Source organism: Nitrobacter vulgaris (genome assembly GCF_002028545.1).
Lineage (GTDB): Bacteria > Pseudomonadota > Alphaproteobacteria > Rhizobiales > Xanthobacteraceae > Nitrobacter > Nitrobacter vulgaris.
In genome coordinates, this window is sequence record NZ_MWPQ01000058.1 from 1 (window position 1) to 107,292 (window position 107,292).

The following is a 107,292-nucleotide window of genomic DNA, read 5'->3' on the forward strand; positions in this document are numbered from 1 at the left end:
CGTCGCATCGCCACCAGATACGACCGTCTCGCAATCAATTTTCTCGCAGCCGTCTGCATCGCAGCGGCTGTCAGTTACTGGTTATGAGTCCAGACCCTAAATCCTCGGGCGACAGGCCGGCGCCCTCGTCCGTGACGCGGATGATTGTGTGGTCCGCATCCTGGCCGACCAGAAGCGTGATCCTGCCTCCCACCGGGCTGTACTTGATGGCGTTGCTGACAAGATTGTCGATCGCCTCGCGCATCCGGTCCTGGTCGCAGATCGTGACGTGTCCGGTAGGCGCCGACACGGCGATGGTTTGCTGCTTGTTAACCGCTGATAGCTGATTGGCCTCGGAGACCTCGGCGACCAGCGCCGCGATATCGACCGGCTCGCGCTTTATAGTGATATCGAAAGCATCGGCCATGGCGTCTGAAATCAGGTGATCGACCATCGTAATCAGGCGCTTGGTGGCGTCGCGAATGTGATCGACCTGCACGGTGACGGTGTCACCGTACGAGCCTGCGCTGACAAGTTCGGCGAGCATTTCGGTCCGCCCCAGGATGACCCCGAGAGGATTCTTCAGGTCGTGCGCCACCGTTCCCAGAATCTCATTCTTGAACCCGTTGGCCCGCTGCAACCGCAGCCATTGCGCGGAAAGCCTGCGATTGGCTTGCATCAACGCGCGCGTGCGCTGCGCCACGCGGTCTTCGAGCTGCGCGTTGGCGTCCTGCAATTGCTCATAGAGGATCACGTTGTCGAATGCGATCGACAGCCGGCTGCCGAAGATCTCCACGAGGGACCGATCAGTATCCGATAGATCGCGCTCGGCCTGTAACAACACCACGACTTCGCGTCCACTGCCGGTGCGGATATAGAGGACCGAACGGTGATCGACGAATTCGTGCTTACGCCGCCTGAAGGCGTCCTCGACCGTCTGCTTGAGATCGGAATCGAGCGATGCCTGGCCGTCGACCCCGCTGAAGCAGCTGTAACAGCCGGACCCCGCAAGAACCGCAAAGTCATCATCGACCGCGCCGCCGTCGCGCAACACCAGAATGCCCGCACAGTCGATGTTCAAAAGCGACGCGATCTGCGTCAGGACGCCTTCGGCCAACCGCTGCATCGACTTAAAATCGTAGAGCGTGGAAGCCGCATCGATGATGATCTCGAGGCCGCGACGGGTCTGCACCATCCGTTCGAGCTGCTGATTGCTGCGCAGCGCCGCGGTCAAGGAGGTGAACAGTTTGTCGGCGGTGAGTTCCGTTTTGGCCTTGTAATCGTTGATGTCGTAGTCGACAATAACGCTGCGCTCCGGCGCTTGTCCCGGTTGCCCGGTGCGCAGGATGATGCGCACGGTTTCGTTCCGCAGCTCGTTACGGATGAATTCGACGAGATCGAGGCCGGCTTCGTCGGTCTCCATGATCACATCGAGGAGCACCGCGGCGATGTCAGGGTGCGCGCGCATTAGCTCACGTCCCTCGGCAGCCGAATAGGCCGACAGAATCTCCAGCGTCTGTCCGTTGAGACTGTAATCGCTCAGCGCAAAGCGCGTGCCTTCATGCACCGCCCGATCGTCGTCGATCACGGCGACCTTCCACTGGCGAACCGTCGACGCCCCGGGGCGATCAGCTCCAGAATCGTCGATCAGGTCGAGGAGATCATCCTGGTAGGCCATTGTACTGTCCCGCTGTCTGTTTCCGTGCCAGCGCCGGCGCCGGATCGCGGCATGATAATGCGAAAAGTCGTTCCTTGTCCCAGCTCTGATTTCACCGTCATCTGACCGCCGAGCTGCTGTATGACAAGATTGTAGACAATGTGAAGCCCAAGGCCGGTGCCACCCTCGTTGCGGCGTGTGGTAAAGAAGGGATCGAACGCCTGCCGCTGGACGTCCGGTGTCATCCCGATACCATTGTCGGAAAAAATGATCTCGATGTCATCATTGGCGCGCAGGCTCGCCGCGATGGAAATCGTACCCGATCGCCCATTGGGGAACGCGTGATTGGCAGCGTTGAGAAAAAGATTAGTCAAAATCTGCCCGTATGAGCCGGGAAACCCATCTATAATCAGACCCTCCGGGACATCGACAGCGATGTTTATCGGAGATCGCTTCAGAACCGGACGGAGGCTGGCGACGATCTGGCCGGTGGATTCACTCAAGCTGAACTGGCGGCGCTCAGCGTGAGATCGATCGACGGCAACCTGCTTGAAGGACTGGATCAGTTCGCCGGCCCGGTGCAGATTTGCAACCAGCTGACGAGCTGCATCGCGACAGGTGCTCACGAATTCCTCAAGCTGCGAACGCTTCAGTGGCGTCTTGGATCTCAATTCGGCGTCGAATGTGTCGGCGCGCCAAGCGAAACTCGAAGCAACAGTGAGGCTGATGCCGATCGGATTGTTCACCTCGTGCGCGACGCCCGCGACCAGCCCCCCGAGCACTGCAAGCCGCTCAGCGTCGATCAGATTGCGCTGCACCGCGTTCAATTCTAGCAAAGCATTTTCGGCCCTCTGCGTCGATGCCCGCAATTCGTCCTCCGCCGCGCGCTTGGCGATGGCGTTCTTGCGGAACATCTCGACCGCGCGCGCCATAGTGCCGATTTCATCCCGCGCGTCGGTGCCGGCGACTCTGCGACCGTAGTCGCCGGACATGATCGCGCGCATCGACGTCATGAGCTGCCGCAGGGGCAGACGGATGCTGAGCGCGATGACAACGCCGGCAATCACTATGATGGCGAGAAAGATCGCGGCGATCGACAGCATCTTGCGGGAGATGCTTGTGAGAGTGCGGTCAAACGTCAACTGCGCATTCTGCTCCCGCCGACGCATCTTGACAGACAAGCCGTCGATCGCAGCGATGGTCTCAGCCTGGCTGGCGTCGATGGAGTTGCGCGAAAGATCAGTTCGCTTGGTGAGCAGATCGGACAGGCTCGCGATCCCATCATGCAGCGCAGATGTTCGTGTTTTGAGCCGCTGTAATGCGTCGTGCTGGAGATCGTTCTCGGCAAAATCGATCATCGCCGGGATCGTGCGCGCGACCGCATCGATATTCTTTCGGACTTCGTCCGCACTGGTTGACGCGGGTGCGAGGTAGTAGGCGTTGGCGTCCACCAGCATCGCCGTGAATGCCTCGCGTGATTTGCCAAGTGTCGGCCATATCCGCGCGTCGCGGCGACTGGTCGCACCCTCGATGATCGAATAGAGGCCGGCCATGTCCTTGGTAGGCGTCAGGATTTGGTTCTCATAGGTCTTGGCAATCGTCGTCTGTAATGCGCGCAATTCCCTGAAACCGCTGAGAAAGCGTTCGGTGGCGCGTTCCAGTTCGTCGACCGTACCCAGCAATATCGGGTCAGTCGAAGCGCGCGCTCTCAAGGTGCCGAGGATGGCCTCGCGCAACAGCAGGATTTCCGCAAACAGATCGGGACCGGGCTGATTGACGTAGCGATGGATCAGGTTTTGCAGTCGACCGGTCTCGCTCTCGAGAACCGCAAGGATCTTATCGGAGTTCCTGACCTGACGCACGTCGTCCCATGCCGACCCCAGGGTCTTGGCACCGCTCCATATCAACAGCGCAAGAACCAGCACGGCCGCAGAATTCAAAGCCGTGATTGAGAAAATGCGCCAGCGGATCGGAATAGCGCGAACCAGGCCGACGATGCCCGAGCGGCCCTCTTGCTGCTCTTCGGCTATGCCGTTCTGGGTCTCGGCTGGAACCAAATGGAGCTACCTTGCGGATTCGTTCGCTGCGGCTTTCCCGGCGACAATGGCTTCAAACGACAGCCTGGCGACGATTGTCGCGCACGGCACACCGACGCGTGACCCCTTTGTGAGAGTCATCCATCTCAAGAAAAGGTTCAACGCGAGGAAATACCAATCTGACACTTGATGGACTGGGACGGGCAGGCGCCCCGGTCGTCAATTGCAGGCCGTGAGGGGTGTCAGGCAATGGCCGCGGAGTTCGGCTCCGCCGGGACAGAGGGCGCACAGGATGCAGGTACGAGCATGGAGACCGCGCTGCTGTTCTGCATGAGCCGAAATCCCCTTGGATTCCCGGTCGGCGACCTCAGCGTCATCTGTTCGATCATGATCGCAGACCCGAACACCTACTCCTTCTTCGGCTCTTTCGACATCCGTTCCAGGCGGTCCTGCATCTCCCTCATCTGCTGGCGAAGATCTTCGATATTGTCGCCGGGATCGGGAGTATCGGGCGTTTTCTCCGGCTCGGGCGCGGCGGTCCCATTGCGCGGCGGCACGAATGGCTTGAACATCGAGAACGTGCGCTCGAAAAGCTCCATGTTGCGGCGGACATGCTCCTCAAGCGGCGCGAACGGAGTGCCGCTGAAGCTGCTTGTCATCTGCTTGCGAAACTTCTCCTGCTCGCGGGTCAGCATGTCGATCGATCGTTCGAGATACTTCGGCACCACCATCTGCATGCTATCTCCGTAGAAACGGATCAGCTGCCGCAGGAAGGTGGTCGGGAGCAGGTTCTGCCCCGTTTTGTTTTCCTGTTCGAAAATGATCTGCGCCAGCACTGAACGGGTGATGTCGTCTCCAGTCTTTGCATCGAAGACAAGGAAATCCTCGCCCTGCTTGACCATCCCCGCGAGATCTTCGAGCGTCACATAGGTGCTGGTGCCGGTATTATAGAGCCGCCGGTTCGCATATTTCTTGATTGTCGTCGGTGTCTCTGATTTCGCCATAGATCCCACACGTCCCTGCCGAGGACAAGAAACCCCGCCGGCATCCACGATGGGGTTAACACGTAACGCATTGCAGCAAAGTAAGCACTTTCAGCCCGCTTCGGCTACCGTTTTATAAAAAACAGTTAATGCCAATGCATAGAAGTGCTCACGATCATGTACGGGTGCAACTTCCAGCCATTGGCATGATTGACACACTCTCGTGAGGTCAACAGGATATATATCTGAGTAGATCGCGGACCGCCGGTGCGGCCTGTCATCATCGAATTTCAAGTCACTCAAGCCCCAGCATGTCACTTAAGCTCCAGGAGGTGTCCATGTCAGACGGTGTCGTCATCGTCAGCGCCGCCCGCACTCCAGTGGGAAGTTTCAACGGCGCGCTTGCCACGACGCCCGCCCACGCCCTCGGTGCTATCGCCATCAAGGCTGCGCTGGAGCGGGCGGGAATCGAGCCCGGACGGGTCTCCGAAGTCATCATGGGCCAGATTCTGACTGCGGCGCAGGGCCAGAATCCGGCACGTCAGGCGTCGATCGCCGCTGGCGTTCCGGTGGAAAGCCCGGCCTGGGGCGTCAACCAGCTCTGCGGTTCGGGCCTGCGCACTGTCGCGCTCGGCTATCAGGCCATCCTGAACGGGGATTCGGATATCGTCGTCGCGGGCGGACAGGAATCCATGAGCATGGCGCCGCATGCGCAGCACCTGCGCGGCGGCGTGAAGATGGGCGGCCTTGAACTGATCGACACCATGATCAAGGACGGGCTGTGGGATGCGTTCAACGGCTACCACATGGGCAACACCGCCGAGAACGTCGCCCGTGAGTACCAGATCACCCGCCAGCAGCAGGACGAATTTGCCGCCGGCTCGCAGAACAAGGCGGAAGCCGCGCAGAAAGCGGGCCGATTCAAGGACGAGATCGTGCCCGTCACCGTCAAGAGCCGCAAAGGCGATGTTGTGGTCGACACGGACGAATATCCGAAGGCTGGCGTGACGGTCGACGCCATCGCCAAACTGCGACCCGCTTTTGAAAAGGACGGCACTGTGACCGCGGCCAACGCGTCGGGAATCAACGACGGCGCCGCGGCCGTCGTCCTGATGTCGGCCGCGCAGGCGGCGAAAGAGGGCAAGACCCCCCTCGCCCGCATCGTCTCCTGGGCCCATGCCGGGGTCGATCCGAAGATCATGGGCACCGGCCCGATTCCGGCCTCCCGTGCCGCGCTGAAAAAAGCAGGCTGGACGATCGGCGACCTCGACCTGATCGAAGCCAATGAAGCCTTCGCCGCACAGGCCTGCGCCGTCAATAAGGACCTCGGCTGGGATACCTCAAAGGTCAACGTCAATGGCGGCGCGATCGCCATCGGCCATCCGGTCGGTGCCTCGGGCGCGCGCGTGCTGGTGACCCTGCTGCACGAAATGCAGAAGCGAAACGTCAAGAAGGGCCTTGCCACGTTATGCATCGGCGGCGGCATGGGGATCGCCATGTGCGTTGAGCGCGGCTGAGCGGATGAAGGCGGCGAAAATGGACATTGAGTCGCGCTGACAACCAAATGCTCGGCCTCGTGCCGGGCATTTTTATCCGCAAAGCTTTTGTTTCAACGATCAGGATAAATCCGGCTTTCCGTAGCGTTTACGAGCGAAGTGGGTACCGGTTCGCGTCAAGAAGCGCGTCAAAACAAAAGCTGGAACTCCAGGAGGACGACGCATGGCAAGAGTGGCATTGGTGACGGGGGGAACGCGAGGCATCGGCGGCGCGATCAGCAGAGCGCTGAAAGCGGCCGGATACAACGTCGCGGCGAGCTACGCCGGCAACGACGCGGCGGCGGAAAAATTCAAGGCGGAAACCGGCATTCCCGTTTACAAGTGGGATGTCGCTTCCTTCGATGCCTGTGCTGGCGGCATCAAGCAGGTCGAAGCGGACCTCGGCCCCATCGAGGTGCTCGTGAATAATGCCGGCATCACCAAAGACGGCGCCTTCCACAAGATGACGCTCGAGCAGTGGAGCGCCGTCATCAACATCAATCTCGGCTCGCTGTTCAACATGACGCGCCCGGTGATCGAGGGAATGCGCGCGCGCAAGTTCGGCCGCATCATCAACATCTCTTCGATCAATGGCCAGAAGGGCCAGTTCGGCCAGGTGAACTATTCGGCGGCGAAGGCCGGAGACATCGGTTTCACCAAGGCGCTGGCGCTGGAGAATGCCAAGAACGGAATCACCGTGAATGCGATCTGCCCCGGATACATCAACACGGAAATGGTGCAGGCCGTGCCCAAGGACGTCATCGAGAAAAACATCCTGCCGCAGATTCCGGTGACCCGCCTCGGTGAGCCCGATGAGATCGCGCGCGCGGTGATATTCCTCGCCGCCGACGATGCCGGCTTCATCACGGGATCGACGCTGAGCATCAACGGCGGCCAGTATCAAGCGTAATGAAGAGTGCATAGGGTGGACATGCCGCTTCTTTCCTTCTCCCAAGAGAGGAGAAGGAAGAAATCATGACCTCCCGGACCGCCACACTCACCGGCCTCGCCGCCATCCTGATGTGGTCGCTGCTCGCGGTCATGACGGTCGCAACCGGGCACATTCCCGCGTTTCAACTCGCGGCCATGACGTTTGCAATTGGTGGTCTTGCCGGCTGCACGAGCTGGCTGTTCCGTCCCGAAGGCGTCAGCGCGTTGCGACAGCCGGCGGTTGTATGGCTCGTGGGGGTGGGAGGGCTGTTCGGCTATCATGCGTTGTATTTCATCGCGCTGCGACAGGCGCCACCCGCCGAAGCGGGCCTCCTGAATTATCTCTGGCCACTGTTGATCGTGCTGTTCTCCTCGATGCTGCCAGGCGAGCGGCTGGCGTCACATCATCTGATCGGCGCGATCCTCGGGCTGGCCGGGACGGTTTCGCTGTTTGCGGGCGGTACCTCGATTGTGTTCGAACGCGTCCAGATGTCCGGTCTTGCGGCAGCGTTCATGGCGGCGTTTGTCTGGGCAGCGTATTCGGTGCTGTCGCGACGCTTGGCCTCGGTTCCAACCGACGCGGTCGCGGGCTTTTGCCTGGCGACGGCTGCACTCGCGGCGGTTGCGCATCTGCTCATGGAACAGACGGTGTGGCCGGACAGCGCGGCACAGTGGCTCGCGATCGCCGCGCTCGGCATCGGTCCAGTCGGCCTTGCCTTCTATGTCTGGGATATCGGCATGAAGCGCGGCGACATTCGCGTGCTCGGCGCCGCCGCCTATGCGACGCCGCTACTTTCGACCGCGTTCCTGATACTGGCGGGTTTCGCGAAGCCGACTGCGGCGCTCGCCGTCGCGTCCGTGCTGATCGCGGGCGGCGGGTTGATCGCGGCAAAGGACATGATCTGGAAATAGCGTTTTCGAGCGAAGCCTATCCTCGGGCTTGACCCGAGGTAGGTACCGGTTCGCTGCGCCACCGTTTACGCCCGCAACGCGGCAAAGTGCCCGCGCCGCTGCAGCCAGGCCAGTAGGATCAGGCTTGGTATGGCAGCGGCAACGCAGATCGCAAAGAACAGCGGCCATCCCGTCGCCTCGGCGACGAACCCGGCGCTGGCGGACAGATAGGTTCGGCCGACCGCGGCAAGCGCCGTGAGAAGCGCATATTGGGTAGCGGTGTGCAGCGGATTGCGGCACATCGCCGACAGATAGGCGACGAAGATCACCGTGCCGATGGCGCTGGTGAAATTCTCCGCTGTGATAGCGAGAGCCAGCGCCCATTGATTGACGCCGACCAGCGCCAGCCATGAGAACGACAGGTTGGCGACCGCCTGCAAAATGCCGCCAACCCATAAGCTTGCCGCCAGCGGGTAGCGCCGCGCCACGAAGCCGCCGGCAAAACCGCCGATCAGCGTCGCGGCAAGACCGACGCCTTTGACGATGGCGGCGTAGTCGTTGCGGGTGAAGCCAAGATCGATGACGAACGGTGCGGTCATGGTGCCGGAAAACGCGTCGGTGAACTTGAACAGCACGATGAAGGCGAGCGCGGCGAGAGCGTCCTTGCGGCTCAGGAATTCAGAAAATGCGCCGACCGCGGCATTCATGACCCGCGCGAAACCGCCCTTAGCCCGCGTCGCCAGTTCGGCGCGCACGGATTGCTCGGGCTCAGTGGCCGCCAGCGCCGTGACGGTGCCGATCAGAACCATCGCCGCCATGCTAATGTAGCCCCACGCCCACGCCGAGGCGCGGACCTGGCCTGTCCCTTCGAATGCGCTGACCAGGAAGAGAGCTCCGGCGGTCGAGACCAACATGCCGATACGATAGGCGGCGACATAACCCGCCATGCCGGCAGCCTGCTCGCTTTCCGGCAGGCTCTCGACCCGAAAGGCGTCGACCACGATGTCCTGCGTCGCCGACGTCGCCGCCACGAGCACCGCGCCGAGCGCGACAAACCACGGCGCTTTCACTGGATCGGTCGAGGCCAGCAACAGGATTGCCGCGATCAGAAGCAATTGCGAAAAGACGAGCCAACCGCGACGGCGGCCGAACCGCCGCGTCAGCAGCGGAATATGCAGGGCATCGACCAACGGAGCCCACAGAAACTTCAGCGTATAGGGCGTGCCAACGAGAACAAACAGACCGATGTCGTGCAGATCGATGCCGGATTCTTTCATCCAAATCTGCAGAGTCGAGCCCGACAGCGCCAGCGGCAGGCCGGACGAGAAGCCGAGCATCATGACAATGAGGACGCGCGGTTGCAGATAGACCGCAATGCTCTCGCGCCAAGACGCGCGGGAGGCAGCCTCGGATACGGTTGGGGCGACGTCCGGAGTGGTCATGCCGCTGTGCTAGCAGATTCGGCCAGTTCCGCCCTCCTCTTACTCACCCGCCTGGATCTTGCGGGCGAACTGCGGCGGAAACACCGTCGGTTCGACGGGCTCGACGATCCGTGGCGTCTCCGCCGCCGCCTCGTCCTTGCTGAAATCGAGTTCCTCGATCCTCATAGCCCGTTTGCCGATCTTACCGGCCGAGATCAGGACCTGCCTCACATCCTCGCTGACCTGATCGAAATGGCTGCCGAGCCTGTTGACCCGGTCGCGCAGGCGCTCGACATCACCCATCATGTTCATGACCTCGATCCGTACCTGATCCGCGGCATCGCGCATCCGCGCGTCCTTGAGAAGCTGTTGCATCACCTGAATCGCCAGCATCAAGAGTGACGGCGATACCAGCACGATCCGGGCACGATAGGCCTTCTGGATCACATCGTCGAAGCTGTCGTAAATCTCGGCATAGACCGATTCCGATGGCACGAACATCAGCGCGGTGTCCTGGGTCTCGCCCGGGATCAGATATTTTCCGGCGATGTCGGTGACGTGCCGCATAACGTCAGCGCGCAGCCGCTGAGTTCCGAGTTTCCTTTCGTCGTCGGTTCGGGCGTCGCGCAGCGCCGTCATCGCCTCAAGCGGAAATTTCGCATCGATGCAAAGCGGGCGCTGATCGGGGAGGAAGATTACGCAATCCGGCCGCTTACCGTTTGGCAGCGTATACTGAAAGGCGAACGAGCCCTTCGGCATTCCGTCCTGCACGATCGCCTCCATCCGCGCCTGCCCGAACGCGCCGCGCGACTGCTTGTTGGCGAGCACATCGCGCAGCGTCGTCACCTGCGTCGTCAGTTCGGTCAGGTTCTGGTGCGCGTTGTCGATAATTCCGAGCCGTTCGTGCAGCACCCGCAGACTGTCCATGGTGTTGCGTGTGGTCTGCTCCATCGACTGGCCGACGCGGTGGGTGACCGCGTCCAGCCGATCGCTGACCGCCCTCGCCATCTCCGCCTGTCGCCCTGCGAGCGCCTTGCCCATGGCATCGACACGGCCGGTGGCCTCGGCCTGCGTACGCATCATGTCGATGAGACGCTCCTCGAGTTCATCCGCGCGACTTGCTTGCGCGGTCGCCATTTCGGTTCCCCGGCGTCCCGAGCGCGCGATCACGATCGCAATGCTCAGCAACAATGCCAGCGCCAGCGCGCCAAACGCGATCAGCACGGTGCCGGTCCGCACCGGCACATCGCCCAGCATGAAAAGAATGTCGCTCATCCGCCCATCGTAGCCGATTCGGCCATGTTCGCGAACGAAGAGCGAACACACGGAGTTAACGAAAGCTCAATGTGCCTGCTCATGACGGCCGGACGGTCAATGCAGCTCGCGGATTGACCCGGACAGACTCGGGGATTACATCGCCGGCATGGCCATTCGCGAAATCATCATTGTGCCGGACAAGCAGTTGCGCCTCGTGTCAAGGCCGATCGAAAAGGTCACGCCGGAAATCCGCAAGCTTGCCGACGACATGTTCGAGACCATGTACGACGCGCCGGGCATCGGGCTCGCCGGCATCCAGATCGCGCAGCCTGTCCGCATCGTCACCATGGACCTCGCCAAACGCGACGAAGAAGGAGAGACGAAACCGCGGCCGCGTGTTTTCATCAATCCGGAAATCCTCTCGGCTTCGGAGGAGCTGTCGGTCTATGAAGAAGGCTGCCTGTCGATCCCCGAATATTACGAGGAGGTCGAACGGCCGGCGCGCGTGCGGATTCGCTTCACCGATCTTGACGGCAAGGTTCACGAGGAGGATGCCGAGGGTCTTTTCGCCACCTGCATTCAGCATGAGATCGACCATCTCAATGGCGTGCTGTTTGTCGATTACCTCTCGAAACTGAAACGCGACCGTGTGATGAAAAAATTCACCAAGGCCGCGAAGCTCGCCGCAAGATAAAGCGGTTTTTTGCCGCGCAGAAATCAATCAGATGCCGCTTCGCCTGATTTTCATGGGCACGCCCGAATTTGCGGTGCCGACGCTGCTGCAACTCGTGGCCCACGGCCACGAGATCGCGGCCGTATACAGCCGCGAGGCGAGGCCCGCCGGCCGTGGCATGAAGCTGCAGCCGAGCCCGGTGGCGCGGGAAGCGCAGCGCCTCGGCCTCCCCGTGCTGACGCCAAAAACGCTGAAGACGCCGGAGGCGCTGCTTGAGTTTCAATCGTTCGTCCCCGATGCCGCGATCGTCGTCGCCTATGGCATGATCCTGCCGCAGGCGATCCTCGGTGCGCCGCGATATGGCTGCTACAATCTGCACGCATCGTTGCTACCGCGCTGGCGCGGTGCTGCACCGATCAACCGCGCCATCATGGCCGGTGATGCCGAAAGCGGCGTCATGGTCATGAAGATGGATGCCGGCCTCGACACCGGCGAGGTGGCCCTGGCCGAGCGGATCACCATCACCGATGCGATGACGGCGTCGGATCTTCATGACGCGCTGGCGCCGCTTGGGGCTGATCTAATGGTGCGTGCGATGGCCTCGCTGTCGCGCGACGGCCTGCAGTTGACGAAGCAGAGCGAACAAGGCGTCACCTACGCTGCCAAGATCGATAAGACCGAGGCGCGCATCGACTGGAACAGACCCGCGCGCGACGTGCTGCGCCATATTCATGGCCTGTCGCCGTTTCCGGGCGCCTGGTGCGAGATGCCGGTGGATGGCGAGCCGGTCCGCGTCAAGCTCCTGCGTTGTGAGCTGGCGGAAGGCGCGGGATCGCCGGGGAGCCTCCTCGACGACCGCCTGACGGTCGCCTGCGGCGAAGGCGCGATCCGCATCCTTGAATTGCAGCGCGCGGGAAAGCCTCCGATGAAGGCCGGCGCCTTTCTGAACGGCACGCCGCTGACGCCGCCGCTGCGGCTCGTCTGATGCCCCGCTACAAGCTGACCATCGAATATGACGGAGGTCCCTTCTGCGGCTGGCAGTACCAGGACAACGGTCCCTCGGTACAGGGCGCGCTGGAGGCGGCAGTGAAGGCGATTTGCGGTGATTGCGTCCGCGTGCACGGCGCGGGCCGCACCGATGCCGGCGTCCATGCGCTGGCGCAGGTTGCCCATTGCGACATCGCGAAGCACTTCGTACCGAATCGATTGCGTGACGGGCTCAACGCGCACCTGCGCCCACATCCGATCGGCGTGCTCGAAGCCGAGATCGTGCCCGACAACTTCGAAGCGCGCTTCTCAGCACGCCGGCGACATTACATCTATCGCATCGCCAATCGGCGCGCGAACCTCGCCATCGATGTCGGCCATGTCTGGCGCGTGCCGCGGTCGCTCGATGCGGAGGCGATGCACACGGCGGCACAGCGGCTCATCGGAAAGCACGATTTCACGACATTTCGCGACACTGAATGTCAGGCGAAGTCGCCGGAGAAAACGCTCGATCAGCTCGACGTCGTCAGGAACGGCGACAGCGTCAACATCATCACGTCGGCGCGTTCGTACCTGCACAGCCAGGTGCGCTCGATGGTGGGATCACTGGTGTGGGTCGGGCATGGCCGCTGGAGCGCAGATGACCTGTCCAACGCGTTGGCTGCGCGGCGGCGTGAAGCGTGCGGGCCGGTGGCGCCGCCCGACGGATTGTATCTTGTGCGGGTGGATTACTAAGAGCGAATCCGTTCCAGCGCATCCCAGAACAGGCCCTCGCCATCCTTCACATTGGCGGTCCAGTCCTGATGCGCGAGGTCGTTGGCGTCGTCGGTGATGAACTTGAACGCACGCCACGGCAGGCCGTGCCGCCGGCACACCTGCGCCACCGCGAACAGCTCCATGTCGACGATGTCGATATTGTTCTCGATCAGCCACGGATCGGAGCTTGTGACAAAGCTGTCGCCGGTACCGCAGACGACACCGCCCTGGCCTGAAGTCAACAGATCAAGCTCCGGGGCGAACGGCGTACGTCCGCGCGGCGCCAGCGGCATCGCCATCATGTCGCGCTGGACGACGTTTGAAACCTCCACGAGACCCTGGAGCGTCTCATTGATCTTTCCCGCGGTACCGTAATTGATGACAAGTGACGGGTGCATCGTCAGCAGTGCCAGCGTGGTTGCGCTGGCGGCATTGATCTTGCCAACGCCGGTGTAGATCACCCGGACGCCATCGGGCGCGCGTGCCTTGTCGAGTTCGTCGTCGATGGCGGTGAGGACGAGGATTTTGTCGTTCATGCGAAGTAGCGATCCAGCACGCCGCGGTAGATACGGGTCAGCCTTTCGAGATCGGCCACCGGCGTACGCTCGTCGATCTGGTGCATGGTCTGCCCGACCAAACCAAACTCGATCACCGGGCAATAGTCCTTGATAAAGCGCGCATCCGAGGTGCCGCCGCCGGTGCTGAGCTCCGGTTTGCGGCCGGTGACCTCCTCTATGGCTGCGACCAGGAGATCGGTGAAGGGACCGGGCTCGGTCAGGAATACGTCGGCGTTCGACGGCTCCCAGACGATGCGCGTTTGGACACGGTTACCCGCGGCTGTGGCAACGCGCGCCTCGATCAGCGCACGCAGCGATTCCTGACTGTGATGGTCGTTGAAGCGGATGTTGAACTTCGCGCGCGCCTGTCCCGGAATCACATTGGCCGCCGGATTGCCGACATCGACCGAGGTGAATTCCAGATTGGAGGGCTGAAACTGAGCACTACCCCGGTCCAGCGGCTCACTGACAAGCGCGGTAATCAACGCGGCGATGTCCGGAATCGGATTTGACGCGCGATGCGGGTAAGCGACGTGGCCCTGCACGCCATCGACATAAAGCGTGCCGGACTGTGAGCCCCGGCGGCCGATCTTGATGCAATCGCCAAGCTCCTCGATATTGCTGGGCTCGCCGAGCACGCAGTGGTCGAATTTTTCGCCGCGTGCAGCGGCCCATTGCATCAGCTTGACAGTGCCGTTGACGGCGATGTCTTCCTCGTCCCCGGTGATCAGGAACGAGATCGAGCCGTCGCCGTCTTTCCCCGGCTGGCCGCCATGCTCCGCGAGATAGTCAAGCGCGGCGGCGACGCTGCAGGCGATTCCGCCCTTCATGTCGACCGTGCCGCGCCCATAGAGAAAACCATCAACCACGTCACCTGAGAACGCGCCACGGGTCCAGGCGTCCTCATCGCCTGGAGGCACGACGTCGGTATGGCCGGCGAACGCGATGTGAGGGCCGGTCGTGCCGATACGGGCATAGAGATTGTCGATATCAGCGGCGCCCGGTTCGCTGAAGGTGATGCGGTGGACATCGAAGCCCGCACCCTTGAGCAGCGTTTCCAGCACGCCGAGCGCGCCTGCATCTGCCGGCGTCACCGACGGGCAACGGACGAGATCGCGGGCGATGGAGAGCGCGTCGGACGGCATCATTGCGGCGACGCTTCAAGTGGATCAGCGCCGAAGCGGTTTGGCCCTTGCGTGCCGCGCAGGCAGCCGAGTTCGATGATGATCCAGACGGTCACCGCGAAATTCCCGACGTCAAGGATGAACTTGCTGCTGGGCGTCGTGGCAGTCTCCTGCAGCAAGCCGACGATGGCACTGACTCCCCAAAACACGAGCATCCACCATCCGCTTTGGTCTCGGTCATGCAAACGCTTAATTCCCGTAGCTGTGCTTGACCATATCACCAATAGACCGACGACAACGAAGATCGCCATAAACAAGTAGTTCACCGGCGCGCCGGTCGAAGGAGTAGCGTTCGAAATCTCAAGCCCTATGAGGGCTAAGGCAAAGACCAGGCAAGCAGTAAGAATGGCAAGATTGATCAGCGCTACCCACCAGTATCTGGCTCGATTGATCCGGCCCTGAAAGCTGAACAGCAGCGTCGTCAGGTTCATGCGCGGTCTCCGGAAGGCGCTCAGTCCCGCAACAGTTCGTTGATGCCGGTCTTGGAGCGAGTGCGTTCGTCGACGCGCTTGACGATGACTGCGCAGGCGGTGGACGGACCGGGCTGGCCGTTCTTCAACGGCTTGCCCGGCAGCGCTCCCGGTACCACTACCGCATATTCCGGCACTTCGCCCATGAAGATCTCGCCGGTTGCACGATCGACGATCTTGGTCGAGGCACCGAGAAAAACGCCCATCGACAGCACAGCGCCCTTGCGTACGATGACGCCTTCCGCCACTTCCGAGCGCGCACCGATGAAGCAATCGTCCTCGATGATCACAGGCCCGGCTTGCAGCGGCTCCAATACACCACCGATGCCCGCGCCGCCGGAGATGTGGACCCGCTTGCCGATCTGGGCACAGGAGCCGACCGTGCACCAGGTGTCGACCATGGTGCTTTCGTCGACATAAGCGCCCAGATTGACGAACGACGGCATCAACACCGCGTTCTTCGCAATGAAGGCTGAGCGGCGCACGATCGCACCCGGCACGGCCCGAAAGCCCGCGTTACGAAACCGGTTCTCGTCCCAGCCCTCGAACTTCGACGGCACTTTGTCCCACCACACGGCGTTGCCGGGACCGCCCGGAATAACGCTCATGTCGTTGAGGCGAAACGACAGCAGCACGGCCTTCTTGAGCCACTGATTGACGATCCACTTGCCGTCTGCCGCGCGCACGGCGACGCGCACCTCACCCTTGTCGAGCAGGTCGAGCGCATGATCCACCGCCTCGCGCACCTCGCCTTTGGTCGCGGGGGTGACAGTCTCGCGTACATCGAACGCGCCGTTGATGGTGGTTTCGAGCGAGGCGAGCGACATCGGATTTCCTCGTGGCTTTACTGCGCGGTCGTAGTTTGTCAACGCGGTGTTCTCTTGGACGGAGGCAGACATGTCAAGCCGAGCGCGCCGTCAGCCCCGCCAGAAATCCGGAGAGGTCGTCGGTCACATGGTGGACATGCGGCGCGCCGCGGCCTTCCATTTCCCATTCCTCCCGCACCACCTCGCGCGTCCCGTCCGGCACCACCAGCACGGTCGTCATCCCCAGTTCATGCGGGACGACGAGATTGCGCGCCAGATCCTCGAACATCGCGCTTTTCGCAGCATCGACGTGATGCCGTTCGAGAAAGCGACGATAAGTCCGCGGCGACGGCTTTGGCTCCATCTCCGCGGCAATGATGTCGAACACGGCCTCGAAGTGATGACCGAAACCAAGCCGCTCCAGCACCTTACCGGCATGGGCGGTCGAACCGTTGGTCAGAATCAGCTTGCGGCCTGGAAGCCTTTCGATCGCCGCGCCCATCGCCGGATTAGGATCGAGCGGCGAGTGGTCGATCTGATGGACGTAAGCGAGATAGTCGTCAGGTGAGACGCCGTGCTCGGTCATCATGCCGCGCATGCTGGTGCCGAAGCGCTTGTAGTAATCCTTCTGGATGCGCCGGGCCTCGACGGGATCGACGTTGAGGAACTGGCCGATGTATTCGCCGATCCGGGCGTCGACCTGCTGCCAGAGGTTGACGTGATGCGGATAGAGCGTGTTGTCGAGATCGAACACCCACGTGTCGATGTGACTGAAGCCGCGGTGTGGATGTTGCTGCGCGTCGATCACTTGTGAATCAGCGTTCCCGTACCCTGATCGGTAAAGAGCTCCAGGAGAACCGCGTGAGGAGTCTTTCCATCGATGATGACGACGCCACCGACGCCCTGTTCGAGCGCGTAAATGCAGGTTTCGACTTTCGGGATCATGCCACCCGAAATAGTCCCGTCGGCGATAAGCTTGCGCGCGTCGCTGATCGAGAGCTCCGGAATGAGCTTCTTCGACTTGTCGAGCACGCCTGGAACGTCCGTGAGAAGCAAGAGACGCTTGGCTTTCAGCGCGCCTGCCACTGCCCCGGCGAAAATATCGGCATTGACGTTGAATGTCTGGCCGCCTTTTGAGGTAGCCAGCGGCGCCAGAACCGGAATCAGTTCGTGACCGATCAACTGATTCAATAGCGTCAGATCGACGTGTTCGGGTTCGCCGACAAAGCCGAGATCGACGACCTTCTCGATGTTCGAATCCGGATCCGCCATCATTCGCGTAGCCTTCAAGGCGGTAACCATGTTGCCGTCCTTGCCGCAAAGTCCGACGGCCTTGCCGCCGGCCTCGTTAATGTAGCCAACCAGTTGCTTGTTGATCGAACCGGCGAGCACCATCTCGACGATTTCAATCGTCGCGGCATCGGTAATGCGCAGGCCGGCGGCGAACTCGGATTTTATCCCGAGCCGTTGCAGCATAGCCGCGATCTGAGGACCCCCGCCATGCACCACCACCGGATTGATCGCGGTCTGCTCGAGCAGCACGATGTCGCGGGCAAACTGGCGGGCGACCTCCTCCGAGCCCATGGCATGGCCGCCGTACTTGATGACGATGGTCTCCTCGTCATATCGCTGCATGTGCGGCAGCGCCTCGGACAGGATGCGCGCCTGATCGAGCGGGCTGATGCGGGATTCATCGGACATGAAGCTGATCTCTTGAGACTAATCTCTTGGCCGGCGGGATAAGCGGGTTCTGAGCAGTATCGCTTCTGATTGAATCAGAAGCGAAGCTCAATCTTTATGTTTGACGCGTTTTCTTTACGCGAACCGGAATCCACTTCGCTCGAAAACGCTATAACCGATTGGCGGCAGGACCGCAAAGCCGCTTCGGGTCAGGATCCAGACTGCTCGGAACGGGACGCCGCACGAGGCCAGATGGCGGCGATCGCGAGCAAAAACCAACCCAGAATCATCAGCGTTCCGCCGGACGGAGCGGCTCTCGGGAAAAGGTGGTGGTCGAGGAATTGCCGCACCGTCAAGTCCACGCTGAACAGGATTGCGCCTGCGGCAAAGCAGCTGGCAATCGCGAGACCGAGACGTGGGCGAATAATCTGCCGATCCGCCAGGAGCACCGCCAGCAGCGCGGCGGGAGCATGAAACAACAGCATCGACGAGGCCGAGAGCAGAAGTGTGCCCCCTGTCTTGTGCGCCGCGACCGCAGCCAGGATGACGCCGGCGCCGCCCATCAGCCCCGCCGCAAAAACGATGATCCGAAAACAGCAGAACTGCGTCATCGCTGAAGCTCTCCGATCAGGCGGGCCATGGCGGCGCGCAACTCCGGTATTCCGTAGCCCGTGCGCGACGACGTGACCAGCACATCCGGGAACGCTGCAGGATGTTTGGCGAGCAGCGCCTTGATCGCTTCGGTACGCTCCGCCATCTCAGCGGCCTTGACCTCGTCCGCCTTGGTCAGCACGATCTGATAGCTCACCGCGGACCTGTCGAGCGTGGTCAGGATGTCCTGGTCGGTATCCTTGATGCCATGGCGCGCATCGATCAGGACATAGACGCGCGCAAGGGTCGCCCGGCCGAGCAGGAATTGGTGGATCAGCGACGTCCACGACGCGATTTTGGCCTTCGGCGCCGACGCGAAGCCGTATCCCGGCATGTCGACCAGCCGGACGTCGGCACCCTTGGGACCCTCGAAGAAGATCAGCTCCTGGGTTCGTCCCGGCGTGCGTGACGTTCGGGCCAGCGTGCTGCGCCCCGTCAGCGCGTTGATCAGGCTCGACTTGCCGACGTTGGAGCGTCCGGCGAATGCGACCTCGAGGCCCGCCATGGGCGGTAACGTTTCGATCGACGGCGACGCCCAGATGAATTGCCAGTCTCCGGCAAACAGTCTTCGGCCTTGCTCGATCAGCTCCGTATCAAGGCCGGTTGTCATGCGAAGAGGCCTTCCTGACTTGGCATTGCACCTTCGCGGCAAGATCAGCCGATTTTGCGCGGAGCGACGGAATCAGAAACGTTCCCGCCGATCATTGGACGGCTTCGTCCGCAATGCGCCCCCGCAACGATCGCAAGGCGGCGATCCGTCTATGTGGTCTTCGCCGGCTTGTCGGAGGATTTGCGGCGGAAGGTCGATTTCACGTTATCAAACAGTTCTACTTTCACGCCGTTGCGGCGCATGATGTAGCTCTGCTGGATCACCGAGAGCGTGTTATTCCACGCCCAATAGATCACGAGACCGGCCGGGAAAGACGCGAGCATGAAGGTGAAGATTACCGGCATCCAGTCGAAGATAATCTTCTGAGTCGGATCCGGCGGTGTCGGATTCAGCTTCATCTGAAACCACATCGTGATGCCCATGATGATCGGCCACGCACCGATCGCCAGATAAGGCCCGAGCAGCGGCACCACCGAGGGATCGTATGGCAGCAGTCCGAACAGGTTGAAAATGTGGGTCGGATCGGGCGCGGACAGGTCCTTGATCCAGGCGAAGAACGGTGCGTGACGCATTTCAATGGTCACGAACAACACCTTGTACAGCGAGAAGAACACGGGAATCTGAAGGAGGACCGGAAGACAGCCCGAGATCGGGTTGATCTTCTCCTTCTTGTAGATCTCCATCATCTCCTGCTGCAGCTTCATCTTGTCGTCAGGGAAGCGTTCTTTCAGTGCGTTGATCTGAGGCTGGACCGCCTTCATCTTCGCCATCGAGGCATAGGACTTGTTGGCGAGCGGGAAGAAAATCAGCTTGACCAGTACGGTCACGACCAGAATCGCGACGCCGAAGTTGCCGAACACATGAAAGAAGAAGTCCAGCGCGAGGAACATCGGCTTGGTGATGAAGTGGAACCAACCCCAGTCGATCAGCAGGTCGAAATGGTTGAGGTCGAGTTGCTTGTTGTAGCCGCCAAGCTCCACGAACGGAAAATTGAGGCCGACAACACCGGCTTCCTTGGCGCCGGCAAAAAGACGCGTGTTTACCGAACCGGTACCGCCAACCGGGATCGTCTGCGCATCCTCCAGATAGTCGGTCTGGTAGGTCCTGACTGAACCCGCCAGATCGGATGAGAAGCGCGCCTGCAATCGCGCGCTGGTGTCAGGCAGCAGGGCCGCGGCCCAGTATTTGTCGGTGATGCCGAGCCAGCCGTTGGTGACATTGAAGGTCACCGATTGGGCTTCGTCGATCTTCTTGTATGTATATTCCTGCAGCTTCTGATCGCCGAGAAAGCCAATAAGGCCTTCGTGTAGAATGTAGTAACCGGAAACCGCCGGAGTACCATGCCGTGAAATCAGCGCGAACGGGTACAGTGTCACCGGCGCGCTGCCGGCGTTTGTGACCTCATCCTTGACCGTGAACAGATAGTGCTCGTCCACCGAGATGGTGCGACGGAACGTCAGCCCTTCGCCATTGTCATACTTCAGCGTGACCGGCGTGGACTGCGTCAGCGCCCCCGACCCTTCCTGCACCCACACCGTCTTCTGATCTGGAACCCGGACGGTGGATCCGGTGGCGGGAACCCATCCGAATTCGGCATAATACGGATTGGCCGTACCGGAGGGTGAAAACAGCTCGATCGCAGGCGAAGCGGGATCGACCGTCTCGCGATACTTGGTCAGCAGGAGGTCATCGATACGCGCGCCAGTCAGCGACAGGCTTCCGCTCAGGCGAGGGGTGCTGATCTTGACGCGCGGCTTGGACGCGATGGCAGCATCCCGGGCAACCACCGCGGTTTCAGCTGCGGGTTGAGCGGGCGTGGGGGAATTCGGCGCCGCCTCAGTCTGAGACTTGGCAAGCTCGCTTTGCGCCTGGTGCGCGGCGCGATCCTTTTCCATCTGCGGAATGTTGTAGAAATACTGCCAGGCGATCAGCACGAGAGCCGACAGAACGATAGCGATGATGGTATTGCGGTTCTCAGACATCGTTCAGGATCTCGTCACTCAATTCGGATTGCGGCTGTATACACCGTTGATGTCGTCGATTTGACGCTGCGTTCATCCTGGATGCCGGCGGTCGAGGCGATGAAACGCCGAACGCAAATCATCAAGCATCACGGCATAACGGCGGTTGAGCGCAGCACGGCGGCCGATTATCACATAATCGCTGTGCGGTCGCATGGATACGGCGTCCAGGCGCTTCACCAATTCGCGAAGTCTGCGGCGGATGCGGTTTCGCTCGGTCGCGGTGCCATTTTTTTTTGTCACCGTGAAGCCGATCCTGATCGGACCGCCATCGTTGCGGCGACGATTTTGTACCACGAAGGCAGGGGTGCTCACCCGCGGCCCATTGGCAACGGCGAGGAAATCCGCCCGCTGCCTCAACCGGTCCATGATGGTTCTCGGGACGATCCGCTCAGGCACTCAGGCGCTTGCGGCCCCGCGCGCGCCGCGCGGCAAGAACCTTCCGGCCGCCGGTGGTCGCGAGGCGGGCACGAAAACCGTGGCGGCGCTTGCGCACCAATTTGCTGGGTTGATAAGTCCGTTTCACGGGAGTCTCCGCTGACCGGGCACGTCGCCTGATGTTGAGGTTAAGTCCGGTAATACCGACCTGAACCGAGCCTTTATTCGGCCCGAACAAGCCGTCCCGATCGAAACCGAGCCGTCACGGACAATTGGCGCGGCTTATACGGGAGTGGCCTCTTTTCGTCAATCTTGCCCTGTACCGTTTCCCAGCCCGGCCGAATTGGCCAAAATCTCGCGCCGACCTATATTACGCATGTGTTCCGGCAGTGGTTCAGAGGCCGGCGTGCTCCATTCCAGGAGCGCGGATCACGGTCAGTTTGCCGCAGGCCCTTCAGAGGACAACCGTGTCACAGGCGATCGAACAGCTCCGGATTCGGGCCTCACGTCTCTCATTGCGCGGCCGGCTCGGCCTGTCCGGCAAGCTCCTGCTGCTGACGATTCCGCTGGTCATGATCGCCGAAATACTGATCTACGTCCCCGCTATCGCCAATTTTCGGCTGAATCGACTCAACGATCGCCTGGCAGCCGCCAACACCGCAGCGCTGGTGCTTGATGCAGCTCCCTCTGGCATGGTGCCCGACTCGCTCGCACGGCAGATTCTCAACAGCATCGGCGCCCGTGCGGTCGCCATCAAGATGGGTCAGCAGCGCCGGCTGCTCGCCAGTGCCGATCTACCGGCGGCGATCGATCATGACATCGACATGCGCACCATGACTCCGTGGTCGGCCATTGTCGGTTCATTCGAAACCATGCTGGAGAGCGGCAACCAGGCGATCCGCATCATCGGACCGGGGTCGCGCGGCGCGCAGTTCATCGAGGTCGTCACCGACGAGGAGCCGCTGCGCCAGTCGATGTACCGCTTTTCGCGCAACCTGCTGCTGGTCTCGCTGGCGATAGCGATTCTGACTGCAGGTTTGGTCTATCTGGCGCTGCACTACCTGTTCGTCCGCCCGATGCGGCGCCTGACCGCGAATCTCGTGGGCTTTCACCAGAATCCCGAAAGCTCGGCGCGGATCATCGTGCCGTCGCAGCGCGGCGACGAAATCGGCGTCGCCGAGCGTGAACTCTCCGACATGCAGCGTGACCTGGTGTCGATGCTGCATCAGAAGAGCCGGCTGGCAGCGCTCGGTCTCGCCGTCTCGAAGATCAATCACGACCTTCGCAATCTGCTGGCGTCCTCGCAGCTGCTCTCCGACCAACTGGCCAGCGTGCCCGATCCCCGGGTGCAGCGGTTCGCGCCAAAGCTGATGCGCTCGCTGGAACGCGCCATCGCATTCTGTCAGTCGACGTTGTCTTATGGACGGGCGCAGGAGGCCGCCCCCGACCGGCGGCTGATGGCGATTGAACCTATCGTCAACGAGGTGCGGGAGTCGGCGGGACTGGCGCCGGACGGATCCATCACCTGGATCAACGCGATCGAGCGCGGCCTTACCATCGACGCGGATCCGGATCAGCTTTTCCGTATTCTGCTCAATCTCGTGCGCAACGCCGCACAGGCTTTGGAGAGCCAACCGCGAAACGACGCTGATGCTGCGACCCGGCAAATCCGGGTTACCGGCCGCCGCGAAGGCGCGGTGGCGATCGTTGAGGTTTCCGACACCGGACCTGGCGTTCCGCAACAGGCGCGCAACCATCTGTTCGAGGCCTTCCAGGGATCGGTACGCCCCGGCGGCAGCGGTCTCGGCCTTGCGATCGCGGCAGAACTGGTGCGTGCGCACGGCGGCGACATTGCTCTGGTCGAAGGCACCATAGGCGCAACGTTCCGGATAGCGATCCCGGATCGTCCCGTGGAGTTGCAAACGATCCGTAACGAACGCGCCCGAGCCTGATCAATCTCAAGATGTCGCTGCTTCGTGTACTAGATTTCGATTTCTTGCCATTATAGCGTTTTCGAGCAAAGTGGATGCCGGTTCGCGTGAAGAAAACACGTCAAATCAAAATCCTGGAGCCACGCTTCTAATTCCCGCAGAAGCGGAAAGGCCCTAGGCGAGGAAGCAGCCTTGTCGTGCCCCTCACCGCGAATCATCATATGGGATTTCCTGTCGTACGGCGCTGCCGGTGCAGCCGCACCGCTTGCAAAGCCGACCGGGAGCCGTTAGCAATGGCGCGCCTTCGGGACGCTGGTTCCCGAAACGCAAGCACTGTGAATTTCAGCGATTTTTGCCGACAAACGCGCCCGTAGCTCAGCTGGATAGAGCACCAGACTACGAATCTGGGGGTCAGGAGTTCGAATCTCTTCGGGCGCGCCAGCTATTTGCTTTTTTCATAACTGATTTCGCGATCGGTCCGGAGATATGACGGCCCGCTTTGTCGGGTCGACCTGACCGCACGCAACACATCGAGAGCCCCATCCACTTCGGGCTGTCGGGGACAAAGTCATCTCTCCGCTTACCTAGCAACCAAAGCCTATTAGAACTTCATGGATGCAAACAAACAAATGTTGCGTCCCGGCTGTAAGATCTCGCCCTTCTTGTATGATTGATGAAAACGAATGTCGTCATTCAGGAGGTTCTGACGGAATCCGGAGCGTGCAGAGCAAATTGGCCAAGGGGATTATCGGTATACCGACCGTTCGCCTTCCCTTGCGGTGCATCGGGCTAGCGCGTCAGGGAATGTCACTCGCTAGCGCTTTGCCTCCTCGTAAAAGGACTTGGCAAAGCATCATTAGCGGCGCGCTCCGGACGTGTCGCTGGCCTCATCCGAATGGTAAGCCAGACAGTAGTCTAGTGCTCTGCTCGTTTCATCGCCTTGCGTGCCAGCGCTAGCCCCATCAGCACGAAGGCGGAGGTCACCTCCGGACCACCCACCACGATGCGGGTCGGAGTTTTCATCTTGTTCCATTCATAAGCCCTGAAGGGTCCGCGCCGTCCGCCTTCGCCGGCGTGGCTGACGATGCAGTTCAGCGCAGGCGTGAAAGCCGCCCGATCCGCGCCGAGATGACCTAAGGCGATGAGCGCCAGCGCCGCATCGAACGCGTTCATTTCGGCGGCGATCAGGATGTCCTGCACATAGACCAGAACCCGGCCGCGCATGTAGCCGAAGCTGTCATCGGGATCGATCGCCTGACGGGCAGCATCCGGCAGCATCGCGAATGCGGCGTAACAACGTCCGAAGTAGGCGCAATAAAGCTCCGGCAGATAGTAGATATGCGATCTGGGATCGCTGAACGCGCCGCTCTCGACCAGGCGTTTTTGGAAGCGGATGATCCGCTGCACCGTTTGCAGGCGTTGCGGCGTCTCAAGAATGCGCCACCGCGAACAGTTGCGGAAGCTGACCTCGAGGACATCGAGATTGAGGGTAGGATCGAGATCGTTGCCGTAAGGACGGTCGCCCGCGAGATTGTCGATCCAGGTGACGATGCCGCCGTCGTAATCAATGTTGTCGTTCAATGGCACAGTCACAAGCGGTTCATTGGCGCCGCTATCAACCTGATAGCCGGCGTAGAAATCGAGCAAGGGCTGATCAAGGATCGGATCGTTCGAGCCGACTTGCGTGGCGGCCGAAAACGAACAGGCTGTGGTGTCGCAGTCCGGGACGTAAATGCCGAAGCCGAGATTCTGCTTGATGTGTGTGAAAAACCGGCTGAACCGCGGATGGGGATTCGGCGCCAGCGCCGTGATCACGCTGACCCGGCTACCGTCGCGCGAAAACACCTCCTCGCGGCTGGTTTTAAGGCAGAAATCGATCATCTCATTGCTCGCGCGGCGGATCGCATTGGTTTCCGCAAGCGTGGCAAGACCGGTTTCGGCAAAACTCAACAGCGCCTCGGTGAAGAATGCATCGTAATAGGCCGAGCGATGGCGGATCTGAACCGGCTCCCACATCGGTTCGGCGATGCCGCGCCACGGCGGGTTGATCACGTCGCGTGCCGGCGACCGCGCAATGAAGACCCGCGCTAGATTAAAGAGCAGCGTCGAGTTCTTGTAGCCGCGCGCGTCGAGCCCGGTAAGGGCGGCGAGAAAATCCCGACCACGCAGATCGGGATCGCCGATTAGATTGAACGCCGCAAAGGTGGGGATGAACCCGTTGTTTCGAAATGATTGAAGCAGATGCGCGCCGCAGGTCCGGATAACGCGCTCGATATCGGCAAGGCTCGGCTCAGGCGCAGAGCGGGACATTGCTCCGGGCCGGGGATGGCTCAAAGTCACCGTGTCCAGTAATGCGGCCACCGGTCGGCCGATCGTCGCCCAATCCGGCGTTTCATCGTCCCGCGCTTGTCGCAGCGCGTTTTGCAGTTCCTGAAAACTGGTCTGGTCCCTCAGTTCTGGCAGGCCGGCGCGCCGCAACAGCGGGCGCAGTGCCGGATTCGCCAGCGCGGTCTTGTAGAATCTGGCGAGATGGCCGTCGCCACCCTGGTGGCGCAACAGCACAGGATCGCACACATCGTACAGTGTCGGGCCGTCCTTACGGTTCGTCAGCGCGCGGTAGACAGCGCCGGCCACATGGCGAGCAGTCATGATTTTCTTTCGGCGTCCCCATGCGCGCTCAAGGCTTGTTCCAGCCAAGCTATTGGAAAAATTACACGAATAGTGAAAAATAACAAATGGCGACCACCAAGCCACGGCATCCGGCCATCGGTAACACTTGCTTGATTATCGGACGTCCGGCCCTCCTAACTTTCGCGGCCGTAACGTTGCTTAACCAATTGTGTTTCCAATAAATAAAGGTTTCATGTTGCTCATTGAGGAGCCGCGATGTATGACCCTTTCTTATGCTGCGGTGCCGCAAAACGAGCGTAATTGACCGCAATAGGTCAGGCGCTCCCTGAAACCAATCTGGCGTTGGCGCGACTTACAAGCGCAATTGAGCGCGACCGGGAATCGATTGTTATGAAGTTCGGGCAGTTTCGCGTTTCCCCACGGTCCTTCACATTGGCCGCAGTCTTCGTCGGGATGGTATCGCTGGCGATCGGAGCCCATGCAGCCTTTAACAAGCGCAGCGTGGAGGTCGCGAAGGCCCTCGACGTCGAGGACACGACCGGCAGCATCGCCGTCAAGTCGTCGCGGGTCGCGCTGGTGATCGGCAACGGGCACTACCCGGATGCGAACCAGCCCTTGAAACAGTCCCTCAACGATGCCCGGGCGCTGGCAACGGTTCTGCGGCGCGACGGCTTCGACGTCATCATGGTCGAGGATGCCGACAAGGACGACATGTCCCGCGCGGTCCGCCGTCTGGAATCAAAGATCGGTCCAGATACGACGGCGCTGCTGTTCTTCAGCGGGTTCGGCATTCAGTCTGGGCGCGAGAGCTACATGATCCCGGTCAATGCGCAGATCTGGAAGGAAGCCGACGTTCGGCGCGACGGGCTCTCCGTCGAAACCGTTCTCGGGGCGATGAAGGAGCGCGCCGCCAAGGTCAAGCTCGCCGTGATCGACGCATCGCGGCGCAATCCGTATGAACGGCGCTTTCGCTCCTACTCGCACGGTCTTGCGCCGATCAACGTGCCGGACAACGCGCTGATCCTGTCCTCGGCCACGCCAGGACGGGTCATCGACGAATCAAGCGGACAATACAGCCTGCTGATGGCTGAATTGCTCAAGAATCTCGATAAGTCGGATGCGGACGCCGAAGCCGTTTTCAGCAGGACTCGCGTAGCGGTTTCGCGTGCGAGCGAAGGGGAACAGGTCCCAACCGTGTCGTCCTCGCTGGCTCAGGGCGTACCTTTCAGGTCTGATGCGGCGGTGGCCGCGCACAAAGAACGATAGCTAGCGCTGAGAGCCCTCCGCTCTGATTGAAACAGAAGCAGGGGTCTCTGTTTTCGTTGACGCGTTTCCCTCACGCGAATCGGTAGCCACTTCGCTCGAAAAGACCTGTCCTGCCGTGAGGCAGACGCTTCGGCCGATCCAGCATCGAGAGATCGAAACCGTCGCCCGATCCTTTCCTTGGACGAGGAGCGCTCACCGCGGCGACCCACTCCCGAAATCCGGGAGAGATCTAGCGGGCCGCACTCGCTTCCATGGCGATCGGTCTGACCGGATCACCTTCGCGTAGCAAGGCGCCCGCGCGCGCCACCACAACGTCGCCTTCCGACAATCCCTCGCGGATCTCAACCTGCCCTCCCGATCGCAATCCAACCTCGACGTGCCGCATTTCAACACGCTGACGCCGGACGACCTGAACCACTGCGCCCGCGTTTCCATACAGGATCGCGGTCAGGGGCACCGCAATGCCGCAGCTTTCGCCGGTCTTGATGATCGCGCGGCCAAACGCATTGACCAACAGGTGCTTGCTGGGGTCAACGGAGATGAAGACCTGCCCGAGTTGGCTGTTCGGTTCGACCGTCGGCGCAATCAGTCGGACCTTGCCGTCCATTTCGCCGGCACCGACGGCCTTGACCTTAACGGTCTGATCGACCGCGAGTTTCGCCAGGTCGCTGCTCGGCACCTGACCCACCAGATCGAACTCGTTGCCTGTGACAATATTGAACAACGCCTCCCCCTTGCCCGACGCCACCGCCCCGATCTCGGCAGACGAACGGCTAACGAGTCCCGCCACCGGAGAAGAAACCAGGATCGTTCCGCCTTCGGGCCGAGTCACGCGGGCAAGCGCCTGCCCGGCGGTGACGTTCTGTCCCGGCTCTGCCAGAACCTCAGCGACCTTCAAGCCCGGCCGCTCCGGCCGCACCGCGGTCTCATTCTTCGGGATCAGGATTCCCGTTACCTGGACGCTCGCCAAGAAGCAGGATCTGGTGGCTTTCAGGACGCTAACGGCGGCCGCATTCGGAGCAACCTGTTCATCCGCGGACAATCCCGACGGAGCAATGATGGTTGCCACCAGCACAACGGCGAGAGCGAGAACCTGCATTGTAATGTAGTGCGGACCCGGAAGTTTCGTGGACATTGATCAAAGACTCTTTCCGGGAAAATCGCTGCGAGAACGCGATCCACTTCGCTTGAGAACGCTATAATCAAGCCACGATCGCGTTTCAACAACCGGCACGATCGGAAGCACGACAAGCTTCATGCGGCCTGCGCCCGAGCGTATAGGTCCGCGCTCGGCGTGATCTCGCGGCGATGGATATCGACGGCCGCGATCAGATAGGGGAAGCCTTTCAGAACCAGCGGCGCCAATTCAGTCGCGTCGACCCGGTCGATCGACCATGCCATGGCCGCGCTGCAATAAGCTCACGCTCCTCAACCAACCTCAATCTTTGCAGACAGCACGAGAAACCCCGCCGGAGCGGGGTTGTGCTTCGACTCGTGCCTTACGTCGACGCGAACTTTTGTCTCAGCGCTTTTTCTTCAACTCCGAGTGTATCGCAAATCGCCTTCAGACGCGAAGGATCCGGAAACTGAATGCCGCGCATGTAGAGTGAGATATCGCAACGGCGAAAATCCTGGGTGCCGCGAAACAGCTTCGATGCTTTGCGAGCAAATTCCGCCTCTGTCCAATGCTTGTCAGCGACAAGTTTTGCAAGGCGATTTCCAAACCCTACTTTATCTGCATCTGTCATCATTTTCTTTTCTTCCTGACTTCCCCTTCACGCGCATCAATCGTCCGGACAACGATCCGCGACGCAAGCCGCCGGCCTTCCGGCGAGTTTTCTTCCGTCAAAGGGAATGTATGTCTTACTATACATCGCTTCATTTACTTCCCACGCCAGCGTCGGAGCACCCCTGCGCATTCCGCATAGGGATTTCACTTTCGAACATCGCGCGCAGCTTCGAACGTAAAGCTCTTGACTCAACTAGTCTCCTCTCCGGTTTGAATGCGCCGAACTCTCGAAGACAATTCTAGCGAGCCGCATTCGATAGCTCGACTTCAGCCATCGCCACGACGAGGGACGCGATTGATGATTGTTTGGCGAGCGCCAGCGCAACGTGAGGATGACAATCGCAGCGATGCCAACGTCTTTCCGTTCTGATAACGTCGGGAGCGCAAGTCGCTCTCGCTTCAACCACGATTCGTCGTCGCGCTTTCCAAATATGGGACGCCGCCATAGAGTCGGTCTCCACCGACCTTAGATCTGGCCAAATCGGCTAAAGCCGAGTAATCCGGGATGGTGAGGTTCAGCCAGCGCTACCAGATATGACAAACGCAGGCAGTCACCGTGGCAGTGAGTATATCCATTTGAGCTAACCACGCCTTCTGACATGCGATCACTCCGTCATCTAAAGTGAATTGCCGAAGCCACCTCCGCCGACACAGGTCGTCATCCTCCGTCGAAAGATCGAAAGTCAGTCTCATATGGCAACTCCCACGACCTCCGACCACGACCAGACACGCATCGAAGCGCCCAAAGCCCAGGCCGACAAATCGCTTGGCCCCGACTTCGATTCCATGACGGACCGCGAACTCCTCATGGCCGCGGCTAGCAACGCCTTTCATAACGGGAGAGCCTTGCGTCAAATCAAGATCATGGCGACGGTGCTGGCGCTCGTCGTTAGTCTCATTCTGATAAAGCTTTTTGGCCTGACGTGACAGGATGCCGCGCCGGCAGGTTTCCGCAGGGATCCGGTCATAGGCGGTCACCACATGACCGGGTCGTCGCGCAGATCACGATAAGCATGTTGGGTGTCGCAAGCCGCTATCAGCAGACGCTAATGCGCCCTGATGCGCAGCCAGGACGCCTCAGGCCCCGTCAACCGGGGGGCGTCCGTCAATGGCGCGTCGAATGACCTGACGGACCTTCGCGTTAGACAGAAACAGGTCGTGGTTGATAAAGCCCCAACCCTGCGCCGAGGCGTCGATGACGCGCAGCCCAAGTTGCTCAAGTTTGGCCTTTTCGGCAGCGCCGACGCGGGTGATGCCACCGGCCAGGAAGCCCGAGAGAGCCAACGCGCGGTCGTTGGTAGCGGTGACGACCGTGATCTTCCCGGCGAGCGGGCCGACGCGCGCGACCGAGGAGGTGAAGACATCGAGGTCGATGTCGGGCGAAGCGAAGACAACGGCTCCGATGCGATCGCCTGCCGCCGGCTGCCGCGCGCAAATCTGGCGCAGCGCCTCCATCGTCAGCATGGTGCCGACCGAATGCGCGACGATGTGGATACGGCCAGTGATCGGACTCGCCATCAGCCCGGTCAACACTTGATCAAGCGCGTCGCGCGACCACATCGCACTCTCTCGGTCGTAGCCGTAGTCGAGCAGGCTCGCTTTCGAAGGCCAAGAAAACACCATGGTCTCGCCGCGAAAGCGGATGCCTTCGGAGATTCGGGCGGCGTCGAGCGCCGCGTTTTCAAAGGTCTGGTTGAAGCCGTGCACGTAGATAAGCACGTCACGGGTGCCGCCTGGTTCAGCGTAGAGGTCGCCGATTTGGCTGGTCGGCTCGATTGCGTCCAGGCGCCAATCGTCCAGCCCGACGGCGTTGAGTGAGAAGCGCCCCCCGCTTGGCGGTGTGAGCTTGGCGCGAGCGACGTTCAGTCGCGCGGCTCGTTCAGACCCATACCAGGGCTTGGCGCGCGCACCGTTCACAGGCTTGCGTGTGGTGGCGACGAGAAGCGTCGGATTGGTGGAGAGTTCGGCGGCATCGAAGGTCGCGCCGCCGGAGGAGAGAGCGGCACTGGTGCAGCCGCCGACGGACGCGCCGAGAGTCAACGTGCAGGCGGCGCCTGCAAACGCGCGTAACACAGCGCGGCGGGACGCGAGCGACGGTTGGTGAACATGATGTGACAATTTGCAGGTGTCCCCACGATCGGAGCGTGGTGCACGGCAATCGCGGCGAGAATGCGGACATATTGAATTGATGCGAGCAGGCCTCGGTTCCCGAGGCCGCCCGCAGATTGTCTCTGACCCAGGGTATTTGTATAGCCGGTATTGGTATGGCGTGGTTAGCAAGATGGCTAGCGCAAGCTTCGGACCGACGACGCATGCCGTGGTGTTGGCCATGCCTCAGCACTCTTACCGGGCCATTGGGCAGACGAGAAATCGCTGCGCACCTCCCTTGGCTAGGTTGTCTTGGCAAGTTTGCCGCCAATTTGGCGCGCTTTTCACTGGTTCTGATCTCAATAATTTAGCGCTTTTCGCGGAGGCTGATGTCGGATCACCAGAAAATCTGGAGCTCCGAGTTAACCGCACAAGGGTCTGGAACCATCGTTTAACCGACGGAGAGCTAAAATGCGGAAATTCATCTTCGCTATGACTACTCTTGCCGTCTTCGGTTTTTTTGCAAGCGAGGCATCGGCGGTCACGGTGCTCAACACGACACAGGCCGACGTGAAAAAGCAGTGTGAGGGTAAAACCAAGTGTAGTGGAGCCTGTGGCAGCACAATATGCAATTACGTTTGCGACAACCCAAAAAAGCAATGCACCGTGTCGATATACTTGAAGCGCCCACCCGGTCGGGTCCCAGGATCGACCGACGGGTCCGGGATGACACGCAGCAATCAATGACGACCCGATGATCGTCACTGCCCGTGACGGCGGCATACGGCCCGCCGTCACAAAGCCGACGCCCACAAAGCGTGGCTTTCGAGCTGCACCGTTGGCTGAGAGAACCGCCAAGAAGGAGCTAAAATCAGGGATCCTTGCGGTGGAAGCTGTCGTCTTCTTCCGGAAGGCGACGATCATCTCTTCCAAAGAGGCGACAGCGAACAGCATCCGGTATGGGGAAGTTTATGGCTCCGGAGTAGATATCCTGCATCACTTCGCTAAAAAGAGGAGACTAATTTAGCGACGGGGCCGTCGCTTACTTCATTTCGGATTCAGTCGGAGGATCGATGCTCTTTATTATCGTTGTGGCTTTGGTGGCGACCTACCTGATATCGCGGCTGGTCGGGCTGGTTGCCAGGAAGTGGCCGGACACAATCGGCAAGGCCGTATGCGTCAATGCCGTGAGCGCTATAATTGCCGTGGCAGCGGGGACACTGGCCTCCGCAGCGGACGGCGGGCAGCCGAAATTTTATTTGGCGTTTTTGATTTACGGCGGCGCGCAGTTGATTGTGCTGATTTTTGATGTGCTCCGGATTATGCAGCTTAAGTCGACAGCGTAACCACGAGAGTGCCGACGACTCAAAGGTGATCCTGCCAAACCGGACATGGCGCGCCTGCTGGAATGCAGGCGATCTCCTGCCCGAGGACTATTGCGCTATCCATGAGGGTGCCGCCTGGACAGTTCACAACATTGCCAGGCTTGGGGCACGCAGTTTTACAGACGCGCGCCGCGCTGTATAGGATGGCAATCCAACCGGACGATCCAGGGTGGGAAAGGCCGTCTCAGCGCAGGGAGTAGCAATCGTGGTGACCGCCATCGAGACGATCGAGCAGCTCGAGGCCATTTATGGCCAGCCGGGCGAGGCGGCGACGATCAAGGTGGCGCAGCGGATCACGCCGTCCTATCGCGCGCTGATCGAAAGCTCCCCGTTCGCCATCTTGGCGACCTGCGGGGAGGAAGGGCTTGACTGCTCGCCGCGCGGCGATCTGCCCGGCTTCGTTCGGGTTCATGACGATCTCACGTTGATCATTCCGGATCGGCGCGGCAACAACCGCATCGATTCGCTGCGAAATCTCATCCGCGATCCAAAGGCCGCGCTTCTGTTTCTGATCCCGGGATCCGGCACCACCCTGCGCGTCAACGGCCGCGCGCTGGTGTCAGCCGACCCCGAGCTGCTCGCGTCGTTTGGAGTCGAAGGCAAAACACCCCGTTCGGTCATCGTCATGACCGTGGAGGAAATTTACTTTCAATGCGCGCGCGCCATCATCCGTTCGCACCTCTGGGATCCGGACAGGCACGTCGACCCCAAGAGCTTGCCGACGCCCGGAGAAATCCTCGCGGAGATGAGCAAGAGCCGCGTCGGCGGCGAGGAATATGACAAGGCGTGGCTCGAGCGCGCGCGGCAGACGATGTGGTAATGCGCCTCCACGTCCGGCGCGCCATTGCGATCCTGCAACAGAGCGTTTGATTCAACACAGTTGAATCGGACTCAATATTTTTGATTGGACGCATTTTCTTCACGCGAACCGGATCTACTTCGCTCGAAAACGCTCTAGCGGCCGAACAGTTGTTTCATCATCTCATCGAGAGGTGGCGGCTTGTCTCGGGATGGCACGTTTTGGTGCGACGGTCCTTGAGAAGGCTTGTCCTTAGCGGGAGGTTCGTCAGGAGCGGGATCCGTTCCTGAGCCGAGACCTTGCCGGATCAAGGTATCAAGGGTCTCTCCGATGCTGGGGCCGGACTGGTCAGAACTGCCGCTCGCGCTGCGGCCGAACAATCCCTGCCCCCATTCCCTCAGCTTCGCATAGACCGCGCCGGGATCGTCCAGAATGCCGGCTACGTCAGGATAGATGCGCGGCTCACTCCATGTCCCTTGCACGACGACCGGAATGCCGAGGCCGATCGGATCGGCGGGCGCCCCTTGGCCCTCGGTGGTCATAACGAGTTTCGGCTCGACCCGGAATGCCAGCATCTTCGAGCCGAGATCGACGGTGCCGGCACCGCTCATCCGCACAAGTGGGCCGGTTAGAAACAGGTCGTTCGTGGTGGCCTGTCCTTTCGCGATGGTCGCGGTTGCGCTGAGTTGCGACATGTCAGTGGCCTGATCAGGGCGCTCCTGCCACCCCGACAGAGTACCGGACGTCAACGCACGGATCATTCTCGCAATGTTGAGGTTGCGGATCGCACCGTCGCGGACGTCGATCGAAGCTGTCCCAGTGAGGCTCGACATGATCGCGCGCGCGCTGACGCCAGTGCCGCGGACGTCGGCTGTCGCCCGCATCCTGCCATCGACATTGTCGAAGTCGGCAAGGCTCGACAACAGCGGCAGCGCGCGAACACCGCTCACGTCAGCCTTGAGCGCGTAGGACGGATCGTTCGGAGACACGTCGATCGACAGGCTGCCATTGGCTCGCCCGTCATAGGCGCCGAGGTTCGAAAATGACGCTTTCAACACGCCGCGATCGATGGCGGTCTCGACCTGGGCCGGCGCAAAGCGCGCTCGGCCGATATTTAGTTCCGCCGCTGAAATCGTCGCCTGCGCGTCGACATACTTTAGCCCGCTGACATCGATCGGCGCATCGCTCCATGGTTGCGCGCCGGAGCGCGGTGCCGAAGGCTGGCTCGCTGCTGCGCCGAGGTCGAGCCGCTGAAAATCGAGATCGACTTTCACAAGCGGCTTGCTCGAAAGATCGACCGATGCCCAGCCGTTGAACTTTCCGTCGTCGAACGATCCGGACAAGCCATTGATGAGAAGCATCTCCCCGTTGATCCGGACCTCGGCCCTGGCTGTCAGTCGGCGGGTCCGCGCACCTAAAATCTCGAGTTTCAATTCGGTCGGGATATTTCGACGCCCGAGCGAACCTGCAGGCTGCGTTGCTGCCATGGCGAATGTCAGCGGACGGTCGCCAGGACGCGCCTCGCCCGTGATGTTGATTCGCCGGTCAGCACCAAGCGTTACGCTCGCGTTCACACCATCGACGCGATTCTCCCAGCCCGTTTGCGGATCGAAGAAAACGATCGTGCCGTTGGAAACCGTCACCCGGTCGACCGGAAATTCCGTATTGCCTCCCGCTGTCTCTTCGGAGCGGTCTGACCTGGATGAAACGCCGCTGCCGGTGCGTTCACGAAGCAGCGGCACCCGCAGCGTGGGGCGATCGATACCCAGTTCCGAGATCTTTAAAGTTCCCGACAGGAGGCTCGCAAACTCGAGACGGGCGCGGACTTCCCCCACGGCAAGCTGCGCATCTGTCGCTTCCTTTCCCGGATGATCGAACGTAACGTGACGCAGCGCGAATCCGAGCGACGGCCATAGGTCGATGCCGATCGTGCCTTTGATCGCAATCCGGTACCCCGTGTCGCGCTCGATCCGGTCCTGCACCAGCGACGCGACGTAACCGGAAGGAAATCCGGTTACGAGAATCACGATGACGATCACGATCAGGCTGGCTGCGACGACGCCTGCGATTTTCAGTGCTCTTGTCATCTCGAAACAGCGTGTCCTTGCATGCAAACCGTCAGAAATTGAACAGCAATGTGATTCCGCGTTGAATATGGAGATGTCGTGTCAAACTGGCCCGAAAGGGCTAGTGGAGTGAATTTGACATTCGCCAGAAACGCGTCAGATCAGAATCTGAGAACCCCGCTTCTGATTCCGTTAGAAGCGGAACGGCTATAGCGCTTATTCGGCGCCCGGAAGCGAGACGGCGTTCGGCGGCTTTTGTTCTGCGGCTACCGGCTCGGCGAGATCCGCGCCCGAGGTGAATAGCCGTTTGCTGTGGCGCCAGATGAACTTTCCGACATCATCCATCAGCAGGAACATCGCAGGCACGAACACGAGCGAGAGCATCGTCGAAAACAGAAGGCCGCCGATCACCGCGAGCGCCATCGGCGAGCGGAATTCACCGCCGGCACCGAACGCCAGCGCGCTCGGCATCATGCCCGCGACCATCGCGACGGTCGTCATGACGATCGGGCGAGCGCGCTTCATGCCGGCATCGATGATCGCCTCTTCCCGCGCGTGGCCTCCGCGGATTGATCCGACCGCGAACTCCACCAGCATGATCGCGTTCTTTGTGACGATGCCCATCAGCATCAGGATGCCGATCCAGACGGGTGTCGTGAGCTGCTTACCGGTGAGCAGCAAGGCCATGATCGCGCCGCCGATCGATAACGGCAGCGAGAACAGGATGGTGATCGGTTGCAGGAACGTGCCGAACAGCAGCACCAGAACCGCATAAACCATCATCAGTCCGGCCGTGATCGCCGTTGCGAATCCTTCAGATAGCTCATTCAGGCTCTCAGCGTCGCCCGAAGGACTGACCTTCACGCCCTTGGGCAAGGTCTTCATCACCGGCAGATCGTTGATCTTCTTGGTCGCGTCGCCGAGCGCGGCCGTGCCGACGAGGTCGGCCGCAACGGTGGCCTGCCGCTCGCGGTCGTAGCGGTTGATGTTGGTGGGGCCTTGATCCAGCCTGATATCGGCAACGACGGAAAGCGGGACATGACCGCGGCCGCCACCGATCGGCACGCGCATCTGCTCCAGCATCTTCAAATCGGAGCGCGCGTCCTCATCGAGTTGCACGCGGATTGGAACCTGGCGGTCACCGGCATCAAACTTCGCCAACGCCGGGCCAACGTCGCCGATCGTCGCCACGCGAATGGTTTGCGAGAGTTGCTCGGTCGATACTCCGAGACGCGCGGCGAGATCGGCTCGCGGCTGGATTCTGAGTTCGGGACGGTCGAGCGACGTCTCCGGCGTGACATTGGCAATCAGCGGAATGCGCTTCATCTGCGTCGCCAACTCGTTCGCAACATTGCTGACGATACCGATGTCGGCTCCGGTCACCACAAGCGAAACCGCGCGCAAGCCGTTCTCGTCAAGGAACCAGTAACGGATGTCGGGAACACTTTCGAGTTCCTGCCCGATCGAGAGTTCAAGTTCCCGCTGGGTGATGTTGCGGTCTTGCTTCGGGGTATAGTTGATGATCAGGGATGCACGACGCACCTCCTGCAGTCCTGGCGGCACGCGCCCGCCGTCCACGAATACGCTCATCACCTCCGGCCGCTTGCGCAGCCGCGACGCGATCTCTTCCGTCACCTTTTCGGTATGAGCGAGTTGCGACCCCGGCGGCAGCTCCATCGCCAGCAGCGAGCGCGCGGTGTCCTGCGCCGGCAAGAAACCCTGCGGCAACAGCTTGATGCTCCAGATCGAGGCGGCAAAGACCGCGAAGCCGATCAAGACGGTGATGATGTAGTGCCGCACCGACCAAGTAACGAGGCTGATATAGGCGCGCAGCACGCGGCCCGGCGGCGGTGGATCATGCGGATGGTCCTTCATGAAGTAAGCGGCGAGTACGGGCGTCACCAAACGCGCGGCCAACAACGAGAAGAACACCTGCACCGACACCGTGATGCCGAACTGCTTGAAGAACTGCCCCGCGATGCCCGACATGAAACTCGCCGGCGCGAAAATCGCGATGATAGTGAGGCTGATCGCGATCACCGCGAGGCCGATTTCATCGGCAGCTTCGAGCGCGGCGCGGTAGGGCGATTTGCCCATTCGCATGTGGCGCACGATGTTCTCGATTTCAACGATAGCGTCGTCGACGAGAATACCGGTTGAAAGTGTGATGGCGAGGAAGCTGACCAGATTCAGCGAGAAGCCGAGAATGTCCATCGCCCAGAAGGCTGGAAAGATCGACAACGGCAGCGAGATCGCGGCGATAATGGTGGCGCGGATGTCGCGAAGGAACAGAAAAACGATGATGACGGCGAGCGTCGCGCCTTCGAACAGAGTCGAGATTGCCGCCTCATAGTTGCCTTTGGTGAACTCGACGGAGGAGTCGATCAGCTTCAGATCGACGTCGGGATATTGCCCTTTCAGCGCGTCGATCCGATTCTGCACGGCCTTAGCCACCACAACGTCACTCGCTCCCTTGGAGCGTTTGATGCCGAGCGCGACCACCGGCTGGCCGTTGAAGCGGGCAAAGGTCCGACGGTCTGCGATGGTGTCAGTCACCGTGCCGAGGTCGTCGAGACGGATTTCGCTGCCACCCGGCAGAGAAATCATCGTGCCTGCCAGCTCGTTGAGGGTCTTGGCGCCGGCCAGGGTCCGGATCGCCTGATCGTTCTGTCCAATCTCCGCTCGCCCCCCGGCGACATCGACGTTGATGCCACGCAGCCTCTGGCTGACATCGACCGCCGTCAGTCCCACCGCGTGCAGGCGATCCGGATCGAGCGACACCAGAATTTCACGCTCGACACCACCGATGCGCTCGACCTGGGCGACGCCACGGACGCCTTGTAATGCCCGCTTGACCACGTCATCGACAAAGTATGACAGTTGTTCGGGCGTTTTTCCGGGCGAGATCGCGGCATAGGTGACGATCGGCAACCCGATGACGTCGACACGCTGGATCAGCGGCTCGTTGACGTTCTGCGGGAGATTGGCGCGGACCCGCGTCACGGCGTCCTTGACGTCGTTCAGCGCCCGGTCCGTATTGGTCTCGAGCGCAAACTGAATCGTGGTCAGCGACAAGCCATCTGTGATCGAGGACGAAATATGACGGACGCCCTCGACGCCCGAGACGCCATCCTCGATAGTCTTGGTGACTTGTGACTCGAGTTCGGCGGGCGCAGCGCCAAACTGCGAGACCGTCACAGAGATCACAGGGATATCCGCGCTCGGCAACCGCGTGATCGCGAGCTTGGTGAAGCTGACCCAGCCCAGTATCAGCAATATTATCGAGAAGAGGACGGACGGGAGCGGATGCCGGATCGACCAGGCGGAAATATTGGAGGCCATCAACGTGCTCGCGATCGATCGAGATCATCGGAGAATATGGCCTTAACCCGATCGCCGTCATGCAGCGACGTGCCGGCATCGGCCACGACGATTTCTCCGACTTTCAATCCTTCCAGGATCTCGACGGCGGCGTCGGACGTCAATCCGACGCGAACGCGCCGCGTCTCCACGACATCTCCGTTTACCACCTGAACCGTCAGGTGATCGATCGCGGATCGGGGAATGGCCACGCCGCAACTGCGCTTGGCGTCGATGCTGGCGCGGGCGAACATTCCGATCCGCAACGTCGGGTCTTCGCTCAGAGACAGCCGGACATGACCCATTTGGGTTTTACGATCGATCTCGGGCGAAACCAGCCGGATGTGGCCGACCAGATCGGGCCCATCCTCGCGGCTGACGCGCGCGCTCGCGCCCGGGTTAAGCTTGAGCACATGGATCGACGGCACCTCGGCATCCAGCTCAACCTCATTATTGATTGCAATCCGGAACATCGGCCCGGCTCGTAGCGAGGCCGGCGCTCCGACGGCGGTACGAACTTGGGTGACGAGGCCCGCAGCAGGCGCGCGCACGGCCGATCCCGATTTCCCGCCGGGCGGTGGCGTCAGCCGGGCCAGTTCCTGATTCAGCGCGACAGTGTCGCCCTCACGGACAAGCACGTCGGTGACCTGCGATCCTTCAGAGTCGGGGCTGACCACCGCTTCCTGACGCGCAACAACGAAGCCAGTCACACGAACCATGTCGGAAAAGCAGGCATTGGTCGCGCGAGCGACCGTCACCAGGGCGCCTCCAGATGTTCCGGTGTCATCGGCGGCGTACGAAGGGCTCACGACGCCGATAGTCGTCACCATTGCGCCAAAAAACAGGCCGGAGGCGAGCTTATGCGCGCATCGCGGTCGAAATCCTGAATCCGAAAGTTGCCTCACCCTGCAATTCTCACATTGAACGCGCCGCGTGTATCGATACGGCGACAACCTATACGGCGCATCCGTAATCGCAAAACAAACGGGTCGAAATCATCGCCGTGCAGGTACACGACCTCAGCGCACGCCGTATCCGGTAAACTCCTTCACGATGTCCGGATCCATTGCCTTGGCGTTGGCGATGTCCAGGTTACCCTCCGCGACGGCGCCGCTGCGCTGCCTGGCAAGGCCCCGGCCGTAAAGCGAGGAGGTCAGCCTGGGGTTGATCTTGAGCGCCGCATCGAAGTCCGCGATCGCATCCTTGTTCGCGCCGCTCTTCAGGTTGAGCAGGCCGCGGCTGTCCAGCGCATCCACAAAATCCGGCCTCAACCGGAGAGCCTCGTCGCAGTCTCGCCGCGCGGATGGCAACTCGCCGATCACAGTCCGGGTCCAGCAGCGATTGTTGTAGGCCTCAACGTCCTTCGGATTGAGTCGGATCGTCGCATCGAAATCCTTGATGGCGAGTGCATAGGCGCCCTTGCTGGCATAGACCTGTCCACGCCGATACAGTGCGTTGGCATCGTCTGCCTTGGCGGCGATCCTGGTCGTCAGCGATTTGATCGTTGGATCGTCGGCCAATGCCAGCGCGGTCTTTCCGTCATCCCGGCTTTGCGGCGGAGGTTCCGCCGGAGGTTTGGCTTGGCCTGATGAGGCTTTGGGCGTCGGAGGCGCCGACGCAACAGGCGTCGGTGCGGGCGGGGACGGCGAAACGGATGGAGATAAAGCCTCGGTCTGCGGGCTGGGCGGCAGCGATGGCGTTGCGGCGACATCAGGCTGGCCATCCCGGCCGGGAATAAAATGGAAATCCTCGGCCAAAGACGACGAAATCCACGGCACCTGCTCAGCGCGCGAGGCTCGCGTCACCCCGACACGGGTGCGGTTCAGCGTTTCCTCAGCTGTCAGGCCGGGGACGCGGATCTCCTTCAGCAATTCGCTGACGAACAAGCTGTGATCGGTGCCGGCATCGCTGGACACCGAACTCAGCGCCGCAGAATACATCACCAGCGTTCCGCTCGGCGCGATCACCGGAGCCAAACCGGCCGAAAAGCTGCGGAAGCGGCGCTCGAACGGATTGCGGCGGGAGGCGTCAAGCAACGCGATCTTGACCCCTGCACCGCGATTGTTGATCTCACCCAGAATGGTCTCGAGGCTGAAGCCGTCGCGGCGCACATCCGCTTCGGTCCAGAGTTGTGCGTCGACCGGGATGAGATAGCTTTGGCGTCCGGACTGGATGCCGTATCCGCTGAAGAAGATCAGCGCGACGCTGCCGGGCTTGATGCGAGTGTATAGACGCTTCAGCGCGAGGCGCATGGCTTCGCCGGTCAGATTTTCACCGGTTTCTACATCGAAGCCGTCGTGCTTGAGTTCGGCGGCAACATCGCGGGCATCGTTGACCGGCTCCTTGAGCGGCGCTTCGCTGTCCGGATAGACGGCATTGCCGATGACAAGCGCGATCCGCGTGCTTCCGTCGGTCGCGGCCGATGCGACCGACGGCGCCATCGCAAGCACCATCGTCAGCGTCAACACGGCCAGCACCGCAACCCGAATGTTCATGCGACGACAGTCCAAAGTCAGACGCCGTTCCAGCCCGCGCCGTGGCGACCTTATCTTACGCGATCCGCATTTTCAAACCAACGACGCGGCGGCTGTCAACGGCCGACAAAATGCAAGGCTAGCGCGTCGACGACTACATCGGGCTGCGTAGTCATGCGAGCGACATAGTGTGCGGCATAAGCGCGGCGCGGCAATATCAGCATTATTTATTCGCGGCCTGCTCTTTCGCCGCCATGTTGACGACCTCGACGCGACGGTTTTCCGGAGAGAACGGGTCTGCAGAATTCTTGTATCCCTCTTTTCCATATCCGGCCGCGACCAGATTTTCCGCCGGAATCTTATATGTCTCAATAAGGAATCGCTTCACGGCTTCAGCGCGGCGTTCAGAGAGGTCATGATTGTAGGCATCGGAGCCCTTGCCGTCAGTGTGGCCACCGAGCATGATGACGGAGCCTGCCAGCTCGTCGCTCGTCAGCGCCTTCCCAAGGCTGTGCAACTGCGGCTCAGTCCGCGGCGTCACGGCCGCAGAATCGAAATCGAAGTTGATATCCAGATCGATCTTCGGGCGCTGGGCGGCAATCTCAGCCAGATGATCGCGATCACCCATGGACAGCGAGCGGGTCTTGCCGCGCACGTTCCTGACGAAATCCAGATCGCTGGGGCTCAGCGCTGGCCGTGTTGGCGCGCTCAGGCTACGCGTCTTCGAAGTCTTAAGTCCGTCGATAATCTGCTGCGCGGAAAGGTCGCCGGCCGAGGCGCCCTGTGGTGCGGCGATCACAACCAGGCCGGACGCCAGAATGGCCGCCCTCAGCCTTTTTCCGGAAATCGTCTGAACCCACATGATCATCTCCCTTTCTGTTCATTGGTCCGCCACACGATAGGTTGTCGCGCAGCATTCTATGGGCGACCTGCGGTACCACTACGTGACTGGCATCACAAAGATAGCCGGTTGTCACCGCCCGAACTGTCCTGATTTGACGCCACTCGGCGGAAGTTCGTTCAAAATGATTCAAAGCCTGGACGCGCATCAATATGGACGCGGACGAGCCAGCCCTTCGAAATCGGGGAACTAGGAAGCGGAGTGGCGCGTTTCTGGTCAGCCAACAGGCGGGAACAGGGCCTGCCAGCGGCGGCGGATTGCCGACGGAACCATGGAATATCACTTGGAATATCACTGAGCGGCCCTGAGCATTGCGCTCAACCTTCATCGTTGCTTGCGAACGGCCGGGAGAGCCGGCCGGGCAACGCGTTCTGACGACTGAAAGGTTATCATTGCAGGAACCGAAGGACCGGATCGTCGCGACAGACATTCCCGCGCGTCTCGACAGCCTGCGCTGGAGCCCATTTCATACGCGGGTCGTGACCGCCCTTGGAATCACCTGGATACTGGACGGGCTGGAGGTAACGCTCGCCGGCGCGCTGTCCGGCGCGCTCAAGGACAGCCCCATCCTTCGCTTCAGCAACCTCGATATCGGCATCGCCGGCAGCGCCTATCTTGTTGGAGCGGTTCTCGGGGCGCTGGGCTTCGGCTGGCTGACGGATCGCATCGGGCGCAAGAAACTTTTTTTCGTCACCTTGACGCTCTATCTAGCCGCGACGGCGGCGACATCGCTGTCTTGGAATGTCGCCAGCTTCGCGCTGTTCCGGTTTCTCACAGGGGCAGGCATCGGCGGCGAATATACCGCGATCAACTCGACGATCCAGGAACTGGTGCCAGCGCGGTACCGTGGCTGGACCGACCTGACCATCAATGGCAGTTTCTGGATTGGCGCCGCTCTTGGCGCGGTAGGCGCGATCGTGCTGCTCGACCCACAAGTCATCGATCCGGAACTAGGGTGGCGGCTCGCGTTTCTCACCGGCGCAGTCTTGGGACTTGTGGTGTTTGTGATGCGGCTGTGGATCCCGGAAAGCCCCCGCTGGCTAATGATTCACGGACGGCCGGACGAAGCGGTGGGCATCGTCGCCGGCATCGAACGGATAGCGGTTCGCCATTCCGACGCTCCCCCCGGAGGGGTCTGGCCGACGATCAGGCTTCGGATGCGCAGCCACACACCGCTGCGCGAGGTGGCGCGGACGCTATTCAAAACGTATCGGCAACGCGCGCTGGTGGGCCTTGCGCTGATGACCGCGCAAGCGTTCTTCTACAATGCGATCTTCTTTACTTACGCGCTGGTGCTGTCGACCTTCTACAACATTCCGGCGGAGCGGATCGGCTGGTACCTTCTGCCGTTCGCGGCGGGTAATTTTCTCGGGCCGTTGCTGCTCGGCCGGCTGTTCGATACCGTCGGACGCCGCGCGATGATCGCGTTCACCTACGGAATCTCCGGCGTTCTGCTCGCCATAACGGGCTATCTCTTCGCCACCGGCGTTCTGACCGCACAGACCCAGACGATCGCGTGGATGGTCATCTTTTTCTTTGCTTCGCCGGCCGCCAGCTCGGCCTACCTGACCGTGAGCGAGACCTTTCCCCTTGAAGTGCGGGCGCTGGCAATCGCGGTGTTCTATTCTGTGGGGACCGCGATCGGCGGCGTCGCCGGCCCGACGCTATTTGGTGCCTTGATCGACAGCGGCTCGCGTGACAGCGTATTCGCCGGATACTGTTTCGGGTCGGCGCTAATGATCGCAGCCGCGCTGATCGGCTGGCGATATGGAATCGCTGCCGAGCGTCAGTCGCTCGAGTCGGTAGCGTCGCCGCTTGCCGTTGTGGAGTCACGATGAATCAGGATGTAATGGAAAACGTGCCGAACAAAACCGCTTCCGTGACCGACGACCCCGAGCCTCGCGCGCTGCCGCTCGGTACATCTGCGCTGTTGCTCGATATCGATGGCACACTGCTCGATCTCGCGCCGACGCCCCACGAGGTTTACGTGCCTCCCAAGCTCGCTTCGGCGCTGTCGCGGCTGTTGTCGCGGACGGCTGGCGCGCTGGCGCTGGTCAGTGGTCGATCGCTCAGCGATATCGACCGGATCTTCGCACCGATGCTGTTTCCCGCTGTCGGTGGCCACGGTGCGGAGATGCGGATTTCGATCGAAAGCGAAGCCGTGGCCGCGCATGCGCCGCCGATGAATCCGGATTTAATCCAACGTTTTGCAGCGATCGCCGAACTGCATCCCGGCATCCTGGTAGAGAACAAGGGTTACTCGCTGGCGCTCCATTTCAGAAAAGCGCCGGATGTCGAGCGCGCGATCTATGATCGGGTATCGGCAATACGCGCCGACCTGCCGAACGCGCCCATAGAGGTGCTGCCAGGCAAGTTCGTCTGCGAGATCAAGCATTCGGGATTTACCAAGGCGACCGGCGTGACCGAACTGATGTCGCATAAGCCGTTCAAGGGACGGCGGCCGGTCTTCATCGGCGATGACGTAACCGATGAAACGGTCTTTGCCATCATGCCAGATCTGAACGGCTTGTCGTTCTCCGTCGGACGGCGGGCTCAAGGCGTGAACGGCCATTTTCAAGCGCCCAGCAACGTCAGGGCTTGGCTGGCCCGTCTGCTCGACGACGAACGAGCGGTCGCTGAATGACCGATCATGGGCTCGATCTCGCTGTCATCGGCAACTGCCGGACGGCGGCACTCGTCGATCCGACCGCGCGGCTGGTATGGTGGTGTTTCCCGCGCTTTGACTCGAACCCGGTATTTTCGCGCCTGCTCGCGGGGAACGAAGAAAAGGGTTTCAGCGATGTCGTGCTGGATGGCATGGCCGATTTCCAGTCGGACTATGTTCGCAACACCGCGATCGTCTCCACCGTCCTGACCGATACGCACGGCAATGCCGTACGTATCACCGACTTCGCACCGCGTTTCCGGCAATATGGCCGCATGTTCCGGCCGCCGCAGTTGTTTCGCATCATCGAGCCTATCGCGGGTCTGCCCCGGATCACGATCCGCATCCGGCCGACGCACGCCTACGGCAAGCCGCTGGTTCGGCACTCGATGGGCAGCAACCACATCCGCTATTTCGAAGAAGACGGCACCGCGATCCGCGTGACCACCGACGCGCCGCTGGCTCTGATCGAAAACGAAACGCCGTTCGTTCTGACGCGGCCGATGTATCTCGTCTTCGGCAACGACGAAGCATTTCCCGGCGATCTGGCGTCAACCGCCCAGCGTTTTGCGGACGAAACCAAAACCTACTGGCTGAGCTGGGTGCGTCGTCTTTACATCTCCTATGAATGGCAGGAAGCCATCATCCGCGCTGCCATCACGCTAAAGCTGTCCAACTTCGAGGAAACCGGCGGCATCATCGCCGCGCACACCACCTCGATTCCCGAGGCGCCCGGCTCGGGCCGCACCTGGGATTATCGTTATTGCTGGCTACGCGACGCCTATTTCGTTGTGAAGGCGCTCAATCGCGTCGGTGCGACACGGACGATGGAGGACTTCATCGGTTTTACGCTGTCGCTCGCATCGAATGCCGAGGAGGATCTCAAGCCGGTCTACAGCGTGGTTCCGAATCTGCCGCTAGATGAGTGGACTGCCGCCGATCTTCAAGGCTATCGCGGCGACGGGCCGGTGCGTGTCGGCAATGCCGCTGTCGACCAGAAGCAGCACGACACCTATGGCAGCGCCATCCTGGCGGCGCTGCCGCTGTTCTTCGACCGCCGGTTACCGCGTCCCGGTGACGAAAGCCTGTTCACGCTGCTTGAATCGCTAGGCAACAAGGCGGCCCGCGTTGCGATGACATGTGATGCCGGCATCTGGGAATATCGCGGTCGTCAGCGTGTCCATACCCACTCCGCAGCGATGTGCTGGGCCGGCGTCAACCGGCTCGCGGCTATCGCGGAACGGCTCGGCCTGCCAGAACGCGCGGCGCACTGGAATGCAATCGCTGATCCGTTGCATGCCGAACTGCTCGATCGCGCGTGGAACCCGAAGCGCGAGGCCTTCACCGCGGCATTCGGGTCCGACGATCTCGATGCGAGCGTGCTGTTGCTACCCGAACTCGGGGTTTGCGAGGTTGACGATCCGCGATTCATCAAGACTGTCGCCGCCATGGAGCGCGAGTTGCTGCGCGAAAAGCATGTGATGCGTTACGCGGCGGAAGATGACTTTGGTCTTCCCGTGACTGCGTTCCTGATCTGCCGGTTCTGGCTGATTGATGCGTGGTGGTCGCTCGGGCGGCGCGAGGAAGCGCGTGAGGCCTTTGTGGATGCCCTGGCGCATCGCAATCGCTTCGGGCTGTTATCGGAGGATATCGATCCGAAAACCGGCGCATTATTTGGGAACTTCCCGCAAACCTACTCCATGGCGGGATTGATCCTCACCGGCATGAAATTATCGCGCAATTGGGAGGATCGATACTGGCGTAGCTGATCCGATGAAAGACACTTCTCGTAAAAAGTGATGAGACAACCGTTTCATTCTCAAATGACCGGGAACTTTGAGTTTCATTCTAGACTGCCTGAATTTGGCGTCAATTTGGTAGGAAAGAGGCAGGAACCATATTGATGAACGCGCGTTTATCTGCGGGTGCAAAACCAGGAGGGGATCCTTGTGAACCTCGTTGTCGTTTCGAATCGCGTGGCGCGTGCGCGGGCTAATGAGCCCCTGACAGGCGGCCTAGCGGCGGCGCTGTTACCAGTTGTTGAAAAATCAGGAGCAATTTGGGTAGGTTCCAGCGGACGGGTACGGGACGGGTTGCACAAGGAACCCTTTGCTGAAGTTGAAGCCCTCGGATCCGGAGCACTTGCATTGCTGGATCTGCCGGCCGCGCACTACGGCGGATACTACGAAGGCTTCGCGAATTCGGCGTTGTGGCCTGCGCTTCATTCCCGGTCCGATCTCATTCGCGTGTCGCACGAGGACTATCAATCGTATCGCGAGGTCAATGCCTTCATGGCGAGGGCTCTGATGCGCTTTCGCAAGCCAGACACTGCGTTCTGGATTCAGGATTATCATTTCCTCTCGCTCGGTGCCGAACTGCGCGATCTGGGTGTCAGCAATCCGGTCGGTTTCTTCCTGCATACACCCTGGCCGGCTCGCGCCGTCATGGGGGCGGTGCCGCATCATCGCGAATTGATCGAAGCGATGCTGGCCTATGATTTGATCGGATTCCAGACCGACGACGACTGCGAAAATTTTCTCAGCTATCTTCAATCGGAACTCGGCCTCAAGATACAAGACGGCGTCGTGACGTCGCGTTACGGCAAGTCGCGATGCGCCGTATTCCCGATCGGAATCGATGTTGAGAAATTCGCGTTGCAGGCCGCCAAGGCATCCTCGCATCCCGACGTCTCGCGATTGCGCCGCAGCCTGAACGGAGAACAACTGGCGATCGGCGTCGACCGCCTCGACTATTCGAAGGGCCTTGTGAATCGGATCAATGCATTCGATCGCTTGCTGGTCTCGAACCCCGTGCTGAAGCGCACTGTCTCGCTGCTGCAAATTGCGACGCCCTCCCGCGGTATGATCGAGGCCTACGGCAATCTGCAGAGCGAGCTTGCGAAACTGGTCACCGACGTCAATGGCCGCCACGGTGAAACCGACTGGATGCCGATCCGCTACCTCAACCGGGGATACAGTCAGACCGTGCTGGCCGGCCTCTATCGCACGGCGCGCGTAGGCGTGGTGACGCCGCTGCATGACGGGATGAATCTCGTCGCAAAGGAATATGTGGCCGCGCAGAATCCCGCCGATCCGGGGGTGCTGGTATTGTCCAAATTTGCGGGCGCGGCGAACGAGTTGCAGACAGCGCTCCTCGTCAACCCTCACGAAATCGACGGGATGGCCCGCGCCATTGCCGCCGCATTCGCGATGCCGCTGACAGAACGCAGAACGCGTTGGGAGGCTATGATGCGGAAGCTGCGTGCCGGGACCGTCCAGCAATGGTTTACGGACTTTTCCGAAGCACTGGAGGAGGCGCGCGTGGCTAACAAAAAGATCGCAAGCGACCGTCCCGCTGCTGCGGTAACACCGAAATCATGGCCGCTGCATGTGGTGGGTTCGCGTAGCGGCGCCGGCGTTCACTAGGGCGCTTCAGCTGGAGTCGGAAGAGATTACTAAGGTGATTGACCTGACTTTTCGGTAAAACGTTTTCAGTGAACTATCCTTTTCCGCTCGAAACGCACATAGAAGCGATTTTTCGCTCGGCAAAGCCGGTAATCCCAACCCGGGGCTTGCAATCCCGGGATTATCCGCGTTTCGGTCGAGATTCGTCATTTGCAAAATGGTCGCGGGAATCCACAATCGTTTCCGGGACAGCCCCTGAATGGTGAAAACGTCCTGCTAGGGCCAAGAATAACTGCATCGGTCATACTGTTAGGGAAAATCCCGACGCCACGGCCACCGCTCTCTTGCAAAAACCGGAACACCCCTTCATGAGAAGGTGCCCGGAGAGATGGCCGAGTGGCTTAAGGCGCACGCTTGGAAAGCGTGTGTGCGGGAAACCGTACCGTGGGTTCGAATCCCACTCTCTCCGCCACCCAGCGTCAGAAATCGTTATAAATCAGCACGTTACGAGTCAGGCAGCTTGCCGTCCCATACTTCAGCCCATATTCGGTTCGTGACGTGAAAAGAGTCGTCGGTAGGTATTGCCTTCAGCGGCGCGTCGAGCATGATATGCGGCTCAACGGCAATAGGAAACCGAGGAGCCGCCGAGCGCCTGGGTAAGGGCATGCGATCGGCGGTGACCTGAGTGGTTGATCCCCTCATCCGCGACATCGTCGTGACCAAGATGGATCAGCCGGCCGGTAAGCTAGCAGCTTTTAAAACGCCAATTGTCGTTACCGGCCTCTACGAGGTCGCAGCGGTGGGTAAGCCGATCGAGCAGCGCAGTGGTCATCTTGGCGCCGCCGAACACGCTGGGCCACTCTCCGAAGGAAAAAAGGTTGGTGGTGAGGATGACGGATGTGCGCTCGTCAAGCCGGCTGATGAGGTGGAACAGAAGCTGGTCGGCCGGATTGAGCGAACGGTAGGTAACCCAATTCGTCGAGAACGATGAAGTCCATTCGAGTTAGATGTTCGGCGAGCCTGCACTGATGTCCGTTGCGGGTCTTGCTTTCGAGACGGTTGACGAGGTCGACCACGTTGTAGACGCAACCGCGCGCGCCGGAGCGGATGCAGCTTCTGACGATTGCGATGGCCAGATTGGTCTTTCCGGTACCGGTACCGCCGACCAGGACAGCGATGCGTTGCTGGGCGATGAAGCCGCCGCCGGATACAATGCAACGTGATCGGAAAATGCTCTAGACGACAGCGTGCTCGGCCTTCATTGAGCTTTGCTCCTGTGTTTGCGCTCGGAAACCTCGATGCAGCGCTTGCGGTCCACTATGATGCCAGGAAGCCCATCGAGATAATCCGGCAACCAGCAGCTCCCGGTGCCTCGCCCATGATGGTTCCGAAACAACACGGCGGCGGCATCCGCCTTGCTGTGGCAGTTGGCGATGTCGCGCACCAGAACCTGCACGATCACGCTCGTTGCTTCGTCCACGGCATGCCAGCGCTTTTTCCAGCCGATAAGGAACGGGTGCCTGCGTCGCTCGGTCTCGTCATCCGTCAGCTTCCGTAGAACATCAAGGCGGAGATCAGCGGGAACGCAAGCAAGTGCGGTTTCCATGGCTGCGGTCCAAGTGTCGACAGTCTCTGTCATCGAGTCATTCCTCTACATTGCCGGCTGGCTGAGCGGTCGTGAGGGTGGTTCCTCGATCGTCTATAGACGATTGAGGATAGGCGCACGCACCTACGTATGATTACGACGAACCCGTCATACCCGTCAGGTTTAGTTTGGACCATTGTGGTAAGCTGATTGACAATTAGACTCGACCGAGGAGCATTCGTATTCCGTCCTGTCGACAAAATAGGCGCTGATCTCCGAAACTATTGCCTAATGTCCACCTTCGCAACGCTCCTCCTAGTCTCAGTTTTCGCGAGCAACTTTGCGCCGGCACGTGCCGAGGCGCCTCGTCACTTCAGTATGATTGCAAGAAAAAACCTCTCCCCGCTTGGAGCAATACACTTCTCGCCGAAAGAGCGATGCGTGCTCGCATGGCGTCATGTCTGCGCCTGCAATATCAAAGCTTGAAAAAACTTCTGAGCCTTATCCGCATTCTTGCATTTGTCTGTGCCATCGTCGGAAAGTAGCATCATATTTGGGCTGTCTGGCATTGCAACACCGCTTCGGGTACAAAATCTTCCGGGATTTTAATGTCTAGTATGACTGGCGTGTTGTCGCCCTCCTTGCCTCTCCAGGTGCAAAGGACGAATGGCGGATGGATATCCAACTTCTCCGCTTTGCCGTGCGACTTGGTCCGGCTTTATCGCTGGTTCCCGTCTATCCTTAATCATCCGCCCTACGCTTGGCACGGCCCTCAATGGTGCGCATGGCAGCCTCGTGCTCAATGCCTCCGGCGCCTTTACCTACACCGTCCATGGGCCACTTTTACTGCTCCCGCTGAGAATCCTAAAAACCCGCGGCTAGCTGGCGCGCTTGATGGCATCTGCATCTAGCGCGACCGTCACGGTTCGTGGTAAATTTGATAAGGAGAGCGCGAGAGCCATCGGCAAGTGCGCGCACCGTCACTCGTCGAACCTCCGCGCTACCCTCGGGCCTTCATTGAGGGAGGCGCCGCGCAATGGCCATCGATTTCAGGCTGACGACAGAACAGCAGAATCTGCGGGAGACCGCGCGTGACTTCGCGCAGAGCTTGTTTGCACCGCTAGTTCCCGATGCAGACGCAACGCGAAGCCCGCATGAGGCCTTCGCCAAGATCAAGCCGGCAATACCGAGTCTTATAAGCTTGAGTTCGCTATGGGCTTCCTCCCCAAGGGTAGCGGCAGCAAGTTCGACCTCCAGTTGGCCGCCAAGGAGATTTGCACCGTCGACCCGGACTTCGCGACGAACGGCACAACGTGATGGCCTAGCGCGCGGTCCGGAGCGGGCAGACGATTCGCGGGCGGAGCGAAGGTCGAGGCCCAGCGATGGGCCGTCGCGGCCTCTGACGGCTGCGGGCCGGTGGGTAAGGGGGGACTGGCTGCCAAGCCAAAATCCTGAACTGTCTTGGAGCATACAATGTCCCCTGAACAGAAGGCACTCGTGAAAGAAACGTGGCAGAAGCTTGAGCCAATGGCAGACGCGGCGACGCGCCTGTTCTACGATCGGCTTTTTGAGATCGACGCAACAACGCGGCAGCTCTTCAAGACAACCGACCTAACGGAGCAGCGCCGGAAGCTCTTTCAAACCCTCACGATGATCGTAGGGGGGCTCGATCATCTCGAGACGCTTGTTCCGACCATTGAAGATCTGGGCCGCCGCCATGCCCAATTCGGAGTCACCGACGCTCATTACGAAACGGTCGGTGCGGCTCTGTTGTGGACGCTGGAGCAAGGGCTCGGATCGGGGTGGACGCCGGAGGTGAAAGGTGCCTGGTCTAGCGCTTATGCCCTACTGGCCGATATCATGCGCGCAGCTGCTGCTCGGTCCACTGCCTCAACGGCGACAGCAAACCCTTAATCGACGTCAGGCTCGACAACAGGTCAGGTCAACATCATCGTCTTCTGAAACCCCGCACGTTTCCTGTGCCGTCCTGCCCAGTTCAAACGTCCTGCTGCCTATGGCTGTGAGCACGCGCAAACATCGGTCCGCCCCTCCAGCGCGGAAAGCCGTAACCGTGGATCTCCACGAGATCGATGTCGGACGGTTGCCCGGCAACGCCCTCGGCTAGAATCGCGTCGCCCTCCGCGGCCATTTCGCCAACCAGATGGCCAGCTATGGCGGAATGCGCCGTCATGCGGGCGATCTTCCCGGCCAACAGCTCGGCTACCACCGCAGACGGCTGCGGCTTGCGGTCCCCGGCATAGTCGTACCAGCCGCCGCCTGTCTTCTGGCCCTTGCGACCGGCGCGCACGAGAATGTCGCCAAGCGTCTCGGGCACATCCCGTCCGTTGGCGCGAGCGCCTTCACGCTGCAGGTAGGCGATATCGAGGCCACCGAGATCCTGTGCCTCGAAGGGTCCCATGGCGAAGCCGTAATCGCGCATGGCCGCATCGATCTCGGCGATGGGCACGCCGTCGTACACCAGCGCCTCGGCTGCAGCACGGTAGCGCTTGAGGATACGGTTGCCGATAAAACCTTCGCAGATGCCTGCCTGCACCGGGATCTTGTCCAGCGCCCGCGCCAGCGCAAAGCCGGTTGCCAGTGTCCGCGGCGCGGTTTCCGGGATCGGCACGATCTCCAGCAGCCTCATGATGTTTGCCGGACTAAAGAAATGCAGGCCGATGAAGCGCGACGGATCGGGAACACCTTCCGCAATGAGACGCAGATCGAGATAGGACGTGTTGGTGGCAATGATGGAGTCGGGCCGACAGAGCCTGCCAAGCTGATTGAATACGGTACGCTTAACGCCGAGTTCCTCGAACACGGCCTCAATCACCATATCGGCGTCGGCGAGAAGACCGCAGTCCGTGGAAGCCGTCACGCCGGCCAGCTTCGCTTCGGCCTGTGACTTGGTCAGCTTGGCGCGCTTCACGCCGCCCTCGAAGATGGTACGGACGTTGGCGAGGCCGCGCGCCACGGCTTCCGCGTCGCGTTCGATCAGCACGACGGGAATGCCGGCGTCCCGCAACGCCACCGTGATGCCGGCGCCCATCGTGCCGCCGCCCACGACACCCGCCTTACGCAGCGGCAAGGGCTCCACGCCCTTCAGGCCCGCCGGGCGCCGCGCCGCGCGTTCTGCGAAGAACACCGCGCGCAGCGCAGCGGCCTGTTCCGAAGCGCGTAGGTCCAGGAAGGTCTTGCGCTCGAAGGCGAGCGCCTCATCGAATGACAACTCCACCGCCATGCGCACGCATTCCAGTGCGGCGAGCGGTGCGGTTTCGCCCTTCGCCCGTTTGGCAATCGCCCCCTTCTTGTCCTCCCAAAATGTGGACGCAGGTGCCGCGACCGTGCGCTGCGACAACGGAACGGGCAGCGGCCGGGCCACAGCGTCGCTCGCGAACGCAAGAACGCTTTGTAAAAGGTCGCCTTGCACGACGGCATCGACCAGACCCATGGAGAGTGCTTTGGCTGCCTTCACCGGCTTGCCGCCCGTCACCAGCTCCACCGCCGCCTCGGCACCGACTAGCCGCGGCGTGCGTACGGTTCCCGATGCGCCCGGCACGATGCCGAGCGTCACCTCGGGCAGGCCGATCGCGGCGTCTGGCACAGTAACCCGGAACCGACAGCCCAGCGCGATCTCGAAGCCACCACCCAGCGCTGTTCCATGGATCGCGGCGATCCAGGGTTTTACCGAAGCCTCGATGCGGTTCACGAGATCGGGCAGATGCGGCTCCATCGGCGTCTTGCCGAATTCGGATAGGTCAGTACCGGCGCTGAAGGTCCGGCCGGCACAGGCCAACACCACGGCCTTCACGCCGTCGTCGGCGTCCAGTTCGGTGGTCGCATCGAACAAGGCCCGGCGAACAGCCTGGCTGAGTGCATTGACCGGCGGGTTGTCGACGGTGACGACGGCGATCTCGCCCTCGCGGGAGACGGAGACGACGGGCATATCAGACTCCCTTGCTCCGGCATCCAAATCCTCTCTTCGACTCCTCGCCCTCGTTTATCATTGACCGACCGGACGGTCTATGCATTTTATATGCTGGACGGAGAAAGCGATCGTCGAGCAAGGAAGAAGAAATGCCGGCTTCCGAAACTGTGCTCTCGGCGCTGTCCGACGGCGTGCTGTCGCTGTCATTAAACCGCCCGGACAAGCTGAACTCGTTTAACGAAGAGATGCACCTGGCGCTGCGGGCCGGCATTCAGCGAGCGCATGATGATCCGACTGTCCGCGCCGTCCTGCTGACCGGCTCAGGTCGCGGGTTCTGCGCGGGGCAGGATCTGGGCGATCGGGATCCGCGCAAGGGCGGCCCCGCGCCGGACCTCGGCCATACGCTCGAGACCCACTACAATCCGACGCTGCGTCTGATGCGTTCGCTGGAGAAGCCGATCGTTTGCGCGGTCAACGGCGTGGCGGCCGGTGCTGGCGCCAACATCGCCTTTGCCTGTGACATCGTGCTCGCGGCGAAATCCGCCAAATTCATCCAGGCCTTCGCCAGGATCGGCCTCATACCCGATGCCGGCGGCACATGGAGTCTCGCCCGCATTATCGGAGAGCCCCGCGCCAAGGCGCTGACCATGACCGCCGAGCCCTTGCCGGCCGAGAGGGCCGCCGAATGGGGGCTGATCTGGAAGGCGGTCGAGGACGCGGATCTCATGAATGAGGCACGGTCGCTCGCCGTATCGCTGGCTGCGGGCCCCACACTTGGTCTTGGCCTCACAAAGCGCCTTATTCAGGCGGCTGCGACCAACAGTCTCGACGAACAACTCGACATGGAGCGCGATTGCCAGCGAACCGCCGGCCGCAGTGCCGATTATGCCGAGGGCGTCATCGCCTTCCTGGAAAAGCGCAAGGCGGAGTTCAAGGGCGAATGAAACCCGCTTCCCAGATGACACCTCAGGAACTGGCGGAGGCATCCGCCAGAGCGATGTGGAACGACGATTCCGCAAGCCAGCGGCTCGGCATGACGCTCGACAACATCGCGCCCGGTGAAGCCACACTTTCGATGACGATCCTCGAGGCCATGTCGAACGGACATGGCAATTGCCACGGCGGCTACATATTCACCCTGGCTGACTCCGCCTTTGCCTTCGCATGCAATAGCTACAACCAGTTGGCCGTCGCGCAACATTGCTCGATCACATACCTGATCCCCGGCCGCATCGGCGATCGTCTGACAGCTACCGCCAAAGAGATTTCGCGGCACGGCAGGTCTGGCATCTACGACATCCGCGTCACCAATCAGTCGGGCGAGCATGTGGCCGAATTCCGCGGCCATTCGCGCCTAGTGAAAGGCACGCATCTGCCAGTCGAGGAATAGACCGACGGATTTCCGCAGAGAGAACACCGTGGAGAATCTGACGCCCCGCAGAGAAGACCTTGAGCCGATCGAGTATGCCTCGCGCGACGAAATCTCGGCGCTGCAACTCAAGCGCATAAAGCAGTCGATCAGGCACGCCTGCGAAAACGTGCTATTCTTCCGCAAGCGCTTCGACGAAAAGGGTGTCCATCCAGACGACCTGAACTCGCTTTCCGACCTGTCAAAATTTCCATTCACCTACAAGCAGGACCTGCGCGACACCTATCCGTTCGGCATGTTCGCCGTCCCGCAGAACAAGCTCGCGCGCATCCACGGCTCCTCGGGAACGACCGGCAAGCCGACCGTCGTCGGCTACACCAAAGGCGATATCGACATCTGGGCGGACCTGATGGCCCGTTCGATACGTGCGGCCGGCGGCCGTCCCGGCGATATCCTGCACAATGCCTATGGCTATGGCCTGTTCACCGGCGGCTTGGGCGCGCACTACGGCGCGGAGCGCTTCGGCTGCACCGTCGTTCCGATCTCCAGCGGCATGATCGAACGCCAGGTCACCCTCATCAACGATTTCAAGCCGTCGATCATCATGGTGACGCCGTCCTACATGCTGTCCATCCTGGACGAATTCAGGCGGCAAGGCCTCGACTCGCGCAAGAGTTCGCTCAAAGTCGGCATCCTCGGGGCCGAGCCATGGACCAACGCCATGCGCCTCGAAATCGAGGAGGCCTTCGACATGCACGCGGTCGATATCTATGGCCTGTCGGAGATCATGGGGCCGGGTGTCGCGCAGGAGTGCGTCGAGACCAAAGATGGCCTGCACGTCTGGGAAGATCATTTCTATCCGGAAATCATCGATCCGGTCACCGGCGAGGTCCTGCCAGATGGCAAAATGGGCGAGCTTGTTTTCACGACGCTCACCAAGGAAGCGCTGCCGATGGTCCGCTATCGCACACGCGACCTGACGCGCCTGCTGCCGGGAACGGCGCGCTCGATGCGCCGTATCGAGAAGATCACTGGCCGTTCAGACGACATGATGATTCTGCGCGGCGTCAATGTTTTCCCGACGCAAATTGAGGAGCAGATCCTGAAATGCAAGGGCCTCGCACCCCACTTCTACATCGAACTGACGCGCGCGGGCCGTATGGACAACATGGTCGTGCATGTCGAATGCACCGAGGACATGACTGACGTCGATGCCCGTGCCGAATCCGCCAGGAAGCTCGCGCACCACATCAAGAGCGTTGTCGGTGTCTCGACGAAAATCGAGGTGCGCGATCCGAACTCGGTGGCTCGCTCGGAGGGCAAGGCCAAGCGTGTGGTGGACAACAGGCCGAAGGAATAACGGTCAAGAATCGGGGATGTTTCTTCGCCCACGTCCGGTTGCTAGAGCATTTCGCTTCTGATTGAAGCAGAAGCGAAGCTCTAGATTGTTGTTTTGACGCGTTTTCTTCACGCGAACCGGTATCCACTTCGCTCGAAAACGCTATAGAACGTGTCATGTTCAGCTTCTGACGGTCACGGATTGATCGCCCGGAGCATCAGAAGGTTGGATTGATATGGCTCGGACGCGAGCGCAGGATTTCGAAGAAAAACAACTCGCCATATTGGACTCTGCGGCGAATGTGCTGGCCACGCTGGGAGTCGACAAGGCGTCCATGTCTCAGATCGCCGGTCAGGCGCGGATATCGAAAGCCTTGCTCTATCACTATTACCCAAGCAAGGACGCACTCGTCTTCGCGATCATCTTCACTCACCTGGAGGAACTCGACTCGGATCTGGAAGCGTCCGACGATCCGGCCATGGGGCCTTCAGTGCGACTGAAGTTTCTCGTCGGCGTCGTGCTCGAGCACTATCGCGGAGCCGGCGACCGGCACAAGGTCCAGTTGAACGCGATGAGCCTGCTGACCGACGAGCAGAAACAGGCGATCACCGAAGTTGAAAGGCGGATCGTGCGCCGGTTCGCGGGCGTTGTGCGCCAGATCAGTCCACGCCTGGACAACCGCGAGCGCCCCCTGGTCATGCCGGTGACCATGTCGCTCTTTGGCATGATGAACTGGATGGATATGTGGTTCAAGGACGGCGGCCGCATCAGCCGCGAGGATTATGCCGAGGTTCTCACCACGCTCATCCTCGGAGGCATTAAGGCAGTGCGTTGAGAGAGGGCTGCCACAGCGGTCGAACCGAACAGGCCCCACTTCTTCCGACGCAACCGTTTGACCTGTTATTCGGCCGCCGCTTGTGCCGGCGGCCAGATCTTCGCCACCATCGTCAGCACATCATATTGCGCAACGATCTCACCCTTCTGGTTGGTGACTTGGCAATCCCAGTGCACCTCGCCATGGTTGGCGTTTTCGCGCGGGTTGATTTCCTTGCAGGTCAATCGCACCTGCACCGTGTCACCGAAATAAACCGGGGTGAGGAAGCGCATATTGTCCACGCCGTAGTTGGCTAGTACCGGGCCGGGATTTGGCTCAACGAAAAGGCCGGCGGCGAAGGAGGCGATGAGGTAGCCATGGGCCACGCGGTCGTCGAAGAACGGGTTGGCCTTGGCCGCCGCCTCGTCCATGTGGGCGTAGAAAGTATCGCCGGTGAAATGTGCGAAGTGCTCGACATCGTCCAAGGTGACCTGCCGCTTCGCGGTCATTAACTGATCGCCGATCTTCAGTTCCGCCAGCGACTTGCGGAAGGGATGCTCACCGTGCTGTACGTCAGCGCCTTCGATCCAGCGCCCGGTGACGGCCGACAGCAGACGCGGCGTGCCCTGCACGGCGGTGCGCTGCATGTAATGCTTCACACCGCGCATACCGCCCATTTCCTCGCCGCCGCCGGCGCGGCCCGGACCGCCATGGACAAGCCCCGCGAGCGGTGAGCCGTGGCCCGTCGATGTCTTGGCGGAGCGGCGGTTTCCGACAAGCACCCGGCCATGGAACGGCGCGACACCGAGGACGACCTCTTCCGCCACCTTCGGATCGTCAGTGAAGACAGATGAAACCAGCGAACCCTTGCCGAGCCTGGCCAGTTCGACGGCCTCCTCGATCGAGTCATAGGGCAGCACGGTCGAGACCGGACCGAACGCCTCCACATCGTGGACCTTGAAGGCGCCGAAAGGATCGTCGGCATAAAGCAGGATCGGATTGAGGAAGGCTCCCCTCTCCGCATCGCCGGACGCAACCCGTACGTTATCCGGATTGCCGGCAACGATCTCGGCGTCCGACAGCAGATCCTGAATGCGTTCGCGCACTTCGGTGCGCTGGTGGAGCGACGCAAGCGGCCCCATGCGGGTCGTCTCGTCGTCTGGCAGGCCGAGCGCGGTCTTGCCCAGCATGTCGCCCAGTGCCTTGACCAGCGCATCGACATGGTCGCGCGGTGCGATCACGCGGCGGATCGCGGTGCATTTCTGGCCGGCCTTCACCGTCATCTCGCGCATCACTTCCTTCACGAACAGGTCGAACTCCGGCGTGCCAGGCGTGGCATCCGGACCGAGGATCGAGGCGTTCAAGCTGTCCGCCTCCATCGTGAAGCGCGCCGAATTGGCGATCACAGCCGGATGCGCTTTCAGCTTGCGGCCGGTCCAGGCTGAACCGGTGAAGGTCACCACGTCCTGTCCGGTGACGTGGTCGAGCAGGTCGCCGACCGAACCGGAAATCAGTTGCAGCGCTCCCTCCGGCAGGAGGCCGGTCTCGATGATCCGCCGCACCATCAATTCGGTCAGGTAGGCCGTCTGCGAAGCAGGCTTCACCACCGCCGGCACGCCGGCAAGCAAGGTCGGCGAAATCTTCTCCAGCATGCCCCAGATCGGAAAATTGAAGGCGTTGATGTGGACCGCGACGCCCTGCAGCGGCGCGTAAATGTGTTGCGCACTGAAGCTGTTGTCCTTCGACAGCGGCTCCATATTGCCGTCGGTCAGGATACGCGTGTTCGGCAGTTCGCGCCGGCCCTTCGAAGCGAAGGTCAGCATCGTGCCGATGCCGCCCTCGATGTCCACCCAACCGTCGGCGCGGGTGGCGCCGGTGCGGAAGCTTTCGGCGTAGAACTCTTCCTTCTTTCCCATCAGCGCAAGACCGAGCGCCTTCAGCATCGCCGCGCGCTCGTGGAACGACATGGCGCGCAGCTTCGGGCCCGCGACACTACGCCCGTAGTGCAGCACTTCCGCGAAATCGAGGCCCTTGGAGTCGATCAGAGCCACCGTCTCGCCGGTGCCTGCGTCGAGCAACGGTAAGCCGTCACCCTTGCCGGCGGTCCACGCCCCATAGACATAGCTCTCCAGTCGACGGGGGGCTGCGCTTGCCATGATGACCTCCTTGATCTGGTGGAACGGACGAAGCGCGAGTGCCGGGTCCAAAATCCTGAGTGTCAACTTCGGATTCGGTACACTAGAGACCAAGCATGCCGAGCTTTTCGCCGCTTACGTTTTCCCACTGCGCCAGCAATTCCTCGTTGGAGGTATGGCGCAGACCGAGTTTTCTCAGCGTATCGAAACGGCTCGAGCCCACGACACCGAAAGTGGTCGCAACGCGCGGGTTCCAGTAGGCGATTGCTTCCCGTGCGGCCTTCTTACCCTCTGGTGTCGAAGCAATCCGTTGCAGGCCCTCGTAGCCCAGTTCGGCATGACGCCGTTCGCGCAGTGCGATCTCGCGGAAGACGTCCGCCAGCGGCGCATAGGAGACGCGGGTCAGTTCGTTCATCTGGATGCCGGTCGCCAACCCTTGCAGCACGTTCATCACCACCGCATCGGTCCAGTTCTCGATCGGATAGTGAAAGACGGCGAGTCGCATGTCACCGCCCCGGCGCGCCGCGCCGAGATCCGCGTTGCGTTCGACCCTCGCGCTCCAGTCGTGCTGCGCCTGGTAGCGGTCGGCATCGGTGCCGAAGTCGCTCATGATGTTCAGAACGCGCTCGGCATGGTCCGCCTTTTCGAGCGTGATACGGCTTGCCGCGATGCGCTCCTTGATGCCAGGTGCGAAGTTGATCGCTCCGGCGAAACCGGCAGAGGCCGCCAGTTCGCTGTCGACGAAAGACGACATCAGCCGCATCAACTCGCCGCGATAGCGCGCCGGCGCGTTGTCGGGCGCGGTCAGCACACCGCCCCGGGCGAGGTAGTCTTCGATATTCATCGTATCGGCCATGCGCTCCGCTCCTCAACGCTATTCGTCGTAGGTCACGACGAGGCGGCCAGTCAGTGGAAACGCCTGGCAGCTCAGCGCATAGCCCGCGCGCACCTCATAGTCCTCCAGCGCATGGTTCACCGCCATTTCCACTTCGCCTTCCAGTACCTTGCAGCGGCAGGTCGAGCACACTCCTGCCTTGCAGGAGTAGGGCGCATCCATATTGGCGGCGAGCGCGGCATCGAGCACGCTCTTACCCTCGCGCGGCATGATGAAGCTGCGGGTCGCTCCATCCAAAGTCACCGTCGCTTCAACCCCAGTGCCGGGTACGACGGCCGTCCTGGACACGGCCTTGACCTTGGCCCGGCCCGGCTGGCCGGAAGCAAACAGCTCGAACTTAATCTGCGTGTCGTTCAACCCGTGCTCGCGCAGCGCCACGGCAATCGCCAGCATCATCGGCTGGGGGCCGCAGATGAAAGCCGTGTCGATAGAGCCAGCATCGATCCAGTGCCTGAACAGAGCCTTCACCTTGTCGCCGTCAACGCGGCCGGTGAAGAGATCGATGTCTTGCGACTCAGCTTCGAGAACATGGATCACGGAGAATCTGCCGAGATGCTGGTTTTTCAGATCCTCCAGTTCCTCGCGGAACATGATCGAGCTGATCTTGCGATTGGCGTAGACGAGCGTGAAGCTTGCGTAAGGCTCCCGGGCGAGCACGGTCTTGATGATGGAGAGCACCGGTGTGATGCCCGAGCCGCTGGCGAATCCTATGTAGTTCCTCCGCGCATCCGGTTTGATCGGCGTGAAGAAACGTCCCATCGGCGGCATGGCTTCGATCTCGTCGCCGGCTGCAAGGGCCTCATTCGCCCACGTCGAGAACGTGCCGCCATCGACGCGCTTGATGCCGACCTTGAGAACACCTTCGTCGCACCCGGCGCAGATCGAATAGGAGCGGCGCAGCTCATCGCCGTCGAAGTTACGGCGGAAAGTCAGGTACTGACCCTGCGTGAACGCGAACAAAGCGCTGTCTTCCGCACGCGGCATCAGCGTCACTACGACGGCATCGCGCGTCTCGCGCCGCACGTCCGTGACTTTCAAGGGATGGAAGCGAGCCATTCGAGATGCTCCCGCTCTCAAATGCATTTGAAATAGTCGAATGGCTCAAGACAGTCCTTGCAACGGTAGCTCGCCTTGCAGGGCGTTGAACCAAACTGACTCACTTTTTCCGTTTGCTTTGACCCGCAGCGGGGACATGCGATGATCAGGTCCGATCGTCCCGCGAGTCTGAAGGCGCGACCGGTGAGGCGGCTATCCGCAGCGGTTCCGTCGATCGGCGGCACAATGCCGTAATCGTGCAGCTTCTCTCGGCCCTCGCGGCTGATCCAGTCGGTCGTCCAAGGCGGAGAAAGCTGGCGCTCGAGTCTGATCTTCTCAACGCCACGGTCACGCAGCGCGCGCTCGATATCCAGGCTAATGATGCTGGTGGCGGGGCATCCCGTATAGGTCGGGGTCACCGTCACCACCAAAGTGTCATCGTCCCATGCGACATCGCGGATGATGCCGAGATCGGTCAAAGAGATGACAGGGATCTCAGGGTCGGGAATCTGGCCGAGCCAGTCCCATACCTGATCGGTGCGGGGCAGCGTGCTCGTCTGCATGGCCGGACCTCACCAGCTTGCACCAGGATAGGCGCGCTGCAGGAACTGCATATCGGCGAGGATGTAGCCGAGATGCTCGGTGTGGATGCCGCGTTTGCCGCCCTTATGGGCGAACTTGCTCTCCGGAATCGTCAACGTCGCCGCAGCAAGCACGTTGCGCACCGTCGTCTCCCATGCCGCGCGCAGGCTTGCGGGGTTCGGCGCGATACCCGCAGCGGCGACCGCCTCGTCCTTCTCGTCGGCCATGAACATTTCGCCGACATAGGGCCACAGCGCATCGAGCGCGGCCTGCATGCGGCGATGGCTCTCGTCGTTTCCATCTCCGAGACGCACGATCAGATTCGACGTTCGCTCGACATGATAGGCCACTTCCTTGCAGGCCTTGGCGGCGATCTCGGCGACCCGCCGGTCGGACGACGTCGCCAGCGCCTGAAGCAGGGCAAGGTGATAGATGTCGAACAGGAAATGCCGCATCAGCGTATGACCGAAATCACCGTTGGGCCGTTCGACGAGCAGCAGGTTGCGGAAGTCCCAGGCGTCCCGCAGATAAGCGAGATCGTCCGCTGTCCGGCCCTTGCCCTCCACCTCGGCGGCGAGGCCGAGCCAGAGCTGGGTCTGGCCGATCAGGTCCAGCGCCATGTTGGCCAGCGCGATATCCTCCTCCAGCGTGGGCGAATGTCCGCACCATTCCGAGTCCCGATGCCCCAGGATCAGGGTCGTGTCTCCGATTTGTAGCAGGACTTCGAAAAAGGCGGCCTGGTTGGCACCGGGCGAAAGGGCATGCAGCCCCTGACCATGCGCGGCGGCCTCGCGGGCGAGGTCTGCTGTGTCGGCCTGGGCGACATCGGGAAGCGATGGCATCACATATGCCCCACTTCTTCAGGTATCTCGTAAAAGGTCGGATGGCGGTAGATCTTCGTGTTCGCGGGATCGAACAAGGGCCCCTTGTTGGAGGGGCTCGATGCGGCGATGTCGGACGAACGCACCACCCAGATCGAAACGCCTTCGTTGCGGCGAGTATAGACGTCGCGGGCGTGCAGGACCGCCATTTCGGCGTCGGCGGCGTGCAGGCTGCCTACATGACGGTGGCTCAGACCATGCTGGCCCCGGATGAACACTTCCCAGAGCGGCCATTCCCTGGACATGCTTTCTCTCCCGTGACTGGGTCGGAGCCGCCGAACGGCGGCTTGACCCGATTGCTACTCGCGGGCGACGGCGTATGGGCGCGCGGCCTTCTTGTCGGCATGCGCCACCAGCGCCTCGCGGAACCACGCGCCGTCCTCCCACGCCTTCACCCGCGCGCCGAGGCGGTCCTTGTTGCAGGGCCCATTGCCGGCGAGCACATCGTAGAACTCGTTCCAGTCCGGCTCAGAGAAGTCGTAGCCGCCCTTTTCCTCGTTCCACTTCAGGTTCGGGTCGGGAACTGTCAGGCCGATGAGCTCGGCCTGCGGCACTGTTTGGTCGACGAACTTCTGGCGCAGTTCGTCATTGGTGTTCATCTTGATTTTCCAGGCCATGGACTGGGCGGAATGGACCGAATCCTTGTCCGACGGGCCGAACATCATCAGCGTCGGGTACCAGAGACGGTTCAACGCATCCTGCGCCATGCGCTTCTGCTCAGGCGTGCCGGCGGCCATCTTCATCATGATCGCGTAGCCCTGCCGCTGGTGAAAGCTCTCCTCTTTGCAGATACGGATCATGGCGCGGCCGTAGGGGCCGAAGGAGGTGCGCTGTAGCGGCACCTGGTTGATGATCGCGGCGCCGTCCACCAGCCAACCGACGGCGCCCATATCCGCCCAAGTCAGCGTTGGATAGTTGAAAATCGAAGAGTACTTCATGTCGCCCGAATGCAGGCGCTCCATCAGTTCGTCGCGCGAAATACCGAGCGTCTCGACGGCGCAGTAGAGGTAAAGGCCATGGCCGGCCTCATCCTGAACTTTGGCCAGCAGGATCGCCTTGCGTTCCAGCGTCGGCGCGCGGGTGATCCAGTTGCCTTCCGGCAATTGCCCGACGATCTCGGAATGCGCATGCTGGCCGATCTGGCGGACCAGCATTTTGCGGTAACCTTCCGGCATCCACTCTTTAGGCTCGATCTTTTCGCCGCGGTCGATGCGCGTCTGAAATGCGATCTCTTCCGGCGTCATTTCGTCTTTCAACCTGCCTTCCGATTTCACGAGCTGCGCATACATGGCTCGGTTCTCCTCAGACACGTTCGACGATGATGGCGATGCCCTGTCCTACGCCGATACATATGAGGTCATCTACCGCCGACCAACCAACGTTGGGATTGCGAGCCATCAAACCCCTTAGCGGTACGGCCGCCAGATCGTCGGCCCGAACCGAACTCAAAGCACCGCCATACCTCCCGATGGGCGTTCTGAGCGCATTGCAGATCAATGCCTCCAGCACCCAGACCCTCTAATTCGTTGACCGACCGGACGGTTTATATCATTATTGCGCTGCCCCTGAAAGGGCGGTCCTGATTTTTTGTCGCTTGCTGCTGAACGCCTCCCGCGCGTTGGGGCCATTTTCACACTCGGAGCCGTGAATCCGAGCGATAACACCACCTAACGTTGACTGATGCTTACAGAAGCGCGGAAGGGATCGGCTGGGGCACATAGCATTTGCAATCCACGCCTCCGCCGACCTCTTGCACCCCTACTCCAGCCCATACATTGCGACGCGATTGGCGCGACGAATAGTGAACTGACGCGACCTAAAACGACCAGCTTGCTGTTATGGCAGAGGACTATGTTGAACATCGGCGAACGTGTGCGAAAGACGGCAATCTATGCTGATTTGGACACTCTCTCCGCCATAGCGCGTCAGAAGTCATACTGCGCTCCAGTAGTTTCCGGATCTGGCTGCGTGCTGGATGACTCCGTCATGATGCAGCTGAAGGATGGACAACAGATGACACTGACACCAGCAGTCCTTCTATGAAGGCCTGCTGGTGTTCATGTCGTCGACCGGAACGCCTGCCGCACCCAACCGGCAAAATTCCTCGCGCTCCCTTGATCAAGAACAAGGTGCCTCGGTGCTCGTGCGCGCGCAGCGACCGTTACGGCAACCTAAGGACACGAGAGGAAAGGCGGTCAGCACGAGGAGTATCACGTCGTGTCCGCAACGAACGCGCCAGCGGTAGGCACGCGACATCATTGGCCCGCGATGCCGTTTCATCTCCTCGCAAATGTCACGATTTCAGAGCCACTATGCTGCAATCGTATCGCAGGTATGCTGATTTCGCACTGCACGGGAAGTCAAAGTCCTGTTAACCGTTGCCCTGCTTTCGCGGAGGGGGCGCCAAAACTTCCGGCTCTTCCTGATGACTATCACGCGCCTGTGTTCGACCGTCTTTGGACCGGTAACAGATAGTTAAGGTTTCTCGCTGCTAAAAAAGAAGGGCAGATAGGGTGTGCACATGCTAGTCTGGAACCCCACGAATTTTACGAAGACACCGGATAACAACCGGGCCGGCTGGGCTATGGCAGGCGCGGTCGTGGTGCTGATGGCCAGCCTTGTGTATTTCACGAACGGGCGCAGCGGCCATGTGACGCCTCACGGGCACGAGCAGCATGCCGCTGTTCACTTTCAGCTGCACAAATAAGCTTGAGCCGCACACGGCGAAAGCCGCCGGGCCTTGCGCGAACCGCCGGGCCTTGCGCGAACCAGAGGCTGCCCAGCTCGGTATGAGCTTCTAGCAATGAGCGATAGACGAAAGTTTGCTTGAACCTTTTATCGAGTTCGAGCGCCTAATCATTGCTGGGGATTTCAGGGCCCAGTGCGTATTAGCCAACGCCGGCAGCGAACATACTCCGCTGTCCGGCGTTGTGCGTTTTTGGGGCATTGGTGCCGCCAGGGCTAGTTGACGGTGTGCGTGATCATTCTGCGGCCCTCCGTGTGAGTTCGAAGTTGACCACTTGCTCCGGATGCTTGCGTCCAAATAAGACATAAAGCGCGGGCAGCACGAACAACGTCAGCAGTGTCGCGCTGATCAGCCCGCCTATCACCACGGTGGCGATTGGCTTTTGAACCTCCGCGCCCGTGCCAGTGGCCAACGCCATCGGGACGAAGCCAAGTGAAGCCACCAGAGCCGTCATTGCGACCGGCCTCAGTCGGGTCAGTGCCCCTTCATAAATCGCATCCAATTTTGCCAGGCCTTGCGCCATGAGCTGCTTGATGAATGTGAGCATCACCAAACCGTTGAGGACCGCGATCCCGGACAGGGCGATGAATCCTACCGCCGCCGAGACGGAGAACGGCAAGCCGCGCAGCCAGAGAGCCAGTACGCCTCCGGTCAGGGCAAGAGGCACGGCGCTAAATACCAGCAAGGCATCGCGAGCCGAGCCGAGAGCGCTCATCAACAGCAAGAAGATCATCAGGAAGCACGCGGGAACCACGATCGACAAACGCCAACGGGCCGCCTCCAGATTCTCGAACTGCCCGCCCCATGTCATCCAGTAGCCGGCAGGCAGCTTCACCTGCGCATCGATTTGCGCGCGCGCATCGTTCACCACGGAAGCGATATCGCGATCGCGCACGTTGGCGGTCACCACGACGCGGCGCTTGCCATTCTCGCGGCTGACCTGGTTGGGGCCTTCGCCAAATGTAAAAGTCGCCACTTGGTCCAATGGAATGGTTAGGGGAACCGCGCCCATCGCGGGAAGGGATACGGGCAAACTTTTCAAGGCATCGAGATCGTGGCGGATTGTTTCGGGCAACCGCACGACAATCTCAAAATGCCGGTCACCTTCAAACACGACGCCAGCATCCCGCCCGCCGATTGCCGCGCCGATAACCTCCTGCACCGCCGCCAGGCTGAGGCCTCGCCGGGCGATCTCAGCCTTGTCCACCGCGATGTCCAGAACCGACAGGCCGCTGGCTTGCTCGACTTTGATATCCTTGGCGCCCTTGGTGGCCCTTAGGACGCTCGCGACCTGGTCGGCGGCGCGCAGCAAGGGCTTAAAATCATCGCCAAAGATCTTGACCGCGACATCGCCACGCACTCCTGCCAGCAGTTCATTGAAACGCATCTGGATGGGTTGGGTGAACTCATAATTGTTACCAGGCAGCTCACGCACTGCCGACTCGATTTGTTGGATCAAGGCCTCCTTGGAGAGATTTGGATTAGGCCATTGCTCCTCTGGCCTGAAGATAATGAAGGTATCGGCGGCATTCGGTGGCATCGGGTCCGTTGCAATTTCGGCCGTGCCGGTCTTCGAAAAAACAAAGGCGACCTCCGGCAATGCGCTAACCGTCTTTTCAATCTCGATTTGCATAGCCTGCGATTGCGCCAGGCTGGTGCTTGGAATACGCAGCGCGTGCATGGCGATGTTTTTTTCGTCCAGCGTCGGGATGAACACCTGGCCCAGGTGGACGAACACCAGCACCGTGGCGGCGAACATGAGGGCCGCACCTACCATCACCGGCAGCGGATGTTTGATCGTGCGCATCAGCAAAGGTGCGTAGGATTTTTTCAACCGCCGAACGATGCCATTGTCGCCTTCGGCGACACGACCCGTAATGAATATGGCAATCAGCGCCGGCACGAACGTCAGCGACAGGACGAACGCTGCGGCCAAAGCGAGGATGACAGTCAGCGCCATCGGCTCAAACATTTTACCCTCGATCCCGCTGAAGGTCAGCAACGGTACATAGACCAGGATGATGATTGCTTGGCCGTACACAGTAGGGCCGATCATTTCCTCTGCGGCGCCACGCACGGTGTCCAGACGCTCCGAAAGAGAGAGCGCGCGGTCTGAGGTGGCCTGGCGTTCGGCGAGGTGCCGCAGTGTGTTTTCGACGATGATGACCGCGCCATCGACAATCAGACCGAAATCCAGTGCGCCGAGACTCATCAGGTTAGCGCTGATGCCCCCCTGCAACATGCCGGCTGCCGTCATTAACATGGCGACGGGGATGACAAGGGCGGTGATGAGCGCCGCGCGGAAGTTCCCGAGCAGCACGAACAGCACGAGGATCACCAGAAGAGCGCCTTCAACGAGATTGGTGGCGACGGTCCTCACCGTGGCGTCCACAAGCTGAGTACGGTCGAGCGCTGTTTTGAGTTCAATGCCGGCCGGCAGGGTGCGGCGTACCTGGTCGATCTTGGCGTCGACAGCTGCCGCCACGGTGCGGCTATTGCTGCCAATCAGCAGGAGCGCCGTGCCGACAACGACCTCGTGGCCGTTCTCGCTGGCGCTGCCAGTGCGGATTTCACCGCCAATTGCCACTTGAGCAACGTCGCGGACACGTACCGGTACCGAACCTCGCGTGCTGATAACAACATCGCCAATGTCCCTGAGATTTTCGAGTCTTCCACCGGTACGCACGGCGATCCCTTCGCCGTTGCGCTCGATGACGCTGGCGCCGCGGCTGACGTTATTGGCTTCAATGGCGCGAGCGACGTCACCGAAGGACAGGCCCAGCGAGGTCAACTTCAAGGGATCAGGTCGGACGTGGTATTGCTTCACATAGCCGCCGATGGAATCGACGCCGGCTACGCCCACCACGCTCTTGATCTGCGGCCGAACCATCCAATCCTGCACGGTACGCAAATAAGCGGCGCGCTCCACGTCCGTGTTGAGTCGCTCGCCTTCTGGCGTGACGTAAGCACCGGCATCGGGCGATGTGGGAGCAAAGCCGATCGACCACATGTAGATTTCACCCAGGCCGGTAGAGATAGGCCCCATCTTCGGATCGACACCGGGCGGCAGGTTCGGACGCAATTCCAGCAAACGTTCGCCGACTTGCTGGCGCGCGAAATAGATGTCCGTTTTTTCCGTGAAAACGGCTGTTACCTGGGAGAAGCCATTGCGCGAAATTGAACGGGTGCTTTCCAGGCCGGGTATGCCGGCAAGCGCGGTCTCGATGCGAAACGTCACCTGTTTTTCGATTTCGACCGGCGACAACGCGAACGCCGTGGTGTTGACCTGAACCTGCTTGTTGGTGATGTCGGGGACGGCATCGATGGGAAGTCGGATTAACGACCACAGGCCCAACGCCACGGCACCCACGCTGAGGAACACCACAACCCACCGGTACTGAATCGATAGCGCGAGAATGCGGCTGATCATGGTCACCCCCTAGTCTTCATGCTCGGCCTCGGCCTTGCCGAGGTCAGCCCTGAGGGTGAAGGTGTTGGCGACGGCGATGCACTCCCCGGCCGACAGGCCGGCAGTTACCTCGGCCAGGCGCCCGTCCTGCCGGCCAATGGACACCTTGCGCGCCTCAAAACCTTTAGCCGTGCGGACGAACACGACAGTGTCGCCTTTGAAGGATTGCAGAGCTGTTTTCGGCACCGTTACAGCTGCTGATGTTACATCCATCGGAATCTCGGCGGTGATGAAAGAGCCCGGCCGCCATTTAAGTGCAGTGTTATCGACCGAGGCGACCACGCGGGCGGCGCGCGTGTCCTTATCGAGTAGCGGGCTGACGAACATGATGGTCGCCGGGGATGGCTCACCTCCGATACCGGCCGCGATGTTGATTTTCTGGCCTTCGTGGACGCTCGCCAAGTCAGAAGACGGTACCGCAAGCTCGGCCCAAACGACGTCCAGATTGACGATGACGTACAGCTCGCTCTCCTGGCCTTCGCGGCCGACCAGCGACCCAAGCTCGACACGGCGTTCCGCAATACGTCCGGCAATCGGCGCCCTCAGCTCCTGTAGTCGCAGCGTCTCGACGGGCTGTTGAGGCAGGGCTTCAATTTGTTCAGCAGTCAAGCTGAGCGCGAAGAGCTTTTGGCGGGCGATCTCGATTTTAACGCGAGCATCTTCAAACGTGGTACGAGCCCGCAGGAAATCGTTTTCGCTGAGAATCTTGCCTTCAAACAACCTGGTCGAACGATTGAACAAGGTTTGCTGCAGATCGAACACCAACCGCGCGGCCAGGTATTCGCTCTTGGCGTCGGCCACCTCGCGGCTCTCGATCACGGCGACAACTTCGCCCGCCCGCACGGTATCACCCAGCCGCTTGCGCAGCTCCGCCACTGTGCCGAGCAGCCGAACCGCGACCCGCGCGATGTGGTCGCCGCTGGGCACGATGGAGCCAGGCACTGCGATGCGTTTGCCCAGCATGCCGCCTTGCACTTCGCTGACGGCGAACTTGCCGGCATCCACCTGCTTCTCGCTGACCGTAACCACGAGTTCATCGTGTTTTTCCCCGCCCGGCTTTTCGCCGTGCGCCGCGAGGGGAAATGCCGCGCCGAGCACAAGCACAGCCGCGAGCAACCAAATCCGGACCATTACCAATATCCCGTGAACGAGCCTCGATCGCTCGTGATTTCGCCAAACCTTTCCCTGAACGCACGCAAGCCGTCGCATTGCCTGCGCAACGGGACGTGCCAACGGGGCCTAGACGGCCGCCTGGGAGGTTAGGCGCGGGGTGGTTTGAACAGAGGAAGGCCGGCAAGCGCGGCAGGGAACTGCTCCCGACCGGACGCCACCAAGCGCACGACGGGATCCGCCGGGGTCATCGCTACCGTCGCATGCTGGGTGGTAACGTGGGAGAAGCAGTGCCCGCTGTGGCACGGCAACTGTTGTTCTGGCGTATCCGGCGAAGAGTCCGGGTTAGCGCTCGTCATCACGACCGCAGAATCGGCTTTGGAAAACGTTGGACCACATCCGGCACAGTGAACCAGCGAAAACAACAGGCCGACGGTGAGCAGCAAAACGAACGGCAGTCGGCAAAGCCGACTTCCGATTTCCTCATTTAACGCCATGCCGCCGGACCGGGTCATCGTCTATTCAGTCAACTCCTCTCGTGTGATCTTTTCAAGGTCCCACTTGTTAAAAAATTATGATCAAAAGCGCGGGCGCAGGCGGAATGGGATAACCTCAATTGAGGGTGGCATAATGAATGCCGCAATTGCGAGCGCGGCGGTAGCGGGCCAACAATCTGTGGCGAATATCACGTAGTCGAAAAAACTGAGTCAGGAATAGTGCCGGTACCGGAATTCTGAGTCACTTCCAGATACTTCCCATGCCAGTACGCCAGCGCGCTGCGGTTGCTGGAGAGATGCACATAACGCACGCGGCCAATGACAATGTCGTGAGAATGGCGCTCGATGATGTCGTCGACCTCGCAATCCAGCGCAGCGAGCGCATCCGTCAGAAGCCGCACGCCGGTTATTTTCGTCATCCATTTCGCGCCGAGATAGCGGCCCGCCCCTTTCACGCCGCCGCGCCCTGAAAACCTTTCGGCAATTTCGGCCTGGCGAGCGTTCAGCACGTTTACGCCGAACACACCATGCCGCAACAGTATCGGCCACGCGGATGACTTTCGATTGATGCCGAAGATCACGGTCTCGGGTTCGATGGAAAGCGACGATACTGACGTTACGGTCAGGCCAGATACGTCACTGCCTTGTCCAACGGTGATTACACTTACCCCACTGGGAAGCCTTCGCATCGCATGGCGAAAACTTTCGGTTGCGTTAACCGTGTCTACTTCCAGTGTACTCATTCGGTAGGCCGTCGGAACGCCGGATCCAGAAGTTAAGTCAGTTGCTGCCATTTTTGATTTCAATGACCTTCATAATTCTGAACAGAACTCATGGGCGATGACACGGCGCGATGTCGAGTGGCTCCGAAAAATAGCAATGCATGCATCGCGAACGCGATATGCGCGAAAAAGTTATTTTTCGATTTGCTGCATCGGAACGCCAAACATTCCCTCATCAGGTCGACGACCTTGTGAAAGAATCTCGATAGATTCACCTATCCCTTCCGATGATCGAGAAGACGGATACCAACGTCCATCAAAATTCAAACTGCTCGAGAAACGAAGAACGGAAAATGCCATACGCCGTTAGCGAGCAGCATTACGTCATTAGAAAACACACGACGCCCCGCCTGATCTTGAAATAATCTCCTTATTGGTTTGCAGGTCAGAATAGCAGCATGCTCTTAGTCGCCGGCTAAGAAGGTCGTTTCTTGTTATTTTTCGAAACGGGTTGTCGAGGCTGGACGCCTGTTTCACCATCATCATATCGAAGGGCTCATAACCTGACTGAGTTGGTCGCCGCTCTTCGCGCTGGTCCACTTGGGTCGATGCCACCGATAGGATGCACATGACACGCTTGCCAATTCATACCGCTACCACAGCCCCTGAAGCCGCCAGGGAACGGGTCCAGAATGCCGAGGCGGCGAACGGCTTTCTACCTAACCTGATCGGGCTTTTGGCCAATGCGCCAACAGCGTTGGAGACCTATCAGACCGTGAGCGGCATCAACGCGCGCAGCGGCCTAACGCTAGCGGAGCGAGAGGCAGTGCAGATCACCGCTGCCGCGACCCATGGCTGCGGCTTCTGCGTCGCCGGTCACACCGCGATCGCTTATAAAAAAGCTGACCTGAAGGACGCTACCGTCAACGCGCTACGCGATGGCACGCGTGGGCCGGATGCACGCCTCAATGCCGTAGCGGACTTCACCCGCGCCGTGATTCGCAGCCGCGGCCGTGTCGAGGATTCCGAATTGAAGGCGTTCCGCAACGCCGGCTTCAACGACGCCAACGTGCTGGAAGTGGTGCTCGGCGTCAGTCTCGCGACGCTGTGCAACTTCGCCAACAACCTCGGACAAACAGACCTCAATCCGCAGCTTAAGCCTTATGCATGGAACAATTCGGCCGCCGTCGCTGCCGAATGACGGATGAAGGTATCGCCATGACACACTTAATCTCCGATCTTGTGGCATGGCTTGACGCCAGCGCCTTTCATCTCGACACCACGGCCGACACAGCCGCAGCGGTTCTTCCCAAGCTCGCGGACGCTGGTCTGTTTGGGCTGGGCGTGCCGGTGCAATGGGGTGGCAACGGCGGCCATGTCGCTGACGCGGTCAACGCCATCGCCGAGGTCTCGGCGCATTCGCTGACCGCGGGCTTCGTGTTCTGGGGCCATCGCACATTCATCGAATATCTGCTGCAGAGCCCCAACGCCGCTTTGCGCGAAACGCTACTGCCGGATCTATTAGCCGGCCGGCGCGGCGGCGCTACCGGCCTGTCCAACGCGATGAAATTCCTTTCAGGCATTGAGGAACTGTCGGTGCAGTCCCAGCGTAGCGGCACTGCGCTACAGCTCGACGGTTATCTGCCGTGGGTGACCAACCTGCCCGCGACAGGCTTTGATGTTGCGCTGGCTGTCAAGGGTGCGGATGGTGCTCCTGCCTTTATCGCCGCACTGACTTCCGACGAGTCCGGTCTCGAACGCTCGCCTGATCTCGATCTGATGGCAATGCGCGGATCAAATACTGCGGCGCTCAAGATCGACGGTGTGCGTGTTGGCGAGGATCGCGTTATTCATCACAATGCTACCGAATGGCTGCCGAAGGTAAGGCCCGCATTTTTGGCGATGCAATCTGCGTTGTCTGTCGGCCTAGCGCGTCGCGGACTTGCGGAAGCGACCGCCAGACTTCGCAATGACCGCGACATCCTGAGTGAACCGGTCGCTGCGCTTTCCGCCGAACTCACTTCCACCGAAACTGCGCTGCATGAAGGGCTGCGTGGAGGCCGCTTCATCGAGCACCCGGCAAGCCTGTTCCGCCTACGCATTCATCTCGCTGAGATTGCGGTGCAGGCCGTACAGTTCGAGCTGTCGGCCTCCGGCGGCCGGGCCTATCTGTCTCAGCCCGGCGCAGGCTTTCAGCGCCGGCTGCGCGAAGCCGCTTTCATTCCGGTCGTCACGCCCAGCCTGGTACAACTGAAGCTCGCGCTTCGCGTTCAGGAATTGCCAGCCGCCGTCGGCGCGACAGCATGACCACGGCCGCACAAACCGCTTCCCCGGCACCGGATCGTCAGGCTGCTATTCTTGAAGCCGCCGGCGTGGTGCTGCGCTATCCCGACCAACCGCAACCGGTTGTCGGGGCGTTCGATTTTGAGTTGGCCGCAGGCGAGACCGTCAGCGTGCTCGGTCCGAGCGGAGTCGGCAAATCGAGCTTGTTGCGCGTGCTTGGCGGGCTGCAAAAGCCAACCGACGGCACGGTGACGATGAATGGCAAGCCGCTGCAGGGCGTGTCACCGCGCGTTTCCATCGCCTTTCAGGACGCAAGCCTGCTGCCATGGCTGTCGCTGGAGAAGAACGTTGCATTCGGGCTCAACTTCAAGCACCAGCCGCGTCTGACGCCGGAGGAAAGCAAAGTCCGCGTCGATGTTGCGATTCGTGAAGTCGGACTGATGCACGCACGGCACTACTTTCCCGAGCAACTGTCCGGCGGCATGGCGCAGCGCGCCGCGCTGGCGCGATGCCTGGCGCGCAAGCCGGAAATTCTGCTGCTCGACGAGCCCTTCGGCGCACTCGACGAAGTGACCCGTACCGAGATGCAGCATCTGCTGCTGAAGGTGATGCGCGATTTCCAAACCGCGGCGATCCTGATCACTCACGACATCGATGAGGCCCTGTTGGTCTCTGATCGCATCCTGCTGCTCGGCGGAACACCGGCGCGAGTGATCGGCCAATGGTGCATCGACCTTCCGACACCGCGCGAAAACTACATCGCAGAGCTCGGCGTCATCCGCGTTGAAATTCTCTCACGACTGCGCGGCGCGACCCAGCGGCGCATTAACTAAAACGGCCACGTAGCGACGCCGCGCAGCCAAATGACGATTCAAAGGACCGGCCATGTCGATCGACGAATTTTCCCGTTACGACGTCTCCCGCCGTCAGATGCTGCGCCTGTCAGCGCTGCTGACCGCTAGTGGCGCGCTGCCGCTCCTGAAGGCATACGAGGCGCGCGCCGAGGTCGCGGATGTGCCACTGCGTATCGGCTATCTACCGATCACCGATGCGACGCCGCTTCTGGTGGCGCATGGCAAGGGGTTTTTCGAGGAGGCAGGCATCAAGGCCGAGAAGCCGGTGCGCCTGCGGAGCTGGGCGCAGGTGCTGGAAGCCTTTATCTCCGGACAAGTGAACGCCGTCCATCTGCTGTCGCCGATGACAGTCTGGGCACGCTTCGCCAGCAAGGCTCCGGCCAAGGTGGTCGCCTGGAATCACACCAGCGGCTCCGGCCTGAGCGTCCTGCCGCACATCAACAGCGTCAAGGATCTTGGCGGCACTACGGTTGCCATTCCGTTCTGGTACTCGATTCACAATGTGGTGCTGCAAGTCCTGCTGCGCGAGAACGGATTGAAGCCGGTGTCGAAACGCACAGGCACCCCCGCTGCCGACGAGGTCAATCTCGTTGTCATGGCGCCGGCTGACATGGTGCCAGCGCTCGCCTCGAAGCAGATCAGTGGCTACATCGTCGCCGAGCCGTTCAACGCAGCGAGTGAGGCGCTTGGTGTCGGAAAGATCCTGCGCTTCACCGGAGATGTCTGGAAGGATCACGCCTGCTGCCTGGTGTTCATGCATGAACGCGATATCCAGCAGCGCCCGGAATGGGTGCAGCGCGCAGTCAACGCGATGGTCAAAGCGCAGCTCTGGACGCAGGAACATCGCGCGGAGACGGCGGCGCTGCTCTCCAAGGACAATCCCAACCAATACACCCCGCATAGTGTCGAAGTTCTGAGCAAAGTGCTGGCGCCGCCGGAGGCTGATGATGCCACCTACATCAAGGTTGGCGCGATCAAGCATCCGGACTGGCGCGAGCGCCGGATCGATTTCCAGCCCTATCCGTATCCAAGCTACACCGAGGAACTGATCCGGCGCCTGCGGGAAACATTGGTCGAGGGTGATCGCGCGTTCCTCGATACGCTCGATCCGGCAGCCGCTGGCCGCGAGCTTGTCGACGATCGTTTCGTCAAGAAGGCGGTGATCGCGGCAGGCGGCATGGCGGCGTTCGGTCTGCCGGAATCCTTTACCCGCACCGAGGTCGTGGCGGCATGAGCACAAGCTGGCCAAGCGACAGCCTGAGCCGCTCCGCATCTCCGCGGCTCGCTACGTTTGCGGGTCGTTTTGGCGGCAAGCCATTGCTGACGCTGCCAGCATTGACCAACAGCCTGCTCGGCATCGGCGGACTGATCATGCTGCTGTTGCTATGGTGGCTCGGCACCGATGTCCTGGCTTCATCTGAAGGATTTATCCGGCAGTTCTCGCCGACCACGGCGATCCCCAAGCTCGTAACGATGCTGGCGCAGCCTGATCTGTCAGCGCATATTCTCGCCAGTCTGCGCCGGGTGCTGATCGGTCTCGCTTTCGCGTTGCTGATCGGCGTGCCCGTCGGGCTCGCAGTCGGCAGTTATAGCCGCCTCAATACCGCGACCTCGCCGGCGTTTCAGTTTCTGCGCATGATCTCACCTCTGTCGTGGATGCCGATTGCGGTGATGATGTTCGGCGTCGGCGACCAGCCGATCTATTTCATGCTGGCGTTCGCCGCGGTGTGGCCGATTCTGCTCAACACGGCCGAAGGTGTGCGGCGGCTGCAGCCGAGCTGGCTCAGTCTTGCCGACAGCCTCGCCGCGACGCGCTGGGAAACACTGTGGTACGTGATTCTGCCCGGCGTGCTTGGCCATGTGCTGACCGGATTGCGGCTTTCCGTCGGTATCGTCTGGATCGTGCTGGTGCCGTGCGAGATGCTCGGGGTCTCGGCTGGTCTCGGCTATTTCATTCTCGATACCCGCGATCGCCTCGCTTATTCGGAGCTGATGGCCACGGTGCTGATGATCGGCATACTCGGCTTCCTGCTCGATGTCGGAGCGCGGATGCTGTATCAAACTGTCACCCGCAGTCGCACCGCCTGAGGGATCGTCTCGCTCTCCTATAGCGTTGGCTCATGGTTTCGACCGGCTTTGGCCCTGGTTCCTCACCCTAGTGGCGCGATCAAGCCACCGCTAGCACTTGGCTCGGGTAACGCCGTGCATCTAATCAGTTGCGAGGGAATCAGGATCGACCCAATTTCGCTGGCTTTTCCGAGCGTCTTTCCTGCCGGAGCCGCGCCGGCGGGCGCGGGTCTTTACCGGTGACCGCCATGAACTCCTCAAGAGTGAGATTGAGCTTGTCGCCGTTCGAAAGCTGCATCACCGCATAGGTCTCGTCCCCTTGCTGTGGCAAGACCCGCACGCTGACGATCTGGTCCGCGTTGAGGAAGAAGCCGAACCTCAGCTCGATGAATTCCACCGCGCTGGCTCTCGGCTTCGGAGCAGGCCTTTTCTCTTCATCGCGCGCGCTTTTCTTGATCATAGGCCCTCCCTCCACTGCTATCGCGTTTTCGAGCGAAGTGGATACCGGCTCGCGTGAAGAAAACGCGTCACATCAAAATCATAGAGCTTCGCTTCTGATTTCCGTCAGAAGCGGAAGAGCTCCAAGCTCTTCTCAACACAGTGCCGCACAGTCGTTGTCGCAAGCGGGCTGCCTCGGCAAGCATCGCTCAGGTGGACCGGCCTCGAACGAACACACCAAGTAAGCGCGGTAAACGACGCTGATGCTTTCGGCAAACAAGAAATGGCCGATCGTGATCGGATGGTCGTCTCGCAGGAACGGGAACGGATACTCGATCACGCCGTGGAACAAGCAAGGCCAGTCTTCGCTGGCCACGCAGGTGAAAAAGTAACGGTCGCAGCACTTCTCCTCCGCGCCATCCTGATGCTCCGGCAGAAACTCGATCTCATAATTTCGTACGTCCTGACACAGGCGCGTCTCGAACCAAAGCTCGACTCGTCGCATGCGAACAGGCCGCTCGCCCGGCAGGTACGGGAACATGCTGCAGCTCATGCGCAATGCGAGCGCGCGTGCGCAACCTGACTCCTCGACAACCGGCCCAAGGCCCTTGAACCGTTGCCACGCGTCCGAAAAGTCCTGTCGCCAGTCGAAGAAGCGTAGTCCGGCGCCCGGCAGCATGCAGGATGCCGCCGCCCAACTCGCTTCTCTCAGCGACGAACCGCCTTCGCGAGCAGTGTAGCTCAACTGGAAGATCAGGTCGCTAAGCGTGTCGATGTCGAAAGCGTTCGTCTCGATCGGAAGCTCGATCCGCCACCGACTCACCGCACCCGCATACTCAAACGGCAGATAGCGCTCGTCTCGGAAATTGAGTTCGAACAATCCGGTGTCGTTCTGACCCGTGGAGGTTGCGATCGCCTCAGTGGCGCCGTACCGCTTCACAATGCGAGGGTCGTCCGTGATGGATTCATAGCGCTGCTGCTCACAACAACCACATGTACACTGGCCGGGGCAGCACTCTTCGACGTCGAGTAACGTAGGTTCGACGCGCGTCGCGCTGCTCAGCAGCGTCAGCTTGCAATGAACCCCTGTGTACGGACCGGCGACGCAGGGGATCGTCAGACTCACTGCCTTGATCCGACGCAGATAATGCCCGGGATACTCGCGGTCGAGACGCCATTCCGGAATTTCAATCTCGCAGGCACCGGTCGTCTTGAGCTGAAGGAACGCAAGCGGGAAATCGAGGCGCAACGACAAACGCGTGACAAGCTCTTGCTCCCGTCGATTCTGATCGAAGTACGCCTTCTCCATGGCGCGCAGCGCCGTCGACAGACGTTCGCCGGCCAGCAGGCCTTCATGCAACCCATCCCAAACGTTCAGTGGCAGGTAGCTTTGCGTCGTCAGCTCGCGCTCCAGCTGGAATGCCCGCTGCGCCTGCCGCGCCCAGCACCATGCGACATAGAACATCTGTCGGTGCAGCGCCGCGACCTCCTGCTGCAGAAAGAGATAGAGCGAGTGATTCGTGAACTTGTCGCGCAGGAAGTCTTGAACCTCCGCGGCTTGTTGCTTCTGCTGTGCCAGGTTGTTCAACTGGCGCAAGGCGGCATCGCGCTTGCGCTCGGCGCCCAGAATTTGCCGCTCGATCTGCTGGATTTCGATGTCGAGCACGGTGACCTGGAACACCCAGTCGGCCTCGCGACGATCCCATCCCGACTCGGTCAGCGCCAGACCGCTTTGCGTGTTGGTGATGTCAGCGGACGTATAAAGGATACGGGCCGCAGCGGCGAACGCATGTGCGAGCTTGGTGCCGATAGGCATCTTGAACACCGACACCGGCGTGGACGCGACACCCGCAACACCCGTCGTGTTGTCAGGAATGAGATTCATGACCTGACCGACCGCCTCGACGATGTTGCCGGCCGCACGCGTGGTCATCGAAACGCCCATCAGGTTCTGATAGCTCTGTTCTTTCGGGATGAGCCCATTCGCAATAAGGTCGGCATAGTATTGGCGTTTCGCCTGCGCAGACTGTTTCGACTTCTGCAGCGCCTGAACCTGCCAGTCCGCTTCGCGAAACTCCATGCGACGGATTTCTTCGGTCAGATTCTGCAACTGCCGCTCATGTCTCGATCGCATGGCCGCGAGGAATTCGGCATCTCCTTTTTCGAATGCCGCAATCAGTTCAGCACCAAACGTACGCACCTCGTTTGCCGTTTCCAGTGCGCGCTGGAGGAGAAACTGGAAGCGATAGGGACTTGGCGGACAGCAGCAACCGTCGTCCAAACAGTTCGTGGCCTCGGTCTTCCATCCGCGTCGTACAGGATCGTCACCCCAATACGAAGTATCCAGGTGCAGGACGCCGCTTTTCAATCTGGCTTTCGTGAGGCATTGGTGAAGAGCATCGAGCTGATCGGCGACGTTATCGTAGATCTCCATGAGGCGAGGATTGAGCGGCGGGAGTCGCGGCACGAACGCCGCCACCGTCTGCGGACTCTGACCGTCATCCTGGCCGTAGATCGTGCGCGGCCGCGGGCCAAGAAACTGCGAAAGCGTATCGAGGCGCAGCTTTGCCACCGCATAACCTTCGGGTGAGTTCTTGCACATCGCTGATTGCGCGTGCTGAAGTAACGTTTCGAGATACGACAGCACGACGCTGCGCTGCCGGGCCGCGACATCCGTCCTTACCAGCGTATCGCAACACGGATCCTGATCTGTGCGCCTCGCGCCGCTCACCACTGACAGCACGGTGGGCGCAACATTCCGGCCGGGATTGGCGTTCAGGCTCGCGTCGAGATTCGGCTGATCCGCCCCTGCACCGGGCACTGCGGGGTTGGGGCCTCTGTTTACGTCCCCTGTCGGCACGCTTCCTCCGTCGCGCGGCGGCCTGCGACACGTCGACCAGCTCAGATCCTTGTCGCCGGGAGTGAAGTAGAGCTCATACCACTTCAGCGCCGCCTCGTAGCGGCAGTGGGTCCGTAGTGTTGCCGCAACAGTCATCGCTGTCGCGAAGATCGAGGGTTCGAGCGGCGCGCCCGGCAGAAAATAGACGAAGAACGGATACGCTGACAGTGAGGGCGGAAACGGTCCGGCGGGGGCCGGCGTTGCGATCACTTCGGGCAATACCACGGCGGTATCCGGCGCGATATCGTATCGGAAACCCCAAGGCGACGGATCCGTGAAGCCAAGCGGAAGCGCATCGGCATGGGTGACGCGGAATCGTAACGAGTCTCCCTCGCGACCGTCGAACTGGAGCTGCGGTTCACCTGCTGCGAGGATCACATGAACGCCGTCATCGGAGTAACGCGGTGTCTGGAACTCACCGTTGTGCACGCGAACCCACGCGAGTTTAACCATCGGCTTCGTCGGCCAAGCGAGCAGTTTTGGCAACTGCGCGGGGCGATGCCAATCAGACGTCATGTCACCGGGCGCGACTCCCCAGTCGGCATCCTGATACAGGGTCTTGTCGGCGACGTTGAGAATGGTCGGATCATAGTATTCCGAGTTGACCAGCCAGAAATAGTACTCGTCCATCACAGGCAGATGCACACGACCGCAGTCGCAGCAGCACGGCGACGCCGCGTTCGCGGCCGGCATGAACAAAGACGTGGCCGACGGCTCACCGGCAGCAGCGATACGCAGGAAGCGAGTGCCCAATCGGACCGCCGCCTGCAGCCAGAGCGGCAACTGCGGCGAAGCCGACCCGTTCGGGTCGACGCCATTCCCATTTCCGCCGTTTCCGTTCGCGGCACCTGGCGCGACAGCGGCGATTCCGATGACAGGTCCGTCCGGATTTCCACCCGGAGTATCGCCGCCACCCTTAGACTGCATCTGCGACGGCGCAAGCCAGCTCGGCCGTGCATGTCGCTCAGGCCGACCCATCAACCCGAGATTCTCGGATTGCGCCACCTGTTTGAGATAAGACGGTTCTCGATGCTGCAACGAAATGAGCGCCGGATTGTCGGGCCAATACGGCTCCGGCCAGTATTCCATGCCGCCCGGCTCGATCGCTGTGAGCGTTCCCCGCCTCAGCTCGGATTCGAGGAAGCGGAATGCTTCCGTCTGGATCGCATGCTCGTGCTCGCTCCACTCGACGCAATTCTCCCTATATAACATGCGCCGACGGCACGCCTGCCAGATCCGGAAGGTCGCGAATATCTTGTCCCAAGCCGCTGCGAACTTGGGCGCGATCGTGAACGTCGGCTCCTGAGAAAGTCGCGCGCGTTCAACGAACGACTGCACGGCAGTGATCGCCTCCTCGATACGGCTCGCCTTCTCGCAGACTCCCGCTTCGACGTCGAGCAACAGCAGCGCACCGATGTCGCGGGCCGACGTCGCAAAGCTGCCGGGTGCGAACGGCAAGGGCACGCGATTCATTCCCGTGAGCCAGGCCAGCAAGGCCGCCCGCGCCCGCCCGCGCAGCAGATTGTTGAGGCGCTCGAGATCGGCATAACGCCTTGGGGCGCGCTCGATCATTCCGTCGCGATAGAACTTCGTCAGATTGGCATTACCTCCCGCCATCGCGGCCGCCGTGCTCGCGGCCCAGACATCGGGCTGCGCGAACGACAGATCGCGAGGCACGAACGCCTGCAACAACGTCTGCACCCAAAGCGAGGCGCGCCAGCAGCGTATCGCCCAACGATCGTCGCAGAGCTTCGTCCAATCGACGGTGACGCCGTCATGGAAATCCAGGATCAGCGGCGCGTTATTCACGTCGACGCCGAGATCTATGAGCAACGGAACCGGATCGACCGGCTGTTGGTTCGACGCCTCGACGAAGCAAAGCCACGCCAGCCGCTCACTGCACCGCCGAATGGTTTTTCGCATATGAGCGTAGTCGCAGAGTCGTTCGAACCAGTCGAACAATGCCTGTCTGCGCCGCACGGACGGCGTGGCACGCTGGTCGAACGGCGCCGGAGGATCGCGTTCCGGGTCGCCGGCGTAGACGTCACCAACCGGAAGGTAATTGAAGTCCAGCAATGCACGGTGGGACGTGAACGGTGCACCCGCCACATAGGTGAAACCGGCAAACAGCGCTGGCGAGGACAGCATGTATTCGATCTCGGAAACGTTCGCGCGGGCAACCAGACCTGCGGACAACCGCAGTCGATGACAGAAGAGCAGCGCCTTGAACGCGCGTTCATAGGTGCGACGAATGTCGCGCAGGCTGCTCGTGTATTGTTGCGCGAGATACTCTACCGCCGAGGGGACGACCGCCATTGCACTCGTCAACGGGGCGGTCACGACATCGCGGTACAGACGCTCCGCAGGAAGCGCGACGATGCAGTCTTGCGTATCGGGGCCCTCGTACTTCACGGTGAAGCCGGTGCGGGCACGCACCAACTCGTTTTTTTCGTCGAATTCCGGCTGAATCTGCTCAAAGTCGATGTCGATGAAATAGGCGCCACGTTTCAAATGCAGCGGGCCGGATATGCGGTCGGGTGCTTGCTCATCCGCCCAGCGATAGTTGAGCAAACGGAACGTCTTCTGCCCGCGCCGCAGATTGACTCGCCACTTGTTGTGATTGCACTTTTCGAAATCGGGTCGCTCGCAGTCCGGCGTCGGCGCCCCGGCAAAGAACGTGTACGTGCCCGGCTTCTCGACAATGAGCACGCCAGACCAGTGCGCGGTGAATCCTTCGGCGCCGGCAAGCGGCAGCCCGTCCGCTTCACGAAGCGCGATTCCGTTCCGGATCAGTGCGAACTCATGGTCGGTCGCCGGCAACGCGAAATCGAGTTTCGGAACGATGGTGGGGATCGGCGCATTCCAATGGTTGTTGGCCCGCGTGAATGCGTCCATCGCCCCGGTCAGCTGGGGCCACGCCTCGCCGCTCGAGTTCCTTACTTCACCGAGCAGGCCGGTGCCCGCGAGGCCGATTAGAGCGGCGAATGCGCCACCGGTCGGCTGCGCCCAGGTGAAGCCTGCCGGAAGTTCGCCATCGTCACGCTCCCACGGGCCGGTCGCAAAATTTTCATCGCCCAGCAGGCGGCGGAGGACCAGCAGGGCGAGATCGATCTCGACCTCACCCTTGTCCGAAGCATGGCCGACGTGACAAGCCAGGTGTTCCGCAACGGTGCGCGCGCGGTGTGAGAACGTCATGAATGCACGCCGGAAATAGTCCCACCGTTTCCGTTCGTCCGATTCCTCTATGAGCGCCTTCTCCGCCTCTACAAGGCTCGGAAACAGAAAAGAGAATCGTGCCAGTTCTGCACGAGGCAAGAAGTATAGTTGCTGAACCGCTGCGCGCTCGTTGGCCGTCAGCTGCTCGATCGCGTTAAGTTTGAAGAGCACATCCTCGTTGCGAAGAGGAAGTTCCATGACGAGCTCTTGTGCGAGCGCGTCGTATTGGAAGGGTCCGGGATGCGGAAAATTCCACATACTCGCCACCGTGCCCGGAAGCACGGTACGGTATTGGCGCGCTTGCGGCCCGGCGGCAATGCCCGAGCGCGCCAGCGCGTCGGGAAAGAAGTGCTCTCCCAGCTTTTGCAACGGATCCGTTCCGACCGGGGGAGCGTAGCCGAATTCCGTGCGCATCGCCGTGGAGAGCGCCGTCCAGGTCAGCGCTGCAATGTCCTCGTCCTTCGTCCGGACATGCAGGAGCCTCTCGCGCAATTTCCACAGATCGAAGGGGTGCCCCTCTTCCGGAAAATCGAAGGGCTGGTCGAGAGCTTCGTTCCCGTCCTGCTGGAAGAATGGATCGTCGCCGCCGAGATGCTGATCGACCGAGAAGAGATACAGCAACTCCCCCGTCGTGAACGACGAACCATAGATCTTCGCCAAAATCTCCGTGAAGCGCAGGGTACTGGTCGGTTGCGCATTCCATCGCGCTGCGGCCGCATCGAAGCCGCTCAGCAAGGCCAGCGAGTCCAGGTTTTGGCGCAGGATCTTCATGAACTCCGGCGGACGATGGCGACGATGGCTGCCCGGGCGTCGGCCTGGCGCATGCTCACGCTCGGCACGATCCTCGACGCGACCGAGAAGGTGCGCGACCGCCCAATCGAACGACGACGCCGGTCCCGCGCTCCATAGGCCGAGTAGCCGGGTGCGCGTCGCGCCGCTCGCATTCGGCGCGGCATGATCGGTACCGAGATCGAGTTGCCAATCGTCACGCAGGATCTGAAACGATGCGAGCTGCCGGATGAATTCCGGATTCGCGTTGGCGCCCTGGAATAAGTTGAACACGAGACAGATGTCGCAAAGATCGGCAAAACTGTAGCCCGCACCACGCAGACACTTGAGCGATCGCCAGAGTCGAATGAACACCATCAACCGGCGAAGCGCGTCTTCGATCGACTCCGGATGAGTGAACCGAATAATGAGATCGTCGGCACAGCACGGTTCGCATATCGGGAAGTCCGGGTCCTGCGGCAGACCCGTCGGCCCGCCGGCCGCATTGAACTGATCGGGAATCCGGCGTTCGAACTCCACGAACTTCGACTTCCACAGTTCGAGGAACTCGCAATACTGAAGCCCTGTCCGTTTCAGGAATTCCGGTACGCGCACGACGATCGACTTCCAGTCGACGCCATTGATCATGTCGGTCGGGAACCCGTACATCTTATGCAGATCTGTCGCGCCGATCGGGTTCAGATAGAGCGTCTGGTGCTCGGCCGGTGAGAGGCCGAGGTACTCGATCGCCAGTTCGATGCGCACCGGATAGCGCCACAGATGCTTTTGAAAATCGGCCGCTTCCTCACCCGCATCGATAGCGAATTCAGTAATATACTCGCGGAAGGCACGCATCGTCGCGAACCGCGACGTACCCATCGCGCAGAGATACGAACGCGAGATATCGAGGGGCTGCGAGTACGGCAGCAAAGGCGATGAGAAATCGATCTCAAGCGTCGCGTAGGCGCCCGGTCGCTTTACCGGCGTCGCGGGCGTCGAATGTTCCGGCAGGGCAGCGAAGAGCGCGTTCGGCAGGTGGCCATCGCTCTCTTTGTCGTCGGGCGCTTTGAGCGTGTGGCCTCCGAGCGCGACTCCATTCGTGTCATACACAACGCCCGTCGCACTGCCATCGACCAGCGCTTCAAGATTCTCGTTGACGATGTCGATCAGAGGCAGCGTCGTGCAGAGATTGGCGGCCGTAGCGTGCAGATCTCCGAGCGGCCCGCGCCGCACCGCGATCAACGCGCCGAGTGGATCGCCGGTCGCAACCGGATGATCGCATGTGGAACCGAAACCGGCGGCAAGCAAATGCTGCAAGTATGTCACCGGACCTAGCGGCGACAAGTGCCAGGGTGGGATGCAGTTGACGAGCGAGGCGTCGGGATTGATCGGTGTGAACGGGCCGGGCGCTACAGACGGGGCGCCCGCGACCGAGCCGCCGGCTGCCGCCTGAATGGCGGCAGCGTGCGGATAAGCCACCGTACCCGTCAACGCGTACTCGAACTCCGTCGATGACAACGCCTGAATCTTCTCGCGAGAGGTGAACCCGCGCGCATAGAGCGCTTCGAGCAGCGAGAACTGCAACGATGCCGGACCTACGCCGCTCGTCGCGCGCAGCAACTCGTCGATCGTCTGAAGCGCATTGAGCAGCCAGGCCTGCGCGTTCGCATCACCGGGGAACGCCGTCTGCAAGGCATTCACGATAAGCGACGCGTTCCAATTCGCGACGGGAAATACAAAACCAGGGGCCGCCGCGAGAAAGGCTCCAAACGGTTCATTGTCGGCGATGGGTATGGTTAGCGCATGCATCCCCGCGCCCAGCACCGGTGGCGGTGCGATGGACAGCACCTCGAAGTATTTGCGGACCTGCCGAACGAACGCCTGCACGCGCTCCTCGGGCGTGCCCGGATTCGTGAAGTCGGGCAACAGTCCCACATTGCCGGGCAGGAAGAAGGCCATCCACTGCTGAACCGTGAGCGCCTTCAACTGTCCCGTGCTTGCGACCGGGATGGCCTTGATTGCCGCGATCAGCGCCGTCGAGTCCGCTGTAACGACGGTCTGCTGAGTGACCACGGCCAGCACGAGATCGAGGTGGCCCGGCACGAGCGCGGCTGGGAAAGGACTCTGCTGCCAGAACGGATCGATCGACGGGTTGGTGTCCGCAAGCCACGCGGTCACAAGCGCATTTACATTCGGATTGAGCGGGCATAGCGGGGGTCGCTGCACGCGTCCGCGCCCAATCGCAACAAGGCGTCGAGCCGCATTCTCAGGCGGGATCGCAGCGACGGGGATGATGTTCGCATCAATCGCCGCCTTGATCCCTGTAACGATGCGCGGCTCGTCATCGTCGGTTGCCATGCGGTAACGCTGATCGGCGGTGACGTTCGCCGCGAGGGTCGCTGAGAGCGCGTAGAAATATTCCGCAGGCACCTGGAAGTTGAGCGTCAGGCCACCGCTATCCTCAATGACGACGTCAGCCTGCCTGAATGTAGAGCCCGGCGTCGGCGGCGTGCCGGTTTCGACCGGGAAATGCAGACTCGCACGTACCGGTGCCGCACTCTGCTGCTCGGCCCAGACCGCAGCCGATATTGCGAAGACATATTGCGCCAGTCGATCCGAATTCGCATTCTGAAGCGCGTAGTAGCCCAACAGGCTCGCCTCATACTGTTTGCGATCCATGTCCGCCCGGTCGCGATCGTCGTTGCTCCAGGACGTATCGGTCTGCGGACGTGTGTACATTTCCTCGAGCCGCCGGTCGTTCGGGCGGTCGGGCGGCGGTGTGATCTGGCGATTCCAGATGATCTCGCGTGCAACCTGCCGTGCCTGCGCGGCGGTGAGCGGGCTCCGGTTGGCAAGCGCGGCGCCGGCGTCGGGATCCTGCGCCAACACCTTGTCCACTGCCGTACGAAGCGAAGCAAATTTCGGCGGCGTTCCGTCCGTTGGCAAGTCAACGAATGCGGCATTGGGATCAAGCGCAACCGAAGGATCGGGCAGCGAAACCACCAACGCGGGCGGATCGACGCCGATATAGGTTGCCGGATTGTTCGAGATCGGCGCATCCGGCTCGGTCTTCACATTGAAGTCGAGCCGTTCGTAGGCAACGATCTCCGTACCTTGCTTTATCTCAAGACGCAGATCGCTCGTGTTGAACTCCGCCGCCGGCGAATTGAGCTCGATGACAGCGGTTGCGACCGCTTCCAGGCGCACATCCGGTTCAGGCGGCGCGGGCAGCGGAAGCACCTGCACCGGGTACACGGAGAAGTGCTGCGCGATTCTTTGCGTCGCCGGCGTGAACGCTGGACCGGACGCGTTGATGCCGGTGTTCGGAACCCACGCGCCCTGCGCCTGTCCGATGAGCGTGCCATCGGCCGTATTGTCAAAAGACAGGTCGAACGCACGAATGGAAAGATTGGCCAGATAGTTGCTGAAGTCGGCGCCGCTGGTAGGCTTCATCGGCACGAGGCGGACGAGAATGACGTGTGGCATGACGAGAATTCCTTTGCCTACTTCTCTTTTCTTTCTGCGATCAGTTCATGCGGATCACCGCATGAACGCGATCCGACCGCCGGGACGACAAGGGCCTACCGTTTCATCCTGCTGGCGAGCTCCATAGCTGTCCGCGCTCGCGTCTGCGCAGACGGACGAATAAAACAGAACGGCAAGCGAGCTGGCAGGCGGGTTGATCTGCGTGTGAAGTAATCGATGTCGACTAGTCGCCTAGATATTTCCATTGCAATCTCCTCTCAAAAGCGGCGCGGCGAGCGCCACCGGCATTCCAGTCATTGTTCGGATCCAGCGCGCCTCCAGGACCATGACATTGCGCGCAGAACGGGTTGACGTTCTCACCATTGCGGTATCGCTGCATGGCCCGCTCCTTCAAAACCGGATCAATCGCGATCCAACCCCTGGGCCTCATTTCATAGACCATAATCGGAGCTGCAATGATCGATCCGACAGCAGCGACCGTCCCGCCCACCGCGACAAGACCTGCCCTGCCCAGCCAGGCGCCGCCGGCCATCATTCCACCGCCAGCCAGGCTTGCGCCTCCGCTGGTCACCTTGCCTGCGGTAACGATGCCAGGATCGTGCTCGGTGTCGATGCTTGCCAACATGAAGACGCCGCCGGCGGCATTGAATGCGCCTCCACCTGCGGCGAGCCATCGGGCGCCGCCCGTCATTCCCGGAGCCGCCATCTCCGGAAACGCCGGCATCGGACCTGAGGTCGTGCGTCCATTGATCGTGGCCAGCGGCGATCCGTGGACGGCGTACTTCGTATCGATGACGCCGCCGCCGTATTTCAGATCGCCAAGCAATCTGGCAGAACCGCCGGAGATGTCATCGCCCACCGCAAGCGTCGACCCCGGCTGAGTCACGACGACGTCCAGATTGTGCGCTCCCTTTGGACCGCCCGGGACGCCGCCGATTTGCGTGACGACGCCGTTCACGACGCGCACTTCGGAGTAAATATTCTCCGCACCCAGATAGCCGAGCTGCTTCATGTCATCGAGGACATTCGTCGCCTGAGCATGGGCGGCTGTTCCGAACGGACTGGCGGTACGAGAATTGAAGGTCGGCGGCCTGACCGCACCCGTCTCGAACCCCGCCTGCGCATGCAGGAACGTCAGCAGGTCATCGACCGAATTCGCCGCTTGCACAGGTGCGGCGGCCGCTACCGGAGGCGTCGAACCGGCGATGCTCATGAAGTTCCCGAACAGAGAACTTGCGCCGCTTGCGGCCGTCAAGCTCGACGAGTCGGGCGCGTGGCAGGTCATCGATTGATCGTCGACGGTCGCCAGCGTCGGATCGACGCAAGACTGAGTGGTCGGGTCACATTGCGTGCCGGTCGAGTCGGTAAAGCTTAGTGGGTTGTTACGAACATAGGCGTAGGTGTTCGATCCATCGACCAGCCCTTTCGGGTCGGACGCCGTCCATCGCCCCAGCCAATCGGCGTAGTACCGCGCTTCGCTGTAATACAGCGAGCTTTCGGTATCCCGCTCTTTGCCGCTGTACCGATATCGCTTCGGCGTATCGGTCCGGCTGCGAACCGCTTGATAGGTTGAGCTGCCATACGGCGCATATTCTTCATACGAAATGATCCGCGCCCGGTCGTCGAGTTCGAGGCAGGCGGAACCGAGATGATTGCCGAACTGATATCGAATCAATTGACGCGGCATCGGATCGTCCTGCGCGGTGTCGACAGTACGGGTCTCCACCAAGGCGATGCGCTGCTTGTCGTCCTTCACGTGAAATGTCTCGCGCTCCAGCGCAGCGGTCTGTGGGCTGATGCCGCTCGCGCCGGCGCCTTCGTGCCTCCTAAAGATTTCGAAGCCGCCGAAATCGATGCGTTCTTCGGTGAGGCCGGGCGCCTTTTCCCACACCTTGCGGATGCGCGCGCCTGATCCATCGTAGACATAAAACGCCTGTCCGCCGCCGCCCAGATCGACCTGACGCAGTTGGTCGTTGTAGTCCCAGTGCATGTTTGGACCGGGCGCGCCCCCGCCGAGATGAGGCATACGGACAAAGCTGCCGTGGGCATCGTACAAATAGGACTCGCCCTGTGGAGAATCGCTTCCCGGCTTCAGCGTGCTGCGGGTCAACCGGTTGGTCGTCTTGAGCTGCGTGCCGCCCATTCCGTCTTCGATCAGACTCGCTTCCTCGTACTCGTACGCTCGTGTCCAACCCGGCTTCGCCTGATTGCTACCCCGATGCTGCATCTTCAGGAAATTTCCGACGGCGTCGTACACGTAGCGCTCGATGTACCTGCCCATCGCGTTGCCGTCGTCTGGGGCCAAGCGTCCGGCGGAGTCGGCCGAGCCGTGACCCACACGAGCCGAATCGTCGGGAGCGTACGCGACGGATGTGCCGCCTTGTCCCAGATGCTCTCGACCGGTTCCTTCGATTAATCGATAAAGCGCGTCGTACGTGTAATCGTTGCTCGGCTCGACGCATTTATTTCTGAAAAAGATCGTTTGTTGCGCGTCGTCGCGAATGTGCGTGATGTTGCCCGATGGATCGTAGGTGTAATGAAGGTTCTGTAACCGGTCAGCCGCTTCGCTTCGGGTGTGCAGTTCGACGAGCCGGAACGTGAGCGGATCGTATCGGTAGAACGTGCACGCACCGTTCTTGTAGGCAATGGACAAACGTTGACCCTTGGCATCGTAGTCAATATCGGCGACGCCCACCGATGAAGGTGGCTCGTCTTCCGGATCCAGCAGCGCAACTGGTTGGTCTATCCGCTCGAGCCAGACATCGACGCGCTCCAACAAATTCGCTTCATTAAAAACCGGTTGGACGACGTTGAACGGCTTGGATCGTCCTCCGCGCACGAAATTACTGCGCGGTGCGATGGACTGGATCGGTCGATTGAGCGCGTCGTAGCGCGTGCTGCTTTCAAAGACCTCACAATCCAGCTTCGGATTCAGATTCCAGTCGGGAATCGTCTTGTAATCTGCAACGAGGCGGCGCGTGCTGTGAATCAGGTTTCCTTTGAAATCGAAAGCTTCAACAGGCATCTCGTTCGCGTCGACTCTCGCGCTGATAACGAATCCAGCCGAATCGAAGTGACGGAAAATACGCGTGCGCAAATTGAGCGCTTCAGCATTTGCAATACCTTCGCCGTATTCGCTGCGTTCGATCAGAATATCGCGATCCAAGGTACGAGGATCCGATTCTGCGCTTGTGCCGCGCACCGTCGTCTCGACCAGGCGTCGCAGGGCGTCATACGCGGTCGCGTAGACATGCCCGCGGCTGTCCCACGCTCGAATGGAGTTACCGAGTACGTCCTGGAGTTTCCAGCGCGCGCCAGCCTCCATGCTGGACTGGTAAATGCGATTGCCGGAAACGTCGTAGACGTAGCGCATCATGATCCGGCCGAGCGAATCGTCGCCTTGCTGAACTGCATCGCGGACGACGCGCTGATTGCCTTCGATGTCCAGCTCGACACGCGTTGCAAAAGCATCTTCGCGGCCGTCGAGATCGTGGCCAGCACAGACGACATGGTTCCTTACTACCGTCAGGAAGGGACGGCCGAGCACGTCGAGATGCGCCGTGCTCGGGGTGTCGGCGTGAGCTGCGGCACGCTGGGCGGCAACGCGCTCTTCCTTCCCTAGCTCGCCGTCGATGCGTTGTTCATGCCACGTCCTCCACAGCGGAGCTGAAGGGGATTGCGCCTTGAAGTACGCAGCTACAAATCCGCCGATATCCTCATCAGTCCGTGGATCGCCCGTCTGCGATTGACGCGGCGCGCAAGTATCGTTCGTATCGTACGTCGTCTGGCGCCAGGCATCGAACACAACCTTCTCATAGGTATGGTTCGGATGCAGTGTAGCGATCACCCGCCCGACCGGATCATAGAAGAGCACGGGACTTACACCGACGCGAACACCGAACTCGTGGCTGTGCGTGGCGCTGAAGAATGGCTCAAACTGGCGAACCGGCTTGCCTTTGTTGTTGAAAATCGTCCAGCCCGTGGTGACCCAGCGTCGATTGACGAAGGGCGCGCGCGGATCGTTGGCGTCGAGCGGTCCCGGTTCCGCCTGAACCTTCCGCTGAATCTCGCGGCCGAAGCCATCGGAGTAAGCGAAAGTGAGTTGAATCTTCAGACCCTGCTGTGGCAACGGCGCGTTGACATGCGTCTCGCGAGCGACCGTCGCGCTACAACTCGGCTGCCACTGTGTCGGGTCGTCCGGGTAGGCCGCTTGCGTACGTCGAAAGCGATCTACGTCGTAGACGATACGCGTGGTGGCGCCTTTAAGGAGCGTCCTCGCGATAGCGTGAGGATCGACACTCCCGAACAGGCCGTCGAGCTGCGCTTGATCGAGATCGGCAATGAACTCAGCTAACGAATCGCCTTCGGCCGACGACGGCAGCGGTTTGCCCATGACCGCGGTGCCCACGACCATGCCGAGCGTGTCGAAGATGACTTCCGTCCGGTTGCGGTTAGCATCGCTGACGGTGGTCGGCTGCATTACGATATAGTCGTAACTATCGACCGAGATGCGATTTCCGAGCGCATCTCGCGTCCCCGTAATCAGCAGATCGTAGGCATCGAAATCGACGATCGAGTCCTGGCCGAAGGGACCGCGGTAGCGGCGCGACATGAAAAAGTGAGCGCCAGCTTCTGCGAGTTCCTCCGCCGCAGAAACGTCCTCCACGTGAAAGAACGAGCGTCCCGAGGGCACCCACCAGTGACCGTTCCCGTCGAGGTCAACGTAGCCTCCGGTCGAAGCATCCTGTCCGCCCAGCACAACCGCAGGATCTGGCAGCAGAGCTTCGAAGCTCTGTCCTGGGCGGCGGCGCTGGAACGTTTCATCAAGAAGACCCGGCGTGAACGCGAGCTTGTAACTCTCGCCGGGCAGACAAAGCGATTGAATTTCGCCCGACGGCAGCAAGCCGTCCAGATCGTTGCGACGATAGAGCGTTCGCGCCCATTCAAGTGGCCGCCGCCGCTGACTCCCCGTGGCTATCGCTTCGTAAGCGATATCGGGGCCTGATCGCTTGTGGCGCAGACGATCTGCGCACATCGGATCGGGCTCGACAAAATCCGAGGCCTGGAACCGACCGCTCTTCGCCGTCTGTGTATAGCCGGTCAGCTCGAAGGTAATCGTCTCGTAGGGAAGTGGATTGCGTTGGGCATCAGGCAGCGTGACGGCGTTGGTGAAGCGTGTCTCGACATAGGTCAGCAGTGGGGATGTTTGCCGTGTGCGGTCCCATTGCGTCGACAGCGGAGAGACGCGGCGTCCATAAGCAATCGCAACCTGCTTGAGCACATTACCATAGTCATCCACGTCCAGCGTCAGTGTATGCTGAACGCGCGGATCTTCTGAATGGCGTTCGTAATGATGGGTGATCGATTCACGTTCGTGCGTGAAGAATACCGCGTAGCGATTGAGGCCTCGATGCTGCAGCATCCGGATGCTGAAGTTCTGTTCTGTAATCGTGTAAGGCGTACGTGCTCGTCGGGTCCATGCAGGTGTCGCACGCGGACCCTCAGCGTCGTCCGCATAAACCTCCTGGCGCAGCAGCGTACCTTTCAGAGATCGGCAGGCCTCGCGCTCTTCTTCCGGTGTCAAACCGGGCGGAACGATGGTGTCGTCGAGAAGCTGGGTGCGGGCAGCCGCGAGCGTCAAACCGGGCTCGCGAAAATACTCACGCTCGAACAGACGAGAGATACGGTCCGCGCCGAGGTAAATGCCAGTGTGGAACCAGCTCTTGGTATGCACAGGCGGCACGTGCGATTCGGCAGCGATATTGTCTGTCGGTAAGCCGTCGCCGTCGAACGCCGCAAACCGTTCGGTATCCCACTGCTCGACCATGCCGAAGCCGCGAAACTCGCGCTCCTCGCCATCATAGTGGCCATGATGGTAGGCGAAACGCGTCACGAATCGATTTCGACTGATGTGGTCGGTCGCCTCCACCCGTTCAACGACGTGTACCGGGAACGGCAAACGCGTCACCCACGGCCGCCCTGCTTCTCGATCGGCAAGATAGAACTCGGTGGAGGATTTGTACGTCAGCCGTGTCTCCGCACCGAGCTGATTGTCGTAGCGCGCCAGCAGATGTGGCTTGGTGCCGCGCGCAAGATCGATGAACTCCACCGGACGCCATGCGATGCTCGGAAGCGCGATCGACCACACAAGGCACGCTGTCCCACGGCCGAGCAGGTCGATGACATCGAGCGACACACCATCGGTCAGCACCATTTCGGAGATCGTGCGCGGCTGGCTCAGTCCATTGCCGCTTTCATTGAGAAAGATCTTTACGCCCTTGCGTCCGGCATAGATGACGTCGGTCGGTCCGGAGCCATCGACGTCAGCGAAGCGGATTCGGCGCGCATCGAAGATGCCGTCCTCGTCGAAGCAAGGCGCACCCTCCATCGTAACCTTCACCCCGAACCGGCCGTGGCCAAGATTGGGCCAGTAACAGACCTCACCGTTGCGAACACGAACGAGATCGGACAGTCCGTCGCCCGACATGTCGGCAAGGAACACCGCCTGATCCGCCTGCCCGAACAGCACACGCGGACCACGCTCCTCGTTCCATGGCACGCGCACGCGCACCGCTTCGCCGAAACCAAGGTCGCCCAGGGAGGGATGCCAGGTGATGGCCTGATCATCCATGATCAGAATGTCCGCGAGCCCGTCACCCGACAAATCGGTCAGACGAACGTTCGGACTGCTGAAGTCGACGAGTGGAAAAGCGCGGAACGGCCGAAATGGTGTCCAGCCTTCCTCGTCGGTCCGATCGAAATATCCGCCGGTGCCCTGCACGAGCGTTGCAAGCTCAAGTCGGCCGTCCGAGTCGAGGTCGATAAGCTGCGATCGGCCGCCCTCGCCGATGGGCCTTGAGCGGATCACCTGAACGGAGCCGAACTGGCCGTGCCCCCGATTCGGCTTATAGTACCAAGCGCCCTCCTCCTCCGCGAGCACGCCCGCGATTCCTTCGCCATCAAGGTCGATCCACTGATAGCCATGGCCGGCGACACCCGCGGGAAGATTCTCGAGACTTTCGCGTGGAAGCTGCTCGACTTTCCACTTTTGAGGCGTCGGCTCGTCGAGCGGACTGGGGTTGTAGCTCAGCAGCAACGGGGGTAGCGACCGACGCCGATACAATCCTTCTTCGAGCGGCCGATATCCGGATTGCGTGACGCGCGCCAGACGTGTGCCGAGCGATCTGGCGTCGTAATCGAGCTGAATGTCACGCACGAGCGTTCGCTCGGTCCCAAGCCGCTCCGGCATGCGATGCGCGACGAGAATTCGCTGGCATAATCGATGCGTGCGGATCTCGAAACCGGCGCGCGTTCTCGAAAACGGATCGCGACGCGCCTGCCTTGGAAGCGGCAGATCGTCCGTCCAGCGCACACGTTCGAATCCCTCCGCCTCGGGTTCATGCGCAAATGGCTCGTCGCCATAGTCGAGTACGGCTTCGAACAGCCATCCGGTTTGCGGATCGATCTGCGGCCGTGGAAGATGATTACGGCGCGCCGAATCGAGTGAAACATCGAGCAGCACCGGCCTGCGGTTTCCATACCTGACACGTTTCAGGTACCGGTTCGCGCTCCGGGATCGGAGGCGCTCGCTGGCGCGGGTGATATCGATGCCATCATCGCCTTCGGCTGCATATTCATACTCAATAGCGTTTCCGCGATCGTCGTAGCTGCGGCAGATAAGCCACTCGAAGATGCACTGTGCATCCTCAGGATCTGCAATGCGCGACGCAAGCGTTTCGCCGTATACGGTGAGAACGTTGTCTCGGGAAATGGTGCGCCAGTGGGTGTCGCCGTCGGCGATGCGGGTCCAGCTCTCTATCCGCGAAAAGGTTCCTTCGATGCGAGGTCGAAAGGCTCGCACAAAGTAGCCGCTCACCTCCCGATACGCTGTCCACGGCGCGTCTGCTGCGGTGATCGGCACGAGATCTTCCGATCCGGACAACAGGAAGATATCTGCCGCAGCATCGGCTGCCGCGACATTTTCGGCACGGCGCGCGAAAGGCACGTAACGCGGAACGCCCTTGTCCGTCCGCCTGGAGATAGAAGGAAGGCCGAGCGTCCAACCCAGTCCGAAAGGGCCATTGCCCGACCCGGAACTGTAGGACAAAGCGAGTGCAGGTTGAAATTCGCTGCGACTCTTGCTCAGCGGAATTGGAACGGAGAGGGTTGCTGTGCCATTCACCGGATTGGTTTGAAATTTCTCACCCAATCCTCGAATAGCTCCGCCGCCTTTCGGAACGTTCACCTGCGGTGCCGCAAATGACGACGGCGTCTCGGGTGATTGCTCCGTTTGCGGCATGTGTCCTTCGCCCTATCGATAGTTTTCCGTCCTTTGCTGACACACAGAGGTTCAATCTCAAGGGGACAATCGAGAGCGCGAAACGCGGGAACAGACTCTATTGATTTATCAAGTGGTACCAACCAAGCTCGCTATTTAGTATTTAGCCTTTTGCGAGAGTTCTATCGGTTCAGAGAGAGGCTTGATCTCCCTCGCGGAGCGATAGATCGGCCGATGCCGTATTGCGCGATATCAGGACGATGAGGCTGAGACGAGACGAGCAGTGGTGAATAGGAGCAACCTATGATCGAGGTTCGGCGGGTGGACGACGGCGGCGCACTTAGCTTCGAAGTCGTGGTGCGCGAAGGAAAGGGCGAGACTCGTCACCGCGTTACAATGTCTGAAGTCAAGAGCCAGCAGTTGACCGCCGGAAAGCACACGCCCGAACGCTGCATCGAGGCCGCCTTTCGCTTCCTGCTTGAACGGGAGCCCAAGGAGTCGATCCTCGCTCGCTTCGATATTTCCGTGGTTTCACACTACTTCCCGGAATTCGAGCACGAACTGCCCCGCTATCTCGCGCGATTCTGAAGTCAATTGCACGCTCTATATTAGCTGCGATGCGGAGGAACGTTCGCGGTTGCGCAGGGTCTTCCGCTGTGCTTGTTTGGACCGCATCAAGCTCGCCAAGCGGTGAAACGGCAACGCGGTGCGGGGATTTGTCCTCAATCCTACTGCTGCCGCGAGAGCATTGGCGGCCATGCGTGTCCATCCGGACGCTAACATGGCATGCATGCGCGGAAGCAGATAAAAGCCGCAAAGCGATCAGCCGGTGATGCATTCCGGCGCACGATGGCGGGTCAGAAAATGACAGGGCAGAAATAAAGGGCCGTCATGGGTTTCGCGAAATGCGCTGCCGAGCCGGCCGGACCCGCGGCTTGCCGTGCTTACAACGTCACATGGTGACCGTCGCCGACCGCCAGCGAGCGAGCGTGACGCTCGCGCTGTGCGCGGGTGTCGCGGTGTTGACGCTGATGTCGCTGGGAATAGGCCCTGTGGCGTTGTCGCCGGCAACGATTCTCCATGCCTTGTTTGGCGGCGGTAGCGAAATTCAGCGGATCATTGTGCTGGAGATCCGCTTGCCGCGTACGATCCTCGCGATAGCGATCGGCGCGATTCTCGGTTTGTCGGGCGCCGCCCTGCAGGGACTCCTGCGCAATCCCCTGGCATCGCCCTCGCTGTTCGGCGCACCGCAGGCGGCGGCGTTCGGCGCGGTGCTGGTGATCGCGCTGGGATTGGCCGACATTCATTCCTTTGTATTGCCAATGGCGGCGATCCTGGCTGCGTTTATTTCAGTGTTCGTGCTGCTCGTGATCGCGGGGCGCGAGACGAGTCTGCTGATCCTGATCCTCGCCGGCCTGGCGATCTCCGCTCTTGCAGGCGCGGCGACGTCGCTGACGATGAACCTGTCAAGCAACCCTTTCGCGGCATTGGAAATTGCATTTTGGCTGCTGGGATCGCTGGAAGACCGCAGCTTTCGGCATGTGACGCTGGCGCTGCCGTTCATCGTCGCGGGAGCTGCCACCCTGATGAGCCAGCGTCATGCGTTTTGCACGCTCAGTCTCGGTGAAGAAGCCGCCTTCAGCCTGGGGGTCAACGTCGGCCGGCTTCGGTTGTGGACGATCCTTGGCGTTGCCCTTGGCGTTGGCGGTGCGGTCGCGGTGGCCGGCGCCATCGGCTTCATTGGGCTGGTCGCCCCACACCTGATGCGCCCTCTGATCGGCTACGATCCGGCGAGGCTGCTGGTACCGAGCGCACTGACCGGCGCGGCGCTACTGCTCGCGGCCGATATCGCGGTGCGCGTCATTCCCTCGACCTCGGACATCAAGGTTGGCGTCCTGACCGCGCTGATCGGAGTGCCGTTCTTCCTCTACCTGATCGTGCGCGAGCGGCGGGCGCTGGGTGGAGGAGTGGCATGAGCGAGACGGCTGTTCTCGTCGCATCGTCGCTGTCGGCGAGCCTCGGAAAGAGAGTCGTCCTGCACGACATTTCGCTGGCACTCCCCGGTCGGCACCTTGTCGCGCTGGTCGGGCCGAATGGTGCAGGCAAGACCACATTGCTGCGGGTGCTGGCGGGACTACTGCCCTCGAAAGGCAGGATCGAAGTTTGCGGCGACGCGCTATCATCTCTAAGCCTTCAGGAACGCGCGCGCCGTTTTTCCTATCTGCCGCAGGGTCACCAGATACATTGGCCGCTACCGACAAAGGATGTCGTGGCGCTTGGACGATACCCGCACGGTGCGATCGATCCCGGAAGGCTGACCGACCACGATGCCGCGGCCGTGATGCGGGCGATGCAGATGGCTGACGTGACAGATTTGAGCGATCGTCGCGTGACGGAATTGTCGGGCGGCGAGCGCTGCCGGGTCGCGCTGGCGCGGGTGCTGGCGGTGGAAGCGCCAGTGCTTTTGGCCGATGAACCGACTGCATCGCTCGATCCACGCTATCAGATCGAGATCCTGATCAAACTGCGGGCAACGGCTGACAGCGGAACGCTGGTTGTCGTGGTGACGCATGATCTCGGGCTCGCCGCGCGTTTCGCCGATATTATTCTGGTGATGTCCGAAGGGCGTCTGGTATCGCAGGGACCACCTGCCGACGCGCTTTCGGAGGCCATCATGTCCGAGGTCTTTCGTATCAGAACCTATCGTGCCGACCATGAACGTGAAATCGTCCTCGTGCCGTGGGCGGAAGTTTGATCGCGATGTTGCGGCGTACGAGGTTGCATCGCTTTCGTAAGGCGATCCGGGCCGGTTTCGCCGCCCGGAGAAACGGTGATCTTGTCGCCGTCGCCCTGGCCTTGACCGTCGGCATCGTCACGCCCGCGCACGCCGCGGATCTGCCGCGTGTTGCGTCGATTAATCTGTGCACCGATCAGCTTCTGATGACGCTCGCCGACCCGGTACAGATCGTCGGCCTTAGCCCTTATTCGCGCGATGCCGCACGCTCCTACGCCGCGGACGAGGCAAAGAAGTATCGGCGGCTCTCCGGCGAGGCGGAGGACGTGCTGATGCTCAGACCCGACGTCGTTGTTGCCACCCAGTACACCAAGCGCGCGACGCGGGAGCTGCTGAAGCAGCAAGGGATGCGCGTGGTCGAATTCGATCTCGCAACATCGATCGATGACGTGAAGGAACAGATTCGCCGGATGGGCGATCTTGTCCGGCATCCGGACCGCGCGCAGATCCAGATCACGCGGCTCGACGCTGCGGTGGCCCGCGCAAAGGAGGCGGCGGCGCGCAGGCCCTATCGGGTGCTGGCGCTGTCGCGACGCGGCTGGGTGTCGGGCGATAACAGCCTCACGAGTGCACTGCTCTCGGTCACCGGGCTGTCGAACGCGGCATCCGGTCTTGGCATTACGCACGGCGGGTTTGCAAAGCTTGAAACCATTGTTGCCGCTCGACCGGATCTTATCCTGATATCGGACGGCAGCGATGTCGCCGAAGACGAAGGCAGCGCGCTTCTGTTGCACCCGGCGCTGGAGAAGATGTATCCGCCATCGCGGCGCATCGTGATTCCTGAAGATCTCACGGTGTGCGGCGGGCCGATGCTTGCCGAGGCGCTGGACCGGTTGATCGCGGAGCTGAAGCGAATCGGAGACTAGGCTTAGGACTCATAAACGCCGTCCGGTATCGCGCCGGGTTCCTCCGCTTACCGCGGAAGGCGCGTCCATACGCCCTTGCCGGAGCGGCGTGATCCCTCGACCGTGCTGCGCCGGTAGCCGTCAGAAGAGAATGCCGGTCTCCACCAACGCTCGGACCTGATCGCGTTGGTTGAGATCGCGGCCGAAGCCGTAGCCGGCTTCGAGATGGCCAACTCGGACATAGGACAACTCTCCACGCACGAAGAATAAGCCCTTCTCGTAAGTCGGAGTGATGGTAAGCGACCAGGCGTCGCTCTTTGCCCCATAGAGCAAATTTGTCGGCGTGCAGTTAGGGTCGGCGCCACACGTTCCGCCGGTCGCCTTTATATATTCGGCGCGGGCGCCGAGGGACCACTCATGGTTCAACGTGTATTTGGCGAGGAGGGCACCTCCATAGGTGCCGGCCGCGCGATTGATTCCGAGTTGATCATCACGCCCAACGTGGTTGTATTGCAGGTATGGCGTGAGTGTTAGCGGGCCGCTGGTGTATGTGTAGATCAGGTTGAAGATGCTGCTATTGTTCTGCAATAGCGGCGTTGCGGTTGAGGATTTGTCGTTTGGCGACAGACTGCCCGCACCCACGAAGGCGATCGAATGCGACGAATCGATCGCATACGTCAGCGCGCCCGAAAGCCAGTTCAATGTGCCTGAGAAAAAGCCATCGTTCAGTGACACTGACGCGCTGAGCGGGCCGTGCCCATAATTGATCTGAACGCCGCGGTTGACTGCGTTCTCCTGATTCCAAAGCAGCCCGCGCGCGATGTTGATGTTCTGGAAGGTGAAGGTCGACTCGGCCCCCACCAAAGTTGGCAGGTGGCCCGCTACAACTGACAGCTCAGGATTGATCACCGCCTTGGCATAAGCAACAGAAACTGGACCATATAGCTGGCCTGTCGCCTTTGTCGCTTGCAGATAGGAGGAGCCGAGGACTGGCACAGAATACGCGCCCCCCTGAATGTAGAACTGCACCGGCCCCTTGGTCGTTTGAAGCTCGATCTGAGCGCTGGTCACATCGACGAAACTGCCCTCATTGCCGGTCCCCCCGGCGTGGGTGGGATGAGTTTGGAGTGCGCCGATTCCGATCAGTTGGCCGCCGACGAAAACCGAACCAAGCTGACCCGCATCTATCGAGAAGGGGTCGGAATTTGGCACAAGCGGGCCAGAAAAGCTGGGCGTGGAAAGAGGCTCGGCGTGCGCGACTCCTACATCGAAGAGCGCGCTGCAGCCGCCCAGCGTGAGGGCGAATTGCAAGATCCCGAGATCGAATCGACGACGCGCGGTGCGCCCGGACGTCTGAAGTGTTTGCGAATATGGCGATTGTGATGTCATCGGTGCATTCCCCTCCTTGGAAGGGTCAATGCGCGCGAGAACTAAGAGGGGTCGCGGAAAAGCGACGCCTTATCTTTCGGCGGTACGTAAGGCGCCGCGGCCGTTTCGCGTGTATTCGGTTGTCCTCTTGAGCGTTGGACATGGTCCTCACCAAACTAAGAAAGCGACGAAGGGGCGGGTTATCGTTTCCTGGGACCAGATCCCGCAGAGCGATCACCAGGGGACAGCTCTTGAACGTGTCCCGCGCCACACAAAGCAAAACATGTGCCAGCCGATCGGCACTCGCTATTGCTGCGGTCTGCTTCGCACTTGGCCTTTGGCAGCACCTAAGACGGACTGCCAAGGCGGGGATGCCCGTTCATCCTCGCTTAGCCCCTCATGTCAGCGATTTCCGTCGATTGAATTCCAAGGGAAGGAGTGAGGCTGGAGCTATTGACGATGAGCACTGCATAAAATTTCATCGATCGGCATAGGAACGCCATAGGCCGACCCCAGACGCCTCATTGGAGATCTGAAAATGCAGGATTTTTCGGAGGACGGCGCCTCGCCTGGGTAAGCAGGCGAACTGGGACGAGTGATGCTGGCAAGCCGCTCTAACGAGATATTCCAGAAAACATAAACCAAGAACTAAATTTGGCGGCGGCCGCATTTCGCTGCCCGCGCGGGGGTTTTCGCGCGTCTATTTTCCCGCTCCGGATTGCCTGCCGACAATGGATGCTGAACTCCGGTTATCCTTTCATCGCTTATGCACCCCGTTAGGTGCTTGCACGGCATTAAATTTGGGCAGTGATCTGCGTGGATTCTGGGCAAAGCGATGCTGTGGCCATCTCATTCAAGATGAGCCGAGCCATTCTACTCGGCGGGAGTTATGCGCGATGCAATCGGAAAAAATTGAACAGAATAAAGCGTGCGAAAGCTATTCTGCTACTTTCTTAAGCACCTATGTCGGCGTCAGCTTGGTTGCGTTATCGAAGACCGGATCACCCGATCCCTTCACGATGGTGGCCGACACGACATGGCCGAGGCGATCGAGCACGAAGTTGACGAGGATCTCGACGTTTTTCTGGATGTGTTCAGGCGGATAGCGCTTGTGCTTGTCGAGATGAGCGACCAATTCCTTCTGCCAGGTGGCCAGGATCCGGCGCGCGCTTGCGCCGGTGCCTTGCTGCGGCGCGACCGAACGCTCCGATTCCTGGGCATTCTCAACGCTCAGGGCTTTGCTGCGTTAGCCGCGGCCGGAACGGACTGGGCGTCCGGAACACCCTCGAGCGCAACCAGCTTGATTTTCGTGAAGCCGCCCACGCGCAGGATCTCCAGCACGTCCATCAGGTCGCCGTAAGGCACCGCGCGGTCCGCCCGCAGAAAGATGAAACTGTCCTTGGTTATGTTCGGTGTGTTGTCCAGCGTCCGCACCAGATCGACGCGCTTGACCATGGTCTCGCCGATGGCGACGGCAAGATCGGCCTTGATGCTGACATAGTCCGTCGCGTTCTTTGCGACGATTGGCCAGCAAAGTCTGCGCGAGCCGCGGTGCAAACGAGCGTAACAAACAAATAAAGCTTCAGCCGCCGCGCATGGATCGCGTGAGACGAGGCGGTCAGGGCGTGATGTGCTGTGATCCAGCCATCTGCGCTCCGTTTCCGATTGACCCGCTCGGGCTCCGAAGGAATCCTGTGTCCTGTCGACCGCGAGACCATGTTGACGTGATGCACGAGGTGCGTTTGGACATGCGCAGTATGTTGGCCGAGCTGTCATTCCGGTAGAGCTTGTGTGCCGGGATTATCTCAGACACCTCACGCCAGAGAAGCTCGTCAGAAAGGTATCGTACTTCCACAGCCGAGCATATTGTTTTCGGCCTACTGAGCGAAGGGGATGGTCATGGTCCAATACTCGGGGCTGCGGTTCTGGAAGGATGTCGGAACAAGGGACCGTACCATTGACCGCTTGCTAGCGTTGCGCACAGGTCTCGCTAAGAACGTAACACCCAACAACAAGCAGGATTCCTTTCACCTCGCGACCTGGAATATCCGAGACTTCGGCGGCAGCCGGCTAAACCCGTCGCCACGCCTGCCGGAGTCTCTGCTCTACATCGCTGAGGTGATTTCCGCCTTCGATCTGGTCGCGGTGCAGGAGGTCAACGAGAACATGACCGACTTCCAGAAGGTCATGAAGCTGCTCGGTCCGCATTGGGACTATATCGTCACCGACCAGAGCGGAAACATGGAGCGGCTCGCCTTCGTTTTCGACACCCGCAAAATCCGGTTTCGTCATGTCGCCGGCGAGATCGTGCTGCCGGCGAAGAAGGGCAAGGAGGTTGCTCAGTTCAACCGCACGCCATTCCTTGTCGCCTTCCAGGCCGGCTGGTTCAAGTTCAACATCTGCACCGTGCATATCTATTACGGCACAGCACAGGACACCGCGCAGCGCAAACGCGAGATCGCCGATATCGCATCGTTCTTCACCGCGCGACAGAAGAAGGATGGCGAGACCTACATCCTCCTCGGCGACTTCAACATCCTCAATCCTGACGACCCGACCATGAACGCGCTGCTCGGCGGCGGCTTCGAGGTGCCGGCCGAGCTGCGCAAGCCGACCGCGCTGGCGAGCGCGAATTATTACGATCAGATCGCGTTGCGCACGCAGAACAAGCTGGTCGAGATCAGGAACGCCGGCTGCTTCCGCTGGCAGGACTATGTGTTTCGCGACGAAGCAGACTATGAGGCCTACAAACCCTTAATGCCGACCAAGACCAAGACCGGCAAGGACGCGAAGACGGACAACAAAGCCTATAGAACTTGGCGCACATGGCAAATGTCGGACCATCTGCCGCTGTGGACCGAGTTCAAGATGGATTTCACGGAGTCCTATCTCACCAGCTTGAAAGCCGGCGCGACGCCCCTGGCGACATTCGCTCCTGAGTCGGGTCCGCGCCCCGAGGCCGGGCCGACATCCGACAGCTGACCGGTCATGTCTTCCGGCCAGGAGTCGTACGCGTGAGCAAGAACATCGTCATCTGCTGCGATGGCACCGGCAACGAGGTCGAAGGCAACCTTTCCAATGTCCTCAAACTGTTTCGCATCGCTCAGAAGAACGAGCATCAGCGCGTCTACTACAACCCTGGAATTGGCACGATCGGCAGTCGCGACGCCTGGATGCGGCTGAAGCAGAACACCAAGGCAGTGTTCGGTCTCGCCACCGGCTATGGCCTCGACGGCGATATCCTTGGCGCTTATCGGTTTATCGCCCAGCAGTACGAGAAGGACGATTCCATCTTTCTGTTCGGCTTCAGCCGCGGCGCCTACACCGTGCGCGCGCTGGCGGGCTTCATCCACATGGTCGGGTTGTTGCCGCCTGATCAGCTCAATATCGCGGACTACGCGCTGACGGCCTATAAGCGCGCCAGCGAGGAGAACGATCTCAGCATCGCCTGGAATTTTAGCCAGATCGCCGGCGGCCGCCGCGCCACCATTAAGTTCATTGGTGCATGGGATACGGTCGCCTCGGTGCTGGTGCCACGTCGCGACCGGATCATCCCGACGTTGCTGATGCTGCCCTACACTCGCGTCAATCCGAGCGTCGAGGTCTTCCGCCACGCGATGGCGATCGACGAACGCCGGCGCATGTTCCGCCTCAACCGCTGGACCGCGCCGCAACCGTTCGTCGCCAATCGTTTCGATTCATCAGCGTCGCCTCAGGCCCAGGACATCAAGCAGGTCTGGTTCGCAGGCGTCCATGCCGACGTTGGCGGCGGCTACCCCGAGACGGAAAGCGGCCTCTCCAAATTCCCGTTGGCGTGGATGATCGATGAAGCGGTCACCCACGGGTTGAAGATCAATACCGCGATGAAAAACCACCTCGTGCTCGGCCGGCCACGCGAGGGTGGGCGAAACACCTATGTCGCGCCTGATGCGCAAGGGCCTCTGCACGATTCGCTGACATCAGCCTGGAAAATACTGGAGTGGCTGCCGAAATCGGCGAAGTGGAAGGAATGGGAGCGTCGCGAACTTCTCGGGTTCTACATTCCCGATGGGGAGCCAAGAGTTTTAGCCGATCCGTCCATCAAACCTCGCATTCACCAGTCCGTTGTCAATCGCAAGGCGCAGACGCCTGACTATGCGCCCGTCAACTTTCCGGGCGAATTTGACATCGAGCCATGATGTTGGCCGACGCGGCAACCCATGACCTTATCCTGAACGATGACGTTGCGCGCTTTGTACGTTGCTAACGCCGCTTCGCAGGATCTCACGCCACTCAGGCCGATGAAGCGCGACACCTCGCAGAGACCGTCAACGTCATGGGTGCTTCGGACCAGGAGCAACACGGGCGCCGCAGAAATGGTCAGTGAGCATCGTGGTTGCAATGTGGTTGCAACTCCAATCTCGTTCTTGACCGTCCGTGAGATGACTTCACGTAATTATTTGATTATATTTGGGGAAACTGGCGCACCCGACACGATTCGAACGTGTGACCTTTGCCTTCGGAGGGCAACGCTCTATCCAGCTGAGCTACGGGTGCGAGGCATTCCATTTAGCCGATTGACGCGAGGCGGGCAACGCCCAGACGCGCCGTCCTTCGAAAATCACCGTGGCTGCTCGGAGACTGCCCGGATATGGAGACTGTCCGGATGATGGGCACGCGCCCCGGCGCGACAGGTCAACAACCTAGCGCCACCGGACGAAACGCCTGCAGCAAATGCTGATCGATCTTGCCGCCCATTTCTTCCATGGTCGCAAAGGATTTGGCGTGCGTGAAAGGAAGGCGATAGGCCCGCTTCTCGACCAGCGCGGCATGAATGTCCACGATCGTGGTGAGGCGCACGATGTCGCTAATCTGATCGCCACGCAGGCCATCCGGATAGCCCGAGCCATCAAGCATCTCATGATGGTGCAGAACAACGTCGAGCATCTCGGACGGAAAGCCGCCCTGCCTCAGCAAGGCTTCGTAGCCAAGGCGCGCATGCCGGCGAATTTCATTCTTCTCCTCGTTGTCGAGCTTACCTGGCTTGTCGAGAATCGCGACGGGAATGAAGGCCTTGCCCACATCATGGAGCAAGGCGGCGCGAGCAAGCCGGCGCTGATCTTCCTCGCGCATTCCGAGCTGCTGCGCGAAAGCGGCGGCGAAGCCTGTGACAAACAGACAGTGACGGTAGGTATGAGTATGGTGGCGGCCCACGGTGGCTAACCAGTCACGCAACGAGGAGAGCTTGATCGCCATCAAAATCTCTTGCTCCGCCTCCATGACATCGCTGAATGAGAGCGGAACGCCGGCTGGAAGATTCTCGAAGATCTTCACCAGCACGGCATGAGCTGCGGCAATACCGCGATTCAGAACGTTGGCGTTCGCCGCCGCGCCACTATCGTTGTCGTCCGGAAATGCGGCACGGACACGCTGTAGAACGACTTGCGCATCCAACGGGCGCGAGATGGTATCGGTGGCGCCGAGCGCCCACGCCTGCATCGATTCGTGATGAAGGGCATCTGCAAGAACGAACAGCCGCGGCATCGATCGATAGACCTCGGCGCACAGCTTGCTGCGTACCTGCAGCACGCTTTCGGGGGAACGCAGATTGATATCGACGACGATGCCCGAAAATCGACCGTCCGGCCTGTCCGGAATCCCGGAAGTCAATGTGGTATCAACGTCGGCTGCGCATTGCAGAATGGCCCACAAATCGCTGCTGCGGTCGGTCCGGTCGGACGCCAGAAGCAGGCGGCGCCTTGTGCGCGATCCGGTTGTGAGCGTCATCGGTCCTCATTGGTGTCAGCCCAACGCTTCGTCACTTTAGACGATAAGTAGATTCGCGAAGATTAAAGGGTAGTGTTAACGCTGCGTAAGTTGCTCGCCAGGAATTCAACGGACCGGTGAGAATGATCACTGATCCTGCCAACACGCGTGGAGACAAAGCGCGAATGTGTTAGAACCCAGCATCAAAGCTTTTCGCGAATTGCGAGTCGCGAATTTCTGATGATTTCCATTCTTTTGTGCCAGCTAGGCGGCATCATGAAACAGCGGACATTGGTCTTTGGGTCGAGATGGGTCTTCGGGTCGACATGCCTTGTTGCATTTTTAACGGCCTGGACCGCTCCGGGACACGCGCAGCCGACGGTCGTGGGGCCGACATCTTCCCCGCCATTCACGGCAACGCTTTCAAACAACATCCCGTTGGCTATCGGTATGGATGAAATAACTGCCGCATATGCACTCGGCGGGTCACTGAACTACATTGAAGGCCCTCCCGGCGACGAAGTATTTCTAGCGCTCCGAAACTTCAGCGCCAGCGGCTTCTTCAACCAAAAGCATAGACTCTATTTGCAGTTCCGCAGAGGACGTCTCGTGGGCTGGAAGGGCGATTGGGGCCATAACTGGATGTGGCGATAACTGCGGCTATCGTCGAGAGGAATAGCAATTGGCTTGCATCCCGCCGTAAGGTCAGATGTCGCGGCCCATCGATCTGGTCGGCGTGCGCGCCTCGCCTTCTTCGCCGGACATCTCAGGAGTAAGAACGGCGCCTCAGAACCAGCGTTCGTCGACGAGGACGGTGTCGCCGGGGCTGAGCGGCGTAGCGGGGGGGGGGGGGAGACGGTGATGAGGGACGGCCCCCGGCCCTGGGGGGGGGCTGGCCCTTCTACACACCTCAGCTCGCCGAC

General features: G+C 60.8%; 77 protein-coding genes, 3 tRNA genes and 6 pseudogenes. 37 read left to right on the forward strand and 49 right to left on the reverse strand.

Annotated elements, in window-relative coordinates; genetic code table 11:
* Positions 1–87 (forward strand): annotated as a pseudogene (locus B2M20_RS19245) (IS5/IS1182 family transposase); the annotation flags it as partial.
* 7 nt (positions 88–94) lie between these two features.
* Here the strand turns inward: B2M20_RS19245 and B2M20_RS16630 are convergent.
* The 3 genes and pseudogenes from B2M20_RS16630 to phaR all read right to left on the reverse strand — a co-directional run.
* Positions 95–1,657 (reverse strand): annotated as a pseudogene (locus B2M20_RS16630) (ATP-binding response regulator); the annotation flags it as partial.
* Complete coding sequence (locus B2M20_RS16635; protein WP_079448220.1) at positions 1,627–3,666, reverse strand: sensor histidine kinase; 2,040 nt, start codon at positions 3,664–3,666, stop codon at positions 1,627–1,629. The gene B2M20_RS16635 and the pseudogene B2M20_RS16630, both read right to left, overlap by 31 nt.
* Before the next feature lie 413 nt (positions 3,667–4,079).
* A complete protein-coding gene (gene phaR, locus B2M20_RS16640) occupies positions 4,080–4,676 on the reverse strand; it encodes a polyhydroxyalkanoate synthesis repressor PhaR (protein ID WP_079448158.1) in 597 nt (198 codons plus the stop codon).
* Positions 4,677–4,993: 317 nt separating this feature from the next.
* Here phaR and B2M20_RS16645 point away from each other — a divergent pair, with 317 nt between their 5' ends.
* The 3 genes from B2M20_RS16645 (at position 4,994) to yddG (ending at position 8,032) form a co-directional block, all read left to right on the forward strand.
* On the forward strand, positions 4,994–6,172 hold the full coding sequence (locus B2M20_RS16645) for an acetyl-CoA C-acetyltransferase (RefSeq protein WP_079448221.1): 1,179 nt from the start codon (positions 4,994–4,996) through the stop codon (positions 6,170–6,172).
* Positions 6,173–6,374: 202 nt separating this feature from the next.
* Entirely contained in the window at positions 6,375–7,100 is a 726-nt protein-coding gene (gene phbB, locus B2M20_RS16650; RefSeq protein ID WP_079448159.1) for an acetoacetyl-CoA reductase, read from the forward strand.
* 65 nt (positions 7,101–7,165) lie between these two features.
* Positions 7,166–8,032 (forward strand): aromatic amino acid exporter YddG, encoded by an 867-nt coding sequence (gene yddG, locus B2M20_RS16655; protein WP_079448160.1) that lies wholly within the window; start codon positions 7,166–7,168, stop codon positions 8,030–8,032.
* 65 nt (positions 8,033–8,097) lie between these two features.
* Here the strand turns inward: yddG and B2M20_RS16660 are convergent, their stop codons facing one another.
* Positions 8,098–9,453 carry an AmpG family muropeptide MFS transporter gene (locus B2M20_RS16660; RefSeq protein ID WP_079448161.1) on the reverse strand — a complete coding sequence of 452 codons (1,356 nt, stop codon included), beginning with the start codon at positions 9,451–9,453 and terminating at the stop codon, positions 8,098–8,100.
* Positions 9,454–9,492: 39 nt separating this feature from the next.
* Positions 9,493–10,707, reverse strand: coding sequence for a DNA recombination protein RmuC (locus B2M20_RS16665; protein ID WP_079448222.1), 1,215 nt, complete (start codon positions 10,705–10,707; stop codon positions 9,493–9,495).
* Between the two features lie 148 nt (positions 10,708–10,855).
* On the opposite strand from B2M20_RS16665, the gene def reads away from it, so the two are divergent.
* From def to truA, 3 genes are read left to right on the forward strand one after another with little or no spacing between them, the layout of a single operon-like run.
* Positions 10,856–11,383, forward strand: a complete 528-nt coding sequence (def, locus tag B2M20_RS16670) for a peptide deformylase (RefSeq protein WP_079448162.1) — start codon at positions 10,856–10,858, stop codon at positions 11,381–11,383.
* Positions 11,384–11,414: 31 nt separating this feature from the next.
* On the forward strand, positions 11,415–12,347 hold the full coding sequence (gene fmt / locus B2M20_RS16675; protein ID WP_079448163.1) for a methionyl-tRNA formyltransferase: 933 nt from the start codon (positions 11,415–11,417) through the stop codon (positions 12,345–12,347).
* Positions 12,347–13,084, forward strand: coding sequence for a tRNA pseudouridine(38-40) synthase TruA (gene truA / locus B2M20_RS16680; protein ID WP_079448164.1), 738 nt, complete (start codon positions 12,347–12,349; stop codon positions 13,082–13,084). Before fmt ends, truA begins: the two co-directional genes overlap by 1 nt.
* Here the strand turns inward: truA and B2M20_RS16685 are convergent.
* From B2M20_RS16685 to rpmH, 11 genes are all read right to left on the reverse strand, one after another.
* Positions 13,081–13,641, reverse strand: a complete 561-nt coding sequence (locus B2M20_RS16685) for a phosphorylase family protein (RefSeq protein ID WP_079448165.1) — start codon at positions 13,639–13,641, stop codon at positions 13,081–13,083. The genes truA and B2M20_RS16685 overlap by 4 nt on opposite strands.
* Positions 13,638–14,807, reverse strand: coding sequence for a succinyl-diaminopimelate desuccinylase (gene dapE / locus B2M20_RS16690; protein ID WP_079448223.1), 1,170 nt, complete (start codon positions 14,805–14,807; stop codon positions 13,638–13,640). Before dapE ends, B2M20_RS16685 begins: the two co-directional genes overlap by 4 nt.
* Complete coding sequence (locus B2M20_RS16695; RefSeq protein ID WP_079448166.1) at positions 14,807–15,277, reverse strand: DUF805 domain-containing protein; 471 nt, start codon at positions 15,275–15,277, stop codon at positions 14,807–14,809. Before B2M20_RS16695 ends, dapE begins: the two co-directional genes overlap by 1 nt.
* A gap of 20 nt (positions 15,278–15,297) precedes the next feature.
* Positions 15,298–16,143 (reverse strand): 2,3,4,5-tetrahydropyridine-2,6-dicarboxylate N-succinyltransferase, encoded by an 846-nt coding sequence (dapD, locus tag B2M20_RS16700; RefSeq protein WP_079448224.1) that lies wholly within the window; start codon positions 16,141–16,143, stop codon positions 15,298–15,300.
* Between the two features lie 73 nt (positions 16,144–16,216).
* Entirely contained in the window at positions 16,217–16,930 is a 714-nt protein-coding gene (locus B2M20_RS16705; protein ID WP_079448167.1) for a pyrimidine 5'-nucleotidase, read from the reverse strand.
* Complete coding sequence (gene argB / locus B2M20_RS16710) at positions 16,927–17,823, reverse strand: acetylglutamate kinase (protein WP_079448168.1); 897 nt, start codon at positions 17,821–17,823, stop codon at positions 16,927–16,929. Before argB ends, B2M20_RS16705 begins: the two co-directional genes overlap by 4 nt.
* Positions 17,824–18,011: 188 nt before the next feature.
* The gene (locus tag B2M20_RS16715) at positions 18,012–18,413 is read right to left on the reverse strand and encodes a DUF423 domain-containing protein (RefSeq protein WP_079448169.1); all 402 of its coding nucleotides are present in this window, start codon (positions 18,411–18,413) and stop codon (positions 18,012–18,014) included.
* Positions 18,410–19,063: a ribosome biogenesis GTP-binding protein YihA/YsxC gene (yihA, locus tag B2M20_RS16720; RefSeq protein WP_079448170.1), complete on the reverse strand. Its 654-nt coding sequence runs from the start codon at positions 19,061–19,063 to the stop codon at positions 18,410–18,412. Before yihA ends, B2M20_RS16715 begins: the two co-directional genes overlap by 4 nt.
* A gap of 149 nt (positions 19,064–19,212) precedes the next feature.
* A complete protein-coding gene (yidC, locus tag B2M20_RS16725; RefSeq protein ID WP_079448171.1) occupies positions 19,213–21,045 on the reverse strand; it encodes a membrane protein insertase YidC in 1,833 nt (610 codons plus the stop codon).
* 72 nt (positions 21,046–21,117) lie between these two features.
* The gene (gene rnpA / locus B2M20_RS16730; RefSeq protein ID WP_079448172.1) at positions 21,118–21,453 is read right to left on the reverse strand and encodes a ribonuclease P protein component; all 336 of its coding nucleotides are present in this window, start codon (positions 21,451–21,453) and stop codon (positions 21,118–21,120) included.
* A 22-nt stretch (positions 21,454–21,475) separates the two neighbouring features.
* A complete protein-coding gene (rpmH, locus tag B2M20_RS16735; RefSeq protein WP_006609582.1) occupies positions 21,476–21,610 on the reverse strand; it encodes a 50S ribosomal protein L34 in 135 nt (44 codons plus the stop codon).
* 319 nt (positions 21,611–21,929) lie between these two features.
* Here rpmH and B2M20_RS16740 point away from each other — a divergent pair, with 319 nt between their 5' ends.
* Positions 21,930–23,414, forward strand: coding sequence for a sensor histidine kinase (locus B2M20_RS16740; RefSeq protein ID WP_079448173.1), 1,485 nt, complete (start codon positions 21,930–21,932; stop codon positions 23,412–23,414).
* A 343-nt stretch (positions 23,415–23,757) separates the two neighbouring features.
* Positions 23,758–23,834: transfer RNA gene (locus B2M20_RS16745), tRNA-Arg, on the forward strand.
* Positions 23,835–24,308: 474 nt separating this feature from the next.
* Here the strand turns inward: B2M20_RS16745 and B2M20_RS16750 are convergent.
* Entirely contained in the window at positions 24,309–26,042 is a 1,734-nt protein-coding gene (locus B2M20_RS16750) for a hypothetical protein (protein WP_079448174.1), read from the reverse strand.
* A gap of 372 nt (positions 26,043–26,414) precedes the next feature.
* Here B2M20_RS16750 and B2M20_RS16755 point away from each other — a divergent pair, with 372 nt between their 5' ends.
* Entirely contained in the window at positions 26,415–27,290 is an 876-nt protein-coding gene (locus B2M20_RS16755) for a caspase family protein (RefSeq protein WP_079448175.1), read from the forward strand.
* A gap of 229 nt (positions 27,291–27,519) precedes the next feature.
* Here the strand turns inward: B2M20_RS16755 and B2M20_RS16760 are convergent, their stop codons facing one another.
* The 3 genes from B2M20_RS16760 to B2M20_RS16765 form a co-directional block, all read right to left on the reverse strand.
* Positions 27,520–28,425 (reverse strand): efflux RND transporter periplasmic adaptor subunit, encoded by a 906-nt coding sequence (locus B2M20_RS16760; RefSeq protein ID WP_079448176.1) that lies wholly within the window; start codon positions 28,423–28,425, stop codon positions 27,520–27,522.
* Positions 28,426–28,544: 119 nt separating this feature from the next.
* Positions 28,545–28,691 (reverse strand): hypothetical protein, encoded by a 147-nt coding sequence (locus B2M20_RS19650; RefSeq protein ID WP_158081556.1) that lies wholly within the window; start codon positions 28,689–28,691, stop codon positions 28,545–28,547.
* A 98-nt stretch (positions 28,692–28,789) separates the two neighbouring features.
* Positions 28,790–29,038, reverse strand: coding sequence for a hypothetical protein (locus B2M20_RS16765; RefSeq protein ID WP_244553572.1), 249 nt, complete (start codon positions 29,036–29,038; stop codon positions 28,790–28,792).
* A 734-nt stretch (positions 29,039–29,772) separates the two neighbouring features.
* Here B2M20_RS16765 and B2M20_RS16770 point away from each other — a divergent pair.
* Complete coding sequence (locus B2M20_RS16770) at positions 29,773–30,006, forward strand: hypothetical protein (protein ID WP_079448178.1); 234 nt, start codon at positions 29,773–29,775, stop codon at positions 30,004–30,006.
* A 150-nt stretch (positions 30,007–30,156) separates the two neighbouring features.
* On the opposite strand, the gene B2M20_RS16775 is transcribed toward B2M20_RS16770, so the two are convergent.
* A complete protein-coding gene (locus B2M20_RS16775; RefSeq protein ID WP_420799323.1) occupies positions 30,157–31,197 on the reverse strand; it encodes an alpha/beta hydrolase in 1,041 nt (346 codons plus the stop codon).
* A 724-nt stretch (positions 31,198–31,921) separates the two neighbouring features.
* Here B2M20_RS16775 and B2M20_RS16780 point away from each other — a divergent pair.
* The 3 genes from B2M20_RS16780 to B2M20_RS16790 all read left to right on the forward strand — a co-directional run bounded on the left by B2M20_RS16780 (position 31,922) and on the right by B2M20_RS16790 (position 33,372).
* Entirely contained in the window at positions 31,922–32,194 is a 273-nt protein-coding gene (locus B2M20_RS16780) for a hypothetical protein (protein WP_079448179.1), read from the forward strand.
* Positions 32,195–32,240: 46 nt separating this feature from the next.
* On the forward strand, positions 32,241–32,513 hold the full coding sequence (locus B2M20_RS16785) for a hypothetical protein (protein ID WP_079448180.1): 273 nt from the start codon (positions 32,241–32,243) through the stop codon (positions 32,511–32,513).
* A 247-nt stretch (positions 32,514–32,760) separates the two neighbouring features.
* Entirely contained in the window at positions 32,761–33,372 is a 612-nt protein-coding gene (locus B2M20_RS16790; protein WP_173816057.1) for a pyridoxamine 5'-phosphate oxidase family protein, read from the forward strand.
* A 134-nt stretch (positions 33,373–33,506) separates the two neighbouring features.
* Here B2M20_RS16790 and B2M20_RS16795 read toward each other — a convergent pair whose 3' ends face one another.
* The 5 genes from B2M20_RS16795 to B2M20_RS16815 all read right to left on the reverse strand — a co-directional run bounded on the left by B2M20_RS16795 (position 33,507) and on the right by B2M20_RS16815 (position 42,119).
* A complete protein-coding gene (locus B2M20_RS16795; RefSeq protein ID WP_079448181.1) occupies positions 33,507–35,438 on the reverse strand; it encodes an AsmA family protein in 1,932 nt (643 codons plus the stop codon).
* A 195-nt stretch (positions 35,439–35,633) separates the two neighbouring features.
* Positions 35,634–38,759 carry an efflux RND transporter permease subunit gene (locus B2M20_RS16800; protein ID WP_079448182.1) on the reverse strand — a complete coding sequence of 1,042 codons (3,126 nt, stop codon included), beginning with the start codon at positions 38,757–38,759 and terminating at the stop codon, positions 35,634–35,636.
* Positions 38,759–39,607: an efflux RND transporter periplasmic adaptor subunit gene (locus B2M20_RS16805; RefSeq protein ID WP_079448183.1), complete on the reverse strand. Its 849-nt coding sequence runs from the start codon at positions 39,605–39,607 to the stop codon at positions 38,759–38,761. The genes B2M20_RS16800 and B2M20_RS16805 overlap by 1 nt, the downstream gene beginning before the upstream one ends.
* A 189-nt stretch (positions 39,608–39,796) precedes the next feature.
* A complete protein-coding gene (locus tag B2M20_RS16810; RefSeq protein WP_173816051.1) occupies positions 39,797–41,272 on the reverse strand; it encodes a caspase family protein in 1,476 nt (491 codons plus the stop codon).
* A 202-nt stretch (positions 41,273–41,474) separates the two neighbouring features.
* The gene (locus tag B2M20_RS16815; protein WP_079448184.1) at positions 41,475–42,119 is read right to left on the reverse strand and encodes an OmpA family protein; all 645 of its coding nucleotides are present in this window, start codon (positions 42,117–42,119) and stop codon (positions 41,475–41,477) included.
* 425 nt (positions 42,120–42,544) lie between these two features.
* On the opposite strand from B2M20_RS16815, the gene B2M20_RS16820 reads away from it, so the two are divergent.
* From B2M20_RS16820 to B2M20_RS16840, 5 genes are all read left to right on the forward strand, one after another.
* Positions 42,545–43,990: an MFS transporter gene (locus B2M20_RS16820; protein WP_244553573.1), complete on the forward strand. Its 1,446-nt coding sequence runs from the start codon at positions 42,545–42,547 to the stop codon at positions 43,988–43,990.
* Positions 43,987–44,796 carry a trehalose-phosphatase gene (gene otsB / locus B2M20_RS16825; protein WP_079448185.1) on the forward strand — a complete coding sequence of 270 codons (810 nt, stop codon included), beginning with the start codon at positions 43,987–43,989 and terminating at the stop codon, positions 44,794–44,796. Before B2M20_RS16820 ends, otsB begins: the two co-directional genes overlap by 4 nt.
* On the forward strand, positions 44,793–46,586 hold the full coding sequence (locus tag B2M20_RS16830; RefSeq protein WP_079448186.1) for a glycoside hydrolase family 15 protein: 1,794 nt from the start codon (positions 44,793–44,795) through the stop codon (positions 46,584–46,586). The genes otsB and B2M20_RS16830 overlap by 4 nt, the downstream gene beginning before the upstream one ends.
* Positions 46,587–46,766: 180 nt before the next feature.
* Positions 46,767–48,242, forward strand: coding sequence for a trehalose-6-phosphate synthase (locus B2M20_RS16835; protein ID WP_079448229.1), 1,476 nt, complete (start codon positions 46,767–46,769; stop codon positions 48,240–48,242).
* A 361-nt stretch (positions 48,243–48,603) separates the two neighbouring features.
* Positions 48,604–48,693, forward strand: a tRNA-Ser gene (locus B2M20_RS16840).
* A 273-nt stretch (positions 48,694–48,966) separates the two neighbouring features.
* On the opposite strand, the pseudogene B2M20_RS16845 reads toward B2M20_RS16840, so the two are convergent.
* Both B2M20_RS16845 and B2M20_RS16850 read right to left on the reverse strand, forming a co-directional pair.
* Positions 48,967–49,432: pseudogene (locus tag B2M20_RS16845) on the reverse strand (ATP-binding protein); the annotation flags it as partial.
* A gap of 47 nt (positions 49,433–49,479) precedes the next feature.
* Positions 49,480–49,860 carry a hypothetical protein gene (locus B2M20_RS16850; protein ID WP_079448187.1) on the reverse strand — a complete coding sequence of 127 codons (381 nt, stop codon included), beginning with the start codon at positions 49,858–49,860 and terminating at the stop codon, positions 49,480–49,482.
* Between the two features lie 1,419 nt (positions 49,861–51,279).
* Here B2M20_RS16850 and B2M20_RS16855 point away from each other — a divergent pair.
* The gene (locus tag B2M20_RS16855; protein ID WP_079448188.1) at positions 51,280–51,720 is read left to right on the forward strand and encodes a globin family protein; all 441 of its coding nucleotides are present in this window, start codon (positions 51,280–51,282) and stop codon (positions 51,718–51,720) included.
* Between the two features lie 82 nt (positions 51,721–51,802).
* Here the strand turns inward: B2M20_RS16855 and B2M20_RS16860 are convergent, their stop codons facing one another.
* On the reverse strand, positions 51,803–53,752 hold the full coding sequence (locus B2M20_RS16860) for a 3-hydroxyacyl-CoA dehydrogenase NAD-binding domain-containing protein (RefSeq protein WP_079448189.1): 1,950 nt from the start codon (positions 53,750–53,752) through the stop codon (positions 51,803–51,805).
* 131 nt (positions 53,753–53,883) lie between these two features.
* On the opposite strand from B2M20_RS16860, the gene paaG reads away from it, so the two are divergent.
* The 4 genes from paaG to B2M20_RS16880 all read left to right on the forward strand — a co-directional run bounded on the left by paaG (position 53,884) and on the right by B2M20_RS16880 (position 57,277).
* Positions 53,884–54,678 (forward strand): 2-(1,2-epoxy-1,2-dihydrophenyl)acetyl-CoA isomerase PaaG, encoded by a 795-nt coding sequence (gene paaG, locus B2M20_RS16865; RefSeq protein ID WP_079448190.1) that lies wholly within the window; start codon positions 53,884–53,886, stop codon positions 54,676–54,678.
* Positions 54,675–55,124 carry a hydroxyphenylacetyl-CoA thioesterase PaaI gene (paaI, locus tag B2M20_RS16870; RefSeq protein WP_079448191.1) on the forward strand — a complete coding sequence of 150 codons (450 nt, stop codon included), beginning with the start codon at positions 54,675–54,677 and terminating at the stop codon, positions 55,122–55,124. Before paaG ends, paaI begins: the two co-directional genes overlap by 4 nt.
* A 28-nt stretch (positions 55,125–55,152) precedes the next feature.
* Complete coding sequence (gene paaK / locus B2M20_RS16875; protein WP_079448192.1) at positions 55,153–56,463, forward strand: phenylacetate--CoA ligase PaaK; 1,311 nt, start codon at positions 55,153–55,155, stop codon at positions 56,461–56,463.
* A 214-nt stretch (positions 56,464–56,677) separates the two neighbouring features.
* Entirely contained in the window at positions 56,678–57,277 is a 600-nt protein-coding gene (locus B2M20_RS16880) for a TetR/AcrR family transcriptional regulator (protein ID WP_079448193.1), read from the forward strand.
* 65 nt (positions 57,278–57,342) lie between these two features.
* On the opposite strand, the gene paaZ is transcribed toward B2M20_RS16880, so the two are convergent.
* The 8 genes from paaZ to B2M20_RS16920 form a co-directional block, all read right to left on the reverse strand.
* Positions 57,343–59,412, reverse strand: a complete 2,070-nt coding sequence (paaZ, locus tag B2M20_RS16885) for a phenylacetic acid degradation bifunctional protein PaaZ (RefSeq protein WP_079448230.1) — start codon at positions 59,410–59,412, stop codon at positions 57,343–57,345.
* A gap of 82 nt (positions 59,413–59,494) precedes the next feature.
* Positions 59,495–60,247, reverse strand: coding sequence for a Phenylacetic acid catabolic protein (locus B2M20_RS16890; protein WP_079448194.1), 753 nt, complete (start codon positions 60,245–60,247; stop codon positions 59,495–59,497).
* A gap of 18 nt (positions 60,248–60,265) precedes the next feature.
* Positions 60,266–61,342 (reverse strand): 2Fe-2S iron-sulfur cluster-binding protein, encoded by a 1,077-nt coding sequence (locus tag B2M20_RS16895; protein WP_079448195.1) that lies wholly within the window; start codon positions 61,340–61,342, stop codon positions 60,266–60,268.
* Positions 61,343–61,359: 17 nt separating this feature from the next.
* Complete coding sequence (gene paaD, locus B2M20_RS16900) at positions 61,360–61,884, reverse strand: 1,2-phenylacetyl-CoA epoxidase subunit PaaD (protein ID WP_079448196.1); 525 nt, start codon at positions 61,882–61,884, stop codon at positions 61,360–61,362.
* A 9-nt stretch (positions 61,885–61,893) separates the two neighbouring features.
* Entirely contained in the window at positions 61,894–62,745 is an 852-nt protein-coding gene (gene paaC, locus B2M20_RS16905) for a 1,2-phenylacetyl-CoA epoxidase subunit PaaC (RefSeq protein ID WP_173816053.1), read from the reverse strand.
* Positions 62,745–63,029: a 1,2-phenylacetyl-CoA epoxidase subunit PaaB gene (gene paaB / locus B2M20_RS16910; protein ID WP_079448197.1), complete on the reverse strand. Its 285-nt coding sequence runs from the start codon at positions 63,027–63,029 to the stop codon at positions 62,745–62,747. Before paaB ends, paaC begins: the two co-directional genes overlap by 1 nt.
* A gap of 54 nt (positions 63,030–63,083) precedes the next feature.
* Entirely contained in the window at positions 63,084–64,073 is a 990-nt protein-coding gene (paaA, locus tag B2M20_RS16915) for a 1,2-phenylacetyl-CoA epoxidase subunit PaaA (protein WP_079448198.1), read from the reverse strand.
* Between the two features lie 13 nt (positions 64,074–64,086).
* The gene (locus B2M20_RS16920; RefSeq protein ID WP_139372936.1) at positions 64,087–64,293 is read right to left on the reverse strand and encodes a thiolase family protein; all 207 of its coding nucleotides are present in this window, start codon (positions 64,291–64,293) and stop codon (positions 64,087–64,089) included.
* Positions 64,294–65,305: 1,012 nt separating this feature from the next.
* Here B2M20_RS16920 and B2M20_RS16930 point away from each other — a divergent pair.
* Positions 65,306–65,491: a hypothetical protein gene (locus tag B2M20_RS16930; RefSeq protein ID WP_139372937.1), complete on the forward strand. Its 186-nt coding sequence runs from the start codon at positions 65,306–65,308 to the stop codon at positions 65,489–65,491.
* Between the two features lie 274 nt (positions 65,492–65,765).
* On the opposite strand, the gene B2M20_RS16935 is transcribed toward B2M20_RS16930, so the two are convergent.
* The 4 genes from B2M20_RS16935 to B2M20_RS16955 all read right to left on the reverse strand — a co-directional run bounded on the left by B2M20_RS16935 (position 65,766) and on the right by B2M20_RS16955 (position 71,349).
* Complete coding sequence (locus B2M20_RS16935) at positions 65,766–68,960, reverse strand: efflux RND transporter permease subunit (RefSeq protein WP_079448201.1); 3,195 nt, start codon at positions 68,958–68,960, stop codon at positions 65,766–65,768.
* A gap of 9 nt (positions 68,961–68,969) precedes the next feature.
* A complete protein-coding gene (locus tag B2M20_RS16940) occupies positions 68,970–70,130 on the reverse strand; it encodes an efflux RND transporter periplasmic adaptor subunit (RefSeq protein ID WP_079448202.1) in 1,161 nt (386 codons plus the stop codon).
* Positions 70,131–70,258: 128 nt separating this feature from the next.
* A complete protein-coding gene (locus B2M20_RS16945; RefSeq protein ID WP_079448203.1) occupies positions 70,259–70,624 on the reverse strand; it encodes a hypothetical protein in 366 nt (121 codons plus the stop codon).
* Between the two features lie 170 nt (positions 70,625–70,794).
* The gene (locus B2M20_RS16955; protein ID WP_079448205.1) at positions 70,795–71,349 is read right to left on the reverse strand and encodes a flavin reductase family protein; all 555 of its coding nucleotides are present in this window, start codon (positions 71,347–71,349) and stop codon (positions 70,795–70,797) included.
* Between the two features lie 607 nt (positions 71,350–71,956).
* On the opposite strand from B2M20_RS16955, the gene B2M20_RS16960 reads away from it, so the two are divergent.
* The 5 genes from B2M20_RS16960 to B2M20_RS16980 are packed head-to-tail and all read left to right on the forward strand — an operon-like array spanning position 71,957 to position 76,553.
* Entirely contained in the window at positions 71,957–72,529 is a 573-nt protein-coding gene (locus B2M20_RS16960) for a carboxymuconolactone decarboxylase family protein (RefSeq protein ID WP_079448206.1), read from the forward strand.
* Positions 72,530–72,546: 17 nt separating this feature from the next.
* The gene (locus B2M20_RS16965) at positions 72,547–73,635 is read left to right on the forward strand and encodes an acyl-CoA dehydrogenase family protein (RefSeq protein ID WP_244553574.1); all 1,089 of its coding nucleotides are present in this window, start codon (positions 72,547–72,549) and stop codon (positions 73,633–73,635) included.
* Positions 73,632–74,444: an ABC transporter ATP-binding protein gene (locus B2M20_RS16970; RefSeq protein WP_079448208.1), complete on the forward strand. Its 813-nt coding sequence runs from the start codon at positions 73,632–73,634 to the stop codon at positions 74,442–74,444. The genes B2M20_RS16965 and B2M20_RS16970 overlap by 4 nt, the downstream gene beginning before the upstream one ends.
* 52 nt (positions 74,445–74,496) lie before the next feature.
* Positions 74,497–75,699 carry an ABC transporter substrate-binding protein gene (locus B2M20_RS16975; RefSeq protein WP_079448209.1) on the forward strand — a complete coding sequence of 401 codons (1,203 nt, stop codon included), beginning with the start codon at positions 74,497–74,499 and terminating at the stop codon, positions 75,697–75,699.
* Entirely contained in the window at positions 75,696–76,553 is an 858-nt protein-coding gene (locus B2M20_RS16980; protein WP_079448210.1) for an ABC transporter permease, read from the forward strand. Before B2M20_RS16975 ends, B2M20_RS16980 begins: the two co-directional genes overlap by 4 nt.
* Before the next feature lie 139 nt (positions 76,554–76,692).
* Here the strand turns inward: B2M20_RS16980 and B2M20_RS16985 are convergent, their stop codons facing one another.
* The 3 genes from B2M20_RS16985 to B2M20_RS16995 all read right to left on the reverse strand — a co-directional run bounded on the left by B2M20_RS16985 (position 76,693) and on the right by B2M20_RS16995 (position 95,548).
* Positions 76,693–76,992 carry a hypothetical protein gene (locus B2M20_RS16985; protein ID WP_079448211.1) on the reverse strand — a complete coding sequence of 100 codons (300 nt, stop codon included), beginning with the start codon at positions 76,990–76,992 and terminating at the stop codon, positions 76,693–76,695.
* A 132-nt stretch (positions 76,993–77,124) separates the two neighbouring features.
* Positions 77,125–87,339: a Tc toxin subunit A-related protein gene (locus B2M20_RS16990; protein ID WP_079448212.1), complete on the reverse strand. Its 10,215-nt coding sequence runs from the start codon at positions 87,337–87,339 to the stop codon at positions 77,125–77,127.
* Positions 87,340–87,562: 223 nt separating this feature from the next.
* Positions 87,563–95,548 carry a SpvB/TcaC N-terminal domain-containing protein gene (locus tag B2M20_RS16995; RefSeq protein ID WP_201789034.1) on the reverse strand — a complete coding sequence of 2,662 codons (7,986 nt, stop codon included), beginning with the start codon at positions 95,546–95,548 and terminating at the stop codon, positions 87,563–87,565.
* Between the two features lie 372 nt (positions 95,549–95,920).
* On the opposite strand from B2M20_RS16995, the gene B2M20_RS17000 reads away from it, so the two are divergent.
* From B2M20_RS17000 to B2M20_RS17015, 4 genes are all read left to right on the forward strand, one after another.
* The gene (locus B2M20_RS17000) at positions 95,921–96,205 is read left to right on the forward strand and encodes a hypothetical protein (protein ID WP_079448213.1); all 285 of its coding nucleotides are present in this window, start codon (positions 95,921–95,923) and stop codon (positions 96,203–96,205) included.
* Between the two features lie 368 nt (positions 96,206–96,573).
* Complete coding sequence (locus tag B2M20_RS17005; RefSeq protein WP_079448214.1) at positions 96,574–97,593, forward strand: FecCD family ABC transporter permease; 1,020 nt, start codon at positions 96,574–96,576, stop codon at positions 97,591–97,593.
* Positions 97,590–98,372, forward strand: coding sequence for an ABC transporter ATP-binding protein (locus B2M20_RS17010; protein WP_079448215.1), 783 nt, complete (start codon positions 97,590–97,592; stop codon positions 98,370–98,372). The genes B2M20_RS17005 and B2M20_RS17010 overlap by 4 nt, the downstream gene beginning before the upstream one ends.
* 5 nt (positions 98,373–98,377) lie before the next feature.
* Positions 98,378–99,277, forward strand: a complete 900-nt coding sequence (locus B2M20_RS17015) for an ABC transporter substrate-binding protein (protein WP_079448216.1) — start codon at positions 98,378–98,380, stop codon at positions 99,275–99,277.
* Positions 99,278–99,397: 120 nt separating this feature from the next.
* Here the strand turns inward: B2M20_RS17015 and B2M20_RS17020 are convergent, their stop codons facing one another.
* From B2M20_RS17020 to B2M20_RS17030, 3 genes and pseudogenes are all read right to left on the reverse strand, one after another.
* Entirely contained in the window at positions 99,398–100,645 is a 1,248-nt protein-coding gene (locus B2M20_RS17020) for an outer membrane beta-barrel protein (protein ID WP_079448217.1), read from the reverse strand.
* Between the two features lie 961 nt (positions 100,646–101,606).
* Positions 101,607–101,855: pseudogene (locus tag B2M20_RS17025) on the reverse strand (TonB C-terminal domain-containing protein); the annotation flags it as partial.
* Positions 101,855–102,124, reverse strand: a pseudogene (locus B2M20_RS17030) (biopolymer transporter ExbD); the annotation flags it as partial. The pseudogenes B2M20_RS17025 and B2M20_RS17030, both read right to left, overlap by 1 nt.
* A gap of 250 nt (positions 102,125–102,374) precedes the next feature.
* Between B2M20_RS17030 and B2M20_RS20420 the strand changes: the two are divergent.
* From B2M20_RS20420 to B2M20_RS17045, 3 genes and pseudogenes are all read left to right on the forward strand, one after another.
* A pseudogene (locus B2M20_RS20420) lies at positions 102,375–102,467 on the forward strand (pyocin activator PrtN family protein); the annotation flags it as partial.
* Between the two features lie 56 nt (positions 102,468–102,523).
* Positions 102,524–103,606, forward strand: coding sequence for an endonuclease/exonuclease/phosphatase family protein (locus B2M20_RS17040; RefSeq protein ID WP_139372940.1), 1,083 nt, complete (start codon positions 102,524–102,526; stop codon positions 103,604–103,606).
* A gap of 32 nt (positions 103,607–103,638) precedes the next feature.
* Positions 103,639–104,802 carry a DUF2235 domain-containing protein gene (locus tag B2M20_RS17045; RefSeq protein WP_079448218.1) on the forward strand — a complete coding sequence of 388 codons (1,164 nt, stop codon included), beginning with the start codon at positions 103,639–103,641 and terminating at the stop codon, positions 104,800–104,802.
* Between the two features lie 281 nt (positions 104,803–105,083).
* Here the strand turns inward: B2M20_RS17045 and B2M20_RS17050 are convergent.
* Together B2M20_RS17050 and B2M20_RS17055 are read right to left on the reverse strand one after the other, a co-directional pair.
* Positions 105,084–105,160, reverse strand: a tRNA-Arg gene (locus B2M20_RS17050).
* 138 nt (positions 105,161–105,298) lie between these two features.
* Positions 105,299–106,390 carry an HD domain-containing phosphohydrolase gene (locus B2M20_RS17055; protein ID WP_079448219.1) on the reverse strand — a complete coding sequence of 364 codons (1,092 nt, stop codon included), beginning with the start codon at positions 106,388–106,390 and terminating at the stop codon, positions 105,299–105,301.
* Between the last annotated feature and the right edge of the window lie 902 nt (positions 106,391–107,292).

What these genes read in the sequence shown, in the direction of transcription:
- phaR (WP_079448158.1), bottom strand. Translation starts at nt 4,676, where the DNA reads ATGGCGAAATCAGAGACACCGACGACAATCAAGAAATATGCGAACCGG.
- argB (WP_079448168.1), bottom strand. Translation starts at nt 17,823, where the DNA reads ATGTCCGATGAATCCCGCATCAGCCCGCTCGATCAGGCGCGCATCCTG.
- B2M20_RS16880 (WP_079448193.1), top strand. Translation starts at nt 56,678, where the DNA reads ATGGCTCGGACGCGAGCGCAGGATTTCGAAGAAAAACAACTCGCCATA.
- B2M20_RS16795 (WP_079448181.1), bottom strand. Translation starts at nt 35,438, where the DNA reads ATGACAAGAGCACTGAAAATCGCAGGCGTCGTCGCAGCCAGCCTGATC.
- paaZ (WP_079448230.1), bottom strand. Translation starts at nt 59,412, where the DNA reads ATGGCAAGCGCAGCCCCCCGTCGACTGGAGAGCTATGTCTATGGGGCG.
- paaI (WP_079448191.1), top strand. Translation starts at nt 54,675, where the DNA reads ATGAAACCCGCTTCCCAGATGACACCTCAGGAACTGGCGGAGGCATCC.
- B2M20_RS16815 (WP_079448184.1), bottom strand. Translation starts at nt 42,119, where the DNA reads ATGATCATGTGGGTTCAGACGATTTCCGGAAAAAGGCTGAGGGCGGCC.
- B2M20_RS16810 (WP_173816051.1), bottom strand. Translation starts at nt 41,272, where the DNA reads ATGAACATTCGGGTTGCGGTGCTGGCCGTGTTGACGCTGACGATGGTG.
- B2M20_RS16685 (WP_079448165.1), bottom strand. Translation starts at nt 13,641, where the DNA reads ATGAACGACAAAATCCTCGTCCTCACCGCCATCGACGACGAACTCGAC.
- B2M20_RS16855 (WP_079448188.1), top strand. Translation starts at nt 51,280, where the DNA reads ATGTCCCCTGAACAGAAGGCACTCGTGAAAGAAACGTGGCAGAAGCTT.
- yihA (WP_079448170.1), bottom strand. Translation starts at nt 19,063, where the DNA reads ATGACAACCGGCCTTGATACGGAGCTGATCGAGCAAGGCCGAAGACTG.
- dapE (WP_079448223.1), bottom strand. Translation starts at nt 14,807, where the DNA reads ATGCCGTCCGACGCGCTCTCCATCGCCCGCGATCTCGTCCGTTGCCCG.
- B2M20_RS16760 (WP_079448176.1), bottom strand. Translation starts at nt 28,425, where the DNA reads ATGTCCACGAAACTTCCGGGTCCGCACTACATTACAATGCAGGTTCTC.
- yddG (WP_079448160.1), top strand. Translation starts at nt 7,166, where the DNA reads ATGACCTCCCGGACCGCCACACTCACCGGCCTCGCCGCCATCCTGATG.
- rnpA (WP_079448172.1), bottom strand. Translation starts at nt 21,453, where the DNA reads ATGGACCGGTTGAGGCAGCGGGCGGATTTCCTCGCCGTTGCCAATGGG.
- B2M20_RS16955 (WP_079448205.1), bottom strand. Translation starts at nt 71,349, where the DNA reads ATGAGTACACTGGAAGTAGACACGGTTAACGCAACCGAAAGTTTTCGC.
- B2M20_RS16970 (WP_079448208.1), top strand. Translation starts at nt 73,632, where the DNA reads ATGACCACGGCCGCACAAACCGCTTCCCCGGCACCGGATCGTCAGGCT.
- paaC (WP_173816053.1), bottom strand. Translation starts at nt 62,745, where the DNA reads ATGCCATCGCTTCCCGATGTCGCCCAGGCCGACACAGCAGACCTCGCC.
- B2M20_RS16715 (WP_079448169.1), bottom strand. Translation starts at nt 18,413, where the DNA reads ATGACGCAGTTCTGCTGTTTTCGGATCATCGTTTTTGCGGCGGGGCTG.
- phbB (WP_079448159.1), top strand. Translation starts at nt 6,375, where the DNA reads ATGGCAAGAGTGGCATTGGTGACGGGGGGAACGCGAGGCATCGGCGGC.
- B2M20_RS17000 (WP_079448213.1), top strand. Translation starts at nt 95,921, where the DNA reads ATGATCGAGGTTCGGCGGGTGGACGACGGCGGCGCACTTAGCTTCGAA.
- B2M20_RS16785 (WP_079448180.1), top strand. Translation starts at nt 32,241, where the DNA reads ATGCTCTTTATTATCGTTGTGGCTTTGGTGGCGACCTACCTGATATCG.
- B2M20_RS16765 (WP_244553572.1), bottom strand. Translation starts at nt 29,038, where the DNA reads ATGACAGATGCAGATAAAGTAGGGTTTGGAAATCGCCTTGCAAAACTT.
- B2M20_RS16805 (WP_079448183.1), bottom strand. Translation starts at nt 39,607, where the DNA reads ATGGTGACGACTATCGGCGTCGTGAGCCCTTCGTACGCCGCCGATGAC.
- otsB (WP_079448185.1), top strand. Translation starts at nt 43,987, where the DNA reads ATGAATCAGGATGTAATGGAAAACGTGCCGAACAAAACCGCTTCCGTG.
- B2M20_RS19650 (WP_158081556.1), bottom strand. Translation starts at nt 28,691, where the DNA reads ATGGCATGGTCGATCGACCGGGTCGACGCGACTGAATTGGCGCCGCTG.
- B2M20_RS16660 (WP_079448161.1), bottom strand. Translation starts at nt 9,453, where the DNA reads ATGACCACTCCGGACGTCGCCCCAACCGTATCCGAGGCTGCCTCCCGC.
- B2M20_RS16770 (WP_079448178.1), top strand. Translation starts at nt 29,773, where the DNA reads ATGGCAACTCCCACGACCTCCGACCACGACCAGACACGCATCGAAGCG.
- dapD (WP_079448224.1), bottom strand. Translation starts at nt 16,143, where the DNA reads ATGTCGCTCGCCTCGCTCGAAACCACCATCAACGGCGCGTTCGATGTA.
- B2M20_RS16895 (WP_079448195.1), bottom strand. Translation starts at nt 61,342, where the DNA reads ATGGCTCGCTTCCATCCCTTGAAAGTCACGGACGTGCGGCGCGAGACG.
- paaD (WP_079448196.1), bottom strand. Translation starts at nt 61,884, where the DNA reads ATGCAGACGAGCACGCTGCCCCGCACCGATCAGGTATGGGACTGGCTC.
- truA (WP_079448164.1), top strand. Translation starts at nt 12,347, where the DNA reads ATGCCCCGCTACAAGCTGACCATCGAATATGACGGAGGTCCCTTCTGC.
- B2M20_RS16945 (WP_079448203.1), bottom strand. Translation starts at nt 70,624, where the DNA reads ATGACCCGGTCCGGCGGCATGGCGTTAAATGAGGAAATCGGAAGTCGG.
- paaA (WP_079448198.1), bottom strand. Translation starts at nt 64,073, where the DNA reads ATGTATGCGCAGCTCGTGAAATCGGAAGGCAGGTTGAAAGACGAAATG.
- B2M20_RS16695 (WP_079448166.1), bottom strand. Translation starts at nt 15,277, where the DNA reads ATGAACCTGACGACGCTGCTGTTCAGCTTTCAGGGCCGGATCAATCGA.
- B2M20_RS16830 (WP_079448186.1), top strand. Translation starts at nt 44,793, where the DNA reads ATGACCGATCATGGGCTCGATCTCGCTGTCATCGGCAACTGCCGGACG.
- B2M20_RS17005 (WP_079448214.1), top strand. Translation starts at nt 96,574, where the DNA reads ATGGTGACCGTCGCCGACCGCCAGCGAGCGAGCGTGACGCTCGCGCTG.
- B2M20_RS16990 (WP_079448212.1), bottom strand. Translation starts at nt 87,339, where the DNA reads ATGCCACACGTCATTCTCGTCCGCCTCGTGCCGATGAAGCCTACCAGC.
- def (WP_079448162.1), top strand. Translation starts at nt 10,856, where the DNA reads ATGGCCATTCGCGAAATCATCATTGTGCCGGACAAGCAGTTGCGCCTC.
- B2M20_RS16780 (WP_079448179.1), top strand. Translation starts at nt 31,922, where the DNA reads ATGATCGTCACTGCCCGTGACGGCGGCATACGGCCCGCCGTCACAAAG.
- B2M20_RS16975 (WP_079448209.1), top strand. Translation starts at nt 74,497, where the DNA reads ATGTCGATCGACGAATTTTCCCGTTACGACGTCTCCCGCCGTCAGATG.
- B2M20_RS16940 (WP_079448202.1), bottom strand. Translation starts at nt 70,130, where the DNA reads ATGGTCCGGATTTGGTTGCTCGCGGCTGTGCTTGTGCTCGGCGCGGCA.
- B2M20_RS17015 (WP_079448216.1), top strand. Translation starts at nt 98,378, where the DNA reads ATGTTGCGGCGTACGAGGTTGCATCGCTTTCGTAAGGCGATCCGGGCC.
- B2M20_RS17020 (WP_079448217.1), bottom strand. Translation starts at nt 100,645, where the DNA reads ATGACATCACAATCGCCATATTCGCAAACACTTCAGACGTCCGGGCGC.
- B2M20_RS16930 (WP_139372937.1), top strand. Translation starts at nt 65,306, where the DNA reads ATGCTAGTCTGGAACCCCACGAATTTTACGAAGACACCGGATAACAAC.
- B2M20_RS16755 (WP_079448175.1), top strand. Translation starts at nt 26,415, where the DNA reads ATGAAGTTCGGGCAGTTTCGCGTTTCCCCACGGTCCTTCACATTGGCC.
- B2M20_RS17055 (WP_079448219.1), bottom strand. Translation starts at nt 106,390, where the DNA reads ATGACGCTCACAACCGGATCGCGCACAAGGCGCCGCCTGCTTCTGGCG.
- B2M20_RS16985 (WP_079448211.1), bottom strand. Translation starts at nt 76,992, where the DNA reads ATGATCAAGAAAAGCGCGCGCGATGAAGAGAAAAGGCCTGCTCCGAAG.
- yidC (WP_079448171.1), bottom strand. Translation starts at nt 21,045, where the DNA reads ATGTCTGAGAACCGCAATACCATCATCGCTATCGTTCTGTCGGCTCTC.
- B2M20_RS16980 (WP_079448210.1), top strand. Translation starts at nt 75,696, where the DNA reads ATGAGCACAAGCTGGCCAAGCGACAGCCTGAGCCGCTCCGCATCTCCG.
- B2M20_RS16960 (WP_079448206.1), top strand. Translation starts at nt 71,957, where the DNA reads ATGACACGCTTGCCAATTCATACCGCTACCACAGCCCCTGAAGCCGCC.
- B2M20_RS17010 (WP_079448215.1), top strand. Translation starts at nt 97,590, where the DNA reads ATGAGCGAGACGGCTGTTCTCGTCGCATCGTCGCTGTCGGCGAGCCTC.
- B2M20_RS16850 (WP_079448187.1), bottom strand. Translation starts at nt 49,860, where the DNA reads ATGACAGAGACTGTCGACACTTGGACCGCAGCCATGGAAACCGCACTT.
- B2M20_RS16665 (WP_079448222.1), bottom strand. Translation starts at nt 10,707, where the DNA reads ATGAGCGACATTCTTTTCATGCTGGGCGATGTGCCGGTGCGGACCGGC.
- fmt (WP_079448163.1), top strand. Translation starts at nt 11,415, where the DNA reads ATGCCGCTTCGCCTGATTTTCATGGGCACGCCCGAATTTGCGGTGCCG.
- B2M20_RS16800 (WP_079448182.1), bottom strand. Translation starts at nt 38,759, where the DNA reads ATGGCCTCCAATATTTCCGCCTGGTCGATCCGGCATCCGCTCCCGTCC.
- B2M20_RS16645 (WP_079448221.1), top strand. Translation starts at nt 4,994, where the DNA reads ATGTCAGACGGTGTCGTCATCGTCAGCGCCGCCCGCACTCCAGTGGGA.
- B2M20_RS16890 (WP_079448194.1), bottom strand. Translation starts at nt 60,247, where the DNA reads ATGGCCGATACGATGAATATCGAAGACTACCTCGCCCGGGGCGGTGTG.
- B2M20_RS17040 (WP_139372940.1), top strand. Translation starts at nt 102,524, where the DNA reads ATGGTCCAATACTCGGGGCTGCGGTTCTGGAAGGATGTCGGAACAAGG.
- B2M20_RS16750 (WP_079448174.1), bottom strand. Translation starts at nt 26,042, where the DNA reads ATGACTGCTCGCCATGTGGCCGGCGCTGTCTACCGCGCGCTGACGAAC.
- B2M20_RS16935 (WP_079448201.1), bottom strand. Translation starts at nt 68,960, where the DNA reads ATGATCAGCCGCATTCTCGCGCTATCGATTCAGTACCGGTGGGTTGTG.
- paaB (WP_079448197.1), bottom strand. Translation starts at nt 63,029, where the DNA reads ATGTCCAGGGAATGGCCGCTCTGGGAAGTGTTCATCCGGGGCCAGCAT.
- B2M20_RS16860 (WP_079448189.1), bottom strand. Translation starts at nt 53,752, where the DNA reads ATGCCCGTCGTCTCCGTCTCCCGCGAGGGCGAGATCGCCGTCGTCACC.
- paaG (WP_079448190.1), top strand. Translation starts at nt 53,884, where the DNA reads ATGCCGGCTTCCGAAACTGTGCTCTCGGCGCTGTCCGACGGCGTGCTG.
- B2M20_RS16965 (WP_244553574.1), top strand. Translation starts at nt 72,547, where the DNA reads ATGACACACTTAATCTCCGATCTTGTGGCATGGCTTGACGCCAGCGCC.